This window comes from Pseudomonas sp. GL-B-19, from assembly GCF_019956415.1.
Lineage (GTDB): Bacteria > Pseudomonadota > Gammaproteobacteria > Pseudomonadales > Pseudomonadaceae > Aquipseudomonas.
In genome coordinates this window covers 1-90,120 of sequence record NZ_JAHBDK010000025.1, presented here as the reverse complement: position 1 = coordinate 90,120, position 90,120 = coordinate 1, and the positions used below count along the sequence as shown (strand labels likewise).

Genomic DNA, 90,120 nt, shown 5'->3' with positions numbered 1-90,120 from the left:
GGGAACAAACTGGTCTGGGTACGGGACTGTCCCTGGATGTAGGCCATAACGAAAAATGCTCCGTATCTTTCGATGCGGAGCATTTTCTTTGATCGCCAGGCAGATTGCTAGGTTTTCACACAGTCTGCGAAGCCGGGTTTTTGTTTAGCACATCACTGCATCCAGGGCGGAGGCGGCTCTTCGGCTTTGCTTGGTGGCGCGTCGTCAGCAGCGCGGATCGCTTGCTTACGCTCTTCGTCCAACCGCGCAGCCTCGATTTCGCGCATGATCCCGCCGACGTCGGCCAACTCTTCCGGCTCGTCGAATTCCCCGGTCAAGACACTGGCCGGGTGCAAGGTGCCGGCTTCGTACAACGCCCACATTTCCTTGGCGTATTTGGTCTTTTTCAACTCCGGCGCAAATCGCCCGAAGTAAGACGCCATGTTGCCCACGTCGCGCTCCAGCATGTTGAACGCGTGGTTGTTACCCGCCGCATCCACTGCCTGAGGCAAGTCGATGATGACCGGACCGTCCGGGGTCAACAGCACATTGAACTCGGACAAGTCACCGTGAACCAGACCGGTACACAACATCAGCACGATCTGCGAAATCAGGAACGCGTGATATTCGCGCGCCTGGTCCGGCTCCAGCACCACGTCGTTCAGACGCGGCGCGGCATCGCCGTATTCATCGGCCACCAGTTCCATGAGCAGTACGCCTTCGAGGAAGTCATACGGCTTGGGTACCCGGACACCGGCACCGGCCAGACGGAACAAAGCCGCCACTTCGGCGTTCTGCCACGCGTCTTCGGTTTCTTTCTTGCCAAACTTGGAGCCCTTGGCCATCGCACGAGCCTGTCGGCTGTTGCGCACCTTGCGGCCTTCCTGATACTCGGCCGCCTGACGGAAACTGCGTTTATTCGCCTCCTTGTAGACCTTCGCGCAACGTAACTCGTTGCCGCAGCGCACCACATAAACAGCTGCTTCTTTACCACTCATGAGTGGGCGCAGCACCTCGTCAACCAGACCGTCCTCGATCAGGGGTTCAATGCGTTTTGGAGTCTTCATCAGCTTTTATTGTGGGTCCTTTATTACCAAACACGCGAAAGTCATTCGTTATACGGCAATCCAGTCGTTCGGGGGAGGGGTTGCCGACCTATGAACGTCGCGATGCACGCAATGTGGCGGATTAATCACTCATCCGCCGCCGGTCGTCAATGACCGCCCGAGATCATAGCTGAGACAACGACACACGTAGGCGAAAGGTTCTGAGGGTATTTACGACAGAAACTGAAATCTTTATTCATACCTTTCAGTAGGATTTTTCCAATCCTGGCTCAATTTCCCCCTCCAGCGGCCGAAGTCCTCAAAGACAAAGGCAATTGTCCGACAAACTTTCCTACAGCAAACGACGGCGCACTCACGGACCCGAGATGAAGAACAACGTTTTCAGCTGCCAATATTCCGCGAGTCATCAGCACTGCGTGGGCCTACAAGAAAATCTGGAGCGTGGATGAACATCAAACAGAAGTTGACCTGGGCGTTTGCAATCATCGCCTGCTTGCCCGTGGTGCTGGTCGCCACCCTCGTTGTGCTGAATTTGCGCAGTGACGCCAAGGAGAGTTTCGTCGACGGCAGCGGCCGCGAAATTCGCCAGGTCAGCAACGCCATGCAACTGTTTTTCGACGGCATCAGCCAAAACGTCGACTACCTGGCCAACCAGCCCCTGATCAAGAACTCCGACGACAGCCTCAAGACCTACATGAGCGCCAACGCCGAGAGCATTCCACAAGGCGAGATGGATAAAAAAGTCTTCAACCTCCTCCAGGACCTGGGCAAAAGCCACCCCTCGTACGCCTATGCCATTCTCGGCACTGCGGCTGGCGGTTATGTGTCCTGGCCGGACGATGCGAAGCTGAACAATTATGACCCGCGCCAGCGCCCTTGGTACAAAGCGGCCCAAGCCAAACCGGGAAAGCCGTTCCGCACCGAGGCCTACTACTGGGCCCAGGACGACGCGACTTATGTCAGTACCGTGCGCACCATTGACAATCAGTTGGGCAACAATGGCGGCGTGGTCAGCATCGACGTGACGCTCAAGGGGCTCACCGAAATCGTCAAACAGATCAAGCTCGGTGAAACCGGCTACCTGATGCTGCTGGAAAACACCGGCATGGTCCTGGTGGACCCGAAACAACCGGAGCACAACTTCAAGCCACTAAGCAGCCTCGGTGAGGGTTACGCGCAATTGGCCAAGGCTGGCAAAGGCCTGGTGGAAGTCGAGCTGAACGGCGAACGCTACATGGCCAACGTCTGGCCGTCTGAGCAACTGGGCTGGACCTTCATCGGCCTGATCAAGCAAAACGACGTGATGAGCTCGGCCACCCAACTGACCTGGCTGATCGCACTCATCGCGGCCGTGCTGGCCGTGTTCTTCGCCATCCTCGGCGCGAGTTTCGCCAGCGTCATCGTGCGCCCGATCCGCAGCGTGGCCAGCGGTCTGGAAGGCATCGCTCAAGGCGAAGGCGATCTGACCAAGAACCTGGAAATCCGTGGCAGCGACGAAACCGCGCAATTGGCCAGTTGGTTCAACCAGTTCTTGACGGCGATTCGCAACCTGATTCAAAGCATCGGAGGCGCTGCGACCAACATCCTCGCCACCTCCAAGAGCTCGACCCAGGTCTCCAGCGATATGGCCGAAGCCGCCGGGCGCCAGCGTGAAGCGGTGGACATGGTGTCCACGGCGTTCCACGAAATGGTCGCCACCGCCAACGAAGTCGCGCGTTCTTGCAGCCAGGCGGCGGACTCTGCCGATAACGGCCAGCGTCAGGCTCGTGAAGGTCAACAGCAAATTGATGCGGCGGTGAGCAGCGTTGATCGCTTGAGCCAGGAAATCGAACAGTCGGCGCAATCGATGCAGCAACTCGAGCGCGACAGCAACGACATCCAGTCGATTCTGGGGACCATTCGCTCGATCGCCGAGCAGACCAACCTGCTGGCGCTGAACGCGGCCATTGAAGCGGCACGGGCCGGTGAGCAAGGGCGCGGGTTTGCGGTCGTGGCCGACGAAGTGCGGGCACTGGCCAAACGCACCGCTGACTCCACGGCGGAGATAGACGGTCTTCTCGGCAACCTTGCCAAGCGCACCAGCCAGGTGACTCAACAGATGCATGCGAGCCTGGAAGTGTCGCAGCAGTCGGTGAGCCGAATCGGCGAAGCACGCAACAGCTTTGGGTTGATTCGCGAGTCGGTGGACGTGATCCGCGATATGAACACGCAAATTGCGACGGCGGCAGAAGAACAGCATTCCGTGGCCGAAGACATCAACCGGCACATCAGCCAGATCCATGGAGATGCGCAATTGGTCGCGGAACTGGCCAACTCGGCGCGCCTGGATTCACAAAGCCTGGCCGGGCTTTCGAGCGAACTGGACGGGTTGGTTCGACGTTTTAGAACCTGACCTTCAGAAACACCGCACATCCACTGTGGGAGCGAGCCTGCTCGCGAAAGCGGACTTACATTCAACATAGATATTGAATGTGACGGCCTCTTCGCGAGCAGGCTCGCTCCCACAAGGGTCAGGTGGTGTTATTGCTTGAAGAGTTCGCCGGGGGTAAACCCGAACAGGCTTTTGAACGCAGCAATAAACGCCGACGTCGAGTCATAGCCACACGCCAGCGCGGCATTGGTCACGCTGTCGCCCTCCTCCAGAAGACTCAACGAAGACAACAACCGCATCCGCTGTCGCCAACCGCGAAAGCTCAACCCGGTCTCGCGCTGAAACAGGCGCATCAGGGTCTTTTCCGACGTACCCAAGCGCTCCGCCCATAGCTGCAATGTCACGTTCTGCTCGGGACGTTCAATCAACTCGTTGCACAATCCCAGCAGCCGCTCATGCCGTGGCAACGGCAGGGAAAACCCCACCTCGGGCAAGTTCGCCAACTGATCCAGCAACACACTCACCAACCGCGCTTCCTGGCTGTCGCCCTGCGGATATTCCACTGGCAGCAAGCAAAAACTCTTGATCAGCTCCCGCGCCAGCGGTGTGACTTCCAGTACCCGGCAGCGCCCGTCCGCCCACTCACAATCTTCGCGACGCACATACAGGCTGCGCATTTCGGCACGTATCGAGGTCACGACCTGATGCTCCAGATCCGCCGGAATCCAGATGCCCCACTGCGGCGGCGCAAAGAAACTGCCCTCGGCAGTGTGCACGCCGAGGACGCCGCTGATGGCGTAGGAAATCTGCACCCAATCGTGGCGGTGCGGCGGTGTCCAGGATCCAGCGTTCAGGCTTTCTACCCGGGCGAATAGCGGACGCGGTAACGCTGACAACGTCGGAATGATCCGCTCGAGGGAAAGGTGTCCGTTAGTCGACATTGAATTGCCTTATGTCGCAAGGTGACTGATCAGGCCGACGTTAGGCTAAGTCACGGATCCATACAAATCTATTTGATGCAGAGAATCCTTGTAGGAGTGAGCCTGCTCGCGATAGCGGTGTATCAGACACGTTAATGTTGACTGACACACCGCTATCGCGAGCAGGCTCACTCCTACAGGTTACGGTGTTTCTTCAGCGCTCGATTATGGCGGTGACGCCTTGACCGCCGGCGGCGCAGATCGAGATCAAACCCCGGCCCTTGCCCGCCGCGTCCAGCAACTTCGCCAGGTTGGCGACAATACGCCCGCCAGTCGCCGCAAACGGATGCCCGGCCGCCAGTGAACTGCCTTTGACGTTAAGCCGGCTGCGGTCAATGGAGCCCAGCGGCGCATCAAGCCCGAGGCGGGTTTTGCAATAGTCAGGGTCTTCCCAGGCTTTCAACGTGCAGAGCACTTGCGCGGCGAAGGCTTCGTGGATTTCGTAGTAGTCGAAGTCCTGCAAGGTCAGGCCATTGCGCGCCAGCAATCGCGGCACCGCGTACACCGGCGCCATCAACAGGCCTTCGGCACCGTTGACGAAATCCACCGCTGCCGCTTCGCCGTCACGCAGGTACGCGAGGATCGGCAAGCCACGCTCCCTGGCCCACTCCTCACTGCCCAGCAACACCAGCGACGCACCGTCGGTGAGTGGTGTGGAGTTGCCCGCCGTCATCGTGCCCTTGGCGCTTTTCTCGAAGGCCGGTTTCAGCTTGGCGAGCTGCTCCAGGGTCAGGTCCGGGCGCAGGTTGTTGTCGCGGGTCAGGCCGAGGAATGGCGTCATCAGGTCGTTGTGCCAGCCTTCGGCGTAGGACGCGGCCAGATGGCGATGGCTTTCCAGCGCCAGTTGATCCTGAGCTTCGCGGGGGATGTTCCAGGTCTGCGCCATCAGCTCGCAATGTTCGCCCATGGACAAACCGGTGCGGGGTTCGCCGTTGCGCGGAAATTCCGGGATCAGGTGTCGGGGCCGCAATTGCAGGAACGTTTTCAGTTTGTCCCCGGTGGTCTTGGCGCGATTGGCTTGCAGCAAGATCCTGCGCAGTCCTTCACTGACACTGATCGGCGCATCCGAGGTGGTATCGACACCGCCGGCAATGCCGCAATCGATCTGCCCCAGGGCGATCTTGTTCGCCACCAGCAACGCCGCTTCCAGCCCGGTGCCGCACGCCTGCTGGATGTCATAGGCCGGCGTTTCGGGCGACAGCCGCGACCCGAGCACGCACTCGCGCGTCAGGTTCATGTCCCGCGACAATTTGAGCACCGCCCCCGCGACCACTTCGCCCATGCGCAGGCCGTGCAGGTTGTAGCGTTCGATCAAGCCTTCGAGCGCTGCGGTGAGCATCGCCTGGTTACTGGCGGTGGCATACGCCCCGTTGGAACGGGCGAAAGGAATACGGTTACCGCCGATAATCGCGACGCGGCGCAGCTGAGTCATGAAAAGCTCCTTGTGAAAAATAAAATCTGAACGCGGTCCACTGTGGGAGCGAGCCTGCTCGCGATGGCGGTATGTCAGTCGCATCAATGTTGGCTGACACACCGCCATCGCGAGCAGGCTCGCTCCCACAGGGGTCTGCATTCCATTTCAGGTTCTGTATTCCAATTCTGGGTTGCGGTCGCCCTGACATTCCCGCTACGAACTACTCTGCAATGTTCAAGCGTAGGCCTTATCTCGTGGATCGAACGACTGATTGCCAATCGTGGTCCACACTTTGAACCCCAGCTGCCGGAGCACGTTCCATGTCTGACCGTTATATCGACTTCGCCAATTCGTCCATCGGCCATCGCCTGGTCGGGGCCATGGGTTTGCCGTCGCCGGTCCGCCTGGAGCGCTGGCAGGCAGGCCGGCTGCGGCCTGTCGAAGGGGCGCTGTTGATTGGCGGTGGCCCGTTGGCCGAGAAAGTCAGTGCGTTCGCCAATCGCCTGACCGACGCGATTTACAGCTACGGCACCGAACCTTCATTGGCCACCGCTTGGATTCCCGGCCACGGTCCGAAACTCAAAGCCGTGGTGTTCGATGCCAGTAACCTGGAGCAAACCGGGCAGCTCAAACAGCTGCGCGAGTTCTTCCAGCCGCTGATGAAAAACCTCGATCACAGCGCGCACCTGGTGATTCTGGGCCGTGCCCCGGAAACATTGAGCGACCCGTTCGCCGCCAGCGCCCAGCGCGCACTGGAAGGTTTCAGCCGTTCGCTGGCCAAGGAACTGCGCAGCGGTGGTACCTTGCAGTTGATCTATGTCGGCGACGGTGCGGAAGATCAGTTGGAGGGACCGCTGAGGTTTTTCCTCTCGCCTAAAAGTGCGTTTGTATCCGGGCAAGTGATTCGGTTGAAGGCGTGCGCCACGCCGGTTCAGGACTGGACGCGGCCACTGGCAGGACGCAAGGCGCTGGTGACCGGCGCAGCACGTGGCATTGGCGCCTCGATCGCCGAGACGCTGGCCCGTGACGGCGCCGAGGTGATTCTGCTCGACGTGCCATCGGCCAAAACCGATCTCGACGCCCTCGCCGCGCGCCTCGGCGGGCGCAGCATCACCCTGGACATTTGCGCCGAAGACGCCGCCACACAGTTGGTCGAACAACTGCCCGACGGCGTCGATATCGTGGTGCACAACGCAGGGATCACACGCGACAAAACCCTGGCCAACATGACCCCGGAATTCTGGGACGCGGTACTCGCGGTCAACCTCAATGCCCCGCAAGTGCTGACCAAGGCTCTGCTCGACAGCGGCACCCTGCACGACAACGGACGGGTGATTTTGCTTGCATCCATCAGCGGCATCGCCGGCAATCGCGGGCAAACCAACTACGCCGCGAGCAAGGCCGGGCTGATCGGGCTGGCACAAGCCTGGGCGCCGTTGCTGGATCAGCGCGGGATCAGCATCAACGCGGTGGCGCCGGGGTTTATTGAAACGCAGATGACCGCGCACATTCCGTTCGGCTTGCGTGAAGCGGGCCGACGCATGAGTTCACTCGGCCAGGGCGGCTTACCGCAAGACGTCGCCGAAGCCGTGGCCTGGCTGGCGCAACCGGGCACCGGCGCGTTTACCGGGCAAGCGCTGCGGGTCTGTGGACAAAGCGTCTTGGGGGCCTAGCGATGATCACCGATTGGCACACACTCAACCGCGAACCGAGCCTGTCGGCGTTGTATGTGCGAGCAGCGACGCGGCGCAAAATCACCGGCACCACGTTGCCCGACACGGGTTTGCACTGCTGGGTCGAGGTCGATCCCAAGCGCCTGGCGGCGTATCGCAAGGTCTGCGGGTTTGCCGACAACGGACTGCTGCCGCCAACCTATCCGCACATCCTCGCGTTTGCCTTGCAAATGCAATTGCTCACCGCCAAAGAATTCCCTTTTCCCCTGCTGGGGTTGATTCACCTGAGCAACCGCATCCGAGTTCTGCGGCCCATGGGCGGCGTGCACCGGGTACGCGTCAGCGTGCAGGTGCAGAATCTTCAACCCCATGCCAAGGGTGCGACGTTCGATCTGGTAACCACGCTGGACGATCAATTGGGGACGCTCTGGGAAGCGAAAAGCCAGATGCTGTGCCGGGGCGTCAAACTGGACGGGGAACCCGCCGAGGACGTGCCGGCACCCACGCTGGAGATGATGGAAGTGGCCCGCTGGAAAGCCCCCGCCGACATTGGTCGTCAATACGCCAAAGTGTCCGGCGACTACAACCCGATTCACCTGAGCGCCGCCAGCGCCAGACTCTTCGGTTTCCCGACGGCCATTGCCCATGGGTTGTGGAACAAGGCGCGCACGCTGGCGGCGCTGGCCGATCACCTGCCAACGGCGAACATCGAAATTGCCGTGCAGTTTCGCAAACCGGTGCGGTTGCCCAGTGAAGTGACATTGCTGGCGAGCGCGGCGGGATCCAATGGGGACTTTCAGTTGGTGGGTGCCGGGGATCTTGAGCACATGGTCGGGCATTGGCGGCCGGTGGCCTGATGGCTGACAGTGGAATCTTTGGAGTGCTTGAGATTGCTATCGCGAGCAGGTCGAATCGTCGCACCGTCACTCCCACAGGGGATTTGTGTTGATGCGCAAATCAAATGTGAGAGCGAGCCAATGTGGGGTTAGTGGGCCAATTTAGGTGGGTAGTTGGCCAGGATGCGTACAACGGTTTCATGTATCGCATTGCTACGATCCGTCGGGTTCGGCGAGCCGCTGAGCAGCTGTTCGTCGCTACCGCGCCACACCAGTTTGCCGTCCTTGCCGTCGAGCATGTCGATCTGGATGGTCGCCACCTTATAGCTGACGTTTCGGGTTTCGTTGTACATCGGCGCGCCCCAGTAACCGTTCCAGGGGTTGCCCCAACCGCCGCCATAATTGGTGGTGACTTGTTGCTGGCGCTCTTCGACGATCAGATAAGTTTGTATGTTCAAGTCGCCCTTGGTGCCGGCGGCGGCCGGACGCAAGCCTCGCTGGTCCAGTTGATCGGCAACGGACTGGCGGATGCGTTGTTCAGTCAGGTCACTCTTGATCCGTGGATCATCGGGGCGATATTGCAGGGCGGGTTCTTTCCAGCTCCAGCTGCGGTAGGCGGCAAAATCGCGGCTGGCATCGAAGTCATGATTGACCTGGTTGGCGGCGCAGGCACTGAGCAACGCGGCCACAGCCAGTACAGCGAAACGGCGGAACATGATGGTTCTCCAGTTGCAGGCAAAACGTGCGGAATGCTTCTTATCTACAGAAGCTAACTAGGAGGATACGCCGACATTGCCTTTTCTACAGCCTTGCGAATGGCATCGACTTGCTCGCTCTGGCTGCCCTTATCGCTGGTTTCAGCGCTGGCGCTCCACACCGGCTGACCGGTGCCCGCATCGAACATGTCCACCTGCACCACCACGACCTGTTCCTGATAGGTGCGCAGGATCGGCACGCTGCCGTACATGCCGTAACCGCTGCCGTAGTGGTTGTATCCGCCATAGCCGGCGCCGTAATAACCGTAGTCGTCCTGCACCTGCCGCATGCGGGTTTCCAGGTGCAGGTTGGCACTGACAAACAGGTCGGCCGGACGGTTATCGCGCATCGGCCGCAAGCCGCGCTGATCGAGCGCATTGCTGACCACTTCGGCCACCTGCGCCGAGTCTGCCCAAGTGGTGCCCGGTGGCAGATGACCGTCGAGCCACGCCCAGCTGCGATAACGCCCGTAGTCACGCGGTGGCGCCGGGTAGGCGCTGTGATCGAAGGTGGTGGCGGCGCCTGGTGGCGCCGGCGGTATCGGATTGGACGATGCCACATACGGGTTACTGCCTTCACAAGCCGCCAGCCCGAGACAGATCAGCAGTAACCCTGAACGCCTTTTCATTGAGTGCTCCGCTCAGATCGGCCGACAGATCCAGTGCAGATAGCGCCCAAGCCCGGCAAAACTTGGGTGACGACGGTGCGCCAGCTCCATTTCCAGCAAGTCCACCAGCTCGGCGCGGGCCTGGAATTCCACAGGCATGTAGTCGTGAAAAACCCGCACGCCACTCTGGGTTTCGACCTGCCACAAGCCTTCAAGTTGCGCCGCCAGCTCGCGCGGATCCAGTGGCTGTTGCGGGGTCAGGCTCTGCTTCTCGCCGGCCATGTCGTTCTTGCGCATCTTGCGAAAGTGGCCCTTGAGCAGGTTGCGGTAAATCAGCGCATCGCGGTTGTAGAAGGCCAGGGATAACCAACCGTCTTTTTTCGTCAGTTGATGCAAAACCGGCAAAATCGCATGCGGTTCGGCCAGCCATTCCAGCACGGCATGGCACAGCACCAGATCGTAGGGTTCGGTGAGCTGACCGAGCAGTTCCTGCCACGGCGCCTGAATGAATGTCGCGTTCTGCCCGGCCTCGGCAAAGCGTTGGCGGGCGCCTTCGAGCATCGGCTCTGCGGGCTCGGCCAGCGTAACGTCATGACCACGCTGGGCCAGCCACAACGACATGTGGCCCAGACCGGCGCCGATGTCGAGTACACGCAGCGGCCGGTCCGGCAGGGTTTCAGCCAGATCGGCCTGAAGCACCGCCAGCCGGATCGCGCCTTTGGCCCCGCCGTAGATTTTTTCGGCGAAGCGTGTCGCCAGTTGATCGAAATGACGATCGCTCATCAGCTGAACCTCTTTTCGCTGTCCGCGAGTTTGCTGCGCACGACTTCATTCATGTCCAACCCCAACTCGCTGCACAGCAGCAATAAATAGAGCACGATATCGCCGATTTCCTGCCCGGCGTGGGCAAGCTTGTCGGCCGGCAGCTGACGCGACTGGTCTTCGGTCAGCCACTGGAAAATCTCCACCAGTTCGGACATTTCCACACTGGCGGCCATGGCCAGGTTTTTCGGGCTGTGAAATTGCCGCCAGTCGTTGCGATCACGGATGGCGTGCAGGCGTTCGGTCAGTTCAACAAGGTTCATCGGGCTCTCCTGAAGGCGTATAGCTTCGGGGGGATGATGTGTGAAGGCAAGCGGCACGCGCCGCAAAACCACTATGCTTACAGGGAACTCGCCAATGCGATCAATGGCCCAAGGCTCAACCACTTTCATCAGGACGATAACGACATGCAGGTAGAAGGTTTTTTCGAATGGCTCGGCCAGGCGCTCGGCTCAGTCATCCGCTTTATCGTTGACGGCCTCAGTGGCTTGTTCAATCTACTGAGCAATGCCGGCGGCAACTTTGTCGAAGGCTTGTCCATGGCGTTGGGGATGGATGCTTCGATCATCAGTATCATCGCGCTGATTCTGGGCTTGATGCTGTTGTGGTCGGCGATTCGGGCATTCATGAATGCTTCGATCATCATGGGGATCATCTGGTTGATGCTGGGGCTGTGGTTGTTGAGCTGGATTATTCACTAACACCTAAAACCCAGTGGGAGCCGGCTCGCTCCCACACTGGCTATGCGCTCGCCTCCCGCTACAATGCCGGCTTCGCCAAGGAGCCTGCATGTCCAACCTGATTGCCGACTGGCGTGACCGCCCGACCCATCGTCGGGTCTGGGCGCTGGCAGCGCCGATGATTCTGTCGAACATTTCCGTACCGCTGGTGGCGCTGGTCGACAGTACGGTCATCGGCCACCTGCCCCACGCCCATCAGTTGGGCGCCGTCGCGGTCGGGGCCAGTTTGTATACGTTCCTGGCCTGGGCCATGGGTTTTCTGCGCATGGGCTCCACCGGTTTCGCGGCGCAGGCCGCCGGACGTGGGGATGGCGCGGCGTTGCGGCAGATTTTGCTGCAAGGTTTGTTGTTGGCCATGGGCCTGGCGATTGTCCTCGGCGCCATGGGCGTTCCCTTGAGCAATGTCGCGTTGCACTTCATGCAACCGTCGGCAGAGCTGGATCAACTGACCCGCGAATTTTTCCACACGCGGTTGTTCGGTCTACCGGCGGCGCTGGCCAGTTATGCACTGGTCGGCTGGTTCCTCGGCACCCAAAACGCGCGGGCACCGCTGGCGATTCTGCTGAGCACCAATCTGGTGAACATCGCGCTGAACCTGTGGTTCGTCCTGGGGCTGGAATGGGGCGTGGTCGGTGCGGCCCGGGCGTCGGTGATTGCCGAATGGACCGGTGCGCTGATTGGCCTGCTGCTGACGCGCAATGCCTTGCGTGCCTACCCAGGGCATATCGTCTGGGCCGCGTTGGCGTTGTGGCAGAGTTGGCGCCCATTGCTGGCGGTCAATCGCGACATTTTCATCCGAAGCCTGGCGCTGCAATCAGTGTTTTTCCTGATCACCGTGCAGGGCGCGCGACTCGGTGATGCCACCGTTGCCGCTAACGCACTTCTACTTAACGGCCTGCTGCTGACGGCACACGCTCTGGACGGTTTGGCGCATGCCGTGGAAGCCTTGTGCGGGCATGCCATCGGCGCGCGTGATCGAGTGGCGTTGCGGCGCTCACTGGTGGTCGCCTGCGGCTGGTCATTGCTGGCGAGCCTGGGTTTCGCCGTGTTGTTTGCGTTCGTCGGGCACCTGTTTATCGAAATGCAGACTGACATCCAGAGCGTGCGCGACACCGCGTTCATCTACCTGCCCTACCTCGCTTCGTTGCCGCTGATTGCAGTGTGGAGCTACCTGCTCGACGGGCTGTTTATCGGTGCCACTCGTGCCCGGGAAATGCGCAACGGCATGCTGCTGACAGTGGTTCTCCTGCTGCCCTTCGCCTGGGCACTGCAGGGCCAGGGCAACCATGGGTTGTGGATCACGTTTTTGCTGTTCATGGTGTTGCGCAGCCTGACCCTCGGCGCGTTCGCCTGGTACTTGCGCAAGAACGACGGCTGGTTCGCTGGATGATGGGAGGTCAGGGTCTTGCGCAGGTTCAGGACTGATCGTTTTGCCACTGGTTGCGCAGGCTATCGAGACGTTCCTGTTGAGTGATTCCCGGTATAGGCTGCTCGGGTATAGCGCCGGGGTACTGCAAGCGTAGCCATAACCAGCCATCGAGGACCGGCCGCTCGCTGAAACCCAGCGCCAATCCCTCCAGCAGATGGGACCACAGGCGGGTGTAATCGCTCGCGGTGGATTGGCTCCAGCGCCAGGCGTGTTGTTCAAGCAGGCAGGTTTGCAAAGCGTCACGCTGACGCGCACTGAGGTCTTCCTCAATGCCTAGCGGTTTGACCGCCAGCCCCGGATTGAACAACTGCTGCCAGCCCTGACAGCCGATAGCCCGGTCAGCCCAGGTTCCGCCGAACCAGCGCAGCTGGCTGATCGGACCGAGCCAGCGACTTAACTCCTGGGCATCGCACGCATCGAAAAAGTAACTGGCCGTGTGGGGATTGTAGTAACTCAACAAGGCGCGTTGATGCAGGCCAACAGTGACGGTGAGCATGCGACGCAAATGTTCGAGCAACTGCGACGGCGACGCCTCACTGACCAGCCACAACCCGCTCCAGAGATGGGGTTCGCGGTGGCACTGCTCGGCCAGCTCAGGGCATCCGTTGAGGTCGACCAACACCGGCCCGCGCTCCCTCAGCGGCTGCCATTCGGTGTTCTCGAATAACCAGAACTGTCGGGCATGGGCAAACTGTTGCCGCAGTGCTGCACCGGCCCCAGGTTCACCCGGTACATCGAGCAACAACCATGGCGAGGTTGCTTCGGGAGCAAGGACGGCAATCATGCCGCACCGCTCTGGCCAAGCTGCGTCGCGGCCCGGCAAATGCAAAGGTTTTGCGTGCAATGAGTAAAACTGCCCCCGCCGGGCAGCAGGCACAGCAACACCAACGGCTCGCTGGAGTGCAACAAGCGCAACAATCCCTCGACCGACACATTGTCGTCTGCCACCGCAGCCGGTTGAAGCTCGGGCGAGCCTGGCGCCTGGATATCGGGCGCACCAGGAAGAAACCCAGTGATCAGCGGTTGATCGGGATCACCTTCGACAAAGCTCACCAGCACCTCAATTCCTTCACTCAAAGGCAGGTCGAGCGTGCCACGCAATTCAGGTGCTATCGACAACCAGCAGTGGCTGGATGCCGCGCCTTCGCCCTGATAGAGCCAGTCAAATTGCACGGCGACGGGCCGGGACGCCTCGGGTTGAGGCTCAGCGACCTCGACCACCCAGGCCCGCTGCAGGCTGTGCATCCTGGGAGCAGTGGCCAAACCCGCCGGCACATAAGGCGACGCGGCGGCCACCGCGCGGATCTGGTTGCCGTACGTAAACTCCGGCAGCTGTCCACCCTGATGCTCGACATGGGTCAGCAACCAGAGACGATTCCAGTCGGCACACGGATGACCCGTCATCGGAACGCGCAGGCCGCTGCGCAACGTCGCAAGATTCGTATGGCCTTCGGCGGCCTGCGCGCGACCATGGAGCGTGAACTGATGCACGCCAGGTTGCCCGGTGTCGGACGCAAAGATCATCTCTGCGCCGCACCGATCGTGCCCCTGCCCGTCACCTATGACCAGACAGTGACCGCCCCAGCGGTGCTCGAAGTAATAATGAAGTCTTTCTTGCGCACACAGTCGCTGGAAAAATTGCAGATCCGACTCCTGGTGCTGCGTGCAGAAATCCCGAGGAAGGTAATCGCCGGTCAACTCGAAACGCCGATCCTTGCCCGCAATGCCATGCTCCTTGAGCACTTGGGCGAGGATGTCCGGCACCGAACGGTCACTGAACATTCGCCGGCTGGACCGCAGCGCCAGGCACGCGAGTTTCGGCCTCAGGCTTACACGACAAAGTCTGTATGTTGTGCCATGTCCGGTCTGGACGAGTTCATGCAACTGCCCGTGAATACCACTCCCCGCTGGCCCGAAATGCAAAAAGCACGGACGGTACAACAGGCTTGCCAAGTCCAGCGTCGGATCATCGATCAGCACATCCACGTTGAACTCAAAGGGTTCGCTGATCGCTTCACTGCCAGTAAAGGCCAAGACCTCAAAGGGATCGGGCAGACCCGCTATATCCAGACGAAATGACGGCTCGTTGACTGGATCGAACATCGGCGATTCTCTACAGGAGGGGCGGCCGGGGATTCTCTCCGAGAGAGTTGGCCGAGTAGAGTGCCGAAATACAACTTAGGAAACGGCCTACGCGAAAAGAAGACCACATCGCATGGATAGACGTGGATGTGAGTCATTTCGCTGGAAAACAAAGACGCGTCTCACCAGGCCCTCTGAAATTTCCGCAACGTGCGGAACATTTTCAGACAACCTGATGAGAGCCGTGCCTTACCTTACGAAGACAGGTAAGACGAACGGGTCAGGCCCAGGCGCAGCGCGTCGAGGAACTGGGTGCGCTCGGCAGCGGTGATGCGGGCACTGGCGCACTTGTCGCGGTAGTGGGTCATCAACTCTTCCGGCGACAAGTGCACGTAGCGCAGCATGTCCTCGATGGTGTCGTGGGTTTCGATACCGGCGTGGTACACGCTGCCGTCAGCGTTCTGGTAGATGTTCACCGAGTCGGTGTCACCGAACAGGTTGTGCATGTCGCCAAGAATTTCCTGGTAGGCGCCCACCAGAAAGATCCCCAGCAGGTAGTCTTCACCGTCGTTCAGCGCGTGTACCGGCAGGCTGGTTTCGATGCTCTGCTCGTCGACGTATTGCTTGATCTTGCCGTCGGAGTCGCAGGTCAGGTCTTGCAGCACTGCACGGCGCAGCGGCTCTTCGTCGAGACGGTGCAGCGGCAGGATCGGCAGGACCTGGCCGATGGCCCAGGTGTCCGGCAGGCTCTGGAACACCGAGAAGTTGCAGATGTACTTGTCGGCCAGTTTGTCGTTGAGTTCGTCGAGCACCTGACGGTGCGAACGCTGACGGGCTTTCAACGAGTTGTGCAGGCGACGGCACACGGCGAAGTAGCATTGCTCGGCCAGGGCTTTTTGAGCCAGGGTCAGCTTGCCATCGGCGTACTGGGAAGCCACGTCGCTCATGTAGTGCGTCGCGCGCCAGTACGTTTCGGTGACCATCTCGATGTCGGTCGGGCCCAGCAGGTCAACCAGCCATTGCACGGTTTCCGGCAGCTCTTCCTTGTTGTCGATCTTCGGCACGTCGTCGTTGTGTTTCTCGACGTCGGTGACTTGCACCACCAGCATGGCGTGGTGAGCGGTCAGGGAGCGGCCGCTTTCGGAGAAAATGTTCGGGTGCGGCAGGTTCTGCGCGTCGCAGAACTCTTTGAGCATCCCGACCACGACACCGGCGTAATCGTCCATGTCGTAGTTGATCGAACTGGCGTTACGCGAATGCGTACCATCGTAGTCCACGCCCAAACCGCCGCCGACATCGATGTGATCCACCGGCAGGCCGAGGTTGCGCAGTTCGCCGTAGTAACGAATCGCTTCCTTGAAACCGTGCTGGTAGTCCGCCAGGTTGGCGATTTGCGAGCCCATGTGGAAGTGCAGCAGGCGAATGCCCTGATCCAGGCCGGCCGCGCGGAAACGCTCGACCACCGACAGCAATTGCGCCGCCGACAGACCGAATTTGGATTTCTCGCCACCGGTGTCCGCCCACTTGGACGAGGCCAGGGACGACAGACGCACGCGCAAGCCGACTTGAGGCTTGACCTTCAGCGACGCCGCTTCTTCGATCACCAGGCCGACTTCGGATTCTTTCTCGATCACGATAAAGACGTTGTGACCCAGCTTCTGGCCCATCAGCGCCAGACGAATGAACTCGCGGTCCTTGTAACCGTTGCAGACGATGGTGCCGCCCTTCGGCGCCAGGGCCAACACGGCCAGCAGCTCAGGCTTGGAGCCGGCTTCCAGACCGATGGAAACGTCCTGAGTGGCGATGATGTTTTCAATCACTGCTTCTTGCTGGTTAACCTTGATCGGGTACAGCGCGGTGTACTTGCTCTGGTATTCCAGACGCTCGATGTTCGCATCGAAGGCGCCAGTCAGCTGACGCACGCGGTCTTGCAAGATATCCGGGAAACGCACCAGCAATGGCAAGGACAAACCGCTTTTGCGCAGTTGGTCGACTTGCTCGAACAGATCAATAGGCGAACTGGTCGGACCGTTCGGACGAACTTCGACGCGACCGGCGTCGTTGATCGCGAAATACCCGGCCCCCCAATGGCGAATCCCGTAAACACTGCGGCTGTCCGCAACTGTCCATTGGCTGCCATCGTCTTTGCGTGTGCGTCGTACGGACATTGAAGTCCCCTATAAAGAAGTCATAGAGCGTCGCCTGGGTTCAGGCCGGCGCAGTCTAAAGAATGAAAATGACGATTAGCCTGCATGCAAGGGCGATAGACCTCACATTCAGGTTTGAGTTTAGAAACCGGTCAGAACAGGCTCTGTGAAAACCATGTAGACGACGCCAGACCTGTTGTCAGGACTGGATCAAGCCGAGGGTGGTTTTCACAGAGGCTGCTAGCCGCCGGACTTCTTCGCTTTGAAACCGAGTTTGATCAGCTCACCCAAGAGTAGCTCGACATGATCGCCCTGGATTTCGATGATCCCGTCTTTCAACGCCCCGCCTGTGCCGCAACGTTTCTTCAACGTGGTGGCCAGGTCCTTGAGCGCGTCTTCGGCCAACGGCACGCCGGTGATTGTGGTCACCGTCTTGCCGCCACGACCTTTGCTTTCGCGACGCACGCGAGCGATGCCGTCGCCGGCCGGGATAACGGTCTGTTTGCAGATACAGGCGTCCACCGGTTTACTGCATTCCGGGCAATGACGACCTGCGTCGGTGGAAAATACCAGGCCACCAAGGGCGGCGAAGGATGCGGCTTTTTTGGCCACCGGCAATCCTCTTGGGAGGACAAAGACTGGTCGCGGCAACTTGGGAAGTGGCCATCGACCGCGAAGCCCCACTCAGGCAGGGGCAGCGCTACTGAAACGATACAACCTTGCAGGAGCCGAGCTTGCTCGCGATGGACGTCAACGATAACGCGCACTTCGCTCCTACAAAAGGTCGCGCAGTGTAACGGCAAAAAGCCGACTTGCTAAGAGCCAATCGGCGCCAATTTATAGCTCTTTTGCGACGTCATCCTGTTGAGCGCGCAGATAGCGCTTCAATGCGGCCAGAGAGTCCGGGCAATAAGGCTTTTGCTGGATTTCCAGCATGACCTGATCGATGGGGATAAAACGCGCTTCGAGCACCTCTTCCGGCTGCAGGATCAATGGCCCGTCCCACACCGCCGAAAACGCCGAACACCAGAGCCGGTTGCCGGTGTCTTCAAAGAAGAAGTGATCATGGGCGGTCAGTTCCACACCGCTCACACCCAGCTCTTCTTCGAGTTCGCGGGCGGCCGACTCGGCGTAGGTTTCGCTGGCGAGCACCATGCCTCCCGCCGCCACATCCCAATACCCCGGATAAATGGCTTTGCTCAGGGTTCGCCGGTGTACGCACAGTTCACCAGCCGAGTTGAACAGCATGATGTAGGTGCCGCGCCCGATCAGCCCGCGCTCACGCAAATCGGAACGGACCAGGGCGCCGAGCAGGTTGTCCTGTTCGTCGACCCAGGCGATCTGTTCGGCATCCGAGGCCGCGCGATGGGCGGCCTCTTTGGCGTCGTCGACCATAAATCAGCCTTGATTGAGCAATTGACGCAGATCGATCACTGCGGCGTTGGCTCGGGAAATGTAATTGGCCATGACCAGCGAGTGGTTAGCCAGCACGCCGAAGCCGCTGCCATTGAGGATCATCGGACTCCAGACCGGCTCTTGCGAGGCTTCCAGCTCACGAATGATCTGACGCACGCTGACCGTGGCGTTTTTCTTGGCCAATACATCGGCGAAGTCGACTTCGATGGCGCGCAACAGATGGGACAGTGCCCAGGCCTGACCACGGGCTTCGTAGAACACGTTGTCGATCTGCATCCACGGGGTCTCGATGATTTCTTCGTCGACCTGTGGCACTTGGCCCGGCGCGAGGACTTCGGTTTTCAGCGAGGTGTTGAGTTTGACCCGGCCGACACTGGCCGACAGGCGTTGTGACAGCGAACCCAGTCGGGTGCCCACGTCACCCAGCCAGTTGTTCAGGTTGTCGGCGCGGGCATAGAACAGCGCGCTTTTCTGGTTCGGATCGGACAGACGTGCCTGATAGCGGCTCAGGGAATTGATGCCTTCCTGATACTCGGACTCACTGGAAGGCAGCACCCAGCTTTTGTTGTCGAAGTTGAAACGCGGTTCAGCCTTGGCCAGATCGGCGTCTTCGGCCGACTGCGACTGTGAGCGGGCGAAGTCTTTACGCAGCGCACGGCTCAGGTCGCGGACCTGGACCAGCACGCCATATTCCCAGCTCGGCATGTTGTCCATCCATAGGCCCGGCGGGAAACGGTCGTTGGAAATATAGCCACCCGGTTTGCTCAGCAACGTCCCGGCGACGGTCTTGAGGGTTTCCACCGTGGTGTAGCCGATGACCATCTGCTTGCCTTCTTTTTCGGCAGCGATCTGGGCATTTTGCTGGACTGGGAACAGCGCAGGTTCTGCACTCCAGTACCAACCCAGGGCAATCGTAACCAGCAGATAAAGGCCGATCAGCGTGGCCAGCGCCCGGCTGAACAGCAGGCCGCCAAAGTAACTGCGGGTGGCCGATTTAGGTTCAGCGGCACGTTCAGGTGCGCTGCCCGCGCGGTTCTTCCAGTCCAGCATGGCGATATCCTTTCAATCACTTGAGTTCATCGGTTCGACCACAACCCTACGCCATCGTGCTTCGTTTTGCCGCGTATTAAATCCGCCGGGAAACAGCGAGCCATACAATGACTGCGATCGACGGCCACTATAAATGAAGCACAGCCGCGAGCCTATCCGACCAACCAGTCACAAACTGAATCAAGCTGATTAACAGATAATTGCCGTACGACTCTCATCCCACTGAAAAGAGGTGCTAGCATAGAGCCACCAGTCGATCTCAGCATTTACCCTAACCAGTAGTCAGGATATGACCGAGCCAGAAGACCCCAGCCGTGAGCGCCTCAAGCACCACTTTGCCCAGCGGGTGATTCATCAGGCACGTCAAATTCTTGAGATCTGGCAGCGCCTGCAACGCAGTGAGTGGTCCACCGCCGACTTATCGGAGCTGAGCGAGGCCAACCTGCGCCTGCTGCGGTTTGCCGAGCGTTTCGAGCAACCGGAACATACGCAACTGGCGCGCCACATCGGTCAGTCGCTGGAGGCTGTCGACGCCAATCGCGGACGCCTGAGCAGCGGGCTGATCACCGATCTCAATCGCTTGATGCAACGCTTGTCCCGCACCGGCCTGCGCCATGGCGATCAACTTGAACAAACCTTCCTGCCGCCACTGCGCAAGCCGATCTACGTGATGCTGCAGGATTACGACCGCGCCGAGCGTCTGGCCAAGCAGCTGGAGTTTTTTGGGCTCAGCGCTCAAGCCCTCGACAGCGTTGCGGCGTTCCGTTCTTCGATGGTCGAGCGCTTGCCCGCGGCGATCGTCATGGACGTGGACTTCAGTGGTGCCGGCATCGGCTTGAGACTGGCCGCCGAAGCCCAGGAAGGCCTTGATCATCAATTGCCGCTGTTGTTCTTCAGCCTGCACGAAACCGACACCCCGACCCGCCTCGCCGCCGTGCGTGCCGGTGGCCAGGAGTTTCTCACCGGCACCCTGGAAGCTTCGAGTCTGCTGGAGAAAATCGAAGTCCTGACCTGTGTCGCTCAGTACGAACCTTATAAAGTGCTGATCATCGACGACTCCCGCGCCCAGGCCCTGCACACCGAACGCCTGTTGAACAGCGCCGGGATCGTCACGCGCACGTTGATCGATCCGATTCAGGCCATGGCCGAACTCTCGGACTTTCAACCTGACCTGATCATCCTCGACATGTACATGCCGACCTGCACCGGTACTGAACTGGCCAAGGTGATCCGTCACAACGACCGTTATGTCAGCGTGCCGATCATTTACCTGTCGGCCGAAGACGATCTGGACAAGCAACTCGACGCCATGAGCGAAGGCGGCGACGACTTCCTGACCAAGCCGATCAAGCCGCGCCACCTGATCACCACCGTGCGCAACCGCGCGGCACGGGCACGAAATCTGAAAGCCCGGATGGTCCGCGACAGCCTTACCGGCCTGTATAACCACACGCACATTTTGCAATTGCTTGAAGACTGCAGCTTCCGCTCCCGCCGCGAGAGCAAGCCGCTGTGCTTTGCGATGCTCGACATCGACCACTTCAAACGCGTCAATGACAGCCACGGCCACCCCATGGGCGACCGGGTAATCAAGAGCCTGGCGCTGTTCTTGAAGCAACGCTTGCGCAAGACCGACTTCATCGGCCGGTATGGCGGCGAAGAGTTCGCGATCGTCATGCCGGACACCGACCTCCAATCGGCTTACTCAGTGCTGAATGAAATTCGTCAGCGCTTTGCCGAAATTCACTATCCCGCCCAGCCTCAAGACCTTCGGTGCACATTCAGTGCCGGCGTGGTGGAGCTGTGCGAACACTCCGACGGCCTGATGATGGCCAGTCAGGCGGACGAGGCGCTGTACCGCGCCAAGGATGCCGGACGCAACCGTGTTCAGGCGGCGCGAACATCACGGCAAAGTGCCACTTTTTTATCGAAATCCACCGATTCGGTCATAACGCTGTAACACAAACGCAATAAATTCAGGCGCTTACCATTCTGCCCTTGGTAGACACGCTATGCGCCTGAAGTTGCTGACCAATCTCAACACCCTCCTTTTAGTCGCCGTGTGTGTAGCCCTTGGCGCCACACTGTGGTGGTCGCAAAAGGCCCTGGAGCGCCCTTATCTTTTGATGGAGCGTTATCTAGGCCTGTCCCGGCAGTTTCAGAATGAGGTCGCGCGCAACATCGAGGACTACCTCGCCAGTGGCGATGCACTGCGCCTCAGCAGCGCCAGCCAGGCCATTGACGTCTTGCAAAAGGAGCTCGGTGAGCTGCCACCGGCGCTCGCCGACACCTTGCGCCCGAGCCTGTCGAACCTGGATGAGTTCAGCAAAACCGATCTGTTGGCCGCTGGCAAACTCGCGGGCGACCCGCAAGCGCTGCTGCTGCAAGCCGAACGCGAACTCGGCGCCAGCCTCGACCAACTCAGCCAATACGCCAGTGCGAACGCGGCCTACCTGACGCCGCTGCTCGCCGCCTCGCAACACTTGGGCAGGCTGTCTCTGGCACGGGACAAACTGGTGAGCAGTGGCCGCAGCGAATTGGCCGCCGACGTCGAACGCGAAGTGGCCAACATCCGCACTCAGGCGGAACTGCTGGGCAGCTTGCCGCTGCTCGGCGTCACCGCCAAGAGTGAATCGAACACCGATGATTTCGCGTCGATGATGGGCCTGGAGAACACCGAGAAAGCTGCCGCCGAAGACGCGGGGGTCGGCCTCAAGCGTGAACTCAACAGCCTGCTCTCGCGCTACCCGGCCGAACTGTCGCGCACCCGCGATCAGATCCAGAAGCGCACCGATCTGAGCGCCGCCACGCACCTGAAAATCGCCGCAGTGCAGCAAGCGATTGCCGGACTCGAGCCCGTGGTCCGCGCCCAGCACGGCCAGATCCAGGGCGAAGTACGGTTGATGCAGGGTGTGATGATCGGGCTGATCCTGCTGATCGCCTTACTCATCGATACCCTGCAACGACGCCTGGCCCGAACCCTGACCAACCTGGCGCCGGCCCTGTCTACGTGGGCAGAAGGCGACTTCAGCCGGGACATCGAACTGGGCAATACCAACCGCGAATTGCACGACATTCAAGCGTCGCTCAATCGCTTGCGCGCTTATCTGGTGGATCTGGTCGGGACCATTCGTCTCAACGCCGAGCAAGTCGCCGGCAGCAGCCGAACCCTGGCCGATTTGAGTAATGACCTGCACAGCGGTGCCGAACATCAGGCAGGCGACACCGCACTGATCCGCGATTCGCTCGGTGAACTGGAGGCGACGATTCAACAGGTCGCCGGCGATGCCAGCCAGGCAGCCGACGCCAGTCGTCATGCCGGCCTGGCAGTTGCGCACGGCCAGAAAGTCATCGGCCTGAGCCTTACCGGCCTGCATGCGTTAGTGGGTGAAGTGCAGGGTAACGCGCAGATGATCGAACACCTTGCCGAAGAATCGGCGACCATCGGCGGCGTGCTGACGGTGATCCGCTCGATTGCCGACCAGACCAACCTGCTGGCCCTGAACGCCGCCATCGAGGCAGCTCGCGCCGGCGAAATGGGTCGAGGGTTTGCGGTGGTGGCGGAAGAGGTTCGCTCGCTGGCGCAACGCACAGCAGGGGCCACCGCAGAAATTCAGACGCTGATTGCCGGCCTGCAAACCGCCGCGCGTCAATCGGTGGAGGGCATGCGCGCGCAGGTTGAACATGCCGAAGCCACGGCCAATCAGGCGCAAGCGGCCGACGGGGCGCTGGATAGAATCGTCGGGGCTATCCAGACCATTTCCGACACTGCCGTGCGCATTGCCGATGTCACCGCCCAGCAGAGCGGCGCGGTCAGCGAGATTCGTGACCACAGCGAGCGAATTCACCAATTGGGGGGGGATAACTTGCTGCGCATTGGTGAAGGGCGAGAGCAAGGGGAGAACCTTTTGGTGCTGGGCGGGCGGCTGCGTACGGCTGTTCAGGCCTTTCGCGTCTGATAGATCGCTATCGCGAGCAGGCTCGCTCCCACAAGGGTACGCTTTCCCCTGTGGGAGCGAGTCTTCTCGCGATAGCGCCAGAACAATCACCGCACAACGCCCCACCCTGCACACCCGCCCGCTGTCCGCTATCATGCCCCCAATTCCGATACGCGAGATTGTCATGCGCCGTTTGCTCTGCCTGCTGCTTTTAGTGCTCGCCCTGCCGGCCACCGCCGCCGGGTTGCCGGACACCCGGCCCAGTTCCACTCTGGGCGCGATCAACAACAGCGCTGACTTTCTGCCGGTGCGCGAAGCCTTTCAATTGAGCCTGATAGACAGCACGCCGCAGTTGATCAAGCTGCGTTTCGTCGCGACCGAAGGGTATTACCTCTATCGCCATCGTTTCCAATTTCGGGCTGACCCGGCCGATATAAGTCTGGGCGCAGCAATACTGCCCAAGGGCGAGCAGAAGCACGATGAGTACTTCGGCGATGTCGAGGTTTATCACGGCGTTGTTGACGTAGAAATACCGCGCACCGATCAACGTGCCTTCACACTGGCCGTGACGTATCAGGGCTGCGCCGACAAAGGCCTGTGCTATCCACCGGAAACCGAGCGCCTGAGCATTGAAGGCATCGGCACCCCGACCTCAGCGCAAAGCGTTGGCTGGCGCGAGCTTGCACTGTTCTTCCTCGCCGGCTTGGGCCTGACGTTCACCCCTTGCGTGCTGCCGATGCTGCCCATCCTGTCCGGTGTGGTGCTGCGTGGGCAGGTCGGTGGTTGGCGCGGCTTCAATCTGTCTTTGGCCTACGTGCTGCCGATGGCCGCCTGCTTCGCCCTGCTCGGTGCGCTGATGGGGATGTTCGGCGCGCAGCTCAACCTTCAGGCACGCCTGCAATCGGCCTGGGTACTGGTGCCGTTTGCGATGTTTTTTGCGCTGTTTGCGCTGGCGATGTTCGGCGTATTCGAACTCAAGCTGCCGCAGGCCATCAGCAGTCGCCTGGATCGCATCGCCGGCCGCACTGAAGGAGGTTCACTGTGGGGCGCCGCGGTGTTGGGCGTGGTGTCCAGCCTGTTGGTTTCGCCCTGCGTTTCCGCGCCCCTGGCCGGCGCGCTGCTGTACATCAGTGCCAGCGGCGATGCGCTGGGCGGTGGACTGAAACTGTTCATGCTAGGCCTCGGCATGGGCGCGCCGCTGTTGCTGGTGGCCACCGGTGGTGCGGCCTGGCTGCCGAAAAGCGGGCCGTGGCTGGTGTATGTGAAAAACGCCATTGGGGTGCTGTTGCTGGGATTGGCGATCGGACTGCTCAGCCGGGTACTGCCGGGCCAGATCACCTTGCTGCTGATCGGCTTACTGGCCGGCGGTGTCGGCTTGTTCATGGGCGCACTGGAGTTCGTCTACAAGCCCCCTCGAAAACGCCTGGGTCAGCTGCTGGGGATGTTCCTGGTGTTTTACGCACTGGCGTGCTGGTTCGGGGCGTTCAGCGGTCAGACCGATCCGTTCAACCCGATTGGTCAATCGCGCGTGATTGCGGGTAACGAACCACCGCAAAACACCGGAACCTGGCAAACAATCAGCACGCCCTCAGAGTTGGATCGCGTGCTCGCCGATGCTCAATCCTCCGGCACCCCGCTGCTGCTCGACTGGTACGCCGACTGGTGCATCAGCTGCAAAGTCATCGAACACGAAGTGCTCAACGACGCCACAGTCGTGGAACGCCTGCAAGGTTATCGACTGGTTCGTTTCGATATCACCGCCAGCAATGCCGAACAACGCGCCCTGCTCGACCGTTACAAGCTGTTCGGTCCTCCGGCCTTGATGTTTTTCGGCAAGGACGGTGTTGAACGCACCGATGTGCGAGTGATCGGCGAGATCAACGCCAAAGACTTCGTTGAACGTGTTGCGAAAGCAAATGACCAGACTTAAACACCCGGTCACATATTTCGCGCAAACATCGGCTATCGTGCTGGCTATTGCATAGAACTGGACAGTCACAAAGGCTTTGCGGCATAGTCGCCGGGTTCTGACACTTGCCCACAGATAACAAGGAACAGCAGATGGCGACCCTATTGGTGCTGCACGGCCCCAACCTGAACTTGCTCGGCACCCGCGAACCGGGCACCTACGGCGCTACGACACTGGCGCAGATCAACCAGGACCTGGAACGCCGCGCCCGTGAAGCCGGCCACCATTTGCTGCACCTGCAAAGCAACGCCGAGTACGAATTGATCGACCGCATCCATGCCGCTCGCGGCGAAGGTGTGGACTTCATTTTGATCAATCCAGCAGCTTTTACGCACACAAGTGTCGCATTACGTGACGCGCTGCTGGCAGTGAGCATCCCATTCATCGAAGTGCATTTGTCTAACGTGCACAAACGCGAACCTTTCCGCCATCACTCTTACTTCTCCGACGTAGCGGTGGGAGTGATCTGCGGCCTTGGCGCCAGCGGTTATCGACTGGCCCTGGAGGCCGCACTAGAACAGCTTGAAACACAGGCAACGGCTTGAACTACAAGCGTTAAACGCCCCTGACCGACCCTTGGGAGTTGATGATTCATGGATATCCGTAAAGTTAAGAAACTGATCGAACTGCTGGAAGAGTCCGGCATCGACGAGCTCGAGATCAAGGAAGGCGAAGAGTCCGTACGCATCAGCCGTCATAGCAAAACCCCGGCTCAGCAGTACTACGCACCGGCTCCAATGCACGCTCCGGCACCAGCGCCTGTTGCTGCTCCGGTTGCCGCTGCCGCTGCACCTGCTGCTCCGGCCGCACCTGTTCTGAACGGCACCGTTGCCCGTTCGCCGATGGTCGGTACGTTCTATCGCAAATCTTCGCCATCCTCGCCTTCGTTCGTTGAAGTCGGCCAGACCGTGAAAAAAGGCGACACCCTGTGCATCGTCGAAGCCATGAAGATGATGAACCACATCGAAGCTGAAACCAGCGGCGTGATCGAATCCATCCTCGTCGAAGACGGCCAGCCGGTTGAGTACGACCAACCGCTGTTCACCATCGTTTGAACCGCGGAGAAACTTTGATGACTGCGAAGTTGGAAAAAGTTCTGATCGCCAACCGCGGTGAGATTGCCCTGCGGATCCTGCGTGCCTGCAAAGAGATGGGCATCAAGACTGTCGCCGTTTACTCCAAGGCCGACAAAGAACTGATGCACCTGGGCCTGGCAGACGAATCCGTCTGCATCGGTCCGGCCTCGGCCGCGCACTCTTACCTGCACATCCCGGCAATCATCGCCGCAGCTGAAGTGACCGGCGCTACCGCCATTCACCCAGGCTACGGTTTCCTTGCGGAAAACGCTGATTTCGCTGAACAGGTCGAGAACTCCGGCTTCGCCTTCATTGGCCCCAAAGCCGACACCATTCGCCTGATGGGCGACAAGGTATCGGCCAAGCACGCCATGATCGCTGCGGGCGTTCCAACCGTTCCGGGTTCCGACGGCCCACTGCCTGAAGACGAAGAAACCGCTCTGCGCATCGGTCGCGAAGTCGGTTACCCGGTGATCATCAAGGCCGCTGGCGGCGGTGGTGGTCGCGGCATGCGCGTTGTGCATAACGAAGAAGACCTGATCTCTTCTGCGAAACTGACCCGCTCCGAAGCTGGCGCGGCGTTTGGCAACCCGATGGTCTATCTGGAAAAATTCCTGACCAACCCACGCCACGTGGAAGTCCAGGTACTTTCCGACGGCCAGGGCCAGGCCATCCATCTGGGCGACCGCGATTGCTCGCTGCAACGTCGTCACCAGAAGGTTCTCGAAGAAGCGCCGGCACCGGGCATCGACGAGAAAGCACGACAGGAAGTCCTCGCTCGCTGCGTCAAGGCGTGCATCGACATCGGCTACCGTGGCGCCGGCACCTTCGAGTTCCTTTACGAGAACGGCCACTTCTACTTCATCGAGATGAACACTCGTGTCCAGGTAGAGCACCCGGTTTCGGAAATGGTTACCGGCATCGACATCGTCAAGGAGATGCTCAGCATCGCCGCTGGCAACAAGTTGTCGTACACCCAGGACGACGTGGTGATCCGCGGTCACGCCCTGGAATGCCGAATCAACGCCGAAGACCCGAAAACCTTCATGCCGAGCCCAGGCACGGTCAAGCATTTCCACGCACCAGGCGGCAACGGCGTTCGCGTCGATTCGCACCTGTACAGTGGTTATGCCGTTCCGCCGAACTACGATTCGTTGATCGGCAAGCTGATCACCTACGGCGCAACCCGTGAAGAAGCCATGGCGCGCATGCGCAATGCGCTGGACGAAATCGTTGTCGACGGGATCAAGACCAACATCCCGCTGCACCGCGATCTGGTCCGTGATGAAGGCTTCTGCAAAGGTGGAGTCAACATCCACTACCTTGAGCACAAGCTCGCTGGTGAGAAGCACTAAGTTTCGACCCAATCAACAAAGCCGCCTTCGGGCGGCTTTGTTGTTTCTGGATATTTCATCTCACCTATTGCCATGCCCCCTTGTGGGAGCGAGCCTGCTCGCGAAGGCTATGTCCCATCCAATATTGAAATGACTGACACACCGCTTTCGCGAGCAGGCTCGCTCCCACAAGGAACTGCAAGGGAAAGCGACTCCCACAAAACCTCCGCGCTCGCGTAAACTTGCGCGCTTCTCGCAGCCCGCTAGGCTGCAATCAATATTTTTCAAAGGTGCCCGCCATGCCTTGGCTGCAAGTCCGTCTCGCCATCAGCCCAGAACAAGCCGAAACCTACGAAGACGCGTTCCTTGAAGTGGGCGCCGTATCGGTGACCTTCATGGACGCCGAAGATCAGCCAATCTTCGAGCCAGAACTCAATACCACACCGCTGTGGTCGCACACGCACCTGCTGGCCCTGTTCGAAGGCGGTACCGAAGCCGCCAGCGTATTGGCCCACCTTGAGCTGCTGACCGGCAGCCCGCTGCCCGAGCATCACAGCGAAGTCATCGAAGACCAGGATTGGGAGCGCAGCTGGATGGACGGCTTCCAGCCGATGCGTTTCGGTCAGCGCCTGTGGATCGTCCCGAGCTGGCACGCCGCGCCCGAGCCTGACGCCGTGAATCTGTTGCTTGACCCGGGCCTGGCGTTTGGCACCGGCACCCACCCGACCACCGCGCTGTGCCTGGAATGGCTCGATGGCCAGGACCTGAAAGACTGCAACGTGCTGGATTTTGGCTGCGGTTCGGGGATTCTGGCGATTGCCGCCCTGCTGCTGGGCGCCAAGGAAGCCGTCGGCACCGACATCGACGTCCAGGCACTGGAAGCCTCGCGCGACAACGCCGGGCGCAATAACATTGCCGAAGCACTCTTCCCGCTGTATCTGCCGGAAGATCTGCCGCCGGTCAAAGCGGACGTGCTGGTCGCCAACATCCTTGCCGGGCCGTTGGTTTCCCTGGCCCCGCAACTGTCCAGCCTGGTGAAACCGGGTGGACGCCTGGCGTTGTCCGGTATCCTCGCCGAACAAGGTGAAGACGTTGCCGCCGCCTATGCTCAAGACTTCGATCTGGATCCGATTGCCAATCGCGATGGCTGGGTGCGCATTACCGGCCGTCGGCGCTAGAATGAACGCCTGCATAAACCGGATCGCCGCATGACCGATAGCTTCGTCACCCAGTGCCCGCATTGCCAAACCAGCTTCCGCGTCAGCCATGCCCAGTTGAGCGTGGCCCGTGGAGTGGTTCGTTGCGGCTCCTGCTTGCAGGTATTCAACGCCGCCAAACAATTGCTGGAACAACGGGCCGGTAAAGAAGCCGTCAAACCGGTTGCCCCGGCCATCGCTGAACCGCCGGTGCAACGCGCTATCAGCCAAAAGCAGTGGACCGCCTCCGAACTGGATCTGGACAGCCTGGACCTGGACGAAGAGCTCGCCCGACTCGAACAGCGGGAAATCCAGCCAACCACAGAGTTTGGCCGGCACCGCGAAGACGGACTCAGTGCTCGTCGCGACTCTATCGAGCACGACGAAGAGCCGTGGTCCGATAGCCTCTTCAGCGAGTCGGCCGCCGACCGCGCCCAGTCAGCAGAAACCGAACAGCCGGAATCAGAACCTGAACCGAGCAAGCACTCGCGAACCGAGCCTTCGTTTTCGCTGGAGCCGGTTGATCTGGACGAAGAGCCCCAGGTGCCCCATCTGCGCCTGAACGACCCACTCGACGCCCCCCTCAACCACGAGCGCCTATCAGCGACCGAAGAACTCGACGACAACCTGCCATCCATCGAACCGTTGCGCAAACGTCGCGAGCGCAGTGAACCGGGCGTGCGCGCCGAGGCACTGCAGGACCTGACCGACGACCCACTGCAACTGGATTGGCAAAAGCGACGATCCCCCTGGGGCCGGCGGTTGTTCTGGTTGCTCCTGGTCTTGCTTGGCGCCGCCGCGCTCGCGGGCCAATACATTGCCTACCAATTCGACGAGCTGGCCCGCCAGGACCAGTACCGCCCCTGGTTCCAGCAACTGTGCCCGAAAATCGGCTGCACCGTGCCGTCCAAAGTCGACATTGCCAAAATCAAAAGCAGCAATCTGGTGGTCCGAAGCCACCCGGAATTCAGTGGTGCCCTGGTGGTCGATGCGATCATCTACAACCGCGCCGCGTTCTCCCAGCCTTTCCCGTTGCTGGAACTGCGCTTTGCCGACCTTAATGGCCATTTGATTGCCAGCCGTCGCTTCAAACCCGGCGAGTACCTCACTGGCGACCTCGAAGGCATGGCGGAAATGCCACCGCAAACGCCAATCCACATCGCATTGGATATTCTCGACCCGGGCGCCAAAGCGGTGAACTACAGCCTGAGCTTCCACTCCCCCGAGTGAAACGCTTTACCGTTACAGGCTTGGCGGAAGATTTCTGACTGGTACCGTCCATACCTGACTGCTGGTAATAACAGCATAACTGTTCAGATTTTGTTCAATTCAGCCTTTATCCAGTCATCGAGAGCGGGTATCATGCCAACCCTTTTTCGAACTCTAATGATCCGGCCCCACAACAGGGAAGTCCTATGTCGGCGGTACGCATCGGTCCATATACATTGCAAAACGGCTTGATTCTCGCCCCGATGGCGGGAGTCACCGACCAACCCTTTCGTCAGCTGTGCAAGCGATTGGGCGCGGGGCTGGTTGTCTCGGAAATGGTCACCAGTGACATGAGTTTGTGGAACACCCGCAAGTCGCGGATGCGCATGATCCACGAAGGTGATCCCGAGCCACGCTCGGTCCAGATCGCCGGTGGTGATGCGCAGATGCTGGCGGACGCGGCCCGGGCCAACGTCGAACTGGGCGCGCAGATTATTGATATCAACATGGGTTGTCCGGCGAAGAAGGTCTGCAACAAGGCTGCCGGTTCCGCGCTGTTGAAGGATGAAGCATTGGTCACCGAGATCCTGCAGGCCGTGGTGGCTGCGGTTGATGTGCCGGTGACCCTGAAGATCCGTACCGGCTGGGACCGGGACAACAAGAATGGTTTGACGGTGGCAAAGATCGCCGAGCAGGCAGGCATTACGGCGTTGGCGGTCCATGGCCGCACCCGTGCCGATCTGTATACCGGTGAAGCCGAGTACGACACCATTGCCGCGATCAAGCAGGCGGTGTCGATGCCGGTCTTTGCCAATGGCGATATCGATTCACCCGAGAAGGCCCGGTACGTGCTCGATGCGACCGGTGCCGATGGTTTGTTGGTAGGCCGGGCTGCCCAGGGGCGGCCATGGATTTTTCGTGAGATCGAGCATTTCCTGCGTACCGGCGAAAAACTCCCGGCGCTGGAATTGATCGAGGTGGAACGCATTCTGCTAGAGCATCTGGCCGCCCTGCACGTTTTCTATGGAGACGTGATGGGTGTCCGTATCGCTCGAAAGCATGTGGGCTGGTATCTCGCAACCTTGCCGGGCGCCAGGGAGTTTCGCGCCCACTTCAATCGTTTGGAAGATACGGAAGCACAATGCGCCAACGTTCAGGGCTTCTTTGCCGAACGTTACAAGAGCCTGACAGGGGACGGAGAAGGGGTGGCCGCATGACGATGATGACCGAGACTTTAGTGAGTGGAACAACACCCGTGAGCGACAACGTAAATTTGAAACAGCACCTCAATACGCCCAGCGAAGAAGGTCAGACCCTTCGCGGGAGTGTCGAGAAGGCGCTGCACAATTATTTCGCCCACCTTGAGGGCGCTGCCGTCACGGATGTGTACAACCTGGTGCTCTCCGAAGTCGAGGCTCCCCTGCTCGAGTGCGTGATGAACTACGTCAAGGGCAACCAGACCAAGGCCAGCGAGCTGCTAGGGCTCAACCGAGGCACGCTGCGCAAGAAACTCAAGCAGTACGATTTGCTGTAAGCATTCAATCAAACCAGAAAGGCGCCCGCGTAAAACCGGTCGCCTTTTTTGCTGACTCCTTTGCTTTTGATGGAAATTGAAATGACCGACCAGACTACCCGCCTGCCGATCCGCCGCGCCTTGATCAGCGTTTCCGACAAGACCGGGATCCTCGAATTCGCCAAAGAGCTTGAAGCCCTGGGCGTCGAGATCCTCTCTACCGGCGGGACGTTCAAGCTGCTGAGCGACAACGGCGTTGCCGCAGTGGAAGTCGCGGATTACACCGGTTTCGCAGAAATGATGGACGGTCGGGTGAAAACCCTGCACCCGAAAATCCACGGCGGGATCCTCGGTCGTCGCGGTATCGATGACGCCATCATGAGCGAGCACGGCATCAAGCCGATCGACCTGGTCGCGGTCAACCTGTACCCGTTCGAAGCCACCATCAACAAGCCTGGCTGCGACCTGCCGACCGCGATCGAGAACATCGACATCGGTGGCCCGACCATGGTCCGCTCGGCGGCCAAGAACCACAAAGACGTGGCCATCGTGGTCAACGCCAGCGATTACGCCAGCGTTCTGGAAGGCCTCAAGGCCGGCGGCCTGACTTACGCTCAGCGTTTCGACCTGATGCTCAAGGCCTTCGAACACACCGCCGCCTACGACGGCATGATCGCCAACTACATGGGCACCGTGAACCAGGCTGCTGAAACACTCAGCACTGAAGGTCGCAGCGAGTTCCCGCGCACCTTCAACACCCAGTTCGTCAAGGCTCAAGAAATGCGCTACGGCGAGAACCCGCACCAAAGCGCGGCGTTCTACGTGGAAGCCAAGCCTGCCGAAGTCGGCATCGCCACCGCAACCCAGTTGCAGGGCAAAGAACTGTCGTACAACAACGTGGCCGACACCGACGCCGCACTGGAATGCGTGAAGAGCTTCGTCAAGCCGGCCTGCGTGATCGTCAAACACGCCAACCCGTGCGGCGTAGCCGTGAGCCCGGACGCCGAAGGCGGTATTCGCCAGGCCTACGAACTGGCATATGCCACCGACACCGAATCGGCCTTCGGCGGCATCATCGCCTTCAACCGCGAACTGGATGCTGAAACCGCCAAAGCCATCGTCGAGCGTCAGTTCGTCGAAGTGATCATCGCCCCGAGCGTCAGCGAAGAAGCCCGTGCCATCGTGGCGGCAAAAGCCAATGTGCGCCTGCTGGCCTGCGGCGAATGGTCGGCTGATCGCGCCGCTGCCTGGGACTACAAACGCGTCAACGGTGGCCTGCTGGTGCAGAGCCGTGATATCGGCATGATCGGCGCCGATGACCTGAAAGTCGTGACCAAGCGCGCACCGACCGAACAGGAAATCAACGACCTGATCTTCGCCTGGAAAGTGGCCAAGTACGTTAAGTCCAACGCCATCGTCTACGCCAAGAACCGTCAGACCATCGGTGTCGGCGCAGGCCAGATGAGCCGTGTGAACTCCGCCCGTATCGCTGCGATCAAGGCTGAACACGCCGGCTTGCAGGTACAGGGTGCAGTCATGGCATCGGACGCCTTCTTCCCGTTCCGCGACGGCATCGACAACGCGGCCAAGGTCGGCATCACGGCGGTGATCCAGCCAGGCGGCTCGATGCGTGATAACGAAGTGATTGCTGCAGCCGACGAAGCCGGCATCGCTATGGTATTCACCGGCATGCGCCACTTCCGTCACTAAGCACACGTCCACTGTAGGAGCCGGCTTGCCGGCGAAGGGGCCCCGTCAGACACACCGCGGCGCTCCTTTCGCTGGCAAGCCAGCTCCTACAAAAGCATCCAGCGGGATGCTTCCCCGAATTAGCGTCATCCGAGGTTTTTGAAATGAATGTTTTGATCATTGGCAGCGGTGGCCGTGAACACGCACTGGCCTGGAAAGTGGCTCAGGATCCGCGCGTGCAGAAAGTATTCGTGGCCCCCGGCAACGCCGGCACCGCCATCGAAGCCAAGTGCGAGAACGTCGCTATCGACGTGCTGGCCCTTGAGCAGCTGGCCGACTTTGCCGAGAAAAACGTTTCCCTGACCATCGTCGGTCCGGAAGTGCCGCTGGTTGCAGGCGTGGTCGATCTGTTCCGCAGCCGTGGTCTGGACTGCTTCGGTCCGACCGCTGGTGCTGCGCAGCTGGAAGGTTCGAAAGCCTTCACCAAGGACTTCCTGGCACGCCACAAGATCCCGACCGCCGACTACCAGAACTTCACCGAGATCGAGCCAGCCCTGGCCTATCTGCGTGAAAAAGGCGCACCGATCGTGATCAAGGCCGATGGCCTGGCCGCCGGCAAAGGTGTGATCGTTGCCATGACCCTGGCAGAAGCCGAAGACGCCGTGCGCGACATGCTCGCGGGCAACGCGTTCGGCGACGCCGGTTCGCGCGTGGTCATCGAAGAGTTCCTGGACGGCGAAGAAGCCAGCTTTATCGTCATGGTCGACGGCAAGAACGTGCTGCCAATGGCCACCAGCCAGGATCACAAACGCGTCGGCGACGGCGACACCGGCCCGAACACCGGCGGCATGGGCGCTTACTCCCCTGCCCCGGTCGTCACTGCAGAAGTGCACCAGCGGGCCATGGACCTGGTGATCTGGCCAACCGTTCGCGGCATGGCCGAGGAAGGCAACGTCTACACTGGCTTCCTGTACGCAGGCCTGATGATCAACAAGGCTGGTAACCCAAAAGTCATCGAGTTCAACTGCCGTTTCGGCGATCCTGAGACCCAACCGGTGATGCTGCGTTTGCAGTCGAGTCTGGTCTTGCTGGTCGAAGCCGCTCTGGCTCAAGCACTGGACAAAGTCGAAGCGCAATGGGATCCACGTCCGAGCGTCGGTATCGTGCTGGCCGCTGGTGGTTACCCGGGTGACTACGCCAAAGGTGTGGCCATCAACGGTCTGGATGCAGCCGCCGCGCTGGAAGGCAAAGTCTTCCACGCGGGCACTGCGCTCAAGGACGGTCAAGTGGTGACGGCCGGTGGCCGTGTACTTTGCGCCACCGCCATGGGCGCCAGCGTCGATGCGGCTCAGCAGCAGGCTTACAAGCTGGCGGCCAAGATTGATTGGGAAGGCTGTTTCTACCGCAATGACATTGGCTACCGTGCCATTGCCCGTGAGCGTGGCGAGAGCCAGGAATAAGGCCATTCATTCGGCGAGGCAAGGGCCGCTGGTCCTTGCCGGACTATTCCGGCACCGCGCATAGTTATAATCTGGCATCAACCTACGAAGGGATTTCGCCGTGCGCTGGCTCAGGATTGCCATAAGCCTCACCGTCACTCTGCTGACCTTGCTCTGCATGCTCCCGGCCCAGGCCGCGCAAGGTAGTGGCTGGGCGGTATTGCTTGATGAACAGGGCGACCTGCAGCTCAGCGACATCCGTTCCGCTCGCTACACCAATCAATTCAGTCCCATCGAACTCGATCGCCTCACGGCGGCCGAGCCCGATGGCGCGTTGTGGCTGCGTTTCAGGCTGGCCCCCGGCAAGCATGAACAATTGCTGCGGGTGTTCGCACCCGATCTGTCGGCGCTCAACCTGTATGTACTCGACGGCGACACGCTGATCGATCATTTGAACACCGGTACCAGGCAGCCCCAGATTGACCGCCCCCTGCCCAGCAGCGACTTCATGTTGCCGCTGCCGCAAAGTGACAACCCCCTCGACGTTTACCTGCGTCTGGTCTCCAACCATCAGTTGCGGCCTTACATCACCCTGCAATCGGCGATCACGACCGCGGCCGATCAGAACCAGACGTTGATCTACGGCCTGCTGTTCGGTTGCCTCGGCATGCTGATCCTGTACAACTTCGTGCGCTACGCCTACACACGTTCGCGCAGCAGCCTTTGGCTGGCCTGGTGTGAAGGGTTGTTGATGCTCAGTTTGCTATTGCTGCTGAATCTGGCCGGGCCATGGTTGCCAAACTGGCACGCCATCCAGGCGCCGGGCGCCTACCTCGCGTTATTGCTGACTGCGCCGAGCGGCCTGATGCTTGCCATTCGCTTCTTCGCCCCGCTCGGCCCGCACCCGCTGAACAAACTGCTGCTGGCGGACATTCTGCTCATCGTCGCCTGCGGCCTGCTGTTGTTGTTCGTCAACACCTTGCCGCTGAACATCATTACTTACGCCCTGGTTGCTCTGGCAGGCCTGAGCATGTTGTTCGTCAGCGCCTATCACTGGCAAAAAGGCTATCGCCCGGCTCGGTTTTTCGTCGCTGCGATGGTGGTGTTCAACATTGGCACCCTGATCATCCTGCCCGCCCTGTTGGGACTGACCCTGGTCGCGCCGCAAGGTCTGATCACTACGCTTCTGGTGTTCACCTGCATCAGCGGCCTGCTGATGAGCATCGCCCTGAGCGAACGTCAGCGCAGCATCACTGAAGATCGTTTCAGTGTCAGTCGCGACCTGGCCGCCAGCAACGCCGAGATCAACGCCAAGGCTGAATTCCTGGCGAAAATCAGCCATGAAATCCGTACACCCATGAATGGCGTTCTGGGCATGACCGAGCTGCTGTTGGGCACTCCCCTGTCGGTCAAACAACGCGATTACGTGCAAACCATCCACAGCGCCGGCAACGAACTGCTGACACTGATCAACGAGATTCTCGACATCTCCAAGCTCGAGTCAGGGCAGATCGAGCTGGATGACGTACAGTTCGACCTCAACGCCTTGATCGAAGACTGCCTGAGTATCTTCCGCGCCAAAGCCGAGCAGCAGAATGTCGAACTGATCAGCTTCATCCAGCCGCAAGTGCCGCGCGTCATCGGCGGTGACCCTACACGCCTGCGCCAGACCCTGCTGAGCCTGCTGGAAAACGCGCTGAAGAAAACCGACGAAGGCGAAATTCTGATCGTCGTCGCCCTCGATGAACGCAGTGCAAAACCGCGGCTGCGCATTGCCGTGCAAGACAGCGGTGTGCCGATGGAGGCCGAAGAGCGCGATGCCCTGATGCACGCCGAACTGCACAGCAAGCATTTCCTCTCGGCAACGAGTCTGGGCGGTAATCTCGGGCTGGTGATCGCTCGTCAGCTGATCCGTTTGATGCACGGCGAGTTCGGCATCAAGACCGGCGCCAACCAGGGCAGCACGCTGTGGCTGACGTTGCCACTGGACCCGGACCAGCTTGAGCACCCGACTTGCGACCTCGATGGTCCGCTGCAAGGTGCTCGCGTCCTGGTGGTGGACGATAACGACACCTGCCGCAAAGTGCTGGTGCAACAATGCAGCGCCTGGGGCCTGAACGTCAGCGCCGTGCCTTCCGGCAAGGAAGCCCTGGCGTTGTTGCGCACCAAGGCTCATTTGCGCGATTACTTTGATGTGGTCTTGCTGGACCAGAACATGCCGGGCATGACCGGCATGCAACTGGCGGCCAAGATCAAGGAAGACCCGAGCCTCAATCACGACATACTGCTGATCATGCTGACCGGCATCAGCAATGCGCCGAGCAAGATCATTGCGCGCAACTGCGGAATCAAGCGCATCCTCGCCAAACCCGTGGCCGGCTACACCCTCAAGACCACCCTCGCGGACGAGTTGAATCAGCGCAACAAAGGCCCGGCCGTTTCGCATCATCTGCCCACTGGCCCGACGCTTCCGGTCAAGGTCCCAAGCGACTTCCGCATCCTTGTGGCCGAAGACAACACGATCTCGACCAAAGTGATTCGCGGCATGCTCGGCAAACTCAACCTGCAACCGGACACCGCCAGCAATGGCGAAGAAGCCTTGCTGGCGATGAAAGCCCAACGCTACGACCTGGTGTTGATGGACTGCGAAATGCCGATCCTCGATGGCTTCTCTGCCACCCAGCAGTTACGAGCCTGGGAAGTCGGCAACCAGCGCACCCGCACACCGGTGGTTGCCTTGACCGCGCACATCCTCGCCGAGCACAAAGAGCGAGCACGTCAGGCTGGCATGGACGGGCACATGGCCAAGCCGGTGGAGCTGTCGCAGTTGCGTGACCTGATCGAGCATTGGGTGGCTCAGCGTGATCAGCAAAGTCGTACAGCGTCGACATTCTGAGCAACCTTGTGCAGCGAGCTTGTCAGAGTTCCAGATCGATCAGGTATTTCAGAGACTGGGATATGACCGACTGCTTCACCTTGTCCCGAAACTGGGCATAGTGAAGTGTGTTGAAGGTAATCACAGCCATCTGTTCGATGCTGTTGTGCACGAGCGTTTGATCCTCGACAAACAGGAATCGAGAGACATTTCGACGAATTTGAAACTGTCGGTGATAAATCCCCATATCAACTTTGTTCGGACCGTTCATCACGCAAGGAATCATCTGGAAGTAACCGCCATCGGAGCCAAGGCTCGTCGAGTCGAAGACCTCGAGCGCCAATGCGTTGTGCTCCATCTGTGCCAAAGCCCGACTCATAGGCTGGGAGAATGTCTCGCCGAGACGTGTTGCGATACTTCGCATTGCCTGCCTGCCCATCAGGCTGTCCTGCAGGGGCAATAATATTTCAGGTTCTGGAACATCCCATCCGAGAAACTTCAGTTGATTGCGGTAGTACTCAAACCAGTCACCCGACAATCCATCGTTAAACGCAGCACGGGTAGCGTTTTGCGCAAAAGCCGTGCTCATGTAAATGTCTTCTCGGTGGGACGCAGGCAAACCACTGGCAAACGCCACGACGCTGCCGCCAACAACCGCAGCCGGTGGAGCAATCAATTGCGTCATGATTCAATTTCCTCAGGAACCTGCACACCAGAACAGCTGTCGGTCAGGCTTAACAGCGCAACATTACCCTTGAGCCTTTCCCTGACCTTCCAGGCGATAGCATCACGCGCGGGACCGTATAGGGTTTCGGACAGATTGACCCGGGCGTAACGCATGCTGACAGTGCCTTGTACATTTTCGGCCTGAAAGAGCTGTGCCAAAGGATTGAGGCTTATCTCTTGACGGGTTTTAAACTCCAGGTACACGCTTGTGACCGAGGTCGGAGTTCGCGCCAGAATTACAAGCAAACGCACATTCCTGGCTGGCGCAGGTACTTCAGTCGATTCATCTGCGGACGTTTTTTGCACATGGCTGCGCAGCAAGCTCATTGCAGGTTCAGTGCCCGACACACTCGCCACCCGTGCCAATGTTGCGGCAGTAGCTTGCCCTTCGTCTGGAGCACCTTTGGACATCGCAGCCACAACCCATTCGATCGCAGACTCGCCGCAGTTTTCGGTAATGAGCCTTTCCTCTTGCGCCTTTGTTTGCCGCAGCCAGAAGTCATCTAAAACTTTCACATAAGCGTTGTACCAATTAATCTCCGGCTTTTTCTCCATCTCTTTATTGGCAACCAGTTGCGCCAGCAATACAGAATTGACCAAATCATCATGAGCTACCCACCCATCAGATTCAGGAACAATCACGACAGCAGCCCCCACCACCGACACTAAGTAATCGCAACTCATATCATTTACTCGCTCATAGAAAAGGGCAGTCGATACTCGACCGCCCTGCAAGATTCAATTAAATATCATAGTCAGCAATTTTGCCGGCGTGCGCGATCAGTTTACTTGCAATAACCTCACGAGTAGCGGCAGCGACCAAATCATTTTTTTCAAAGAAAGTTTCACCGCGATACAGTTTCACATCCCGAGTATCCACATCCACAAACAGTACTTTGGTCGACGTGTTAGTGCGTAAAAACCGCACCGCACCGAGGGCCATAATGGTTACGCCATTATGTTCAGTGCACGCACCGGCCGCTATTCCGCCTACGCCTTGCGCCAACAGATTTCGCTCATAAACAGTTAGTTCCGTATCACGCTTTTGCAGGGCTGCAATCGCCTCCCCCGCCACTTTCAGCATCAATGCAGTAGTCGGACCAGGCAGCGCAATGCCCGCGACCACCGAGCCAAGAATCTCCAACACCAGTTTATCCATGCGGACACTAGTTCCGCTGATGTGCAAGTCGTTGTAGTAGCTTTTGATATGCGTCCAGCCCGCCTTTCTCATGACGTCCCGAAACTCCGCATACCACTCTTTACCCTGGGACTCCTCCGGAAATGCTTTGTTCGCAACAAGGCTCGCAAAGAGAAAAGCATTCTGCGCATCCGAGCGATTCACACCACTGAGGCCACCGCTGAAAGACAATATACCTTCACCGACAATAGAGCCTTTCGACGGTTCTTCAACGGTATCACCTAGCGTAAAAATACTACGAGGGCGAATAGCTACTGCATCACCAAGCTCATATTCATTCAGACTTTTAACGCAGGCAGCAATATATTGATCACTAACTACTAGGTTATTCATTTCAAATTCCTTATTTACATTAAAGCAAGTTCCTCATGAACTCGCCGGAAAAACAATAACCAAACAAGCGAACACTAACAAACCAAAATATGTAACATCATATCCGCCAATCTATAACAACCAACACCAAACACTTAGTTGAAAACACTCAAATAAAGACGAACAACAGGCCGATCTTTGAAAGCCGACTCCCACACGCAATTGATCGACTGATAGACTTCGCCTCACCCCTCTTTTGAAGCGAGCCAAAACCATGCTCCAAGTGTTATTCAGCGTTTACCTGAAGATGCTGGTGCTCTACAGCCCGTTCTTCGTCTTGTCCTGCTTCATCAGCCTGACTCGCGGCTATTCGCGCAAAGAACAACGACGCCTGGCTTGGAAAGTAGCGGTCGCCACGCTGGTGTCCAGCGTTTTGCTATACCTGTTCGGGCGAGTGATTTTCAGTGTCTTCGGCATCACCGTGGACGCGTTCCGCATCGGCGCCGGCAGCGTACTGTTCATCTCGGCGCTGGGCATGGCCCAAGGCAAGTCGGCGGTGCAAACCGATAACGTGCAGCAGGACGTGACCATCGTCCCGCTGACCATTCCCCTGACAGTCGGCCCCGGCACCATTGGCGCATTGCTGGTGATGGGCATAGGCCAGCCGCATTGGGACGACAAGCTCACGGCCATACTCAGTATTGCCCTGGCGAGTTTCACCGTGGGCGTCGTGCTTTATCTGGCCAACCACATCGAGCGTATTCTCGGCGACCAGGGCTTGCAGATTGTCAGCCGTTTGATGGGGTTGTTCGTCTGCGCCTTGGCGGCGCAGATCATCTTTACGGGCGTGAAGGGCTATCTGGTTCCCTGACATTCAAGGCCGCAGATCTGAAAAAACCTGTGGCCTTGTGTCAACCGGACTCAGCTATCCCCATTGTCGAAAACCTCCTCTGCGGTCGCAATCTCGATGCGCTGCGCCGGTACAAGCTCGCTCAGCAAGATGTTGTCCTTGTTTCCTTGCTTGATCAGCAAAGCGTTCACCAACGTGGACACGGCAAAGGATCGATACCCTTCTACGGCGAGGAACATTTCACCCCGTATGGTGACGTCCGCCGAGAACACGTCGCGAAGGATCAGGCTGTGCCCACAGTCAGTATCGACAATGACCAAGTGGTCCTGAACCTTGCTCAGCACCAGCTTTTCCGAGGTGTCCAGCGCCCAGATCAACTTGCCGGGAATTGACACCTCACGTCTCGGTATCGGTCGGCAGTCGACAATGACCGACTCCAACCTGAGCCAGGCGGCCTTCGATAAACGGTAAGTAACGGCACCCTGCCCCAGTCGAAGGATCAACGTGTTCACATCGTCAGGAATCAACGGCATCAGGTCACTGACTGTCATCTGCCCTTCAATTGTCAGCACTTCAGCATTGCGCTGAACATAACGCACGGGCCCGGCCTGCTCCATGCCCGGGTAGGTATGCAACAGCCCGTCTTTGTTTTCATGAAGCAACACATTGGTTTGCTGCTGGGTACCCAAGAGTTCGAAGTCGTCGGTGATTGACGCTTTCGAAACCCGAATCAATCGTCCGGTTTCAGTCACATACCATTGCAGGCTGTCGGGCTCGTCAACCGAAAGGAACGCCGCGTGCCGGTGGTTCTCGACCAACTGCTTGAGGCCATCCTGCAACGGGCCGGTCTGAACAGTCACCCATTGGCTATCGACCCCGGTGATCAACGCCGACTCCTGATGACGCAACTCCACGTTGATCCCCTCAAGCGTTGTTGCACGAAGTCCTGCGCCTTCTGCTGTGACATCGGTAAACCGCCAGGGCGCCCACTCACGCACAGGTGCCGGTATCGCGTCGGCCTGCAACAATCGTGAGCCCTGGCCAAATGCACTGGCGAGTTGCGCAGGATCGATAAAGGCCTGGCGGTAGATTTCACCGGTTGAAAGTTCCAGCAACCAGGCTGCAGTGTTGTCCGGCGTAACGCTCAGCAAGCGCACTTCCTCACCACGCCCCAGATCGGATAACAGCAACCGATTGTTCACGTACCAGGCACTTAACCGCAGATGACCGTGCACATGGGTCAATCCCACAATGGCAAAATTCGTGACCGGGTATTGGCTCGCCACAGTGTCGAGCGCCAACCACCAATGTGCCCGATCCTTGAGCCAGTCATCCGTCAGGCCACCCAACTGCAGGCGACCTTCAGCGGTTACATTGAAGAACAGGCCTTTATCTGTCAGCGCCAGATATTCCTCTTCAACGGCAACCACATTCACCAGCCCTGCAGGCTCAATCTGTTCAATGGACCAGGTCCCGTTGATTCGTTGCTGCCGAGACAGTCGCTTGGCAACCTTGTCGTAAACGACGAACACCTCACCCTCATTGTTCGCCGGCGGGACAAGTGTGAGTTCTTGCAAATTCTTGATGGAGTCCGGCCAGCCTCGCTCCCGGTGTCGTAGCGCGGTGGGGCGGACAATCAGGCGGTCACTGCGGCGAATCCAGGCCAGGTCGCGCAGCGTCGAATCCACCTTCCAGCAAATCGAGACGTACACCGCAGGCTGCCAGTCGACAGTGGTCACAACACCGTTTACCGGCGTAGGCGCAAATACAACATGCTCACCCAATACCTGAGCCCAGTCGCCGAGTGCCTCGTTTTTGCTCACGATCGCTTCCAGCGCCGGGTCCAGGTCTCGAGTCATCGAGCTCAAGTACAGTTCGTTCTCATGCAGCTGATAGACAAACTCATCCACTGTCTGGTCTTTACGAGTGACCTTCTGCACGATGGTTATCACCCCATGCGTCGTCTCTTTGCAGTGGGTAATGAGGCTATCGGCTACCTCAGTGAGCAATAGCCGATAACGCCGCTTGAGCAGGCCAGTCACTGCGTCAACTTGCCAGACAAAGTAATTTCGCGGGTGATAAAAGTACGCATAACCGTCTACCACTGCGCCCAACAACGCCTCATCGGCTTCCCCCCGCTCATCGTCGCGGATGTATAGAAAGCGATCGACAGCCGAGTCGTACCAGGCGGTCGTGAACCTCGGTTCATCCGGTTTTTCGAACGGGACCGGAAACTGATGAACCGGCGTATAGGGCATGCCCAAGCGATGCGCTCGGGCCAACGTCTTGAAGTGATCCTGCAACGCCTGGGCATCCATGCCCGGGGTCGCGTCCTGCTCGATAACCGTCAATGTCATCTTGGTAAAATCGACCTTGAAGACTTGATTCTTGCCGATCTTTATCAGGACCTCATGGCGCCCCCTGCCGCTCAACTCCACTTTGATGGCGCCGATGAAGAGTCCGCCAAAGCGCTCCACTCGAACATCGCTTTCCTTGGCCCACGAGGCTTGCAGCAACCAATGCGAGGTCTCCTGGCTCGGCGACTCCAGTTCGATCCTCACCCCGGGATTGAGCACGAGTGAACAGTTCGCACCGGCGCCCTCGATTTTATAAGTGATCTTGTCGTGCCACGATTTCGGCAGAGCGGGCACCACCAGCGTGCGCGCAATGGCGTCCAGCCGAACATTGATCACCGTCGGCTGATAGACCGGGTTCAGGCGATAGACAATGTAGTCACCGGGAAACGAATAGAACGAAAACAGAAACTGACGCTGGCCATTCGCTTTCCTCTTCTCCAGGCGACGCGCCGTATCAAACCCGACGTCGTGGCGCAGCGTCGAAAAGGGCAGCCATTTGTATTCATAGCCGTAAATCGTTTTAGGTGTGCAAGGCAGCACGATGGTCTGACCCGCAACAGGTGCAAACGCGGCGCGCCCTGGCAAACCGAGTTCGCGGCGAACATCAATCGCTCGCGCGTAATCCACATCAAAATCGGGGACCCCGAGATGATCACGCAGGGGGAACAGTTCAGGGCTGCCGAAGGCCAGGGTTCGCGCCTTCAGATCCAGCGTCTGGAACACCAGAACCGATTGAGGCAACCACGCACTGGCGGCTTCATCGAACCGATAGCCACCGTCGCGAAGGGCTCGTTCCAGCCCGTCAAAAAACAACCCGACCTGTTTGACCTCTTCGGCAATGACAGCAAAACCCTGAGCGAGCGCTGCCGCACCAATCGCCAGGCCTCCCAGAATCACACCCGCACCACCCAGCACCGCGGCCGCGGTGCTCGCCCCCACCACACCGGCACCGATCCCGGCCCCTGCCAACAACACGCTGGCGGAATCGAATGCCAGCTGAGTACCGTACTGCGCACGCTCAACGTCGTTGTCGGCGGTGGACAATTGGTAAATATCGAAACCTGCGTTAGCCAGGCCTAATACCGTACCCACGCCTTCATTGGCGACATGGCCCAACGCTTCGGTCACCACCGGCGCACAGGTTTGAGCGATCACCTTTTCTTCAGCCAGTGCTTGTCGCACCAGTTTGACCAGCCCCAGCACATCGACCACGTTGCCATGCACCAACTGCGCGTAATTGACGTAGGCGTGCAACCGAACGGCCATCGTCAATGGTCTCCCGGCACCTTCCTGATTGCGCAACGCGTTCATCAGCGCCTGGATGGTGAACCCCGCGTTCAAGGTATGAACGCTGCCGGCGCCTGTCGGATCCGGTTCATTGACCGGCGACCGGGGTTTTGTGGCCAGCGCAGAGAATTGCTCTGACAGATAGGTTTTGATGCGCAGGAAGCGCTGATCGTTGGTGATGACCTGCACCAGTTGTTCAGGTTTCTTGGGATCGATCAGGCTCAGGCGATACTCACCGACCGGGGTCACCTCCAGTGTCTCGAACAACGGGACAAGCTCATGCGGCAGCTGGTTTTTTTCCAGGAGCTCAGTGGTTGCCTCGTGTATCTGCTGGCTCCACCCATAGCTGTCGAGCTCCAGCAGGCTGCTGCCCAGCCGCGGATTGCTCATCAGCGACTCGCCGTAAGCACTGGTCAGACGCTGCCTGACCGCAGGTAGTGACTGTTCCTTCAACGGGCCTGGTTGCAGCAACTCCGACACACGAATACCGGAAGGCAACAACGTTGCAGACAGACGAGTACCGTCCAGTTCGATCAGGTCAAACGTTGGTTGGGATGCTTCGCCATAGGCGGCGTATTGTTTGGCCATTTCATGTTGCAGAAAGAACTGCTCCAACGCTTCGCGAAACAGCAGCGGTTGCTCAAACTCGAACACACCGAAGTTCGGATCGTAAAAGTGATAGAGGCTGCGCTCGCCGACAAAGGTTTTCGCCACCAGCATCGAGTGGTTGTTGGAGTTGAGCATCAAGGTACTGGTGGAGGTCTTGGCTTCCAGTACCGCCACCACCTGCGCCACATCGGAGCGAGCGAGGGCGGTGCCCATTTCGTTGAGCTGCACGCCGCGCATTTCTTCCACGGCGTGCAGAAAGACCGCGGAGTCGTTTTCCTCATGGTCAATCACCCCGAGGTAGAAACGTTCCCGCAGGGTATTGGCGGCGGCAGGACCGTGTACCAGCGCCGCGGCCATCGCCAGCGTCAACGGATAACAGCGGCCACCCACCCGCTCGCCGGCCCCCTGTAGCAGCAAGTCCTGTGGTACCAGTTTCGTCGTACCCGCATGGAAGCTGTCCAGAACAATGCCCACCCGCTCGACAACCCGGTCACGGTACTCAAGCTTGGCGACCTGTTGGATGCGGGCGACATGCTGCCCCCATTGACGCAAGGTCAACGGATGCGTGAGGGCGTTTTTCTTGAGTTCCAGTGCGTGCTCGGAGAACGCTGGCGGTTCGCCGGGCGGACCGTCCACTCCAGCCACAAAAGCCGGCGCATTGTGTTTGAAGAGCTGACGTTCAATCGCCGCATACCGCCCCGAAACGCCCAGATCGCTAAGGGTGTTGACCAGGTTATCCAGCTCGGCACTCACCGCCTCGAAGCTGCGGTTATCCAATGCCTTGGCCCCCAACAAAGCACCGAGCAACAGGCGCTGAGCGGGGCTCAATTGCGTCGTCAGGAACGAGCCGCTGGCGAATCCGGTCAAGATTTCATCGACTGACAGACGTTGGCTCAACGTGTCGCTCAGCGAAGCGGGAGGCAGCGCTTTTGGGTCCTGGGCGTTGATCGATTTCCGGTCATCAAAGCTCAAAGGCACCGCCTTTTCAAACGTCACCGTATCGCTGCGCTGTTCATTCATCGCCTGCAGAAACGGCTCACCGAGTTCATCGGCCAAGTGCTGCAACAGACCGGTCGACAACACATGGCGCCCTTCGATGACCGGCCAGCCTTCCTCGAAATCAATGCTTTGGTACTTCAGCAGCTGCGCCATGTCACCCATGAAACGGTTTTTGAATTTCCCTTCTTGCCAGCGCTTTTGCTCACTGGCCAGCCATTGGGAGGTGTCACTCGTGTTTTCCTTCCAGGAGTGATCCAGCTCCTCCTCGGTCGCCCGGTTGACGGTTGCAATGGGGGCAATAGTGACGTCCTCACGCCAGGCGTCAGCTGCCTGAGGGGTGAAGTGCATTCTGACGTAAGCCGCGATGGCATCACGCATCGCTGCAGGACCGGTCAGGTAAATCGTCACTTCGCTCTGGGGGCGAATACCATCGCTGTAATAGGTGGCTGCCGCTTCAATCAGAAAACCGAGCGACAGGTCTTCTTCCTCCGGCAGTTCGCGCAAGGGACCGAATCTTTTCTCGACGACCTCCTGCGCAATACCGCTCATGGCCTCGGCATCGATCAATGCAACCTTTCTCTGCATGGCCAACCGGGCCGTGGCATCGACAATGTCATAGTTGATCCTGAAACGGTCGATGACTGCGCTCAGCATCGCCGAGTCGGGATGAGCCATCAGGAACGCATTACTCAAACTGCTTTGCTCGGCGACAGCTCGCAGCCCGGCCGGACGAACGAGGCGCTCGACGGGCGGGCGGAAAACACTGTTCAACGCTGGACGACTTTTGGCAAAACGTTCGAGCGCCGGACGATGCTCCAGGGGGATCACCTCAACATAGCTTGTGTACTTGCTGCGCAGCGCCTGGCGGCCCGGCATCCATTCGGGATTATGATCAAGCAACAACTGCAGCACCCCCAAGCGCGCATCAGTGCCAAATTGGCTGATGTTCAACTCACCCAGCACTTCCAGAAGAGGCGGCAGGTTATCGACATCCGCGTAACTGCCTCCTTCAGTGATCAAGGCTTCGACACGTACCACATCCGAGGCGGCGGCAAAGTTGCCGCGCAGACTGATTTCTCGTTCGTAAATAGCCTGCAAGCGTAGCGGCGTGCCATTACTGGCCAGATCACGAAGTTCAAGAGCGCCCTCGGCCAATGCAGAAAGGCTCTCGCGGTTTTTTACCTTCAAGGCTTTCAAGTGCGCTTCGTTCTGCCCATAAGCGCGGACCAGAAGATCAATTCGTGCATCGTCGGCTTTTTCGCCGCGTTTTACCGCGCTAGTGATATGCGCGCTCATCTGCTGCTTGAGGACAATGGCTCGCTCTTCGTACTTGTCGCCCAGTTCAATCGCTGTCTTGCTGGTCGCCCCACCGTTGATCATCGCATCAGCCTTGGCCGCCTCGACAATGATCCGGTTGGTTTCGTAGGCCAGCAACGCGTCGCTGTCGTACCAGAGTTTGAGGTTATAACCTTCCCCCGCGAGAACCTGTTTCCAGACATTGATGTAATCGCGCTGGATATCCCCGACGCCACCGCCAAGCCATACAAAGTGCAGGATTTTCGGTACTTCGGTGGGGGCGACCGTTAACTGTTCAACACTGTTGGACAAGCGCGTCTGAAAAGCTTCAACCCGGTCGAGAATATCCGTCAGGGTGGGGGACTGACCTTCACCCGGTTCGGCCAGCACCTTCACTTCCGCCGAACGCCGGCGTCGCCTTGAGGGATCCAGGAAAGATCCAAGTGCCTGGAACAGCAACCCGAGCGGCACTCGTATCTGTGGAAAACCGAGCTGACCAATACAACCGAAGTAATACCGAAACACCGCGTCGTATTCATCGGTGCCTTTATGCTCATGTAACGCCTGCTCAAGATCAGACAACTTGAAAAGATCGATAAAACTTACATACCCACCAGTACGATTCTTATCTTGCTCATGCATAAATACACTTCCCTGTAGAGTAACAATTGACGATTAAATTAAAGCGCCAAATCAACACTAACCGAATTGATTTTCAGCCTCAAAAAATAAAACAGACAATTAATTACCTACAAAACATTCAGAAATGCAAGAACACCAAAAACGACCAGATACGCTCAACCACTAAAGCATCAACTTACATCAACACATGTAAAAATATCGCTGCAAAAATTTGATATTAATTAAATAGCGACAGATGTAGAGCGGCCTCAGTACGAGGCCGCTGACTATCAGGAAGTTGGCTTGTCGCCATACCAGCGCGGCGTATAGACCCACTCGCCACCCTCGGCACGCGGGAACACACAGGTGGTAGAGGAGCCGATCAGCACCATGGTGCGCATGTCCACCTGATCCGGGGTCAACTGCCCCAGTGTGGTGACACGCAAGGTCTGGCCCGGGCGCCCAATGTCCCGCCCCAGCACCACGGGCGTTTCTGCGGTGCGGTGTTGCGCGACAATCTCCAGTGCCCGCCCCAACTGCCAGGGACGCGAACGCGAGATCGGATTGTAGAACGCCAGCGCCAGGTCAGCCTGAGACGCCAGATCCAGACGTTTCTCGATGATTGCCCAAGGTTTGAGGTTGTCCGACAGGGACATCACGCAGAAGTCGTGCCCCAACGGCGCACCGGCCTGAGCCGCGGTTGCCAGGGACGCAGAAACGCCTGGAAGGATCTCCAGATCAACGCTGTGCCACAGCGGCTCACTCGATTCGTGTAATGCTTCCAGCACCGCGGCCGCCATGGCGAACACGCCGGGATCGCCGGACGACACGACCACCACCGAGCGCCCTTGGGCAGCCAGTTCGAACCCATGGCGAGCGCGCTGCATTTCCTCGCGATTGTCGGTGCAGTGCATCACTTGATCGTCGCGGAACGGCCCGGCCATGCGCACGTAGGTTTCGTAACCGAGTACATCATTGGCGCGCGCCAGCTCGGCCTTGACCGCCGGCACCATCAGCTCGGCAGCGCCAGGGCCCAGGCCGATCACCGCCAGGCGACCACGCGCACGACCGATCCGGGCAAGGTCCAACGGTTGGCTGGCCACGGCAATGGCAAGAACGGTGTCCGCCGAAACGACGGTAGCCTCCGGCACGGTGTGACGGGCAAGTTCACTGACGCCGCCGCAATCCGACGCAAACCGCAGCGGCACACCCAGCTCAAGCGCCGCTTCGCGCAAGGCCGGGGTAGTCATGTGCAGATCGCTGGCCAACAGGCACGCCACCGATTGCACGGCGATTTTGGCCTGATGCAGCGCCGCGCGAATCGCATTCGGCAGTTCCGCCACATCGGCATTCACCGCCACCAACACACTGCGCGGGTAAATCAGCAACTCATTGGCCGCTGGCGTGCGTTCAGCACTGCCGACATGGATCGACAATTGCGCCTCGGGATCTTCCGGCAACTGAGCCTGCGCCAGCCACGGTGCCGCGCCTTCTATCCGCACGCTTTGACCGGCGAGCAAATCCGAGACAAAGCGCTTACCCAACTCCAGATCAGCGAGTGCGTATCCACTCGGCGGATTAAGCAGGCAGGTGCCAAAGCGCAATTCACCGCTGGTGGTGATCGCCGCAGCGACCTCAAGACCGGCAGCAATTTCCCGAGCCATGACGTTCACGCCACCCAGCCCGCCGAGCAGCGGCACCACGGCGCTGCCGTCTTCGGCCACGGCCAGCACCGGCGGCTCGGCGCCTTTTTCCAGCAACAACGGCGCCAGCGTGCGGATAACAATGCCGGCCGCACACAGCGCGATGATCGGTGTGTCCTGCTGATAGAGCTCACGCAGGGTGGCACCGAACTCGTGATAGGCAAGGTCCGCACCTTCAACCCGTTCGGCCAGGCCATGGATCATCGCGCCGGGGTACAACTGCTGAATCTTGCGCGCGGTCGCGAGGCTGCCGTTACCCAGAATGACAATCGCCGGAACTGGACGGGCCATCAGCCTTGCCACCTTTCGCCCGGAACGATGATCAACGAGAAGTACGGCGAGGACATTGGCTCGACCTCATTGAGCGGCACTATTTTCTGATTGGCCATGGTCGCGCGCTCGACATACAGCGCGCGCTCCGCCAGACCGAGCTCTTCGAGCACCTGACGGACTTTGGGGAAATTGCGCCCCAGCTTCATGATCACCGCCGCATCGGCATCGGCCAGTCGACGCTTGAGGTCGTCGTGAGGCAGCACGCCAGACAGCACCGACAAACTCTGATTGCGATACACCAGCGGCGCGCCCAGCACCGAAGCACCGCCGAGCATCGAGCACACGCCCGGCACGACTTCGGCTTCATAGCGTTCGGCCAGACGATCATGCAGGTACATGTAAGAACCGTAGAAGAACGGATCGCCTTCGCAGATCACCGCCACGTCACGACCCGCGTCCAGATGCGCGGCGAGTTCTTCGCCGGCCGCATCATAGAAATCGCTGATCACTTGCTCATACGACAGCGGTGCCGGCAGTGCTTCGGTGGTCACCGGGTACACCAGCGGCAGCAACGTTTGCGCGTCCTGCAAATGCGCTTCGATGATGCCAAAGGCATTGCCCTTTTTGCCCTTGGCGACGAAGTACGCCACCACCGGGGATTCGCGCAGCAGGCGCAGGGCTTTGACGGTAATCAGTTCCGGATCACCGGGGCCGACGCCCAGGCCAATCAAGCGTCCAGGTTGCTGCATCATTCGATCTCCGTGGCGAGGGCGTTAACGGCGGCGGCAGCCATGGCGCTACCGCCGAGCCGGCCTTGCATGATCACAAACGGCACACCGCGACTGTCGGCGGCGAGCGCAGCCTTGGATTCGGCTGCGCCGACGAAGCCTACCGGGAAACCGAGGATCAGGGCGGGTTTCGGCGCACCGGCGTCGAGCATTTCCAGCAGATAGAACAGCGCGGTGGGCGCGTTGCCGATCACCACTACGCTGCCTTCCAGGTGCGGGCGCCACAGTTCCAGCGCTGCGGCGGAGCGTGTGTTGCCCAACTCGCGGGCCAGGTCCGGGACGCTGTCATCGCGCAGTGTGCAGATGACTTCGTTGTTGGCAGGCAACCGCGTGCGGGTCACGCCTTCGCTGACCATCCGCGCGTCGCACAAAATCGGCGCACCGGCGGCCAGCGCCTCGCGCCCGGCCTTGCCCGCGCCTTCGGAAAACTGCAAGCCGTCGATGGCATCGACCATGCCGCAGGCGTGGATCACCCGCACTGCGAGTTTCTCCAGATCGGCAGGGATCCGTGCCAGGTTGGCCTCGGCGCGAATGATCGCGAAGGAGTTGCGATAGATCTCCTGACCGTCGCGGATGTAATCAAGCATCTAGGGAGCTCCGTGAGCGGTCGTCGAGCAAGGCTGCGACCGCTTCAATAGTAAGATTGCGTGCGTGCAGCGCGCCGAAACCGGGCTGTGCTGCATCGCGAAAATAGAGGTCGTAATGACCGACAGAGACCGCCAACAAAGTAATTGGCGCGATGTGCGCCGCCGCGCAGGAACGCGAGCAACCCGACAGGTGAACGTTCAGCGCAAGCCCGTGATGTTGCAGCAGAGCGGCCAGTTGCCGGGCATCGCCCTTGGTGTCGGCCATGCCTTTGCCGCAACCGGTGGAGCCGGTGCAGGCGATCAGTTGGGCCAAAGCATCATCGGCCGAGCAGCGCAGGCCGAGTTGTTCAAGGTTGTGGATAACGTGCGCTGCATTGTCGGCCTGCACACCGGGCAGCAACAGGCTTTGCCACGGCGTGAAACGCAGGCAGCCGTCGCCCTGCTCCCGGGCCAGTGTTGCGATACCCCGCAGCATCGCCGGATCAAGACGACCCAGTGGCGGCACTGCGCCGATGTACACACGTTCGGCGTCACGCTGCGGATGCGCGCCGATGTGCAAGAAATCCGGACCCGCGCTGCGCTGCCAACCCTCGATGGGGATCAGCGACACACGTTCGGCCAGTCGAGCGAGAAACCCGTCGAGTGAATATTCAGCGAGCAGATGGCGCATGCGGGTCTGATCGGGCCGCGCTAATTCAAGAAATAACTCCAGCACTGCGACCACCAGCGCATGGCCTTGATCCAGCGCCACCGAACTGGCGGGGACATCTGTCGGGCACCCGGCCAGACCGAACGCCCAACGTTGTTCGCCGTCTCGCTCGACCGCTGACAGCCACAGGTCATGCGGATGTTCGAGCATCGCCAGGCCTTCGCCGCCATCCAGCTGCACGGCAAATTTGGCGCTGAGGTCGTGCAAGCGTGCATCGCCTTGCAGCGTGGCAAGAATTTGCTCGGCCAACGGGCGCGTGTCGAGCAGCCTCTGCCGATCAATCCCGGCGCTCGGGCTGAGCATCAAGTTGCGCACATCATCGCCAGCGGCGCTACTTGGACCCAGCCCGACCGCCATCAGGCTGTCGATCAACGCCGCGTGTTCACCGCCGATTCCGCGAATTTGCAGGTTGGCGCGGTTGGTCGCCTCGATCACGCCCCCGGCGAAGCGTTCGGCGGCATCCGCCACCGCTTCGGCCTGATCGGCATTGATCGAACCGCCAGTCAATTTGATTCGACAGATACCACCGTCCAGCGCCTGAACAATACGCAGCAACCCCGGGCAAGCCGAGGGGCGTAAGGCAGTGGACATCGGGCGTTCGTTCAAGGGGGCGACCGGCTGTGTGGGAAAGGCGCTTCGCGGGCGAAGGCGCGGTATTATGCCTGCTTTGTCAGGCGGCATGAAAAGCCTGCCCGTCGGAACCGTCCGATTGAGGACTATTTTTAAGGACTGCAGATGTCACCCTGGCTGACAGTAGTGGGAATCGGTGAAGACGGCTTCAAGGGCCTGGGCAGAAACGCCCGACACGCGCTGCTGCGCGCTTCGCGGATTATTGGCGGTCAGCGGCAACTGGATTTGCTGCCGGTGTGCATCCGTGGCGAACGTCAGTTGTGGCCGAGTCCTTTTTCCCTTGAGCCGCTGTTGGCCCGTCGCGGTGAGCCGGTGTGCGTGCTGGCCAGCGGCGATCCGATGTTCTTTGGCGTGGGCGCCAGCCTGGCACGGCAAGTGCCCGCTGATGAAATGCAGATCCTCCCGGCGCCCTCCTCTTGTTCGCTGGCAGGCGCGCGAATGGGCTGGCCGTTGCAGGATGTGGTGACGCTTTCAGTGGTTGCCCGGCCGGTCGCGGCCCTCAATGCACAGTTGTTCAGCGGCGTACGTTTGCTGGTGCTGAGCAACGACGGTCAAACCCCGGCGGCGATTGCCGCACTGCTGCGCGAACGCGGTTTCGGCCCGAGCCGCCTCACTGTGCTGGAACATCTGGGCGGTATCGCCGAACGGCGCATCAACGGCATTGCCAACGACTGGAGTGATCCGAAGGTTGCCGATCTGAACCTGATCGCCATCGAGTGCATCGCCGAGCCGAACACGCCGCGTCTCTCACGACTGGCCGGGTTGCCCGATTCGGCCTTCAGGCACGACGGCCAACTGACCAAGCGCGATGTGCGTGCCATCACCCTCGCACGCCTCGCGCCGGTGCCCGGTGAATTGCTGTGGGACGTCGGCGCCGGCAGCGGTTCGATTGGCATCGAGTGGATGCGCGCACACCCGACTTGCCGCGCACTGGCCATTGAAGCCGATGAAGGTCGGCAGCTGCTGATCGAACACAACCGCGACGCCCTTGGTGTTCCCGGCCTGCAACTGATTCGCGGTAACGCACCACAGGCACTGACCGGACTCGAACGCCCGGACGCGATCTTCATCGGTGGCGGTGTCACTCGCGAAGGCGTGCTCGACACCTGCTGGGCGCAACTCAAACCCGGAGGCCGATTGATAGCCAACGCGGTCACGCTGCAAAGTGAAATGACCCTGATGGCCTGGCGCGAACGCCACGGCGGTGAACTGACCCGCATCCACATTGCCCAGGCGCAGCCGTTGGGTGAGTTCGACACCTGGCGCCAGGCGCTGCCCATTACCTTGCTGGACGTGACGAAGCCCTGCGATGCGTGACGAAACCGCCGAACAACCCGCCCCGCTGCGCAGCGGCCTGACGACGGGCAGCTGCGCCACCGCCACCAGCCTGGCGGCGGCGCGTCTGCTGTTGGCCGGGGTTGGTGCTGACGCGGTCGAGATCGTTTTGCCCAAGGGCAAGCAGGTGCAGATGCGCCTGGAATTTTGTCGCCTGACCGACGACGGCGCCGAAGCGGGGACCCTCAAGGACGCCGGCGATGACCCTGACGTGACCCACGGCGCCCTGCTGTACACACAAGTGCGCCTGTGCGCCGAGCCGGATATTCGTTTCAAGGCTGGGCGCGGTGTCGGCACGGTGACGCGCCCCGGATTGGTGCTGGCCGTCGGCGAACCGGCGATCAACCCGGTGCCGCGCAAAATGATCACCGATCACCTGGCGTTGTTGGCCGCTGAACTCGGCTACAACGGCGGCTTCGAGGTCACCGTCAACGTCGAGGACGGCGAAGCTCTGGCGCTGAAAACCATGAATCCGCGCTTGGGGATTCTCGGCGGGCTATCGATTCTTGGCACCAGCGGCATCGTCCGGCCGTTTTCCTGCGCGGCCTACATCGCCTCGATCCACCAGGGCATCGACGTTGCCAAAACCAATGGTTACCTGCACATCGCCGCCTGCACCGGCAACGCCAGCGAAGACACCATGCGCCGGGTCTACAACCTGCCGGAAATCGCCCTGATCGAAATGGGCGACTTCGTCGGCGCGGTGCTCAAACACTTGCGCAAAGTACCTGTGGATAAACTCAGCCTCTGTGGTGGCTTCGGCAAGATCAGCAAACTGGCGGCCGGGCACATGGATTTGCACAGCCGACACTCCAGCATCGACCTGCCGCAACTGGCCGAATGGGCAGCGGCAGTCGGAGCTGATGAGGCGCTGCAACAGGCCATTCGCGAGGCCAACACCAGCCAGCAAGCCTTGGCGATGGCCAGTGCGGCGGGTATCGCGCTGGGTGATGCGGTGTGTCAGCACGCACTGGAATTTGCCCGCAGCGTAGTGCCGGCGCAAGTTCAGGTCGAAGTGTTTGCGATTGACCGTCAGGGCGGGATTGTCGGCCATGCGGGAGTTTTTCAATGAAACGCGTTTTGCTGCTCGGTGGTGTGACGGAAGCGCTGGCCATCGCTCGCACGCTGGGGCCAGAACACATCTATAGCCTGGCCGGTGTCGGTCGCGTGCCGACGGATTTGACCTGTCAGGTGCGCGTCGGTGGATATGGCGGTGCTGAAGGCTTGGCGCAATTCATTCGCGATGAAGGGATCGATCTGCTGTTGGACGCGACCCATCCCTACGCTGCACAAATCAGCCAGAACGCCGCCACCGCCGCGCAATTGACCGGCATTGCCTGCTGGGCGCTACGACGGCCGGCCTGGCAACCTCAGTCTGGAGATGACTGGCGCGAAGTCAGCGACTGGGCCGAGCTGATCGAAACCCTGAAACCCTTCCATCGCCCCTTGTTCACCCTCGGCCGCGAACCGTTGCAACACCTGCACGATATTCCGCCAGAGCAATTCTGGACCTTGCGTGCGCTGGAGGTTTATCCCGGCAACGAACGCTGCGAAGTCATCGGCGCGCGTGGGCCGTTTGTGATCGAGGATGAGCGAGAGCTGTTTGAGCGTCGGCAGATTGATGTGCTGATCAGTAAGAACAGCGGCAGCACGGCGACGGAGCCGAAGCTGGAAGTGGCGCGGGAGCGTGGGGTGCCGGTGATTGTTTTGAGGCGGCCGGTGTTGCCAGGGGTTGATCGGGAGTTTGGGGCGGTGGATGACGTACTGGCTGCCCTGGCCCAGAGATCGACACAAAACCTGTAGCAGCTGGCGAAGCCTGCGTCCGGCTGCGCAGCAGTCGTAAAATCAGGCACCTCGATCTTTCAGGCTAACCGTGGATGCAGGATTTACGACTGCTTCGCAGCCGGACGCAGCCTTCGGCAGCCGCTACAGAAATTGCGCAACGTCTTACATTTCTATCGGACCGCTCACACAGCACTATCCAAATCGGCTGACTCGTAAGGGCGTAACCCTTCCTCTATGTTTCCGGGCTCCATGAATGTAGCGCTCGGAGTACCGAATGACTGAAAAATTCTCTCGTTTCGATATCGCGGAGTTTCTCCAGACACCCGCCGATATGTGGAACTACCTCCAAGCCAGCGAAGAGGAAGATTCCGGAGACGGACGTTTCATTCGCTTGGCGTTCAGAGACGTCAAACACACCATCCGCGCACGAATTCAAAGTGATCCACTTTTTGCTCAGGCAATCCGAATCGAAGTCGCTACACTCTTTCATAATGGCGAGTTGGAAATGGCTCACAGCATGCTGCTTCTGTTAACTCAGGCACTGCGACACCACACCGCACGCCGCTTTTTTACTTATCGGCCCTGATCAGGCTAAATAGCCGCGCTTGATCGCCCACCCAAACGGATTTGTCCCATGTCCCGACATCGGCTTGCAATTGCCTGGATCGCCTGCTTCGCAGTGCTGTTCAACATGCTCGCCATGCCGATGAGCAATGCGATGGCGCAGGCGGCGAAATCACCCGCCGAGCAATTGCTGTGGGGCAGTTTCTGTACGTCCAGCGGCACCAAGATGGTGGCGATTTCCCTGGGCGATATCGGGCAAAAAGCACCACAGGGTGATGATCATTCCAACATGCAGCATTGCTGGTGTTGCTCGGGCTCCGCCCCCTTGGTGGCACTGCCGGGACATGAGCCGCAGCTGTATTTCGCGCACTTCGAGAGCAATCGAAGCCGGCCCTCCGCCACACTCGACACCCCCACACCGCGCCAGCAATGGCCGAGTCTCAACCCCCGCGCGTCCCCTCTGGTGTGATTCTTTCTCGCAATTGACCTGCGTTTTGAATCGTTCCGGAGAACTGCCATGTTGAACAAACTCATCGTTTTGGCTGCGTTGCTGCTGCCTGCCTGCTTTGCCAATGCCCACGAATACAAAGTCGGCGAGCTGGAAATCGCTCACCCGTGGTCGCAAGAGCTTCCGCCCAACGCGCCAACCGTTGCCGCCTATTTCGTGATTCACAACAGCGGCAAAACCGCTGACCGCCTGCTCAGTGTCGATTCGCCGATTTCGGGCGAGGCCCAGTTACACGAGCACGTGATGCAGAACGATATGATGAAAATGCAACACGTGCCGAGCGTCGAGATTCCCGCCGGCGGCAACGTCACGTTTGCGCCGATGGCCTATCACGTGATGCTGCTGGAGCTGAAAGATCGCAGCCTGCTGAGCGAGGGCAAACACTTCCCGCTGACGATGCATTTCGAGAAAGCCGGCGATGTGACGGTCGAAGTCGCCGTGCAGAAAAAGCCGCCGCAAGACACGCAGATGCACGTTCACACCCAGTAATTCGCTGAGCAGAAGCCGCCATGCGCCCGCTTAGCGCCAGGTCATCCGCGTCACGTCGTCAGTCATTGAGCCTGACGCGCGGCAGCTGGATCAGCCTGTTCGCCATGTTGATGATCTTTATCGGCCCGCTGATTTCTCAGTCGATGCCGATGGATCAACGCGCCTCTGCAATGACCATGAACATGTCGATGGACATGAGCATGGACATGTCGGCGATGGATCACGCCGACCACGGCGCGCAACCCGCTGCCGAGCACTGCCCGCCCACCCCGTCGCACCACGCGATCTGGGAAAAATGCGGCTATTGCAGTTTGCTGTTCAACTGCCCGGCGCTGACCGGCGGTGTTTCGTTCACAGCCTTCAACACCCCGCCCGCCAGCACATTCACTACCCCGTCTCCCCGCCTGGGCCACGCCCGGCAACCTTTCTTCCCCGGCGCCCGAACCCGCGCCCCGCCCATCGTTGCGTAAACACCCACCTCTGATCTCACACGGTTAAACCAGCCAAGCAAACCTGTGGGAGCGAGCCCGCTCGCGAAGAGGGAGTGTCAGTCAACATTGATGTCGTCTGGCACACCGCCTTCGCGAGCAGGCTCGCTCCCACAAGGATATTGCCTCGGCTGCCGGCCGTGTCGTTTATGCCGTTCGATGGAAATTGTCATGTCCAGGTTTTCTGCTGACTCACGCTTGCGCCCTGCCCAAGCTTCTTTAACCCTGAACGAACCCGGTGTTCGATTCAGGCACGCCACCGCATTCCTGTGTGGCGTTCTACTGACACCGATGGCGCTGGCCGATGAACACGCCGGCCACAACGAAGAGCTGAGCCCGACGGTGATCACCGCGATCGCCCCCAGCTCTCCGCTGACCATCGTCACCAACCCCAAGGACCCGCGCCAACCGGTGCCGGCCAGCGACGGCGGCGATTACTTGAAAACCATCCCCGGCTTCGCCCTCGTGCGCAACGGCGGCACCAACGGCGACCCGGTGCTGCGCGGCATGTTCGGCTCGCGGATGAACATCCTCACCAACGGCGGCCAATTACTGGGCGCCTGCCCTGGCCGGATGGACGCGCCAACCTCGTACATCTCGCCGGAAACCTACGACAAACTCACCGTGATCAAAGGCCCGCAAACTGTACTGTGGGGACCGGGTGCGTCCGCCGGGACGATCCTCTTCGACCGTGAGCCAGAAAGCTTCGGTGAACTCGGCACCCGGGTGAATGCCAGCGTGCTGGCAGGCTCCAACGGCCGCTTCGACAAACTGGTGGACGCCGCGGCCGGCGGGTCGCTGGGCTACGTGCGAGTGATCGGCAACACTGCACACGCCGACGATTACCGGGATGGCAACAACGACACCGTGCCCTCGCGCTACGACAAGTGGAACGGTGACGTCGCACTCGGCTGGACCCCGGACGCCGACACCCTGCTAGAGCTGACCGCTGGCAAAAGCGATGGTGAAGCGCGTTACGCCGGGCGTGGCATGGACGGCTCGCAGTTCCTGCGCGAAAGCCTGGGTCTGCGCTTCGAAAAATCGAACGTCGGCGACGTGCTGGATAAGATCGAAGGCCAGATTTACTACAACTACGCCGACCACGTGATGGACAACTACACCCTGCGCACGCCGTCCGGCACCGGGATGATGTCCGGCCCGAGGGCGTCGAATGTCGACCGTCGAACCGTCGGCGGCAGGGTCAAAGGCACCTGGCGCTGGGGCGTCGTGCAGCTGATCAGCGGTATCGACGTGCAAACCAGCGAACACCGCCAGCGCGGCAGTGCGGGCATCAATACCTACAAGGACCTGCCGTACACCGAGGACGCCGACTTCCACAACTACGGTGTCTTCAGCGAACTGACCTGGTACGCCGCCGACCAGGACAGGCTGATTACCGGCGCGCGTCTGGACCGCGCCTCGGCCAAGGACTACCGGCAAACCATCGGTTCAGGGATGACGAAACGCCCCAACCCGACCGCCGACGATACCCGCACCGACACCCTGCCGAGCGGCTTCGCCCGTTATGAGCATGACCTTGCGGACAGCCCGACCACCCTGTACGCAGGCCTCGGTCACACCGAACGATTCCCGGATTACTGGGAGCTGTTTTCACCCAAGAGCGGCCCCGTCGGTTCGGTGAATGCCTTCGATTCGATCAAGCCTGAGAAAACCACCCAGCTCGACTTCGGCCTGCAATACAGAACCGAAGACCTTGATGCCTGGGTCGCGGGTTACGTCGGGAAAGTGCACGACTACATCCTGTTCAACTACATCCCGACCCCGACGGGAACTCTCTCCCAGGCAAAAAACATCGACGCCCGCATCATGGGCGGCGAACTCGGTGCGGCCTACCGGTTGACCAACAACTGGAAAGCCGACGCGACCCTGGCCTACGCCTGGGGCAAGAACAGCAGCGACGGCAACCCACTGCCACAAATGCCGCCACTGGACGCGCGTTTCGGCCTCACCTACAGCGAAGACAACTGGAGTGCAGGGGCGCTGTGGCGGGTAGTCGCCGCGCAAAACCGCATCGACCTGAACAAGGGCAACGTCGTCGGCAAAGACTTCGACAAGACCCCGGGCTTTGGCGTGTTCTCGCTCAACGGTGCCTACCGGATCAACCAGCACTGGAGGGTCAGCACCGGCGTCGACAACCTGTTCGGCAAGGCCTACGCCGAGCACTTGAACCTGGCCGGCAACGCCGGTTTTGGCTACCCGGCCCAAAACCCGCAGGCCATTAAAGAACCGGGGCGAACGCTCTGGACCAAGGTTGACATGAGTTTCTAAAAAGCTTCGCGAGCAGGTACACCACTGTCCATGTGGGAGCGAGCCTGCTCGCGATCGGTTGCAAAGCAACCGCCAACAAACAACTAAAAGATCCATGCCAAAAGCGGAGCACACGTGATGAAACAGCCCAAACCAAACTTCTACAATCTGGCCTGGCGCTGGCATTTCTATGCCGGTCTGTTCGTGGCGCCCTTCATGGTGATGCTGGCCCTGACCGGCATCATTTACCTGTTCAAACCGCAACTCGATCCGTTGATGTACGGCAGCCTGCTGAACGTCCCTGCCGGCCACCACACCGTGCCCGCCGACGACTTGCTCACGCGGGTGAAAGAAGCGTATCCACAAGCCACCATCAAGCAGTACCTGCCACCGGTTAACGCCGAGCGCAGCGCGCAATTTGTCGTGGTCAATGCCGGCACCGAGCTGAACGTGTTCATTGATCCCTACCAAGGCGACATCCTCGGCGAGCAAGACGCCAAGATGAATCTGCAAGCCATCGCGCGAGCCATTCACGGCGAGCTGATGATCGGCACCGTGGGCGATCGGCTGATCGAAATGGCCGCCGGTTGGGGCGTCGTCCTGGTGGTGTCCGGGGTGTTCCTGTGGTGGCCACGCGGCCAGGCGGCGGGCATTTTGTGGCCGCGCCTGACCAGTCGCGGTCGCGTGTTGTGGCGTGACCTGCACGCCGTGACCGGGTTCTGGGGCGCATCGCTGCTGTTGGTGATGTTGCTCAGCGGCATGACCTGGACTGGTTTCTGGGGTGAGAAATACGCAGGCGTCTGGAACGTGTTCCCGGCCGCCATGTGGGACAACGTGCCCAAATCCGATGTCGAGGCCCGCAGCCTCAACACCGCCACTCGCCAGACCGTGCCTTGGGCCATGGAAAACACGCCGATGCCGATGTCCGGCGACCACGCCGAACACATGACCCACGACGGCGCACAGGCCGGCCCGGCCGCGCCGACCATCAGCCTGCAAGACGTGCAGAACATCGCCGTACAACGCAAGGTCGAGCCGGGTTACAGCATCACCTTCCCGAAAACCGCCACCGGCGTGTTCACCATCGCCGTGTTCGCCGACGACCCGCGCAACGACGCCACACTGCACGTCGATCAATACACCGGCGACGTCCTCGCCGATGTGCGTTACGAGCAATACGGCACCGTCGCCCGCGCCACGGAAATCGGCGTGATGCTGCACGAAGGCAAGATGTTCGGTGTGTTCAATCAGATCATCGTGTTGCTGATCTGCCTGATGATCCTGCTCAGCGCCGTCAGCGGCGTGGTGATCTGGTGGAAGCGTCGGCCACAGGGCAAATTCGGTGTGCCGCCGCTACGCCACGACCTGCCGAAATGGAAAACCGCGATGGTCATCATGTTCGCCCTGGCGGTGATGTTTCCGCTGGTGGGCGCATCCTTGGTGGTGGTCTGGGTGCTGGATCGCGTGCTGTTGTCGCGTTTCAGCCGACAGACTGAATCGGCCTCATCTTTGTGACCATGTAGGAGCTGGCTTGCCAGCGAAGACGGCGACACATCCAGCATTGATGTGACTGCCCCACCGCTTTCGCTGGCAAGCCAGCTCCTACAGGGGGGTATCGTCGCTCACAGACTCAGTGTCCGACACAGATCAACTGTAGGAGCTGGCTTGCCAGCGAAGACGGCGACACATCCAGCATTGATGTGACTGACCCACCGCTTTCGCTGGCAAGCCAGCTCCTACAGGGGGGGTATCGTCGCTCACAGACTCAGTGTCCGACACAGATCAACTGTAGGAGCTGGCTTGCCAGCGAAGACGGCGGCACATACAGCATCGATGTGCCTGATATACCGCTTTCGCTGGCAAGCCAGCTCCTACAGGGATTGTGATTCTGGGGTTGTTTATGTGTGTTTATCTGGATGTGAAATGACCGGACGTTTCCCACGACTTTTTCAGGTTGTTCGTCGGACGCGGGCTGTCTAGTCTGTGGCTGTCACTGCACATCAGTGATCGGGCGTGAGAACCCGGCAGCCCCTGTTAATCCAACATCAGTACCACCATAATTGCCGCCAGCTTATCCGCTGCCAGCAATGTCTATGGCGGCTGTGTGCGGGCGGACTTCGGTCCGGCCGGATTTGGGGTCACCGGTTTCTCACTCCGCACATAGCTGCCACCCCTTCATCGTGTGAGAACGATTAAGTGGTGGCCTCAATTGAGTAGACCCCAAGATGAATAAGAAGATTGTTCCAGACCCACCTATCGACACCACCACCTCCGATCCCGAAACATCTCACAACGAAGACCTGCTAAGGGATCGCGACGCCATCAAACGCGCCCTCGACTACTACCTCGATCCCCCGGCCCAATACACCGAAAAACCCCGCCGCCCCAGCACCATGTTCATGATCGCCCCAAACAACGACACCGAAAGCCTGTTGGTCAATGCCTGTGAATCCTTGGCATCAGCCAGTGTCCTGGCCAGCGATTTCGCCACCGAGTTGATAGGCCCGCAACGCCATAAGGCGATGGCGATTCAACAGGTCATCATGCTCGCGGAACTGGCCGTGAACCGCGCGGTGGATAACGTCGTCCCCACCTAGAAACACTGCAAAAAAATGTGGGAGCGAGCCTGCTCGCGAAGACGGCAGCACATTCAGCATCACTTTGCCTGACATACCGCTATCGCGAGCAGGCTCACTCCTACAGGGGTTTATCATCGCCCACAAATCCTGCACTCGACGCACTCCCACATTTGATCAGTGTTGTCTGCAAGGTCTGCGCCCCAATGTAGCGCACCCTCTCGCACCACCGCGCCGACCTCGTCCTTTCATGGTGCGCTGCCCAAACCGCACAACCGCTCTAACCCGTCATTTCCACGACTTTTGCCAACCGGGCACAGCCCTTGCAAAACAGCCTTCAGTAATCCGCATCTGCCAACCAAGAAAATTCATAAGTTCATGGAGATCGCACAATGAAGCGTCGTAGCTTGATCAAGGCTTTTACACTCTCGGCAAGCATTGCCGCGATGGGCATGACCTGGACTGTCCAGGCTGCCGAAACCATCAAGGTCGGTATTCTGCATTCGTTGTCCGGCACCATGGCGATCTCCGAAACATCGCTCAAAGACATGGCGTTGATGACCATCGACGAGATCAACGCCAAGGGCGGCGTGAACGGCATGATGCTGGAGCCAGTGGTGGTGGACCCGGCGTCGAACTGGCCGCTGTTCGCGGAAAAGGGCCGTCAGCTGCTGACTCAGGACAAGGTGGCCGTGGTGTTCGGTTGCTGGACTTCGGTGTCGCGTAAATCGGTGTTGCCGGTGTTCGAAGAGCTCAACGGCTTGCTGTTCTACCCGGTGCAATACGAAGGCGAAGAGATGTCGCCAAACGTGTTCTACACCGGCGCCGCGCCGAACCAGCAAGCGATCCCCGCCGTTGAATACCTGATGAGCGAAGAAGGCGGCAGCGCCAAGCGTTACTTCCTGCTCGGCACCGACTACGTCTACCCGCGCACCACCAACAAAATCCTGCGTTCGTTCCTGCATTCTAAAGGTGTGGCCGACAAGGACATCGAAGAGGTCTACACCCCGTTCGGTCACGCCGATTACCAGACCATCGTCGCCAACATCAAAAAATTCTCGGCGGGTGGCAAGACTGCCGTCATCTCGACCGTCAACGGCGACTCCAACGTTCCTTTTTATAAAGAGCTGGCCAACCAGGGTCTGAAAGCCACCGACGTTCCGGTCGTGGCATTCTCCGTGGGCGAAGAAGAACTGCGCGGCATCGACACCAAACCGCTGGTGGGCAACCTCGCGGCGTGGAACTACTTTGAGTCGGTCGAGAACCCGCAGAACAAGAAGTTCGTCGCGGACTGGAAAGCCTACGCCAAGAAACACAACCTGCCCGGCGCCGACAAAGCGGTGACCAACGACCCGATGGAAGCCACCTACGTCGGCATTCACATGTGGGCGCAAGCGGCTGAAAAAGCCAAGTCCACCGACGTCGACAAAGTCCGCGAAGCCCTCGCCGGCCAGACCTTTGCCGCTCCGTCCGGCTACACCCTGACCATGGACAAGACCAACCACCACCTGCACAAACCCGTGATGATCGGCGAGATTCAGGCCGACGGTCAGTTCAACGTGGTGTGGCAGACCGAAGGGCCGATCCGCGCCCAGCCGTGGAGCCCGTTCATTCAGGGCAACGACAAGAAACCGGAGTATGCGGTGAAGAGCAACTAAGCCCTGCGATGCCGGGCTCGGACACTCACCCGGGGCCCGACACAACACCTGTAGGAGCTGGCTTGCCAGCGAATAGCATCACGCGGTTTGCCTGATGGACCGCCTTCGCTGGCAAGCCAGCTCCTACACGGTCCGCGTATGACCAGGACGTTCGACATGCCCACTGCCCTTTACCGCTTCATTCTCGCCATCGCGCTATTGCTGCCGATGGCCACCCACGCCAACGACGCCGAAGACTTCGTCGCCGCCAACCCCATGCAGCAAGCAAAACTGCTGGAGGCCTGGGCCGCGCAGCCCGATCCGGCCCGTATCGAACTGATCAACGCCCTGCAACAAGGCGAACTGACCGTCGACGGCCAACCCAAAACCCTGCGCCTGAACAATCGCCTGCGGGGTCTGATCGACACCGCCTTGGCCAGTCACCAACTGTTCTCCGCCGACGCCAAAACCCGTCTGGCCGCAGCGCAGCAATTACAAAAAAACGCCAAACCCGCGCAGCTGAAATTCCTCGACCAGCAACTGGCGGGCGAAAAAGACGAAAGCGTTCACGCCGCGCTCAGCCTCGCATTGGCCAATCTGCAACTGGTCGACACCGACCCGGCCGTGCGTCTCGCTGCTGTGCGCTTGCTCGGTGAAACCGGCGACCCACTGGCCCGCACCCGCCTCGAAAGCCTTCTGGCACCGGGTGTCGAAGCCGATACAACGGTGCGCACCGCTGCCGAAACCAGCCTCGCTCAAGTCAAACGCAAACTGCTGATCGGTGAGCTGCTCGGTCAGGCGTTCAGCGGCATGTCCCTCGGTTCGATCCTGCTGCTCGCCGCCCTCGGTCTGGCGATCACCTTCGGCCTGCTCGGTGTGATCAACATGGCCCACGGCGAGATGCTGATGCTCGGCGCCTACTCGACGTTTGTGGTGCAGATGATGTTCCAGCGCTACGCCCCTCAGGCCATCGAGTTCTACCCGCTGATCGCGTTGCCGGTGGCGTTCTTCGTCACCGCCGCCATCGGCATGGCGCTGGAGCGCACGGTGATTCGTCACCTCTACGGCCGCCCGCTGGAAACCTTGCTCGCCACCTGGGGCATCAGTTTGATGCTGATTCAGCTGGTGCGATTGCTGTTCGGCGCGCAGAACGTTGAAGTAGCCAACCCCGCGTGGTTGTCGGGCGGGATTCAAGTGCTGCCGAATCTGGTGCTGCCGTATAACCGCATCGTGATCATCGCCTTTGCACTGTTCGTGGTGGTGCTGACCTGGCTGCTGCTGAACAAGACCCGCCTGGGTTTGAACGTGCGCGCCGTCACCCAGAACCGCAACATGGCCGCGTGCTGCGGCGTGCCGACCGGACGGGTGGACATGCTCGCCTTCGGCCTCGGCTCGGGCATTGCCGGCCTCGGTGGCGTGGCGCTGAGCCAGATCGGCAACGTCGGCCCGGACCTCGGCCAGAGCTACATCATCGACTCGTTCCTGGTGGTGGTACTCGGCGGTGTCGGCCAGTTGGCCGGTAGCGTGCTCGCCGCGTTCGGCCTCGGTATCGCCAACAAGATTCTCGAACCGCAGATCGGCGCCGTACTCGGCAAGATCCTGATCCTCGCGCTGATCATTCTGTTCATCCAGAAGCGTCCGCAAGGCCTCTTCGCACTGAAAGGACGGGTGATCGACTGATGAACCAGCCCCTGCTCGTGACCGCTACACAAAAAGCCGGCCCCAAAGTCAGCATCGCTGTCGGTGCGGTGATTCTCGCTCTGCTGCTGGCATTACCGCTGCTGTCGCTGTTGCCGGCGGACAGCACGTTGCACGTCTCGGCGTACACGCTGACGCTGGTGGGCAAGATTCTTTGCTACGCCATCGTCGCCCTCGCACTGGATCTGGTCTGGGGATACGCAGGTTTACTGTCCCTCGGCCATGGCCTGTTCTTCGCCCTCGGCGGTTACGCGATGGGCATGTACTTGATGCGCCAGGCCTCGGGCGATGGCTTGCCGGCGTTCATGACGTTCCTGTCGTGGACCGAATTGCCGTGGTACTGGACCGGTACCAGTAGCTTCCTCTGGGCCATGTGCCTGGTGGTATTGGCGCCGGGATTGCTGGCGCTGGTGTTCGGTTTCTTCGCCTTCCGCTCACGGATCAAGGGTGTGTATTTCTCGATCATGACCCAGGCCCTGACCTTCGCCGGGATGTTGCTGTTTTTCCGCAACGAGACCGGATTTGGCGGCAACAACGGCTTCACCAACTTCCGCAGCATTCTCGGTTTCGGCATCACCGAACCGGGCACCCGCGCGGTGTTGTTTTTCGCCACAGTGGTGTTGCTGGTGGCGAGCCTGTTCATCGGCTGGCGCCTGGCGCAGAGCAAGTTCGGTCGGGTGCTGACCGCTCTGCGCGATGCAGAAAACCGCCTGATGTTCTGCGGCTACGACCCACGCGGGTTCAAGCTGTTTGTCTGGGTGTTGAGTGCGGTGTTGTGTGGTCTGGCCGGTGCGTTGTACGTGCCGCAAGTCGGGATCATCAACCCGAGCGAAATGTCGCCGACCAACTCCATTGAAGCGGCGGTTTGGGTGGCCCTCGGTGGTCGCGGAACCTTGATCGGCCCGCTGCTCGGCGCCGGTGTAGTCAACGGCATGAAGAGCTGGTTCACCGTGGCGTTCCCGGAATACTGGCTGTTTTTCCTCGGCGCGCTGTTCATCGTCGTGACCTTGTATCTGCCTAAAGGCGTGATCGGTCTGCTGAAAAAAAGGGGTGAGCAATGAGAGTGACTGCGACGGCTGAATTCATGCTCGAACCGGCCTTTTTCCCCGTGGAACCGAACAAGGACGCCGGCACCAGCCGCGACGCCATCAGCCACGGCCAACGCGTCAGCCCAGGCCTCGATACCCGCCACGGCACGATCCTGACCCTGGAAGACATCAGCGTCAGCTTCGATGGCTTCAAGGCACTGAACGACTTGAATCTGTACATCGGCGTCGGCGAACTGCGCTGCATCATCGGCCCCAACGGCGCGGGCAAGACCACGCTGATGGACGTGATCACCGGCAAGACCCGCCCCAGTCACGGTAAAGCCTGGTTCGGTGAAACCCTGGATCTGACGCAGATGAGTGAAGTGCAAATCGCCCAAGCCGGTATCGGTCGCAAGTTCCAGAAGCCGACCGTGTTCGAGGCCTTGAGCGTGTTCGAGAACCTGGAGCTGGCGCAGAAAACCGACAAGTCGGTGTGGGCCAGCCTGCGGGCGCGCCTGAGTGGTGAGCAGAAAGATCGCATCAGCGAAGTGCTGGAAACCATTCGCCTGACGACGTCGGTCAATCGCCCGGCGGGGTTGTTGTCCCACGGTCAGAAGCAGTTTCTGGAGATCGGCATGCTGCTGATGCAAGACCCGCAACTGCTGCTGCTCGACGAGCCGGTGGCGGGCATGACCGACGCCGAAACCGAATTCACTGCCGAACTGTTCAAGCGCCTGGCGGGCAAGCATTCGTTGATGGTGGTGGAGCACGACATGGGGTTTGTGGGTTCGATTGCCGACCACGTCACCGTGTTGCACCAAGGCAGCGTGCTGGCCGAAGGGTCGCTGGAACAGGTGCAGGAGAATGAGCGGGTGATTGAGGTGTATCTCGGTCGCTGAGCCTGCATAAGAACAACCTGTAGGAGCTGGCTTGCCAGCGAAAGCGATGGACCTGTCAGCATTGATGTTGAATGCGATGGCCTCTTCGCTGGCAAGCCAGCTCCTACAAGGACTTGAGGGGAATTTGAGAATGCTGCAAGTCGACAAGCTGCACCAGTACTACGGCGGTAGCCACATCCTGCGCGGCCTGACGTTTGACGTAAAAGTCGGTGAAGTCACCTGCCTGCTCGGGCGCAACGGCGTCGGCAAGACTACCCTGCTCAAGTGCCTGATGGGTTTGCTGCCGGCCAAAGAAGGCGCAGTGAACTGGGAAGGCAAGCCGATCACCACGTTCAAGCCGCACCAGCGCGTGCATGCAGGGATCGCGTACGTACCGCAGGGTCGGGAAATCTTCGGCCGGTTGACCGTCGAAGAAAACCTGCTGATGGGCCTTTCACGCTTCCCCGGCTCCGAAGCCAAGGAAGTCCCGGCGTTCATCTACGAGTTGTTCCCGGTACTGCTGCAAATGAAGCAGCGGCGCGGCGGTGATTTGTCGGGCGGCCAACAGCAGCAGCTTGCCATCGGCAGGGCTCTGGCCAGCCGTCCACGGTTGCTGATTCTCGACGAGCCTACCGAAGGCATTCAGCCGTCGGTGATCAAGGAAATCGGCGCGGTGATCAAGAAGCTCGCGGCCCGGGGCGACATGGCGATTTTGCTGGTGGAGCAGTTCTACGATTTCGCCGCCGAACTGGCCGATCAATACCTGGTGATGTCCCGGGGCGAGATCGTGCAGCAAGGTCGCGGTGAAAATATGGAAGCCGACGGTGTGCGCGGGCTAGTAACGATTTAAGGCTACGATCTAATCTGTAGCGTCCTAACGATAATTAGAAATTATGAATTTACCTGCCCCTATTGTCCTGTTTACGCCGAGCTGGCACGCCGAGCTGGAGCTGGGCTACGCCCGTTTCGGCGACAGCACGCGCCCGGTACAGCGTCGCCATAAAGGCCCGCTGCGGGTGCAAAAGCACCTGTATGCCGAAGGCCCCGAGGTGTGCCAGCACATCATCGTTCACCCGCCCGGAGGGATTGCCGGCGGTGATCGGTTGGACATTTCGGCCAGCGTCGGCACAAACGCCTGGGCACAAATCACCAGCCCCGGCGCGGCCAAGTGGTATCGCGCGGCGGGTCCGGCCTACCAGAAACTTGATTTGAAGGTGGCTTCGGGCGCAACGCTGGAATGGTTGCCGCAAGAGACCATTATCTTCAGCGATGCCCAGGCCGAACTGAGCACCTCGATTGATCTGGAAGGTGACGCGCGGTTGTTCTACTGGGACGTTGTGGCGCTGGGCCGACCGGCCAGTGGCGAGCGTTTTGACCTCGGACATTTTCAGGCGCATCTGGATATCCGCCGCGACGGCCAGTTGCTCTGGCACGAACGCCAGCGCATTGTCGGGAATGACGGTTTGCTGGATTCGCCCATCGGGCTGGACGGGCAACCGGTGTTTGCAACGTTGTTGGTGACCGGTGAGATTGATAGCGAGTTGCTGGAAACCTGTCGTTCGCTGCCCAATGATGTACGCGGGGATTTGACCCAGTTGCCGGGGCTGTTGGTGGCTCGGTGCCTGGCCAGTGAAGCGCTGCTGGCGCGGGGCTGGTTGATTGATGTGTGGCGATTGCTCAGGCCGGCGTTGCTCGGTCGCGAAGCCGTCCCCCCAAGAATATGGAGCACCTGAACACCGCTCCGCTGTAGGAGCTGGCTTGCCAGCGAAGGCGTACTCACTGACGCCAAAGGCTTCGCTGGCAAGCCAGCTCCTACAGGGGATGCGTTTACAGTTCCGAACTTTTTTATCTGCCCAGATGGATTCCAACGATGGACCTGACCCCACGCGAAAAAGACAAGCTGCTGATCTTCACCGCTGGCCTCGTGGCCGAGCGGCGTTTGGCGCGCGGCGTGAAACTCAATTACCCGGAAGCCATGGCCTACATCTCCGCTGCGCTGCTCGAGGGCGCGCGTGACGGCCAGACCGTAGCCGACTTGATGCACTTCGGCACGACCTTGCTGACCCGTGAACAAGTGATGGAAGGGATCCCGGAAATGATCCCGGAAATCCAGGTTGAAGCGACGTTCCCCGACGGCACCAAACTGGTCACCGTCCACCAACCTATCGCCTGAGGCACCGCCATGACTTACCACATTCGCGATGCGGTGCCGGCCGACCTGCCAGCGATCCGCGACATCTACAACGACGCCGTGCGGAGCACCACGGCGATCTGGAACGAACAGGCCGTAGACCTCGCTAACCGCCAGGCCTGGTTCAGTGCCCGGCAAACTCAGGGTTACCCGATTCTGGTGATCGTCGACGCTGACGACAGTGTGCTGGGTTACGCGTCCTTCGGTGACTGGCGGCCGTTCGATGGCTTTCGCCACACCGTCGAGCACTCGGTGTATGTACGCAGCGACCAGCGCGGCAACGGCCTCGGCCCGCAACTGATGACCGTGCTGATCGAACGCGCCAAAGACTGCGACAAGCATGTCATGGTCGCGGCCATCGAAAGCGGTAACGCGGCCTCTATTCGTCTACATGAGCGCGCTGGTTTCATCACCACCGGACAGATGCCCCAAGTGGGCACCAAGTTCGGTCGCTGGCTGGACCTGACCTTCATGCAACTGACCCTCAATCCTGGCGCGGAGCCGCCAATCGCCCGCAAGGAGTAACTCCGGATGAACGCCGCCCAGCTACGCCGCGTCAATGTTGAAAGCTTTGCACACTACCGTCAGGGCTTGATTGATCTGCTGCTCGACGCAGTCGGTTATGGCGCCAGCGTCGGGTTCATGGCTGATCTTGATACCACCCAGGCCCGCGCCTATTTCGATGACGTTCAGGAGAACCTGAACAAGGGCAACGTGCTGCTGTGGGTGGTGGTCAAGGACGAACAAGTGCAGGCCAGCGTGCAACTGACCCTTTGTCAGAAAGCCAATGGCCTGAACCGCGCCGAAGTGCAAAAACTCCTGGTTCGCGAACACGCACGTCGGCGGGGGCTGGGCCAACAGTTGATGAGCGCTTTGGAACAGGCTGCTCTCCAGCACAAGCGCGGCATGCTCTACCTCGACACCGAAGCCGGCTCCCCCGCTGAAGATTTCTACAAGGCGCTGGGTTACACCCGGGCGGGGGAAATCCCCGACTACGCCTGCGACCCGAGCGGTCGCTATAAACCCACCGCGCTCTACTACAAGATTCTGCAAGGAGCCCACTGATGATTCCCGGTGAATACCAGATCCAGCCCGGCGACATCGAGCTCAACGCGGGTCGTCGTACCGTCAGCCTGAAAGTGGCCAACAGCGGCGACCGGCCGATCCAGGTCGGCTCGCATTACCACTTTTTTGAAACCAATGACGCTCTGACCTTCGACCGCGCCGCCAGCCGCGGCATGCGCCTGAACATCCCCGCCGGCACCGCCGTGCGCTTTGAACCGGGGCAGAGTCGTGAGGTCGAGTTGGTGGATCTGGCCGGGCATCGGCGGGTGTTCGGGTTTGCCGGGCGGATCATGGGTGACCTCTGATTAGTGCGTCGTGTGCATTGGCCCCTTCGCTGGCAAGCCAGCTCCTACAGGAGACCGCATGTGGATGCGATTCCCTTGTAGGAGCTGGCTTGCCAGCGATAGCGAGCTACGCGAGCGGTTCCAAATCCAATTGAATCCCAAGGCAAGCGCATGAAAATCTCAAGACAAGCCTACGCCGACATGTTCGGCCCCACCGTCGGCGACAAGGTTCGCCTGGCCGACACCGAGCTGTGGATCGAAGTCGAAAAAGACTTCACCACCTACGGTGAAGAAGTGAAATTCGGCGGCGGCAAAGTCATCCGCGATGGCCAGGGCCAGAGCCAGCTGTTGGCCGCCGAGGTCGTCGACACGGTGATCACCAACGCGCTGATCATCGACCATTGGGGCATCGTCAAAGCCGACGTTGGCCTCAAGGACGGCCGCGTCGCCGGCATCGGCAAGGCCGGCAACCCGGACGTCCAGCCGAACGTGACCATCGCCATCGGCGCCAGCACCGAAGTCATCGCCGGTGAAGGGATGATCCTCACCGCCGGCGGCATCGACACGCATATCCACTTCATCTGCCCGCAGCAGATCGAAGAAGCATTGATGAGCGGCGTCACCACCATGATCGGCGGCGGCACCGGCCCTGCCACCGGCACCAACGCCACCACCTGCACCTCCGGGCCGTGGCACCTGGCGCGCATGCTCCAGGCCGCCGACGCGTTCCCTATGAACATCGGCCTCACCGGCAAAGGCAACGCCAGCCTGCCGGAGCCGTTGATCGAGCAGGTCAAGGCCGGCGCCATCGGCCTCAAGCTGCACGAAGACTGGGGCACCACCCCGGCGAGCATCGACAACTGCCTGAGCGTCGCCGACCAGTACGACGTGCAGGTGGCGATCCACACGGACACGCTCAACGAATCCGGTTTCGTCGAAACCACCCTCGCCGCCTTCAAGGGCCGCACCATCCACACCTACCACACCGAAGGCGCGGGCGGCGGTCATGCGCCGGACATCATCAAGGCCTGCGGATTTGCCAACGTGCTGCCGAGTTCCACCAACCCGACCCGGCCGTTCACCCGCAACACCATCGACGAACACCTCGACATGCTGATGGTCTGCCACCACCTGGACCCGAGCATTGCCGAAGACGTAGCCTTCGCCGAAAGCCGCATCCGCCGCGAGACGATTGCCGCCGAAGACATCCTGCACGACCTCGGCGCGTTCTCGATGATCAGCTCCGACAGCCAAGCCATGGGCCGCGTCGGCGAAGTCATCACCCGTACCTGGCAGACCGCCGACAAGATGAAAAAGCAGCGCGGCCCGCTACCGGGCGATGGCGAGGGCAACGACAACTTCCGCGCCAAACGCTACATCGCCAAGTACACCATCAACCCGGCGATCACTCACGGCATCAGCCATGAAGTGGGGTCGGTGGAAGTGGGTAAATGGGCCGATCTGGTGCTGTGGCGCCCGGCGTTTTTCGGGGTCAAACCGACGTTGATCCTCAAGGGCGGCGCCATCGCGGCCAGCCTGATGGGCGACGCCAACGCCTCGATTCCAACGCCGCAACCGGTGCACTACCGGCCGATGTTCGCCAGCTACGGTGGCTCGCTGCACGCCACCAGCATGACCTTCATCAGCCAGGCGGCGCAGGAGGCAGGCCTTCCCGATGCACTGGGCCTGAAGAAGAAAATCGCGGTGGTGAAAGGTTGCCGTGAGGTGCAGAAAACCGACCTGATCCACAACGATTACCTGCCGAACATTGATGTCGATCCGCAGACGTATCAGGTCAAGGCCGACGGTGTGTTGCTGTGGTGTGAGCCGGCGGATGTGTTGCCGATGGCGCAGCGCTATTTCCTGTTTTGATCGGTTGAGCGACACACAGAAAAGGCCTGGATGCTTGCGCAGATCCAGGCCTTTGTTCATCGGTCAGCAGCGTTTGTTTAGATCGGGTGTTCGGTCAACTCCTCGCGAGAGAACTTCTCGATCATCACAGCCTCCTCAATCTGCAACTGAGCATCCAGGTCTGCAGATTGCACCTTGAATTGCGCTTCTGATAACTCCCCTGCCTGCTGGCGATCACGCAGCTTGGCCAGGCGATCCTGATAGGGTTCGCGCTGCGCTTCGAACTGCGCGCGGTACTTGTTGGTGACGAAGTCTTTCCAGAAATCTTTCGCCACCAGCGACTGAAATTCTTCAGGCGAGTCGTCCAGCGCCAGCACCTTGGCGCAGGCCTGATCAAGCATCGCCGGGGTGACTTTACCCATGTGAGCGAAACGGACTTGCCGCAGTTGCCCCGGCAATTCGAGCCGGTCCCTGAGCCCGTAGCGATAGGCCAGTTTGATCTCGACCTCTTCCAGAAAGCGGATCTGCTGGGTCTTGAGGGCCGCCGACAAGCCCGGCGTGTTATTGATCGCGATTGTGCGCTGCTCGATATCGGCCAACGCAATTTTCTCGAGTTCCTCCAGCCGGAACAAGCCTCTGGACAGTTTCAGCAGGGCTGCACTCTGCTCGCCGTCCATGGCCAGCGTCCGCGCCCGGTACACCAGCGCCATGATTTCCAGGTTGCTGAATGACAACGCGGCACGATCACAGCAGGCAGGCCTGCCGGCCCACTCGAACATCTCCTGACGCAGCGCCACGGATTCGGGGTTGCCTTCGGTGATGGTGTCGACGACTTCCCATACACGTCTCTGAAGGTCCGTATGGCCGGCGCCGGCATTCTCGAGATCGTTGAGTACATTGAAAAACCCTTGGGAGCCCTCCTGTGCCGACAGTGATTGCCATTGCGCCTGCCTGGCCGTTACCTGGTCAGCGGGCAAGTCTTTGAGCCAACGCTGAAGCGTTGTCAATTCCTGCCCTCCGCCTGTCGCGCGCCCGGCTAACGCCATCGGGGCTCGATACTCGAAGGCTCCCGGTTGCCTGACTCCCCAGAAATCCGGACGTTCGCGCTCAAGCCGGCTCCAATAATCGCGCAGCTGTTGCTGGGTGACCTCAGACAACGGGTTGCCACCGATGTGAGTAAAGTTATTGAGGCCTGCCACCTGTTCCAGCCGTTCGGCAGGCGGTGCGATCACCGACTCCGGGATCGTCGTGATCCGGTTGTTTCTCAAATCAATGACATCCAGTAACGGCTGCGCACCCAGGCCCACCGGCCATGTCTCAATGTCGATCGAATTCAGGTTGAGCGAGCGCATATCGGTTATCTGAGTGAAGTCCGGCGCCATGCCCAGCGGGTTTTGCGCCAGGTTCATCGCCCTGAGTGTTGTCCGTCGGGAAAGGATCCCCACCGTTTCCGGAGTCAAGCGGATGCGGTTGCGCTGCAAAAACAAACGCGTCAGCCCGTGCATGTCATCCAGCGCCGGGGGTATCGCCGTCAGCTGGTTGTCCGACAGGTCCAGCCAGCGCACGCCTTTGAAATGCGCAAGAAAACCCTCTGGCGAAACGCTCAGGCCCATGCCGCTGAGTTTGAGCGAACCCACATGACTGAAATCGGCCTCAAGGTCCGGCACGCTGTCGAGCGTCTGGCCACTCAAGTCGAGCTCAAAACCGATGGGGCTACCGTCGACCGCGTTTCTTTGCGGGGATTGCCGCCGCCAGCACGCTCGAATGCGGTCAGCGGCAGTGTAACGCTCGGCCCGGTCAGACAAACCGGCAGCCATCTGACCGGCCCGAACGTAGCGCGAACGTGCGCCGCCCCCGGAAAACGCCCAGGCCGATAGCTGCTGATTCAGCGTTTCATACTCACGCTCAAGACGAGCCAGCTCAGGCTCAGCCGCGAGCCCGTGGGTTTGCAGGAATTCCTCAACGTCGAATTCGTCGAAGCCGGGGTACAGTTGACGAACCCTGGCACTCATTGAGTCCTGAACTTTAAAGGCATCTGGCAGGCTTCCCTCCAGGAGCTCAGGCCTTAGCGCTTGCAGACGTTCCCGATAGTCCTTGAGTTGCTGCCAGGCCTGGCGCGTAAACGGGTTACCCTCAAGCAGCGTGACCCGATTCACCCTGGCGTTGGCTTCCAGTTGTTCATCTGCCGTAGAGAGCATCTCTTGGGGCATTTCGGTCAGGTGGTTCTCGCGCAAGTCCAGCACTTGCAAATCGGGCAGATTCCCCATGCCCAAGGGCCATTGGTCGATGCCGGTGCCGCTGAGGTTGATGTTCTTCAGTCGAGTCATGGTGCTGAAGTCAGGTGCGATACCCAGCGGGTTTTTCAACAAGTCGAGCGTCTCAAGCGCACTCAATTTACCGAGCACCGTAGCCGTGTGTTCATTCCATCGAACCCGGCTGCCTCTGAGGCTCAAGTGAGTCAAACCCTGCATTTCACCGACCGCCTCCGGCAATGCGCTGAGCCGGGACATGCCCTCCAGTCTCAACGCCTTGAGTTCGGTGAACCCCTTGAGAAACGCATCGAGGTTGCGCACGCCTGTACCGGTCAGCGCGAGCGTCTCGACATGCTCGAATCGGGCACTCAGCGATGGCAGCTCAACGGTCGAGTCGATGCTCAGTATCGAGCCCGTCTGCCGACGCCAGCAGCGGTTGATATTGCTGGCGATCTGACGCTCGCGCGCCCCCGGAAACCGCCCTGCTACAGCGGGGCTGCGCTCTGCCGTTACGCGGGTTTGAACCCAGGTATCCAACTCTTTCTTGAGGGTCGCGCATTCGGCTTCACGTCGAGTCAGCCCACCCCGAACGTCGTCGCCCAACGAGCGCAGGAAGGATTCGACCTCGGCCTCGCTGAAGTCGGGATACAGCTTTAGCACCCGCGCACGCGGCGTGCGGAAAAAGCTGGCGACCTGTTGCCCCGACGGCAACGGGCCAACACCGCCGAGCAACTTCATGCCTGGCTCGACGCTTGGCTTGAGCACGCGGTGCTTCTGAAGCACCGCCCTCAACTGATCTCGCGGCAACGGCGTCTGTTGCACCGTCATTTTCAATCGCTCGGCCTCTTGCAGCGTGAAGCCCAATGCCTGGCGTTCCTCTGCCGTCAGGGCCTGCAATACAGACGAATAGAGGCTTGCAGAAGTCGATTGCGCGAACCGGGTGTTCGCATCCACCACCAGCACCGCACGGACCGGACTCTGCGCAGGACCGATCGCGTCCAATAATTTCCCTTGCGGCCCGTATTCGCGCAGCTCGAGATGCACGTCCTTCGGCCAGCCAGGCAGCGCTTCAAGACTGCGCAGGGCCAACCGTTCGCTGTCGACGCCGGAGGAGATCTCGAGATAGAGGCCTTCATAGGCTCGCGCCACACGCAGTTCCTGTCGGGCCTGCTCGGCCTGCTCGTATAGGCGCTGAGGCAAGGGCCCGGGATTGTCCATTTCCAGCCGTTCTGCCTGAGTCGCGCCTTGCAGTATCTCTTCTACAACGACGTTGGGTAGCTGCGGGAAAAACACCTTGATTCGTGCCAAGGAACTTTGACCGTTGGCCTCCTGTTCTCGATACAGAGACTCGAACAATGAATATTTTTTGTTCTGCACGGCGCGGCCGATTTCCTTGCGCAGTGCAGTGGCGCGTTGTTCCAGCGTCATATCCGCTGTTCCCGGAACACGTACGATATCGACCCGTTGCGCTTTGAACAGGTCCAGCAGCGACGTGAGCACCGTGCCGTTCGCCACTTCGCGATCACTCACGACGAACGTCAACCGGCGTGATTGCCCGGCGCCTGTGACCGGGTCTTCCCAGATCAGGTTTGCCTGGCTGTCCAAGACCTTGATCGGGGGTGTAGCGGGCAACAGCTCCTGACTGCGCATGAGCCTGAATTGCAGGCGCAGATCCGCCTTGGCGTAGACCTCAGGGTCATCGTTGCCGATCTGTTTACTGAAGGTTTGAATGTCCCGGTCGATTCGAAAACGCGTGAAGGTGTCGGACAGCTGCGCCCCAGGTGGCTGTTGTTCGACATGCAGGCGACGCAGCTGATCGTGCTCGACGCCACTGGCGATGCGCACCTGCTCCAGTTGCGCCTCCGTGAAGGCCTGCGCGCGATAGCCCAGCCGTCGCATCAGGATCGGCCCGTCCCAGCTCAGGGGTTCTTCACCTTCGTGGCTCCACGCGCCCGCGCCGTTATGGTCCAGGTGCGGTGCATAGGCCTCGGGCCGGCGCGGGTGCTGGATGCAATACTCACCGCTGGCGGGATCTTGCCTGACCAAAAAGCGCGCCTCATCGAGCGGCAAAATAGCGTGGCCGTTGACTGAGTGCAGCCCCAGTCCATCAGGCTGCGAATTCGCCGGTAACGTAACGGGAGCCTTGTACGGTTCAAGGTCCGGCTTCCACAGCCGTTGCTTCCCCGTGGGCAACGTGACCGGTTTCAATCCCTCGACCACGGGTTCGGGCTTCACTGCTGTCAGCTTGCCCAGCCCCTTGGCCGCGCCGTGCAGAACGGCAATCAGCGCGAGGTTTTCCGCCACGTCGGTCAGGTGAGCCCAGGCCGCGTTGCGATCACCCTCGCTCCACTCAATGGCCCCTTCGAATGTCTCGTACAGGATCTGGCCGGCCATCACCCCGATCATCACCTCACCCAGCACCGGTACAAACATCGAGGTGACGTTCAACACCAGCATGCCGACCTCAAGCAAATGAGCGATTTTTTCTGCTCGCACCCGGGCATCGACATCGGCCGTGGGCACCGCGTGACTGCGGGCATCCGCCAGGATTTTGCGACGACTTTGCTCATAGAGATCCACCCAGGGATCGACGTTCGGTCCCCAGAGACCATGCTGCCGGTAACCCTTGATCGGGATATAAGGTTCGTCGACCGGCTCCTGTCGGGACGGTGATTCGGGAGGCAGTTCGTTAAGCTGGTAGAAGGTCGAAAAAAACGGCGGGAGCACTTCAATCGCTTTCCACAAGGGTGATCGCAAGGGCGCTATCGGGTCTGGCTTGGAGTCCGCTGCCTTTCGGGTGAACTGGCTGAAGTAATACGGACGATCGGCATAGGCAACGAACTGACTGAAAAAGCGTTGATACGCCGTCGGGCCACCATTGGCCGGTGGCGAGGCGTCAGTGGCCATGAACAGTCGCTTCAAGGTCGCCTCCATTTCCCGGCCCTTGTAACGTTTTAACGGGTGCTGCGGGTCGTGGGGAATGTAGAGAAGGACATCATCGCAATAGCGATATTTTTCGCAAATATGGAAAAGCACGCAGCCGGTCATTCTTTTCTTCATCAACACCAGGTCGCATATCCACACCGGTGTGTTGTCTATCGTCGGGTTGATTTCTCCGTCGATGACCGAAAGGATCATCGAGTAATCCTTCGGTTCGATGTCCTTCTTCAGCAAGGCGAGCTCGGCAGCCGCGCGTATCGCAGCTTTTTGACTGTCCACAAACCGGTTGCGCAGTACGGCTTCGGCCACGGGACTGGAAGGTTGCAAAAAGTCTTTCAGATACGCCTGATACTTCGCACCGATGTCCAGCTCCCGACACAGCTTCAGGTACTGCATCACCGTCAGGGCCGTGGTCACTTCGCTGAACTGGCCCGGAGTCGATTCGACAACAAAGCCTGAGGAAGAATGAAAGTGAGCGGGAGCACACTCCCGCGCTTCGAAGTTGTGCAACGCGGCTTGCAGCAGCGGCAACTTCAACACCTCGAAGGTGCCGACCTCGATTTCCAGAATGCCCATCTCCAGAGGCTTTTTCAGTTGCAGAAAGGTTTTAGTGACGTCCAGTTCCACTCCGAACTGATCCTTGAGCGCCTTGACCAGTAGCGGTTCGGCAAACGCATCAATGTCCTGCAGGCGCGACATTGTTTTATCCAGCAGGTTCTGCGATGTCACACTCGCCACAAAACTCGCGTTCAAGGCCTGACGCTGCGCCTGCGACGCCGCCTGGTACCAGTCGGGAAGAATGAGCGGAGCGTTTTTCAGCGCCTCTCGCCGTTCGGGCGAAGCATTCACCATCCAGGCCGGGATGGCGTTGGCCATGAATTCGGCGTGAACACTTTGTTGCTCGGCAGCCGGTGGTTGCGCTGTATTTTTGTCGTTGCTTTCGTGTTTGTTTCGCAAGGTACATATCCTTATGTACGAAGTAATAGGGCGGCACGAAAACCATCGGTTTCCATGCCGTCATCGACATCCTCGTCGATTCAGTTTTTCAGGGTGAGGGGCGTTTCGGCCCGTTGCAGTTTTGTCCGGTCCATCGCTTGTCGGGTCAGCGTCTTGAGCAATGTCTGCGTCTGGGCATTGAGCTGGCTCATTTCGCTTTCATACGCTTGGGCGCTCATGACAAGTCCTGGGGCGAACTCGCTTTCCGGCTTGCCAAGTTCGGCGGCGAGTACCCGGATCTCTTCTTTCAATTGCGCTTTTTCCGGCAAGGAAAGGGACGGGGTCGCCCGCTTTTCCAGCGCCATGTAAAAATCGGTGGTCGCGTCGATACGGCGCCTGATGGCTTTGAACGCACGACGATTGGAGCCCTGGATGTAAGACACCCAGAACGGCTGTTCGCTGATCGAATCACGCAGCAGCTCCCCGGCCTCCAGATCCAGCACACGCTGACAGGCCGCTTCGATCATCTGTGGCGTGACCGCGGCGATTGTCCTGAACTGCATTTTTCGAGACTGCCAAGGCAGTTCGAGGCGGTCGGCCAGGTCCGTCATGTACGCCAGGTGTACCTCGACTTCATCAATGGTGCCGGTGACTTCACCCGCCGCATTGACGCGTCTGAACTGCTCGCCCTGACTCGTTCGCTCACCAATGACCTTGTGGGCGATTTTGCTCAGCTCATCCAGACGGGATTTGCCCTGCGCCAGCTGCACCAGCTCTGCTTCCACCAGATTCCGGCTCGCCAGTTCATAGGCTTCGTGAATCAGCACTTCCACACCCATGGCGTTGAACAGGTGAGCCCCGCCATCGACACACTGCGTCGGTGCCGTGGACATCGTGAACAGTTTTTCTCGCAGCGCGGTGTCCTTGGCCATGGCGTCGAGCATGCGCCAGACCTTGGCGGTCATATCCACTCGAAAGGCAATGTCGTGTTTGAAGTGATACGACTCCGTCAGTTTGCGGATCTCGTTGAAGAACGGCAATGAACCGAATTCATCCTCGACCTCATTCCAGACCTCCTGCCGGGCGACCCACTCAGGCCGAGTCAGACCTTGCTCCCAATCGAGGCTATCGCGTACTCCACGGGGCGGATAAGGTCGATCAGGGTCCATACCCACGGACTGAATGTACTCGCGCAGCGTCTGTAGATTGGCCTCCGGCAACCACCGCGCATTGCGGCTCAGCACCGTGCGCGCTAACAGCTCCGCGTCGGCGCTGCCCGGCGCAACCGAAGGGACCTCAAGGATCCGGTTCAACTGAATATCCAGATAGAAATGCCGGAACCTGGGCAGTGAAAACAATCCGCCGGGCCAAGTGGAAATACCCGTGTCAGTCAACAGCAGCGTATGCAGCATGGGCATGCGGCCGATATCGGGAACGCGCCCCAAAGGGTTACCCATCAAGTCCAGGCTTTCCAGGTGCACAAGCCCGCCCAGATCCGCCACCGACGGTGCATCCAGCACGATTCGATTGCCACGCAGATTCAACTCCGTCAGCCCGCGCATCCGGCCCACCACACGAGGAAACCGCGTGAGCGGGTTGTCGTTGAGGTTCAGGTGGCGAAGCTTGGGAAAGTGATCGAGCAGCGACACCTGGGCATCGGCCAATCCGCTGTTCAGCAGATTCAGGTGGGTGACATGCCCAAAATCCCCCTCCAGAGGCGGCATCGTCGCCAAATGCCTTCCCAGTGGCATACCACTCAGGTCCAGCGTTATCCCGTGCATATTGCCGAAGACATCCACATCCCTTGGCCCGGTGTGCTGCCAGCATTGCCTGATCGCGTTGTATAAGGCGTTTCTTGACTGCCATTCGGCTCTTCCTGCGGCGCTGAACCTGAAGGTGTCGGTGGGTGAATTCAGCCAGCGCTGGAAGTTGGCGTTGAGTCGATTGAACTGCGACTCAAGTTCACTGGCGCGCAGCTGCGGGCTGCCTTCGCGACCGTCGCCCTCCAGATAGGTCCGGGCCTCGTCCTCTGTCCAGCCGGGACGCACACTCCTGACCCGTTCTTGCGGGGTCAGCCGTGCGTTGAGTCGTTGAATGCCTTGCGCACCACCCGGCATGCCACCGCGCAGTTTCATCGTTTGGGGATCATAAAACGGCTTGCGGATCGGGTTGTCGGCCAGCATCGGTTGCAACCTGTCCCGCGCCAGTGGTGCCCTTTGAACCGCCTGCCTGAGTGCTTCCCCTTGATTGATCTCATAACCGAGCGCAATACGTTGCGTGTCGGGCAGCGCATGCAGCACTGAAGCAAACAGATTGTCAGCACCATGCAGATGGTGATCGGCAGCGTCCCGCGCCTGATAGTCACCGTCGCTACTCACCAGCACCTTGCGCACGCTTGCGTCTTGCGGGCCAATGCTGTCTCGCAGGGGGCCGGAGAACGAATGCTCACGGATTTCGATGCGCACATCGCCAGGCCAGTTCGGCAATGTTTCCAGGGTGTGCAACGCCAGTCTTTCGGTATCTGCGGTGTGCAGAAACTCAAGGAATAGCCCTTCGTAGGCCCGCGTCGTACGCACCTCCAGCAAGGCGTCACGCACTTGCTGCTTGAGCTTCAAGGGAAGACGTTTTTTCTGCGCAACCACACGCAGGTCTTCAGGCGCGGCGGCGGCCAGCAGCTCTTCGGCAAGGTTGGCCGGGCAGTGCGAAAAGGCGTCCTGTATCACCCGCACACCGGCATGCTCTGAAAGTTGATGCGCGTTGTAGAGCGCATCGAAACGGGTCTTGCGTTGCAGATAGGTCAACGGACCTTGCTGTTTTTCGGTTTCAGCGCATGCCTGAAAGCGTCTTATCGTGTCGACGAACAGCGCCGGTGGTGCGTCGTTCTCCACCTGCAACCTGCGCAGTGCGTTTTCTTCTACACCACTGGCGATACGGATGTGTTCCAGCTTCGCCTCATCGAACCCGTCGACCATCGGCCCCAGACGACGCATGAGGGTGGTTTTGTCCCATTCGATGGGGCGGTCGAGTTCGGTTTGCCAGGCACCGACCCCGTTGTGCTTCAACTTCGGCTGATAGGCCGTCGATCGATTCGGGTGCTGCAACTGCGGCTGGCCGGTCTGCGGATCCTCGTTGACCGCGAAGTGCTTGCCCTCCAGTGGAAGAAAATCCCTGCCATTGTGTCGATGAAGACCTCGTTCATTCGGCGCCACATCTTTGGGCAGGGAAACCGCGTATTCATAGGGTTTCAGGTCGGGTTTCCAGAGACGGGTAGCCCCATCGGGGAGCTCGACCTTTTTCAGCTGATCGACAAACGACGATGCCTTGACCGGTGTCGGGAGGCGTGCGGGCAACACGTGCCCGGCCATCATCAGTGCCAGTTGAGACGCATTGATCATGACCCCGACCAGCAGACCCGATGCTTCCTCCCGGTCCCCTTTGCTCCAGTCTTCAATGCCCTCCATGGTTTCGAGCAGCATTTGCCCGGCCATGATGCCCAGCATGGCTTCGCCCAGCCCCGGCACCAGCAGGGCGCCAAAATTGAACACGTTCCAGCCCAGACTCAAGTAACTGGTCAACCGCGCCCAGCGAGCGGCAGCATCTTCATCATCCGTGGGCACGGCAATTTGTCGCGCGTCGGCGATGGCTTTCTCTCTGCGCCAGCCTGAGATATGACGCCAGATATCGCCCGTGACGGGGTTGGTGATCGGCTCCGCATCGGGGTTTTCCGTGGCGGTTTCCCTCCACCACGGGCCCATGTCCAGAGGCTCGCGTTGATGCCAGGTAAAGGTGGTGAGGCGCTCGTTGACTCTCGAGAAGAAACGGCCCTTGTCTTTTTGCGCCACGAAACGGCTGAAAAACCGTTGATAGCCTGGTGAACGCAACTGGCTGATCAGCACCTTCATGAAATCAGTGAACGATGCATATTCCTTGAGCGGGTGTTCGGGGTCGTCCGGCACATAAGCGATCAATGGGCCGTCCAGACGACTTTGTTGATAGATATCGTCCTGACGGAGCATTTCATCAAGCACACCACGGGGGCCGTTGGCGAAAAACGCCTCGAGTAACTTGAACTGTTCAAACTCCTGGCCCGGCAATATCGACAGGCGCTGAGACCAGTCCGTCAACAATCGCTGGTGCGCCGGAATCAGACTGTCATAGGTTCTTTTCACCAGCGAGGGGTCCGCCACCGCACTGAACAATACAATGCCGGTCAGCTTGAATCCCATGAGTGACAAGCGATGACATTGCAGCGGTCGACTGCCCAACATGATGTTGCTTTTACGATCCCGCACGTCCTGCAACTTGCCGTATGAATAGTAAGAAATGTCGTTCTTTAAATACGCAATGAGTGCTGATTCATTGAAAGCCGCTATTTCGCAGGCGACGGTATGCTGTTCAAGCGTTGTCCTGATATCAACGGTTGCTGGCTTGAGCTGTTCGGTGATGTGTTTCTGATACTGTGCGCCGATATCCAGCGTCCGGCACAGGACAGCAAACCGCTCGACTGTCAGCGCCTGGCGTTGCAATTCCCCTGCGGCATCCTTGGTGAAAATACCGGAGCCATCGCGAAAGGCGCCGGCCTGTGTTTCCGATTCTTCAAAATTGTGCAGAGCCGCTTCCAGCAACGTGTGTTGTCTGAATCGACTGGCGTGAGTATCAATACCAAATGTCAGTGTGGCGGGAACATAAAGCCGCACTAACGTTGTATTAACGTCCTGTTCAAGATCCAGCTGATCTTTCAGGGCTTGAACAAGTAACGGTTGCGCAAAGGCTTTGATGTCCTGTTGCAAATCATTGAGTGTCTTTTCCAAAGAGCCCTGCAATCGCCAGCGCTCATCGATAAGCCCTTTCAAGTACTGGCGATCCATGGCGCGCGCACGGCCATACCACTCGGGAACAGCCGGGCTCTGGTTGACGAATGACTCAAGCCTGTCAGCCGGCACGGTCTTTATAAACGCCGGGACTTTTTGTTTGAGGTATTCCAGATAGATGTTCTCACCCTCATCGGACACCGCTGGCGATGTTTCCAATACAGTTCCTTCTGATGACGCTTCCATTTCGCAAAAATCCCTATGCGACGACAAGAGCAACCAGCTTATGCAACGACGAAAAAAACAAAAGATTAAATAACTGCTGACAAACCGCTTGAAAACAGCGACTCACATTCAACTTTAAAACCTGAAAAATAATTAATTACCACCCTGACCGTCTCGCCCTCTGAACCTGCGCGTGAACGGTAGTATTGGGCCGCCGTCAAAAAGACTAAGCTGCCCAGACCTTCAGTCAGGAAACCGGCCATGCGCTTATCCGAATTCATCAGGCAACACGTGGACCGTATCGTCGATGAATGGGAGCAGTTCGCCAGAACCATCACGCCGGCGGCTGAAAATATGGATCGTGCGGCTTTGCGTGATCACGCCAAGGCAATCCTGTTAGCGGCAGCGCGGGACATGACCACTGCGCAAACCGCCCGCGAACAGAGCGCCAAGGCCAAGGGGGAAGGGCCGGAGAAAACGCCAAGCCTGGACGAGGCCGGCGCCAGCCATGGTGAACTGCGCCATACCGTGGGCTTCGATCTGGTGCAGATGACAAGCGAATTCCGCCACCTGCGAGCCTGTGTGATTCGCTTGTGGGTCAACAGCCTGGAATCACCGGACCTGACCTACTTCCAGGACATGATCCGCTTCAACGAAGCCATCGACGAAGCCCTTGCCGAATCCACTGCGGCCTATGCCGAGCAGGTCAATCATTCACGGGACATCTTTCTCGCAATCCTGGGGCATGACCTGCGGGCCCCGCTGCAAGCGGTGAGCATGTCTACCGAACTGTTACTGCGCAAAGCCGCGCTTGAAGGCGATGCACTGACCTGCGCGATCAACATAAAGCGCGGCGCTCGACACATGGCGGTAATGGTCAGCGATTTGCTGGAGCTGGTGCGCAGTCGTTTGGGCAAGAGCCTGCCCATCGAACCGGCGCCCATGGATCTGGCGGATGCAGCCCATGCCGCGATTGCCGTAGCCTGCGCCGGTAACCCGGAGTGCGATCCAACAGTGAACGTCGTGGGCGATACCCGAGGCGTCTGGGATGCCGGACGACTTGATCAGCTGCTACAGAACCTGATTGGCAATGCGTTGCAGCACGGTTTAAACAAACAGGATGTCAACGTCACCGTGAGCGGCGAGCCGGACGCGGTTCGCCTGACAGTGCACAACTTTGGCGTTCCGATTCCCGAGGATGCCATCGGCACCATCTTCGACCCGCTGGTGCGCAGCGCCGACGAGGAACTCGGCCAGCCAACGACCAGCCTTGGCCTGGGGTTGTTTATTGTCAAGGAAGTGGTGAATGCGCATGGCGGGACGATAGAGGTCAGCTCCAGCGAGGCGGATGGGACGCTGTTTACTGTGGTGTTGCCCCGCAGGGTGTAAAGCAGGAGACCGCGATGGCGCCCGAACAGACAATACAAAAACCCAGAACACCTACTCGACCACCAACCGCCCCAACCGCTGCTTCAACATCCGGTTCTCGGCCCGCAACTGCTGCACCTCTTCCAGCAGGTCCAGCGCCAAAGCAACGCCTTCCCATTCCAGCTCCAGGTCGTGCCGTAGCTTGGCGGCGCGCTTGGCCAGCGCCAGTTCGTAATCGTTGAAGCGCCAATCCTTGGGCTGTGTGCCCTGAGGTTCGAGGATGCCGTGTTCGACGATTTCGATCACGTAGACGTCCGACAGGTCGGTCGCCTCACAGAATTCTGCCAGGTCCAGGTGAACGATCAGGGGGTTGCTCATGATGGGCTACTCCGTCTCTTGGATCAGAAATGTTCTCTCGGGTTGAACTCAGCTTTTTTCGCCAGTTCCTGCCACAACGCCTTGACTTCATCGCTCGACGCTTTTGGCATGACGGCCTTGAGTTGAACGAACAGGAAGCCACGCTCGCCCGTCTTGTTCAGCAAGCCATGGCCCTTGGCGCGCATGCGCTGGCCGTTCTGGCTGCCGGCTGGCACCTTGAGGTTGATCTTGCCGGTCAGGGTCGGCACGGCAACTTCTGCGCCCAGCGCCAGCTCCCACGGTGCCAGAGGCAACGTGATGATCAGGTTCTCGCCTTCGACATCGAATTTGGGGTGCGGCGCAAAACGGATCGTCAGGTACAAGTCGCCATTGGCCCCGCCACCCACGCCCGGAGCCCCTTGGCCTTTGAGGCGGATGCGCTCGCCGTCGGTCACGCCGGCCGGGATTTTTACGTTCAGGCTTTTGCTGGTGTTGCTGACGTGCTGGCCGGCAGGGTTGTACTGCGGCACCTGGAAGGTGACCTTCTTCGATTCGTTCGAGAGGGTTTCTTCCAGAAAAATCCCGAGTTCCATTTCCACGTCTTGCCCTCGACGTCCGGTGCTGCGACGCGACTGTCCACCATTGAAACCAGGGCCACGGTTGCCGAAGATCGAACTGAAAAAGTCCGAGAAATCGCCCGCGTCCTGACCACCACCGAAACCGCCTGCGCCACGCCCTTGCCACCCTGGCGGGCCCTGGAACGGTTGGCCGTGCTGGCCATATTTGCGCAAATCGTCATATTCGGCGCGCTTGTCGGCGCTTTTCAGCGCTTCATAGGCTTCCGAGGCGTCCTTGAACTTGGCCTCGGCGTCCTTTTCCTTGCTGACATCGGGGTGGTATTTGCGCGCCAGCTTGCGATAGGCGGCCTTGATGGCCTTATCGTCAGCGGTCGGCTCCACACCGAGAATCTTGTAATAGTCTTTGAAGTCCATCTAAGAATCACCATCCGTTATCAAATCGCGTCGCCAGCCACAGCATGCTCTTGTTTGCAGCGTTTGGTTTGACCGATCTCAATTTTGTGACCGGGCAGCGCGTCAGAAGTTTATCGGCAGCGGACGACGGTTCTTGCGACCGCCGGTTGGCTACCAGGCCCATGCCAGCAAGTTTGGGGCAAAGCTGAGTCTTTCAAGCGCTAATGCCTGCGAATTAGCAGATAGTCGGCCTTCGATTATTCGTCGCACTGGCATACACTGCGCGGCCGTTTTTTAACCGGAACTTGAAAGACATGAAAAACGCATCTCCAGCCCGTGCCTGTGGTATCGACTTTGGCACGTCCAACTCCACCGTCGGCTGGCTGCGCCCCGGCATGGAAACGCTGATCGCGCTGGAGGACGACAAGATCACCCTGCCCTCGGTGGTCTTCTTCAATATGGAAGAACGCCGCCCGGTGTACGGCCGGCTGGCGCTGCACGAGTACCTGGAAGGCTACGAAGGCCGGCTGATGCGCTCGCTCAAGAGCCTGCTGGGCTCCAAGTTGATCAAGCACGACACCAGCGTTCTCGGTACGGCGATGCCGTTCAAGGACCTGCTCGGGCTATTTATCGGCCAGTTGAAGAAGCGCGCCGAAACAGCCGCCGGTCGGGAGTTCGAGGAAGTGGTGCTGGGCCGTCCAGTGTTTTTCGTCGATGACGATGAACTGGCCGACCAGGAAGCCGAAAACACCCTGGTGGATGTGGCTCGCGCCATTGGCTTCAAGGATGTTTCGTTCCAGTACGAACCGATTGCGGCGGCATTCGACTATGAGTCGACCATCGAAAAAGAAGAGCTGGTGCTGATCGTCGATATCGGCGGTGGTACGTCCGACTTCTCGCTGGTGCGTCTGTCGCCTGAACGCCGCAACCACGACAACCGTCACGACGACATCCTCGCCACCGGCGGCGTGCACATCGGCGGGACCGATTTCGACAAGCAACTGAGCCTGCAAGGCCTGATGCCGCTGTTCGGCTACGGCAGCCGCATGAAGAGCGGCGCCTACATGCCCACCAGCCACCACATGAACCTGGCGACCTGGCACACCATCAACTCGGTGTACTCGCAAAAGTCGACCCTGGCCCTGGGCAGCATGCGTTACGACATCGAAGACACTGGCGGCATCGATCGCCTGTTCAAGCTGATCGACCAGCGCGCCGGCCATTGGCTGGCCATGGAAGTGGAAGAAACCAAGATTCAGCTAACCCACGCCGATAGCCGCCATGTGCCGCTGGACCGCATCGAGCCGGGGCTGAGTGTTGAACTGAGCCGGGCGTTGTTCGAATCCGCCATCGAAGCGCTGCTGGAGCGCGTGCGCACCAGCGTGACCCAGATGCTCAACGACGCCGATGTGCGGGTCGATCAGGTGGATACGGTGTTCTTCACCGGCGGTTCAAGCGGGATTCCAGCGTTGCGCAACAGTGTTTCGGCGATGTTGCCGAATGCGCGGCATGTGGAAGGGAACATCTTTGGCAGCATTGGTAGCGGGTTGGCGATTGAAGCGGCCAAGCGTTACGGCAGCATGGACTGATCCGAAACCGCGGCGCCCCCTTCGCGAGCAGGCTCGCTCCCACATTGGATCTCGGTCAATTGTGGGAGCGAGCCTGTCTCCGGGCGGCGTTCCGACGAAAGGGGCAGTCCAGGCGATACATCACCTGGATCAAACCATCCCCACCTGCTTCAACTCACTCTTCAAATACGCGTAATAAATCGGCCCCGCCACCACCCCCGGCAGGCCGAACGCGGCCTCGAACACCAGCATCGCCAGCAGCAACTCCCACGACTTGGCACTGATCTGCCCGCCGACAATGCGCGCGTTGAGGAAGTATTCGAGCTTGTGGATAAAAATCAGGTAACCCAGCGCCGCCACCGCGACCCAAATCGACAGTGACAAGCCAACAATGGTGATCAGGGTGTTCGACATCAGGTTGCCGATCACCGGCAGCAGGCCGAGCAGGAAGGTCAGCACGATCAGGGTTTTAGTCAGAGGCAGCTTGATGCCGAACATCGGCAGGACCACCGCCAGGAAAATTCCGGTGAAGAAGGTGTTAAGCAGCGAAATCTTGATCTGCGCAAACACGATGTTACGAAAAGCCTGGACCAGCAGGTGCAAGCGGTCGAACAGTGCGGCCGCCAGAGGCTTGCGCTTGGTCACGTCGGGGGCGCGCTGCAAGGCAATGATCGCGCCCAGCACCATACCTATCAGCAGCGTCACAAACATGTGCGCCGCATCCTTGCCTACCAGCTGCAAGTCGCTCAAGTGCTTGCTGATCCATTCGCCGATGGCCACGCGGAATTCACCGGCACTGGCGGGCAGATAGGCGTCGATGAACGGCGGCAATTGCCCGCGCGCCCGGTCGACCACGCCCATGAATTTATCGAGGGAAGCGCCGGGGTTTTCCGCTTCGTGCAGCAGGAAGCTGAAGGCGCCGGCAAAGATCAGCGCCAGCACACTCACCACCAAGGTCCCGAGCAACGCCACCGCCAACCAGCGCGCACGCCGCCCTTCGATCAGCCGCTGCAATTGCGGCGTGAGCATATTGACCAGTTCGAACACCAGCAGACCGGCCAGCAGGCTTGGCAACAAGCGCAGCGGGATCACCAGTAGCAAACCACCAAAAATGATGAACCAACTGATCAGCAGCAAAACGTGGCGTTGAGAAAACGTTGGCATACAGCCTCAAAACGAACAGCGTAAAAGGATTGGCAGTCTGCCAGCGTTCCGGTGGCAGCACTAGGAATTGTGTAGCTCGACTTTGGTCGGGGTTCCGCGTTTTTTTGCAGTGCCCTGACTGACCCCTTCGCGAGCAGGCTCGCTCCCACTTTGGTCTTGCGAACATAGATCCATTGTGGGAGCGAGCCTGCTCGCGATCAGGCCCCCACATTTCCCGAACCGGGACTTATTTGTTCCTCAGGCAATCACTCATGAACGCCTTGCGCTCATCACCTTTGAGTAATTTGGTGGTGGCATCGGCGTTGCAGGTTTTCATTTTCTGTTGCTGAGG

69 protein-coding genes and 2 pseudogenes are annotated in these 90,120 nt (G+C 59.7%); 43 read left to right on the top strand and 28 right to left on the bottom strand.

Annotated features, from left to right (window positions below):
* Positions 1-152 precede the first annotated feature (152 nt).
* Positions 153-1,046 carry a PA4780 family RIO1-like protein kinase gene (locus KGB06_RS10855; RefSeq protein WP_046032972.1) on the bottom strand — a complete coding sequence of 298 codons (894 nt, stop codon included), beginning with the start codon at positions 1,044-1,046 and terminating at the stop codon, positions 153-155.
* A gap of 445 nt (positions 1,047-1,491) precedes the next feature.
* On the opposite strand from KGB06_RS10855, the pseudogene KGB06_RS30085 reads away from it, so the two are divergent.
* Together KGB06_RS30085 and KGB06_RS30080 are read left to right on the top strand one after the other, a co-directional pair.
* Positions 1,492-2,580, top strand: a pseudogene (locus KGB06_RS30085) (cache domain-containing protein); the annotation flags it as partial.
* Between the two features lie 90 nt (positions 2,581-2,670).
* Positions 2,671-3,438, top strand: a complete 768-nt coding sequence (locus KGB06_RS30080) for a methyl-accepting chemotaxis protein (protein ID WP_411741843.1) — start codon at positions 2,671-2,673, stop codon at positions 3,436-3,438.
* Between the two features lie 128 nt (positions 3,439-3,566).
* On the opposite strand, the gene KGB06_RS10845 is transcribed toward KGB06_RS30080, so the two are convergent.
* The gene (locus tag KGB06_RS10845; RefSeq protein ID WP_223515252.1) at positions 3,567-4,358 is read right to left on the bottom strand and encodes an AraC family transcriptional regulator; all 792 of its coding nucleotides are present in this window, start codon (positions 4,356-4,358) and stop codon (positions 3,567-3,569) included.
* Between the two features lie 193 nt (positions 4,359-4,551).
* Positions 4,552-5,829, bottom strand: a complete 1,278-nt coding sequence (locus KGB06_RS10840) for an acetyl-CoA C-acetyltransferase (RefSeq protein ID WP_223515249.1) — start codon at positions 5,827-5,829, stop codon at positions 4,552-4,554.
* Between the two features lie 302 nt (positions 5,830-6,131).
* On the opposite strand from KGB06_RS10840, the gene KGB06_RS10835 reads away from it, so the two are divergent.
* Entirely contained in the window at positions 6,132-7,484 is a 1,353-nt protein-coding gene (locus KGB06_RS10835) for a 3-oxoacyl-ACP reductase (protein WP_223515246.1), read from the top strand.
* Positions 7,485-7,486: 2 nt separating this feature from the next.
* Positions 7,487-8,341: a MaoC family dehydratase gene (locus KGB06_RS10830; RefSeq protein ID WP_223515244.1), complete on the top strand. Its 855-nt coding sequence runs from the start codon at positions 7,487-7,489 to the stop codon at positions 8,339-8,341.
* Positions 8,342-8,469: 128 nt separating this feature from the next.
* Here KGB06_RS10830 and KGB06_RS10825 read toward each other — a convergent pair whose 3' ends face one another.
* Genes KGB06_RS10825 through KGB06_RS10810 form a run of 4 tightly spaced genes read right to left on the bottom strand, consistent with a single transcriptional unit; the run spans position 8,470 to position 10,768 of the window.
* Positions 8,470-9,036, bottom strand: coding sequence for a DUF4136 domain-containing protein (locus tag KGB06_RS10825; protein WP_223515240.1), 567 nt, complete (start codon positions 9,034-9,036; stop codon positions 8,470-8,472).
* A gap of 53 nt (positions 9,037-9,089) precedes the next feature.
* Complete coding sequence (locus tag KGB06_RS10820; protein WP_223515238.1) at positions 9,090-9,704, bottom strand: DUF4136 domain-containing protein; 615 nt, start codon at positions 9,702-9,704, stop codon at positions 9,090-9,092.
* A gap of 12 nt (positions 9,705-9,716) precedes the next feature.
* Positions 9,717-10,466, bottom strand: a complete 750-nt coding sequence (locus tag KGB06_RS10815; protein ID WP_223515236.1) for a methyltransferase domain-containing protein — start codon at positions 10,464-10,466, stop codon at positions 9,717-9,719.
* Complete coding sequence (locus KGB06_RS10810; protein WP_223515233.1) at positions 10,466-10,768, bottom strand: MazG-like family protein; 303 nt, start codon at positions 10,766-10,768, stop codon at positions 10,466-10,468. Before KGB06_RS10810 ends, KGB06_RS10815 begins: the two co-directional genes overlap by 1 nt.
* 144 nt (positions 10,769-10,912) lie before the next feature.
* Between KGB06_RS10810 and KGB06_RS10805 the strand changes: the two genes are divergently transcribed.
* Positions 10,913-11,206: a hypothetical protein gene (locus tag KGB06_RS10805; protein WP_223515230.1), complete on the top strand. Its 294-nt coding sequence runs from the start codon at positions 10,913-10,915 to the stop codon at positions 11,204-11,206.
* Between the two features lie 88 nt (positions 11,207-11,294).
* Positions 11,295-12,635 (top strand): MATE family efflux transporter, encoded by a 1,341-nt coding sequence (locus KGB06_RS10800; RefSeq protein WP_223515227.1) that lies wholly within the window; start codon positions 11,295-11,297, stop codon positions 12,633-12,635.
* A 25-nt stretch (positions 12,636-12,660) separates the two neighbouring features.
* On the opposite strand, the gene KGB06_RS10795 is transcribed toward KGB06_RS10800, so the two are convergent.
* From KGB06_RS10795 to KGB06_RS10770, 6 genes are all read right to left on the bottom strand, one after another.
* Positions 12,661-13,458 (bottom strand): DUF4123 domain-containing protein, encoded by a 798-nt coding sequence (locus KGB06_RS10795; protein WP_223515225.1) that lies wholly within the window; start codon positions 13,456-13,458, stop codon positions 12,661-12,663.
* A complete protein-coding gene (locus KGB06_RS10790) occupies positions 13,455-14,777 on the bottom strand; it encodes a contractile injection system protein, VgrG/Pvc8 family (protein ID WP_223515222.1) in 1,323 nt (440 codons plus the stop codon). The genes KGB06_RS10795 and KGB06_RS10790 overlap by 4 nt, the downstream gene beginning before the upstream one ends.
* A gap of 233 nt (positions 14,778-15,010) precedes the next feature.
* Complete coding sequence (gene speA, locus KGB06_RS10785) at positions 15,011-16,924, bottom strand: arginine decarboxylase (protein ID WP_223515205.1); 1,914 nt, start codon at positions 16,922-16,924, stop codon at positions 15,011-15,013.
* A 219-nt stretch (positions 16,925-17,143) separates the two neighbouring features.
* Complete coding sequence (locus KGB06_RS10780; RefSeq protein ID WP_007947660.1) at positions 17,144-17,515, bottom strand: translation initiation factor Sui1; 372 nt, start codon at positions 17,513-17,515, stop codon at positions 17,144-17,146.
* A gap of 225 nt (positions 17,516-17,740) precedes the next feature.
* Complete coding sequence (locus KGB06_RS10775; RefSeq protein ID WP_223515201.1) at positions 17,741-18,298, bottom strand: NUDIX hydrolase; 558 nt, start codon at positions 18,296-18,298, stop codon at positions 17,741-17,743.
* Between the two features lie 3 nt (positions 18,299-18,301).
* Positions 18,302-19,369, bottom strand: coding sequence for a DUF2333 family protein (locus KGB06_RS10770; protein ID WP_223515198.1), 1,068 nt, complete (start codon positions 19,367-19,369; stop codon positions 18,302-18,304).
* 289 nt (positions 19,370-19,658) lie between these two features.
* On the opposite strand from KGB06_RS10770, the gene KGB06_RS10765 reads away from it, so the two are divergent.
* From KGB06_RS10765 to KGB06_RS10705, 13 genes and pseudogenes are all read left to right on the top strand, one after another.
* Positions 19,659-21,329, top strand: coding sequence for a PleD family two-component system response regulator (locus KGB06_RS10765; protein WP_223515195.1), 1,671 nt, complete (start codon positions 19,659-19,661; stop codon positions 21,327-21,329).
* A 1,492-nt stretch (positions 21,330-22,821) separates the two neighbouring features.
* A pseudogene (locus KGB06_RS30075) lies at positions 22,822-23,328 on the top strand (methyl-accepting chemotaxis protein); the annotation flags it as partial.
* Between the two features lie 163 nt (positions 23,329-23,491).
* Entirely contained in the window at positions 23,492-25,237 is a 1,746-nt protein-coding gene (locus KGB06_RS10755; RefSeq protein ID WP_223515188.1) for a protein-disulfide reductase DsbD, read from the top strand.
* A 131-nt stretch (positions 25,238-25,368) separates the two neighbouring features.
* Positions 25,369-25,821: a type II 3-dehydroquinate dehydratase gene (gene aroQ / locus KGB06_RS10750; RefSeq protein ID WP_223515185.1), complete on the top strand. Its 453-nt coding sequence runs from the start codon at positions 25,369-25,371 to the stop codon at positions 25,819-25,821.
* A 48-nt stretch (positions 25,822-25,869) separates the two neighbouring features.
* Positions 25,870-26,331 carry an acetyl-CoA carboxylase biotin carboxyl carrier protein gene (gene accB / locus KGB06_RS10745; RefSeq protein ID WP_223515182.1) on the top strand — a complete coding sequence of 154 codons (462 nt, stop codon included), beginning with the start codon at positions 25,870-25,872 and terminating at the stop codon, positions 26,329-26,331.
* 17 nt (positions 26,332-26,348) lie between these two features.
* Positions 26,349-27,707, top strand: a complete 1,359-nt coding sequence (accC, locus tag KGB06_RS10740; protein ID WP_223515179.1) for an acetyl-CoA carboxylase biotin carboxylase subunit — start codon at positions 26,349-26,351, stop codon at positions 27,705-27,707.
* 278 nt (positions 27,708-27,985) lie between these two features.
* Positions 27,986-28,864, top strand: a complete 879-nt coding sequence (prmA, locus tag KGB06_RS10735; protein ID WP_223515176.1) for a 50S ribosomal protein L11 methyltransferase — start codon at positions 27,986-27,988, stop codon at positions 28,862-28,864.
* Between the two features lie 30 nt (positions 28,865-28,894).
* Positions 28,895-30,112 (top strand): DUF3426 domain-containing protein, encoded by a 1,218-nt coding sequence (locus KGB06_RS10730; RefSeq protein WP_223515173.1) that lies wholly within the window; start codon positions 28,895-28,897, stop codon positions 30,110-30,112.
* 185 nt (positions 30,113-30,297) lie between these two features.
* Complete coding sequence (gene dusB / locus KGB06_RS10725; protein ID WP_223515170.1) at positions 30,298-31,308, top strand: tRNA dihydrouridine synthase DusB; 1,011 nt, start codon at positions 30,298-30,300, stop codon at positions 31,306-31,308.
* On the top strand, positions 31,305-31,625 hold the full coding sequence (fis, locus tag KGB06_RS10720; RefSeq protein ID WP_007907419.1) for a DNA-binding transcriptional regulator Fis: 321 nt from the start codon (positions 31,305-31,307) through the stop codon (positions 31,623-31,625). The genes dusB and fis overlap by 4 nt, the downstream gene beginning before the upstream one ends.
* An 81-nt stretch (positions 31,626-31,706) precedes the next feature.
* Positions 31,707-33,314, top strand: coding sequence for a bifunctional phosphoribosylaminoimidazolecarboxamide formyltransferase/IMP cyclohydrolase (purH, locus tag KGB06_RS10715; protein WP_223515167.1), 1,608 nt, complete (start codon positions 31,707-31,709; stop codon positions 33,312-33,314).
* 143 nt (positions 33,315-33,457) lie between these two features.
* Positions 33,458-34,753 (top strand): phosphoribosylamine--glycine ligase, encoded by a 1,296-nt coding sequence (gene purD / locus KGB06_RS10710; protein WP_223515164.1) that lies wholly within the window; start codon positions 33,458-33,460, stop codon positions 34,751-34,753.
* Positions 34,754-34,853: 100 nt separating this feature from the next.
* Positions 34,854-37,628, top strand: a complete 2,775-nt coding sequence (locus KGB06_RS10705; protein ID WP_223515161.1) for a hybrid sensor histidine kinase/response regulator — start codon at positions 34,854-34,856, stop codon at positions 37,626-37,628.
* Between the two features lie 22 nt (positions 37,629-37,650).
* Here KGB06_RS10705 and KGB06_RS10700 read toward each other — a convergent pair whose 3' ends face one another.
* Genes KGB06_RS10700 through KGB06_RS10690 form a run of 3 tightly spaced genes read right to left on the bottom strand, consistent with a single transcriptional unit; the run spans position 37,651 to position 39,864 of the window.
* Positions 37,651-38,292 carry a hypothetical protein gene (locus KGB06_RS10700; protein WP_223515158.1) on the bottom strand — a complete coding sequence of 214 codons (642 nt, stop codon included), beginning with the start codon at positions 38,290-38,292 and terminating at the stop codon, positions 37,651-37,653.
* The gene (locus tag KGB06_RS10695; protein WP_223515155.1) at positions 38,289-39,017 is read right to left on the bottom strand and encodes a hypothetical protein; all 729 of its coding nucleotides are present in this window, start codon (positions 39,015-39,017) and stop codon (positions 38,289-38,291) included. Before KGB06_RS10695 ends, KGB06_RS10700 begins: the two co-directional genes overlap by 4 nt.
* 58 nt (positions 39,018-39,075) lie before the next feature.
* Entirely contained in the window at positions 39,076-39,864 is a 789-nt protein-coding gene (locus tag KGB06_RS10690) for a hypothetical protein (RefSeq protein ID WP_223515153.1), read from the bottom strand.
* Between the two features lie 253 nt (positions 39,865-40,117).
* Here KGB06_RS10690 and KGB06_RS10685 point away from each other — a divergent pair, with 253 nt between their 5' ends.
* Entirely contained in the window at positions 40,118-40,714 is a 597-nt protein-coding gene (locus KGB06_RS10685) for a MarC family protein (protein ID WP_007945221.1), read from the top strand.
* Between the two features lie 50 nt (positions 40,715-40,764).
* Here the strand turns inward: KGB06_RS10685 and KGB06_RS10680 are convergent, their stop codons facing one another.
* The 5 genes from KGB06_RS10680 to cobG all read right to left on the bottom strand — a co-directional run bounded on the left by KGB06_RS10680 (position 40,765) and on the right by cobG (position 52,513).
* Positions 40,765-47,883: a TcdA/TcdB pore-forming domain-containing protein gene (locus KGB06_RS10680; protein ID WP_223515150.1), complete on the bottom strand. Its 7,119-nt coding sequence runs from the start codon at positions 47,881-47,883 to the stop codon at positions 40,765-40,767.
* Positions 47,884-48,152: 269 nt separating this feature from the next.
* Positions 48,153-49,856, bottom strand: coding sequence for a precorrin-3B C(17)-methyltransferase (gene cobJ, locus KGB06_RS10675; protein WP_223515131.1), 1,704 nt, complete (start codon positions 49,854-49,856; stop codon positions 48,153-48,155).
* Positions 49,856-50,587, bottom strand: a complete 732-nt coding sequence (locus tag KGB06_RS10670; protein WP_033049173.1) for a precorrin-2 C(20)-methyltransferase — start codon at positions 50,585-50,587, stop codon at positions 49,856-49,858. Before KGB06_RS10670 ends, cobJ begins: the two co-directional genes overlap by 1 nt.
* On the bottom strand, positions 50,587-51,213 hold the full coding sequence (locus KGB06_RS10665) for a precorrin-8X methylmutase (protein WP_007945227.1): 627 nt from the start codon (positions 51,211-51,213) through the stop codon (positions 50,587-50,589). The genes KGB06_RS10670 and KGB06_RS10665 overlap by 1 nt, the downstream gene beginning before the upstream one ends.
* The gene (gene cobG, locus KGB06_RS10660; protein ID WP_317849385.1) at positions 51,206-52,513 is read right to left on the bottom strand and encodes a precorrin-3B synthase; all 1,308 of its coding nucleotides are present in this window, start codon (positions 52,511-52,513) and stop codon (positions 51,206-51,208) included. Before cobG ends, KGB06_RS10665 begins: the two co-directional genes overlap by 8 nt.
* A gap of 144 nt (positions 52,514-52,657) precedes the next feature.
* On the opposite strand from cobG, the gene cbiE reads away from it, so the two are divergent.
* The 21 genes from cbiE to ureC all read left to right on the top strand — a co-directional run bounded on the left by cbiE (position 52,658) and on the right by ureC (position 73,218).
* Positions 52,658-53,869, top strand: a complete 1,212-nt coding sequence (gene cbiE / locus KGB06_RS10655) for a precorrin-6y C5,15-methyltransferase (decarboxylating) subunit CbiE (RefSeq protein WP_223515126.1) — start codon at positions 52,658-52,660, stop codon at positions 53,867-53,869.
* On the top strand, positions 53,862-54,959 hold the full coding sequence (locus tag KGB06_RS10650) for a cobalt-precorrin-5B (C(1))-methyltransferase (protein WP_223515122.1): 1,098 nt from the start codon (positions 53,862-53,864) through the stop codon (positions 54,957-54,959). The genes cbiE and KGB06_RS10650 overlap by 8 nt, the downstream gene beginning before the upstream one ends.
* A complete protein-coding gene (locus KGB06_RS10645; protein WP_223515119.1) occupies positions 54,956-55,690 on the top strand; it encodes a cobalt-precorrin-6A reductase in 735 nt (244 codons plus the stop codon). Before KGB06_RS10650 ends, KGB06_RS10645 begins: the two co-directional genes overlap by 4 nt.
* Positions 55,691-55,946: 256 nt before the next feature.
* Positions 55,947-56,258, top strand: a complete 312-nt coding sequence (locus KGB06_RS10640; protein WP_223515117.1) for a hypothetical protein — start codon at positions 55,947-55,949, stop codon at positions 56,256-56,258.
* 48 nt (positions 56,259-56,306) lie between these two features.
* Positions 56,307-56,705: a DUF2946 domain-containing protein gene (locus tag KGB06_RS10635; protein ID WP_223515114.1), complete on the top strand. Its 399-nt coding sequence runs from the start codon at positions 56,307-56,309 to the stop codon at positions 56,703-56,705.
* Positions 56,706-56,753: 48 nt separating this feature from the next.
* Positions 56,754-57,233: a copper chaperone PCu(A)C gene (locus tag KGB06_RS10630; RefSeq protein WP_223515102.1), complete on the top strand. Its 480-nt coding sequence runs from the start codon at positions 56,754-56,756 to the stop codon at positions 57,231-57,233.
* A gap of 20 nt (positions 57,234-57,253) precedes the next feature.
* Entirely contained in the window at positions 57,254-57,703 is a 450-nt protein-coding gene (locus tag KGB06_RS10625; RefSeq protein ID WP_223515100.1) for a DUF2946 domain-containing protein, read from the top strand.
* Between the two features lie 189 nt (positions 57,704-57,892).
* On the top strand, positions 57,893-60,010 hold the full coding sequence (locus KGB06_RS10620) for a TonB-dependent copper receptor (RefSeq protein WP_223515097.1): 2,118 nt from the start codon (positions 57,893-57,895) through the stop codon (positions 60,008-60,010).
* 117 nt (positions 60,011-60,127) lie between these two features.
* Positions 60,128-61,504, top strand: coding sequence for a PepSY-associated TM helix domain-containing protein (locus KGB06_RS10615; RefSeq protein ID WP_223515095.1), 1,377 nt, complete (start codon positions 60,128-60,130; stop codon positions 61,502-61,504).
* Positions 61,505-62,214: 710 nt separating this feature from the next.
* Positions 62,215-62,586, top strand: a complete 372-nt coding sequence (locus tag KGB06_RS10610; protein ID WP_223515092.1) for a DUF6124 family protein — start codon at positions 62,215-62,217, stop codon at positions 62,584-62,586.
* A gap of 371 nt (positions 62,587-62,957) precedes the next feature.
* Entirely contained in the window at positions 62,958-64,223 is a 1,266-nt protein-coding gene (gene urtA / locus KGB06_RS10605; protein ID WP_223515089.1) for an urea ABC transporter substrate-binding protein, read from the top strand.
* Between the two features lie 156 nt (positions 64,224-64,379).
* Complete coding sequence (gene urtB, locus KGB06_RS10600; protein WP_223515086.1) at positions 64,380-65,882, top strand: urea ABC transporter permease subunit UrtB; 1,503 nt, start codon at positions 64,380-64,382, stop codon at positions 65,880-65,882.
* Positions 65,882-66,961, top strand: a complete 1,080-nt coding sequence (urtC, locus tag KGB06_RS10595) for an urea ABC transporter permease subunit UrtC (RefSeq protein WP_223515084.1) — start codon at positions 65,882-65,884, stop codon at positions 66,959-66,961. Before urtB ends, urtC begins: the two co-directional genes overlap by 1 nt.
* Positions 66,958-67,827, top strand: a complete 870-nt coding sequence (urtD, locus tag KGB06_RS10590; protein WP_223515081.1) for an urea ABC transporter ATP-binding protein UrtD — start codon at positions 66,958-66,960, stop codon at positions 67,825-67,827. The genes urtC and urtD overlap by 4 nt, the downstream gene beginning before the upstream one ends.
* A gap of 130 nt (positions 67,828-67,957) precedes the next feature.
* The gene (gene urtE / locus KGB06_RS10585) at positions 67,958-68,656 is read left to right on the top strand and encodes an urea ABC transporter ATP-binding subunit UrtE (protein WP_223515079.1); all 699 of its coding nucleotides are present in this window, start codon (positions 67,958-67,960) and stop codon (positions 68,654-68,656) included.
* A gap of 43 nt (positions 68,657-68,699) precedes the next feature.
* Positions 68,700-69,539, top strand: a complete 840-nt coding sequence (locus KGB06_RS10580; RefSeq protein WP_223515077.1) for an urease accessory protein UreD — start codon at positions 68,700-68,702, stop codon at positions 69,537-69,539.
* Positions 69,540-69,676: 137 nt separating this feature from the next.
* Complete coding sequence (locus tag KGB06_RS10575) at positions 69,677-69,979, top strand: urease subunit gamma (protein ID WP_007945249.1); 303 nt, start codon at positions 69,677-69,679, stop codon at positions 69,977-69,979.
* Positions 69,980-69,988: 9 nt separating this feature from the next.
* Positions 69,989-70,522 (top strand): GNAT family N-acetyltransferase, encoded by a 534-nt coding sequence (locus KGB06_RS10570; RefSeq protein ID WP_223515075.1) that lies wholly within the window; start codon positions 69,989-69,991, stop codon positions 70,520-70,522.
* A gap of 6 nt (positions 70,523-70,528) precedes the next feature.
* Positions 70,529-71,062 (top strand): GNAT family N-acetyltransferase, encoded by a 534-nt coding sequence (locus KGB06_RS10565; protein ID WP_223515072.1) that lies wholly within the window; start codon positions 70,529-70,531, stop codon positions 71,060-71,062.
* The gene (locus tag KGB06_RS10560) at positions 71,062-71,367 is read left to right on the top strand and encodes an urease subunit beta (RefSeq protein WP_157714371.1); all 306 of its coding nucleotides are present in this window, start codon (positions 71,062-71,064) and stop codon (positions 71,365-71,367) included. Before KGB06_RS10565 ends, KGB06_RS10560 begins: the two co-directional genes overlap by 1 nt.
* Positions 71,368-71,517: 150 nt before the next feature.
* The gene (gene ureC, locus KGB06_RS10555) at positions 71,518-73,218 is read left to right on the top strand and encodes an urease subunit alpha (RefSeq protein WP_223515070.1); all 1,701 of its coding nucleotides are present in this window, start codon (positions 71,518-71,520) and stop codon (positions 73,216-73,218) included.
* Positions 73,219-73,295: 77 nt separating this feature from the next.
* Here ureC and KGB06_RS10550 read toward each other — a convergent pair whose 3' ends face one another.
* The 3 genes from KGB06_RS10550 to KGB06_RS10540 form a co-directional block, all read right to left on the bottom strand.
* Complete coding sequence (locus tag KGB06_RS10550; RefSeq protein ID WP_223515067.1) at positions 73,296-79,346, bottom strand: NEL-type E3 ubiquitin ligase domain-containing protein; 6,051 nt, start codon at positions 79,344-79,346, stop codon at positions 73,296-73,298.
* Between the two features lie 80 nt (positions 79,347-79,426).
* Positions 79,427-84,382 carry an NEL-type E3 ubiquitin ligase domain-containing protein gene (locus tag KGB06_RS10545; protein ID WP_411741842.1) on the bottom strand — a complete coding sequence of 1,652 codons (4,956 nt, stop codon included), beginning with the start codon at positions 84,380-84,382 and terminating at the stop codon, positions 79,427-79,429.
* 65 nt (positions 84,383-84,447) lie between these two features.
* On the bottom strand, positions 84,448-84,624 hold the full coding sequence (locus KGB06_RS10540) for a hypothetical protein (protein ID WP_223515062.1): 177 nt from the start codon (positions 84,622-84,624) through the stop codon (positions 84,448-84,450).
* On the opposite strand from KGB06_RS10540, the gene KGB06_RS10535 reads away from it, so the two are divergent.
* Entirely contained in the window at positions 84,623-85,750 is a 1,128-nt protein-coding gene (locus KGB06_RS10535) for a sensor histidine kinase (protein WP_223515059.1), read from the top strand. The two genes, KGB06_RS10540 and KGB06_RS10535, sit on opposite strands and share 2 nt — an antisense overlap.
* A gap of 51 nt (positions 85,751-85,801) precedes the next feature.
* Here the strand turns inward: KGB06_RS10535 and KGB06_RS10530 are convergent, their stop codons facing one another.
* Together KGB06_RS10530 and KGB06_RS10525 are read right to left on the bottom strand one after the other, a co-directional pair.
* Positions 85,802-86,107 carry a chaperone modulator CbpM gene (locus KGB06_RS10530; protein ID WP_150779705.1) on the bottom strand — a complete coding sequence of 102 codons (306 nt, stop codon included), beginning with the start codon at positions 86,105-86,107 and terminating at the stop codon, positions 85,802-85,804.
* Positions 86,108-86,130: 23 nt separating this feature from the next.
* Positions 86,131-87,078, bottom strand: a complete 948-nt coding sequence (locus KGB06_RS10525; RefSeq protein ID WP_223515056.1) for a DnaJ C-terminal domain-containing protein — start codon at positions 87,076-87,078, stop codon at positions 86,131-86,133.
* Positions 87,079-87,371: 293 nt separating this feature from the next.
* On the opposite strand from KGB06_RS10525, the gene KGB06_RS10520 reads away from it, so the two are divergent.
* Entirely contained in the window at positions 87,372-88,646 is a 1,275-nt protein-coding gene (locus KGB06_RS10520) for an Hsp70 family protein (RefSeq protein ID WP_223515042.1), read from the top strand.
* Between the two features lie 129 nt (positions 88,647-88,775).
* Here the strand turns inward: KGB06_RS10520 and KGB06_RS10515 are convergent, their stop codons facing one another.
* Both KGB06_RS10515 and KGB06_RS10510 read right to left on the bottom strand, forming a co-directional pair.
* Entirely contained in the window at positions 88,776-89,789 is a 1,014-nt protein-coding gene (locus KGB06_RS10515) for an AI-2E family transporter (RefSeq protein ID WP_223515039.1), read from the bottom strand.
* Positions 89,790-90,015: 226 nt separating this feature from the next.
* Positions 90,016-90,120, bottom strand: a 105-nt coding sequence (locus KGB06_RS10510; RefSeq protein WP_223515257.1) for a PsiF family protein, incomplete at its 5' end; no start/stop codon positions are given.

Excerpts from the sequence above, each read along its gene's own strand:
- KGB06_RS10855 (WP_046032972.1), bottom strand. The coding sequence starts at position 1,046 with ATGAAGACTCCAAAACGCATTGAACCCCTGATCGAGGACGGTCTGGTT.
- KGB06_RS30080 (WP_411741843.1), top strand. The coding sequence starts at position 2,671 with ATGGCCGAAGCCGCCGGGCGCCAGCGTGAAGCGGTGGACATGGTGTCC.
- KGB06_RS10845 (WP_223515252.1), bottom strand. The coding sequence starts at position 4,358 with ATGTCGACTAACGGACACCTTTCCCTCGAGCGGATCATTCCGACGTTG.
- KGB06_RS10840 (WP_223515249.1), bottom strand. The coding sequence starts at position 5,829 with ATGACTCAGCTGCGCCGCGTCGCGATTATCGGCGGTAACCGTATTCCT.
- KGB06_RS10835 (WP_223515246.1), top strand. The coding sequence starts at position 6,132 with ATGTCTGACCGTTATATCGACTTCGCCAATTCGTCCATCGGCCATCGC.
- KGB06_RS10830 (WP_223515244.1), top strand. The coding sequence starts at position 7,487 with ATGATCACCGATTGGCACACACTCAACCGCGAACCGAGCCTGTCGGCG.
- KGB06_RS10825 (WP_223515240.1), bottom strand. The coding sequence starts at position 9,036 with ATGTTCCGCCGTTTCGCTGTACTGGCTGTGGCCGCGTTGCTCAGTGCC.
- KGB06_RS10820 (WP_223515238.1), bottom strand. The coding sequence starts at position 9,704 with ATGAAAAGGCGTTCAGGGTTACTGCTGATCTGTCTCGGGCTGGCGGCT.
- KGB06_RS10815 (WP_223515236.1), bottom strand. The coding sequence starts at position 10,466 with ATGAGCGATCGTCATTTCGATCAACTGGCGACACGCTTCGCCGAAAAA.
- KGB06_RS10810 (WP_223515233.1), bottom strand. The coding sequence starts at position 10,768 with ATGAACCTTGTTGAACTGACCGAACGCCTGCACGCCATCCGTGATCGC.
- KGB06_RS10805 (WP_223515230.1), top strand. The coding sequence starts at position 10,913 with ATGCAGGTAGAAGGTTTTTTCGAATGGCTCGGCCAGGCGCTCGGCTCA.
- KGB06_RS10800 (WP_223515227.1), top strand. The coding sequence starts at position 11,295 with ATGTCCAACCTGATTGCCGACTGGCGTGACCGCCCGACCCATCGTCGG.
- KGB06_RS10795 (WP_223515225.1), bottom strand. The coding sequence starts at position 13,458 with ATGATTGCCGTCCTTGCTCCCGAAGCAACCTCGCCATGGTTGTTGCTC.
- KGB06_RS10790 (WP_223515222.1), bottom strand. The coding sequence starts at position 14,777 with ATGTTCGATCCAGTCAACGAGCCGTCATTTCGTCTGGATATAGCGGGT.
- speA (WP_223515205.1), bottom strand. The coding sequence starts at position 16,924 with ATGTCCGTACGACGCACACGCAAAGACGATGGCAGCCAATGGACAGTT.
- KGB06_RS10775 (WP_223515201.1), bottom strand. The coding sequence starts at position 18,298 with ATGGTCGACGACGCCAAAGAGGCCGCCCATCGCGCGGCCTCGGATGCC.
- KGB06_RS10770 (WP_223515198.1), bottom strand. The coding sequence starts at position 19,369 with ATGCTGGACTGGAAGAACCGCGCGGGCAGCGCACCTGAACGTGCCGCT.
- KGB06_RS10765 (WP_223515195.1), top strand. The coding sequence starts at position 19,659 with ATGACCGAGCCAGAAGACCCCAGCCGTGAGCGCCTCAAGCACCACTTT.
- KGB06_RS10755 (WP_223515188.1), top strand. The coding sequence starts at position 23,492 with ATGCGCCGTTTGCTCTGCCTGCTGCTTTTAGTGCTCGCCCTGCCGGCC.
- aroQ (WP_223515185.1), top strand. The coding sequence starts at position 25,369 with ATGGCGACCCTATTGGTGCTGCACGGCCCCAACCTGAACTTGCTCGGC.
- accB (WP_223515182.1), top strand. The coding sequence starts at position 25,870 with ATGGATATCCGTAAAGTTAAGAAACTGATCGAACTGCTGGAAGAGTCC.
- accC (WP_223515179.1), top strand. The coding sequence starts at position 26,349 with ATGACTGCGAAGTTGGAAAAAGTTCTGATCGCCAACCGCGGTGAGATT.
- prmA (WP_223515176.1), top strand. The coding sequence starts at position 27,986 with ATGCCTTGGCTGCAAGTCCGTCTCGCCATCAGCCCAGAACAAGCCGAA.
- KGB06_RS10730 (WP_223515173.1), top strand. The coding sequence starts at position 28,895 with ATGACCGATAGCTTCGTCACCCAGTGCCCGCATTGCCAAACCAGCTTC.
- dusB (WP_223515170.1), top strand. The coding sequence starts at position 30,298 with ATGTCGGCGGTACGCATCGGTCCATATACATTGCAAAACGGCTTGATT.
- fis (WP_007907419.1), top strand. The coding sequence starts at position 31,305 with ATGACGATGATGACCGAGACTTTAGTGAGTGGAACAACACCCGTGAGC.
- purH (WP_223515167.1), top strand. The coding sequence starts at position 31,707 with ATGACCGACCAGACTACCCGCCTGCCGATCCGCCGCGCCTTGATCAGC.
- purD (WP_223515164.1), top strand. The coding sequence starts at position 33,458 with ATGAATGTTTTGATCATTGGCAGCGGTGGCCGTGAACACGCACTGGCC.
- KGB06_RS10700 (WP_223515158.1), bottom strand. The coding sequence starts at position 38,292 with ATGACGCAATTGATTGCTCCACCGGCTGCGGTTGTTGGCGGCAGCGTC.
- KGB06_RS10695 (WP_223515155.1), bottom strand. The coding sequence starts at position 39,017 with ATGAGTTGCGATTACTTAGTGTCGGTGGTGGGGGCTGCTGTCGTGATT.
- KGB06_RS10690 (WP_223515153.1), bottom strand. The coding sequence starts at position 39,864 with ATGAATAACCTAGTAGTTAGTGATCAATATATTGCTGCCTGCGTTAAA.
- KGB06_RS10685 (WP_007945221.1), top strand. The coding sequence starts at position 40,118 with ATGCTCCAAGTGTTATTCAGCGTTTACCTGAAGATGCTGGTGCTCTAC.
- KGB06_RS10680 (WP_223515150.1), bottom strand. The coding sequence starts at position 47,883 with ATGCATGAGCAAGATAAGAATCGTACTGGTGGGTATGTAAGTTTTATC.
- cobJ (WP_223515131.1), bottom strand. The coding sequence starts at position 49,856 with ATGGCCCGTCCAGTTCCGGCGATTGTCATTCTGGGTAACGGCAGCCTC.
- KGB06_RS10670 (WP_033049173.1), bottom strand. The coding sequence starts at position 50,587 with ATGCAGCAACCTGGACGCTTGATTGGCCTGGGCGTCGGCCCCGGTGAT.
- KGB06_RS10665 (WP_007945227.1), bottom strand. The coding sequence starts at position 51,213 with ATGCTTGATTACATCCGCGACGGTCAGGAGATCTATCGCAACTCCTTC.
- cobG (WP_317849385.1), bottom strand. The coding sequence starts at position 52,513 with ATGTCCACTGCCTTACGCCCCTCGGCTTGCCCGGGGTTGCTGCGTATT.
- cbiE (WP_223515126.1), top strand. The coding sequence starts at position 52,658 with ATGTCACCCTGGCTGACAGTAGTGGGAATCGGTGAAGACGGCTTCAAG.
- KGB06_RS10650 (WP_223515122.1), top strand. The coding sequence starts at position 53,862 with ATGCGTGACGAAACCGCCGAACAACCCGCCCCGCTGCGCAGCGGCCTG.
- KGB06_RS10645 (WP_223515119.1), top strand. The coding sequence starts at position 54,956 with ATGAAACGCGTTTTGCTGCTCGGTGGTGTGACGGAAGCGCTGGCCATC.
- KGB06_RS10640 (WP_223515117.1), top strand. The coding sequence starts at position 55,947 with ATGACTGAAAAATTCTCTCGTTTCGATATCGCGGAGTTTCTCCAGACA.
- KGB06_RS10635 (WP_223515114.1), top strand. The coding sequence starts at position 56,307 with ATGTCCCGACATCGGCTTGCAATTGCCTGGATCGCCTGCTTCGCAGTG.
- KGB06_RS10630 (WP_223515102.1), top strand. The coding sequence starts at position 56,754 with ATGTTGAACAAACTCATCGTTTTGGCTGCGTTGCTGCTGCCTGCCTGC.
- KGB06_RS10625 (WP_223515100.1), top strand. The coding sequence starts at position 57,254 with ATGCGCCCGCTTAGCGCCAGGTCATCCGCGTCACGTCGTCAGTCATTG.
- KGB06_RS10620 (WP_223515097.1), top strand. The coding sequence starts at position 57,893 with ATGTCCAGGTTTTCTGCTGACTCACGCTTGCGCCCTGCCCAAGCTTCT.
- KGB06_RS10615 (WP_223515095.1), top strand. The coding sequence starts at position 60,128 with ATGAAACAGCCCAAACCAAACTTCTACAATCTGGCCTGGCGCTGGCAT.
- KGB06_RS10610 (WP_223515092.1), top strand. The coding sequence starts at position 62,215 with ATGAATAAGAAGATTGTTCCAGACCCACCTATCGACACCACCACCTCC.
- urtA (WP_223515089.1), top strand. The coding sequence starts at position 62,958 with ATGAAGCGTCGTAGCTTGATCAAGGCTTTTACACTCTCGGCAAGCATT.
- urtB (WP_223515086.1), top strand. The coding sequence starts at position 64,380 with ATGCCCACTGCCCTTTACCGCTTCATTCTCGCCATCGCGCTATTGCTG.
- urtC (WP_223515084.1), top strand. The coding sequence starts at position 65,882 with ATGAACCAGCCCCTGCTCGTGACCGCTACACAAAAAGCCGGCCCCAAA.
- urtD (WP_223515081.1), top strand. The coding sequence starts at position 66,958 with ATGAGAGTGACTGCGACGGCTGAATTCATGCTCGAACCGGCCTTTTTC.
- urtE (WP_223515079.1), top strand. The coding sequence starts at position 67,958 with ATGCTGCAAGTCGACAAGCTGCACCAGTACTACGGCGGTAGCCACATC.
- KGB06_RS10580 (WP_223515077.1), top strand. The coding sequence starts at position 68,700 with ATGAATTTACCTGCCCCTATTGTCCTGTTTACGCCGAGCTGGCACGCC.
- KGB06_RS10575 (WP_007945249.1), top strand. The coding sequence starts at position 69,677 with ATGGACCTGACCCCACGCGAAAAAGACAAGCTGCTGATCTTCACCGCT.
- KGB06_RS10570 (WP_223515075.1), top strand. The coding sequence starts at position 69,989 with ATGACTTACCACATTCGCGATGCGGTGCCGGCCGACCTGCCAGCGATC.
- KGB06_RS10565 (WP_223515072.1), top strand. The coding sequence starts at position 70,529 with ATGAACGCCGCCCAGCTACGCCGCGTCAATGTTGAAAGCTTTGCACAC.
- KGB06_RS10560 (WP_157714371.1), top strand. The coding sequence starts at position 71,062 with ATGATTCCCGGTGAATACCAGATCCAGCCCGGCGACATCGAGCTCAAC.
- ureC (WP_223515070.1), top strand. The coding sequence starts at position 71,518 with ATGAAAATCTCAAGACAAGCCTACGCCGACATGTTCGGCCCCACCGTC.
- KGB06_RS10545 (WP_411741842.1), bottom strand. The coding sequence starts at position 84,382 with ATGGAAGCGTCATCAGAAGGAACTGTATTGGAAACATCGCCAGCGGTG.
- KGB06_RS10535 (WP_223515059.1), top strand. The coding sequence starts at position 84,623 with ATGCGCTTATCCGAATTCATCAGGCAACACGTGGACCGTATCGTCGAT.
- KGB06_RS10540 (WP_223515062.1), bottom strand. The coding sequence starts at position 84,624 with ATGGCCGGTTTCCTGACTGAAGGTCTGGGCAGCTTAGTCTTTTTGACG.
- KGB06_RS10530 (WP_150779705.1), bottom strand. The coding sequence starts at position 86,107 with ATGAGCAACCCCCTGATCGTTCACCTGGACCTGGCAGAATTCTGTGAG.
- KGB06_RS10525 (WP_223515056.1), bottom strand. The coding sequence starts at position 87,078 with ATGGACTTCAAAGACTATTACAAGATTCTCGGTGTGGAGCCGACCGCT.
- KGB06_RS10520 (WP_223515042.1), top strand. The coding sequence starts at position 87,372 with ATGAAAAACGCATCTCCAGCCCGTGCCTGTGGTATCGACTTTGGCACG.
- KGB06_RS10515 (WP_223515039.1), bottom strand. The coding sequence starts at position 89,789 with ATGCCAACGTTTTCTCAACGCCACGTTTTGCTGCTGATCAGTTGGTTC.